Raw genomic sequence first — 111,957 nt, 5'->3', positions numbered from 1 at the left:
GGGAGGTGGCCGAGTGGGAGAAATCCGAGCCGGCCCACCGGGCCCGGATGCGGGAGGCGACCGAACTGATCCGGATCATTCGGCAATGCCCGCAGCTCACCATCGCCGCCCTCAACGGCGGAGCGGCCGGTGCCGGGCTGGCGCTGGCCCTGGCCGCCGACCTCCGGGTCGCCAAGGCAGGTATCGGGTTGAACACCGGTTTTCTCACCCACGCCCTCCCCGGCGAACTGGGCGCGATCTGGTTGGCGCAGCGGCTGCTCGGCCCGGCCCGCACCAAGGAGATCTTCCTGCACCCGAAGCGCATCTCGGCCGAGGAGGCCGAACGGATCGGCTTGGTCAACGCCGTGCTACCGGCCGACACCTTCGCCGAGGCGGTTCAGAAGTTCGCGAGCGACTACACCCACAGCGACAGTCGGGCGATGCGCCTGATGAAGCAGAACATCGACGACGCCGAGCACTTGTCCTTCGAGCAGTACTGTGAGCGCGAGATAGATCGCCTGGTGGGCTCGCAGTGGAGTACGGAAACCGGGCAGCGTCGCCGTCCGGGCGCGAAGCACTGATCGGTCGTCCTGATCAGTCGGTTTCGGCCATCGATCCGCTCGGTTGAATGTCGCCGCCGACCGCCTTCTGGATGACCAGTTCGAGGAAATCGTCGTCGGGGGTGACCCAGCCGAGCTGCACCGCCGAGATCAGCGGGCCGTTGATCAGGGTGGCGAAGGCGGCCGGATCGGTGTCCGGCGGTAGTTCCCCCCGGGCCATCGCCCGCCGGATGATCTCCTGGGACTGGGCGCCACGGTCCTTGAGGTAGGCATCGAGTTGGGGGTCGAGTCGATTCTTCTCCAGCCCGGCCCGCGCGATCAGACCCAGCAACGGCGTCTCCAGAAAGAGCCGACGGAGTTCCTTCAGATGGGCTCGGAGCTCCTCCACCAGGTTGCCCATATCGGGCACCACGAGCGCGGGCAGTTCCTGTACCGCCTCGAGCACCAGGGCGGTCGTGTTCGGCCACCAGCGGTAGATGGTCGTGCGTGCCACCCCGGAGCGGGTGGCGATGGCTTCGATGGTCAGCGCCTCCAGCCCGACCTCCTCGATCAGGCCGAGGGTGGCCTCGATGACCGACCGGTGGGCGCGTTTGCTGCGGGGACGCCCGGGCCGGGGCTGCTCGCTCGGCGCGTTCTCGTTCGTTGCGGGTCGGGTGGTCACGACAGTGAGGATAGTAGGTAATCGCGCCGTTATCTCGGCTCGACCTTGGGTCAGCCCCCGAAGTTCTCCTCGCGCTCGTCGCGGGCCATCTCGGTGGCCAGGGAGTCGTCGATGCCGTCGGCGATCCGCTCGGCGGTCAGGCCGGCGTAGCTCACCAGCCGCCAGCCGGATTCCGGGTCGCCGGCCAGTTCGATGATCCCGGTGTTCTCCAGCGGATGCGAGGCGATGAAGCTGGCATCGGCGCCATCGGCCCGACACCCGGTCCACATCCGCAGGATTGCGCCGTGGGCGATCACCGCGGCGACATCGGAACCGGCCTGTCGGGCGGCTGCGACAGCCCGGTCGACCTGGCGGTCGAAGCGGGCGAGGACTTCTTCGCCCGACTCGCCGTTCGCCAGCCGGACGCTGCGGTCACCGTCGACCCAGGAGAACACGGTCTGGGCGTACTGATGATGGGCGTCGGGCTCGGTGGCGTCCTCGAGGTCACCGGCGAAGATCTCGCGGCCGTCGGCGTTGATCTCGGGTGTCAGGCCCAGTCGGGCGACCAGCGGGGCAGCCGTCTGTTGGGTGCGAACCAGGTTCGACACCACGAGCGCGCCGATCTGCTGCACTTCCGGTCGTCGGGCCAACTCCTCGGCCTGCTCGTGACCCAGGTCGGTCAGCGAGTGGCCGGGAGCGGCGGTATCGAGAATGCGATCGCGGTTCGCGGTGGTCTGGGCATGACGAATCAGTAGTAGGCGCACGTGCCCATTATGAGTCGGAGGCCAACATGCCGAAGATTCGGCGTCGAGTTTCGGTCAGTAACTCGGCGGTCTTCCGGCGGTCGTCGTCGGTGCCCGAGCTGGTCACCGCGCGGACCGCATCGGCCAGGCGGCGGAACTCGGTCCACAACTCGGCGACGTCTTCGGGGTAGGCATCGGCGGTCTCCCGATTGATCGCATCCCAGGGTTTGGGGTCGATCTCGGCGGCGGCTGCCCGACCCTCCTCGGTCACGGTGAAGGTCTTGTCACCCTCCGCGGCCACGATCAGACCCTCATCCTCGAGTTGGTTCAGGGCCGGGTAGACCGCACCGGGGCTGGGCTTCCAAGCGCCCTGCGTGCGGTCGGCGATTTCGCGGATGATCTGGTAGCCGTTGCGGGGTTTCTCGGCCAGCAGCGCCAGTGCCGCCAACCGGACGTCCCCGCGGCGGGCCCGGCCGCGGCCGCGCCCGGGGCCACCGAAGTCGAAGCCGAAGCCTTCGCCCATCCCGCGCCACGGTGCACCGGGCGGGCCACCGCCCATGCCGCGCCCGCCACCTCGTCGTCCGCCTCGCCGGGGGCCGGCGGTTTCCATCATTGCCCAACGGGGCATGCGTAGTGCGTGATTCATGGTCATCTCCTTGACAAATCGTTCTATCACGTACTTCTACGATATATCGTTAACTATCGTTGGGCAAGGACGTCGGTCGGTCCCGGGCGCCTGCGGCCCCGGCGGTACAGTGGGCACTCGTTGTCGACATCGAGGAGGGCCAGGTGCCGAAGACCCTGCGAATCGCGCAGTTGGCCAACCTGATCGGGCCCGTCTCCGGGGGGATGCGCACCGCGGTGCGGCACCTGGGCCGCGGCTATGTGGCGGCCGGCGCCGAACGGATCCTGGTGCTTCCGGGCAAACATGATCACTTCCGGGAAACCGAGGAGGGGATCGAGGTCTACGTGAAGGCCCCCGAGATCGTCGCCGGCTACCGGATGATCTTCGAGACCGGCCGGGCGCTGAGCGTGCTCGACCGGTTCCGGCCCACCAGCGTGGAGGTCTCGGACAAATGGACCCTGACCGCGGTCGGCCGATGGGCCCGGCGACGCGGTATCGGGTCGGTGCTGTTCAGCCACGAACGTCTGGACGCGATGGCGTCGATGTGGCTGCGGGAACGGTTCCGGGTGAACCGGGCGGTGCAATTGCTGTACCGCCGCTTGGTCAAGGAATTCGACTCGATCGTGGTGACCAGTGATTACGCCGCCGACGAGTACCACAATCTCGGCGCGAACCTGGTGCATGTGCCGCTCGGGGTCGATCTGACCACCTTCCATCCCGACAAGGGCTCACCGGTCGACGACGGCATCCTCAAGCTCGCCTACGTCGGACGGCTGTCGCGGGAGAAGAGCCCGCACCTGGGGGTGGCCACCGCGGTGGAGTTGCATCGCCAGGGCGTGCCGGTGCGGCTGGACATGTACGGCGTCGGCCCCGACGAGCAGGAACTGCGCGAACTGGCCAGCGACGCGCCGGTGGTCTTTCACGGCTACGTCGACTCCCGCGAAGAAATCGCGCGGCGGTTGGCCGGAGCCGATTTCGCGCTCTCGGTATGCCCGGCTGAGACCTTCGGCCTGGCGGTGCTGGAGGCGCTGGCCTGTGGCACCCCGGTGATCACCGCCGACCGGGGTGGCGGCTTCGAATTGGTGACCAGGGAATCCGGTGCCTGGGCCGCGCCCGACCCGGAATCCCTCGCCGACGCCCTGCTGCGGGCGGCGGCTCGTCCGCGGCAGCAGATGCGGGTGGCCGCCCGGGCCCAGGCGGAGCGGTACCCCTGGCAGAACAGCATCGATCGGATGCTGACCCTGCATCACCATCTGGCCCGGGAAGTGCCCTATCTGCCGATGAGTGCCGACCGGTTGCGCCGCGCGCTCTCGCCGGAGGCCTTCGAGGCCCTGCAGTTCCGTCCCGAGAAGTAGCGCGCGGCGCGCCCGTCATGGCGTTCGGTGTGCGCGATCAGCGTTCGACCAGGGCCACCACGCGGCAGGGCGAACCACTGCCCTTGACGATCGGCAGCGGCAGGGCGACAACCACCGCACCGCGGGCGGGCAGCTTGTCGAGGTTCTGCAACTGGGTGATGCCCCACTTGTCCACCGCGGCCATCTCGTAGTGGCAGGGGAAGGGCAGGTCGAAGCCGAAGGCCTGGCCGGCATCGGTGCCGACGGTCTCCACGCCCATGCCCAGGATCGGCAGGGTGGACACCAGCTTGGCCGCGTCCACCGACAGGCCGGGGGAGACCGGGCCCTCATCGGTGAGTCCGAGTGCGGCCTCCTGACCCTTGACGGTCTGCGCACCCCACCCGGTGCGGATCAGCAGCCAGGAGCCTTCCTCGATCTCGCCGTGCTCGGCGATCCAGCCCTCGATGTCCTCACGGCTGATGATGTAGCCGGGATCGGCCTCGACCCGGTCGGCGAAGTCCATCACCACGGCCGGGCCGATCATCTGCTGGACGGGCACCTGCGAGATGTCCAGACCACCCTTGTTGCTCTCCCAGTGGCAGGGGGCGTCGAAGTGGGTACCGGTGTGTTCCCCGGTGGTGAAGTTGTTCCAGTACCAGCCCGGCCCGCGATCGTCGAAGTTCGAGATCTCGTGCAGGGTGAACCGCTCGGTCTGACCCATCTCCGGGGGCAGCATCAGGACGGGGGTGTCATGGCTGAGCGGGGAGGTCAGATCGATGACCTCGATCGACGACGAGGTCAGGGCCTGAGCCAGTGCGGTAAGGGTGGACATGGATACTCCTTGCATCTAGAGGGGTATGAAAGGGAAAGCCCCGGTAGCGGGTGCTCGGGGCCGGCCGCGCGCTCAGCAACCCGATTCCCGTTAGCTAACCGACCCGGTGCGGGGCGTGGCTAGCCAATCTGCGCGGCCCGGTGGCCAGTTTGCGTTCATCCGGCCATCAGGGTCTGGGACGGTTTCTCGCCGAACCTGCGTCGGTACTCACCGGAGAATCGGCCGAAATGGCTGACCCCGACGCCGGTTGCGATCCGGGTGACGGTGGTCATCGTCGGGTCGCCGGCGCGCAGTCGCAGGTGGGCGATGGTCAGCCGGCGTTCCTTGATGTAGGCCAGCGGGGTCATCTCCAGTTCGCGCCGGAAGGCCTCCTGCAGTGTGCGCACCGAGACCCCGGTGGCGGCCGCCACCCGGGGCACGGTGAGGTCGGCGTCGGACAGGTGGGCCTCGATGTAATCGATGGCCTGTTGTACCCGGCTCGGCTTCATCGATTCGCTCAGGCCCAGTTGTTCGGAGTAGTTGTGCCGCTGCGAGACCAGCAGTTGGCCAGCCAGGGTGGCGCCGAAGGACTGCATGATCTCGGGCCGGTGGGTCAGCGAGGTACCCCGGCGCAGCTCGTCGGCCAGGAACAACACGGTGCGCAGCCAGGCGGCATTGGTCTCATCGTCCAGCTTCATCTGCGGCAGAAAGATCAACGGCTTGTCCATCGGGCGGGCCAGCATCAGCCGCAACTCGTGTTCGACCACCGAGCGGGCCAGGTACACGCACAACTGATCGGTGTCGTGGTGCCATTCCATCGTCACCGAGGCGGTGGGGGAGAGCACCGAGGCGACTCCGGGCAGGGAGGCGACGTCGGTGCCGTCCTGGGTGATGTCGGCCGACCCGGTGCGCGGAACCTGCACCAGGAAGAAATCGCCCAGCGGTTCCGGCTGGATCCGTACCGGCACCCCGTAGTTGAGCCGCACCAGGCGCACCGGGCCCATCTCATCGGCGGTCAGCGACATGTCCACCTCGCGCCGTGCCTTGCCGATCGGGGTCAGGGTGTGTTCGCAGAACACGTCCGAGACGATCTGCTGCGCCTCGTCCGGGTCCTGGGTGGCGAGAGCGTGTCGGCGTAAGACCCCCATTGGTCTCCCCCTTGTGGGTTCGTCGGGCCGGTTCGCGGATTTTGGACATATTCCGCGGGCGATCCGGATAGCTGCGGTGTGAGCGGCATCACTAGCTTGAAATATGTGATCAAATGTAGGCCATTTCTTGGAAGGTGACCAGATGTCAGGGACTCTGCTGGGACGTACCGCGATCGTGACCGGGGGCGCCACGCTCGTCGGTCGGGGAGTCGTGGAAGCGCTGCGCGATGAAGGCGCCACGGTTGTGATCGCCGATATCGATGCCGAGGGCGCGAACGCGATCGCCGACGGCATGGATGGGGTCGAGTCGATTCCGACCGATGTCACCCAGGACGATCAGGTGCAGAAGCTGGTCGCCGAGGTGGCCGAGCGGCACGGGGGCATCGACATTCTGGTGAACCTGGCCTGCACCTACCTCGACGACGGGGCCGACACCGCCCCGTCCGACTGGCTGACCGCCTTCGACGTGAACCTGGTGGGCGCGGTCCGGATGGCCCAGGCCTGCCGTCCCCATCTCGCCGCCACCGGCAAGGGGGCGATCGTCAACTTCACCTCGATCAGCTCCAAGGTCGCCCAGACCGGACGCTGGGTCTACCCGGCCAGCAAGGCTGCGCTGGTGCAGGTGACCCGGTCGATGGCGATGGACTGGGCCGGTGACGGCATCCGGGTCAACTCGGTCAGCCCGGGCTGGACCTGGTCGAAGATCATGGACGACCTCTCGGAGCACAACCGCGAGCTCACCGACTCGGTGGCCGCCGACTTCCACCTCACCCGTCGCGTCGGCGATCCGGTCGAAGTGGGTCGCGTCGTCGCCTTCCTGTGCTCGGATGCCGCCTCGGTGGTCACCGGCGCCGACTGGGCCGCCGACGGTGGCTACTCCGCGATGGGCCCCGAACAGTCCGTCCCCGCCATCCCGCGGCTGATCCCCGCCGACAAGAACTGAGGCCCGTGATGAAGATTGCTGTGATCGGAGCCGGCTTCGCCGGTGTGGCGGCGGTGAAAACCCTGACCCAGTTCGGCCACGATGTGACCGGATTCGAGAAGGCCCCCGATGTGGGCGGGGTGTGGAGCCGGGTGCGTCGCTACCCGGGTCTGTCGACCCAGAACAACAAGGGCACCTACTCGCTGATCGAGATGCCCTACCCGAAGCACTACCCCGAGTGGCCGTCGGGCACCCAGGTGCAGGAGTACCTGGCCGGCTATGTGCGCCGCTTCGGCATCGAGGACAAGATCAAGGTCAGCACCGAGGTGGTGCACGCCGAACTGGACGAGTCCGGGCCGCAACCGCGCTGGACCGTCACTTACCGTCCGGTGGAGAGCCGGTTCGGTGGCGAATCCGAGCCGGCCGGGCCGGAGGAGTCCGAGGTCTTCGACTACGTGGTGGTGGCCAACGGCATCTTCAGCCAGCCCTTCCTGCCGCCCTACCCGGGGCGCGAGGAGTTCGAGGCCGCCGGCGGACGCCTGTGTGCCCCCTCCGATGTGCGCGACCTGGCCGAGATCGAGGGCAAGAACGTGCTCGTGGTCGGTTACGGCAAGTCGGGCTGCGATATCGCCTCTGCGGTGGCCGAGTCGTCGGCCAGCACCACCGTGGTCGCCCGGCACCTGTTGTGGAAGCTGCCCAAGAAGCTGATGGGCAAGCTGAACTTCAAGTACCTGATGCTGAACCGTCTGGGCGAGGCGCTGTTCGAGTACCGCCGCCCGACCCCGGTGGAGAAGTTCCTGCACGGCCCCGGCAAGCCGGTGCGCAACGGCATGATCAACACCGTCCAGGGCGTCGCGGTCAAGCAGTTGAAGCTCAAGGAACACGACCTGGTGCCCGAGGGCAGCTTCGACCGGATCGCCCGCTCCACCGTCTCGCTGACCACCGACGGCTTCTACGAGAAGGTGGCCGAGGGCAAGCTGCAGGTGCTGCGCGAGACCGAGATCGTCCGGCTGTACGCCGAGGACGGCAAGCCGATGGCCGAACTGTCCACCGGGGAACGCCGCCCGGCCGATGTGGTGATCGCGGCCACCGGCTGGAAGCAGGGTGTGCCGTTCCTCGACGACGAGGTCACCCAGCGGCTGACCGACGACCGCGGCAACTTCGAATTGTGGCGCTACATCCTGCCCCACGACGTGCCCGGTCTGGCATTCTGTGGCTACAACAGTTCCTTCTTCAGCCCGCTGTCGGCCGAACTCGGTGCTTTGTGGATCGCCAACCACCTGATGGGACATTCGGTGATGCCCGAGGTCGAGCAGCGCCGCGAGCTGGTGGCCGAGCGGCTGCGCTGGATGGAGGAACGCACCGAGGGCAAACACGCCAGGGGGACCAACATCATCCCCTTCTCGATGCACAACATCGACGAACTGATGCGCGGCCTGGGACTCAAGATCTCGCCGCTGCAGCGCTTCAAGGAATGGCTGCTGCCGGTGAGCCCGCAGGACTACGCATGGGTGATCAAGGCGCTGCTGCGCCGCAAGGAGGGAAAGCAGAGCCGATGAACAACTTCGACGCGATCGTGGTGGGTTCGGGCATCAACGGCCTGGTGGCCGCCGCCGAACTGTCCGGTGCCGGCTGGCGGGTCTGCCTGGTCGAGGCCAATGACCGCCTGGGCGGGTTCATGGCCACCGACGAACTGACCGTTCCGGGGCTGCGGCACGACACCTACTCGTCGTGGCATCCGCTCTTCGTCACCGGCGGCGCCCATGCCGAACTGGGCGAGGACCTGGCCCGGCTCGGGGTCGAGTACTGCAATGCCGAGGACGCGGTGACCGCCACGGTCGCCGCCGACGGGCGGGCGGCGATCGCCTACCGGGACGTGGCCAAGACCATCGATGCGTTCGAACACCCCGCAGACCGCGAGGCCTATGGGCGGATGCTGGACCGGCTGGTGGCCGATCTCGATGTGATCGGCGGCCTGCTCGGTTCCGAGCTGCGCAGCGCCAAGATCGCCTCCCCGGTGTTCAAGTTGTTCCGGCGCGGGGGACGGGCCCGGCTCGAGGGTTGGGCCCGCGACGGGGTCGCCAGCGGCCGCCGCTGGGGCCGTCGCCAGTTCCGTGGCTGGGAGACCGATCAGCTCTGGGCCCCGTGGCTGTTGCATGCCGGGTTGACCCCCGACAGCGCCACGGGTGGGCTGATGATCCCGCTCTTCGCCGCCACCTTGCACCAGGCCGGGTTGCCGATCGTCAAGGGCGGCCAGGGAGCCTTCCTGGCGGCCTTCGAGGCTCTCCTGGCCGAACGCGGGGTGGACGTGCGCACCGGCGCCCGGGTCTCCGAGATCACCACTCAGGGGAAACGGGCCACCGGGGTGAAACTTGCCGACGGAACGACGCTGCGCGCCGAGCGCGCGGTGGTCGCCTCGGTCAGCCCCGGCGCGCTGTACCACGAACTGTTGCCCGCCACGGTGGTTCCCGACGAGATCCGGGCCGAGGCCGATGTCTACCAGCCCGGCCGAGCCGCGATGCAGGTGCACATCGCCCTGCGGGAGCCCCTGGTGTGGCGGGACGAGCGACTCGCCGGCATCCCGCTGGTGCACCTGAGCGATGGTTCCAACTCCACCGCGATCGCCTGTGTCCAGGCCGAGGCGGGCCTGCTGCCCGCCCGTCCGACGGTGGCGGTGGGGCAGCAGCAACTGATCGACCCGAGCCGGGTCACCGCCGAGGGCAAGGGCATGTTGTGGCTGCAGATGCAGGAAGTGCCCTACGCCCCGGTCGGTGATGCCGCTGGCACCCTGGACGTCAGCGGTGGCTGGACCGAGGAGCTCAAGCAGGGCTACCTGGATCGGGTGCTGGATGTGATCGAGGAACAAGCCCCCGGGGTGAAGGCCGCGGTCGAGAAGGCGGTGGTGATCGCCCCGACCGACCTGGAGGCCTACAACCCCAACGCGATCAACGGTGACCCCTACGGCGGCAGCGCCGAACTGGATCAGTTCCTGATCTGGCGACCCGGCCCGGCCAGCTCGCGGCATCGCACCGTGGTGCCCGGCCTGTGGCATATCGGCGCGGCCACCCACCCGGGCCCCGGCCTGGGCGGGGGATCGGGCCACCTGGTGGCCCAGGAGCTCATCGGTCGTAAGCGCAAGTGAAGCAAAAGATCGTGTGACTTCTTGTTCGACAGGTGAACAAGAAGTCACACGATCTTTGCGTCAGAGGGAGATGTTGAACTCCGCGGCCAACTGATCGGCCGCGCCGGGGTTCAGGTTGGCCACCGTGCGCACCAGGTGCTCGCGCAGGGCACGTTCGGCGGCATCGGGATCGCCCGAGGCACAGGCGCTCAGCAGCGCATCGTGTTCGGTACGGCGCATCGCCACGGCGGTCGGGTTCATGCCTGCGGCCACCCGATAGCGCTCGCTGTTGGCCCAGGTGGGCTCGACCGAGCGCACCGCCCAGGGCGCCTCGGCGGCCTGGTAGATGGTGAAGTGGAAACCACGGTGCGCGGCGCGGGCCGCGTCCGGGTCGTGGTTCTGCTGGCGTTCGGCCTGCAGGTCCAACTGGGCCAGGGCCTCGGCATGCACCTCGGGGGTGAACCGCACCGCGGCCCGGCGGGCCAGGTAGCCCTCCAGCAGAATGCGGGTGCGGTAGGTGTCGGTCAGATCGGCTGCCGACACCTCCCGCACCCGGGCGCCCCGATAGGGCTCGACTTCGATCACACCGAGTGCTTCCAACCGGCGCACGGCTTCGCGCACCGGCATCATGCTCATCTCGAGCGACTCGGCGAGATTCTTCAACCGCAACGGCTCGTTCGGCAGCAAACGCCCCTGCAGGATGGCGTCCAGGATCGCCTCGTAGGCTTGATCCGAGGTGGTTGCCCGTCGAGGCGGGGTGATTGCTGCTGGGTCCACGGCTGTCAGTACTTTCCGCTCAGGAGTTCTCCGCAATCGGGCACGCTCGTGTCGAGGCCCAGGGCCTTGAGCATTTGGTACACGGTTGCGACCGCGGCAGATACTACCGGTTTTCCGATGCGGTCCTGGACAACCTGGATCGCTTCGAGGGACGGCATCTGCACGCAGGCCGACAACACGACCGCATCGGCGCCGGAGTGATCGACCTTGTCGACCAGGTCCACCAGGGCCATCGGGTCGCGGGCGCCCACCTCGAGATTGTTCGGAATCTCCAAGGCGAGGGAGTCGGTCACCGTGTAGCCCTCGTTCTCGATGTAGGCCACCACCTTGTCGGTGAGCGGTCGCATGTAGGGCGCGATCACGGCGATTTTCTCGACCCCCATCACCCGCAGCGAGTCGACCAGCGCACCGGCGCTGGACACCACGGGGGCAGGGTGGCCGTTCTCCTCGGTGATCTTGCCGAGCCGCTCCTGGGAGACGCAGTGGTAACCCAGCTCGCGGGCCATGATCGCCACCAGGCAGGCATAGCCGATCACGTCCACCGCGGCATCGGAGATTTCGGCGGCACACCGGTCGGAGTCGTTGTCCATCGACAACAGTTCCTCGGGCGTGACCTCCTTCATCCGCATCCGGGCCGAGTGGAAGGTGAACCGCTCCGGCGCCACGGTCTCGCGGCGCCGGAACATGGCCGGGATCTCGGTCTCCATGGTGACATTGGAGCTCGGGACGATCTGGCCGATCCGGTATTTGCGGGCCACGTCAGACCGCCTGTACCGGGTTGGTCAGGGTGCCGATCTTCTCGATCGTCGCCTCGACGACATCACCCGGCTGCAGGAACTGCGGCGGATCCATCGCGGCACCCACACCCATCGGCGAGCCGGTGGCGATCATGTCGCCGGGCTCCATGGTCATACCGGAGGCCAGGTCGGCGATCAGGGTGGGGATCTTGAACAGCATGTTCTTGGTGTTGCCGTGCTGCATCTGCTGGCCGTTCACGGTCAGCTTCAGTTCCAGGTCGTGCGGGTCGCCGATCTCGTCGGCGGTGACCAGCACCGGGCCGAAGGGCTTGTAGGTGTCCTGGCCCTTGCTGAAGAACCAACGCTGGGAGCGACGCTGGTCGCGGGCGCTGATGTCATTGCAGATCGAGTAGCCGAAGACGTGGTTGAGGGCGTCTTCCTCGGTCAGGTCGTAGTTGGTGACGGTGCCGATCACCACGGCGAGTTCGCATTCCCAGTCGAGCATGCTGGTCATCTCGGCGTTGTGGCGGATCGCTTCCTGATCACCGATCACGGCGGTGCCGGGGGTGCCGAAGAGCACCGGACGCGGGGGGAGTTCCTCATCGGTGTCCAGCGAGCGGCTCGACTCCTCGACGTGCTCGACGTAGTTCAGGCCGACGCCGACGATCTTGCCCGGACGCAGCGGCGCCCGCAGGGTGAGGTCGGATTCGTTCAGCACCGCATCGGACAGCTCATCGGCGCGCTGCATCAGGCCGGCCACGTCGTAGGCGCCGTTGTCCGAGACATGGTCGAACAGGGTTGCGGGGGCCTGCGGGTCGGCCGCCGGCACGTCCAAGACCCGGCCTTCGCCGAGCCGGACGCCCCAGGAGACGTCGCTGGAACCCTGGCGGGAGAAGCTGAGCAGTTGCATGGATTCACTCCTTGGTTGAGTCTTCGTCCGCGTCATCCCGGCCGGGTGCGCGGAAGTTCTGGGGGTCATCGAGGGAGACCGGGAGCCGCGGGGTGCGGTCCACGTTCAGTTGGAACACGTCGAAGCGGTTGTAGTGGCCGATGATGTCGTGCATCTGCTTCTGCGGAATCTGCGAGGCGATGTCGATCTCGGCGAAGCGCATGCCCTCTTCGTCGATCAGTTCCTCGGTGATCAACCGGCCGTCGGGGCCGAAGATGCCGCTGAAGGCGGAACGCTTGCGCTCCAGCATGGTGCGCGCGGCCTTGTCGTCGCCGGCCACGTTGTCGATGATCTCGGGGGTGATCGCGGCGCAGGACACGATGCTGTGCACCTTGCCCTCGAAGCTGTGGGCGGCGGCCCGCACCTTGATCGCCTCGACCATGTCGTAGTCGGGGGGAGCGGTGGGCAGGGCGATGTAGTTCGCCACGTGCACCTGCTCGCCCTGGGCCAACAGGGAGAAGCGGGCCAGGGTGTTGGTGTTCTCGCCGCAGGCCAACGCACCCAGCTTGCCGATCCGGGTGTCGTAGACCTTCAGTGAGGATCCGTCGCCGTTGCCCCAGGAGAGCTTCTCGGCCCAGGTCGGCACCAGCTTGCGGTGCACCCCGAGCAGTTCACCCTGATCGCCGATGAACAGCACCGAGTTGTACAGGGTGCCCATCGACTGGGGGTGACGCTCGTTGATGCCGATCACCAGGAAGACCCCGTGCCGGCGGCAGGCGTCGCGCAGCTTGGCGACCTCGGGGCCGTCGGCGTGGATCGCGGCGGTGAACAGTTCGGCGAAGCGCTTGCCGCCCTCGACCGGGTTGTGCGTCCAGTTCCAGTACGGATACCCGGGCACGAACACTTCCGGCAGGGCCAGCAGGGATGCGCCTCCCTCGGCGGCCTGACGCACCAGATCGCAGGCCTTGTCGATCGTGGCGTCGGTATCCATGAAGACGGGCGCGGCCTGTGCGGTGGCGGCGATGAAGGTGGGGAAAGCGGTCATGAACACTCCTGGGGGAGGGACTGGACCCCTGGAGGTTAGCATTTGATCAAATCTTAGCCAACCCCCTATTTGACCCTTGTTTCCTCGGGGAGGGCTGTGCTGTACTGGAGGCAGATTTGATCAAATACGCACAAAGGGCGCTCGCCGCGGTGCTCTACCGAGGGGTGAAATGATGTTCGATGACGACATTTTGGGCCGTGCGAGGGTTGCCGAGTCCAGCGAGTTGAACGAATTCTACGCTCGCCTGGAGAAGCTGGGAGCCGGCGCGCTGTGGACCGTTGCCAACGAGATCGAGCCCTGGGAACCTGCCCCCAAGTCCATCCCGATGCACTGGTCGTACGAGGAGATCCGTCCGCTGGTGGTCGAATCGGCGAGCCTGGTGCGCGGGGATGATGCCGGCCGCCGCGTGGTGATGCTGGTCAACGACGGACGCCGTGAGGACTCGGCCGTGGTCGGCCACCTCTACACCGGTATCCAGATCATGAACCCGATGGAGTCGATGACCGCCCACCGGCACGCGGCCTCGGCGCTGCGCTTCGTGATCGAGGGCGAGGGTGCCTGGACGATCGTGGACGGCGACAAGCTGCGGGTGAAGGCCAACGACTTCGCGATCACGCCGAAGGGCACCTGGCACGAACACGGCAACGAGTCCGAGGAATCCTTCGTGATCTGGCAGGACGGCCTGGACATCCCGCTGGTGAACACCCTCGACGCGAACTTCTACGAGGTGCACCCGGACACCTACCAGGCCAAGCCGATGCACATCAACGCCCAGTACAAGGAGTATGGCTCGGGCATCATGGGCCCGGACAGCCGCCGCGGCTGGTCGAAGATGTACTCCCCGCTGAACGCCTACCCCTGGGAGCGCACCTACGAGGCCCTGGAGAACCTGGCCTCGGCGCACGAGATGAACCCCTGGGACGGCTTCAAGCTCGACTACATCAACCCCGCCACCGGCGGATCGGTGATGCCGACCATGGGTGCGGCGATGCAGATGCTGCCGGGTGGGGTGCACACCAAGGCCCAGCGGCACACCGGCTCGGCGGTCTACCACGTGGCCAAGGGCACCGGGTACTCGGTGATCAACGGCAAGCGCTTCGACTGGAAGGAACACGACGTCTTCGTGGTGCCCTCCTGGGCCTGGTACGAGCACGTCAACACCAGCGAGTCGGACGATGCCTGCCTGTTCAACTTCAACGACCAGCCGGTGATCCGCTCGCTGGACCTGTGGGCCCACCAGGCCATGGACGACAACGACGGGCACCAGGTGATCGGGGACGCGCCCGCCTCATGACTCGCACCGAGATGGTCGGCGCCGACCTCGCCGCCGGCGCCGCCTACCAACTGCTCACCGCGCTGGTGGTGCCGCGACCGATCGGGTGGATCACCACCCGCTCGGTGGACGGCATCGACAACATCGCGCCGTTCTCGTTCAGCGGGGTCGTGTCATCGGCGCCACCGATGGTGATGTACTCCACCGTCGGCTGGAAGGACAGTTCCCGCAACGCCCGCGACACCGGGGAGTTCATCTTCCACCTCGCCTCGGCCGATCTGATCGACCAGGTGAACCTGACCGCGGTCGACTACCCGGCCACGGTGGACGAGTTCCGCGCGGTCGGGCTGACCAAGGAATCGGCGCAGAGTGTGCGGCCGCCCCGCATCGCCGAGTCACCGGCATTGATGGAGTGCTCGGTGGTGGAAGTCGTCGAACACGGCAACTGCGTGATGGTGATCGGTGAGGTCAACCGCTTCGCGATCGCCGACGACTGTCTCGAGGACGGCCGTCCGCAATTCCATCTGCTGAACGCGGTGGGCCGCCTGGGCGGACCCGAATGGGCCCTGCCCGGCCCGATCCACATTCAGCCCCGCGTCCCGTACGAACCCGGCATGCCCGGGGACGAGCCGGCACCGGCGAGCACCGCATCCTGACCACCTGACCACCTGACCACACAGCCCGAGGAGGGGCCATGGCAGAACGATCATTTGCAAAAGAGGTTCAGCACCTGCGCCTGGGTGAAGGCGAGGTGTTCCACGGTGAAGGCATTCTGGCCGTCACCAAGGCCCTGCTGCAGTCCGGGGTGGCCTATGTCGGCGGCTACCAGGGTGCCCCGATCTCGCACCTGATCGATGTGCTCGGCGACGCCCGCGAGATCCTCGAGGAGCACGGCGTCTACTTCGAGAACAGTGCCTCCGAAGCCACCGCCGCGGCGATGCTGGCCGCCTCGGTGCACTATCCGCTGCGCGGCGCGATCGCCTTCAAGTCGGTGGTCGGCACCAACGTGGCCTCCGACGCCCTGGCCAACCTCGCCTCCGGCGGGGTGCACGGCGGAGCCCTGATCATTCTGGGCGAGGATTACGGAGAGGGCTCCTCGATCATGCAGGAGCGCAGCCATGCGTTTGCGATGAAGTCGCAGATGTGGCTGCTCGATCCGCGGGCGAACCTGCCGGCGATCGTCGAGGCGGTCGAAGCCGGCTTCGAACTGTCCGAGATCAGCAACACCCCGGTGCTGCTGCAGTTGCGCCTGCGCTCCAACCACATGACCGGCTCCTTCGTGGCCAAGGACAACCGTCGTCCGATCATGACCGTGCAGGACGCGGTGGAGAACCCCACCCGCGACATGTCCCGGGTGGTGCTGCCCCCGGCGAGCTTCGCCCACGAGATCGAGAAGGTCGAAGACCGCTGGCCGGCCGCGGTGGAGTACATCAAGCAGCGCGGGCTGAACGAGTTCTTCGCCGAGGACGCCGCCGATATCGGCATCATCGTTCAGGGTGGCCTGTACAACAACACCAACCGCTGCCTGGAACTGCTCGGCCAGTCGGACGCCTTCGGCAACACCAAGGTGCCGATGTACGTGATGAACGTGGCCTACCCGACCATCGACGACGAGGTGGTGCGCTTCTGCGAGGGCAAGAAGGCGGTGCTGCTGATCGAGGAGGGCCAGCCCGAGTTCATCGAGCAGTCGATCCAGACCGTGCTGCGTCGCCGCGGCATCGACACCACCCTGCACGGCAAGGACCTGCTCTCGCTGGCCGGGGAGTACACCCCGACCGTGGTCACCCGCGGCCTGAACGCCTTCCTGCGCAAGTACGCCCCCGACCTGGAACTCGCCGAGCCGGCCCTGCTGAAGGACGCCTCCGACCCGGCCAGCCCGTTCGCCGAGCGGGTGCCCGCCGAGGCCGTGCTGCCGCGTCCGCCCGGCCTGTGCACCGGCTGCCCCGAGCGTCCGATCTTCTCGGCGATGACGCTGGCCGAGGAGGAACTCGGCCGCAAACACCATGTCAGCGCCGACATCGGCTGCCACCTGTTCGGTGCCAATGCCCCCTTCCATCTGGGGGCGACCACGATGGGGTACGGCCTGGGCTCGGCCGGTGCCGCCGCCCTGAACAGCAAGGACGCCGACCGCCGGACGATCGCGATCATGGGTGACGGCGGGTTCTGGCACAACGGCCTCACCTCCGGGGTGGGCAATGCGGTGTTCAACCAGACCGACCAGATGCTGGTGGTCATCGACAACGACTACGCCGCGGCCACCGGTGGGCAGGATGTGCTGTCCAGCCACGCCGAGTTGCCGCACCGTTCGACCCAGCATCCGATCGAGCGGGCGGTGCGCGGCATCGGGGTGAAGTGGGCCAAGACCGTCACCAACACCTTCGATGTCGAGAAGATGAAGCAGACCTTCCTGTCGGCGCTGACGTCCTCGGACCCCGGCCCGAAGGTGGTTGTGGCGCAGAGTGAATGTCAGCTCAACCGCCAGCGCCGGGTGAAGAAGGAGGTCGCCAAGGCGGCCGCCGCCGGCGAGCGGGTGGTGCGCGAGAAGTTCGGGGTGGACGCCGATACCTGTACCGGTGACCATGCCTGCATCCGGATCAGCGGCTGCCCGTCACTGACGATCAAGGACAACCCCGACCCGATGCGCACCGACCCGGTGGCCACGGTGATCGACAGTTGTGTGGGTTGTGGGGTGTGTGGTGCCAATGCGCACGCCGCCTCGCTGTGCCCGTCGTTCTACCGCGTGGACGTGGTGACGAACCCGAACAAGTTGGACAAGGCGAAGATGCGTGCCCGCAAGGTGATCGCGAAGATGGGTGCCGCGATCGAGGCTCGGGCAGCCGGTTACGAGATGGTGTGAGATGGGAACCTGGCAGCAGGGCAAGCGCCCGATCACGATTGCAATCCTGGCGATGGGCGGCGAGGGCGGTGGCGTCCTGTCGAACTGGATCGCCGATGTCGCCACCCGGGCCGGCTACATCGCCCAGACCACCCAGGTCGCCGGCGTGGCCCAGCGCACCGGCGCGACGGTCTACTACGTCGAGTTGTACCCACCCTTGGAGGCGGATGAGGGCGGCCAGCGCCGCGAACCGGTGTTGTCGATGTTCCCGATTCCGGGGGAGTGCGACATCGTCATCGCCTCGGAGTTGATGGAGGCCGGACGTTCGGTGCAGCGCGGTTTCGTCACCCCCGACCGCACCACCTTCATCGTGTCCACCAACCGGGTCTACTCGATCGACGAGAAGACCGTGATCGGGGACGGCCGGGTCGACTCCGAAACCCTGATCGGTTCGGCCCGGGCCGCCTCGAAGCGCTTCGTGGGGGCCGACTTCATGGCTATCGCCGAGGCCGCCCGCAGTGTGGTCAGCGCCTCGCTGTTCGGCGCCCTGGCCGGCTCGGAGGCACTGCCCTTCGACCGTGAGCTGTACGAACAGGCGATCGCCGACGCCGGTAAGGGTGTGGAGCAATCCCTGGACGCCTTCGCCCGAGGATTCGCCACCGCCGCCCAGGTGGTGGCCGCCGAACGCGAGGCCGCCGAGTCGGCCAAGCCCGAACCTGTGCTGTTGCAGATCGGCCGTCGCGAACCCACCCCGGAGGAAATCCGCGAGGAGGAACTCCAAGCCCAAGCGGTGACCGACCCGGGCTCGCTGATCGGGCCGAACCTGCAGGCCCATGGCGAGCGGATTCGCCGGGAATTCCCGGCCGCGGCCCGGCTGATGCTGGTGCGCGGTTGTTTGCGCACCGGGCTCTACCAGAGCCCCGAATACGCGATGGGATACCTCGACCGGGTCAAGCGGTTGCTGGAGATCGAACCCGATGCCGAGGGGGAGGCCAAGCTTACCTACGAGGCGGCCCGCCACGTCGCGCTGCTGCTGACCTACCAGGACACCATCCATGTGGCCCTGCAGAAGATCCGGGCCAAGCGGTTGGCCGACATTCGCGCCGAGGCCCGGGCCACCGACGACCAACTGGTCGACGTTTACGAGTACCTGCACCCCGACGTCGAGGAGGTCACCGACACGATGCCCTCCGGGCTGGGTTCGGTGCTGCGCAACAGCGGCGCCTTCGGTTCGGTGGTGCGCGGTGTCGGTGGCAAGGGCATCGTGATCAACACGACCTCGGTGGCCGGCTACGCCACCTTGGTGGCGCTGGCCAAGATGCGTCCGATGCGGCCCACCACGATGCGCTTCAAGAGGGTGCAGCGGGAGGTCGACGAGTGGCTCGACCTGGCCCTGCGGCTGGGTCGGCAGAACCCCGATCTGGCCCGCGAGGTGATTCAGTGCGCCCAGGTGGTCAAGGGCTACGGCGACACCCACGAACGCGGGATGCGCAGCTTCGTCACCCTGCAGCAGACCGCCCGGCGGTACGCCGACCGTCCCGATGCCGCCGAGCTGATCGCCCGGCTGCGTCAGGTGGCTCTGGCCGAGGGTGGGCCCGAGTCGTTGGAGACGGCCGTGGCCGAGCTCGCCGGGGAAGGGGTCGACGGGGCTCCGGAGACCGCCGACGTCGGATGACCGACGGGCGGTACCGGCGCCGCCCGGTGTGGCGGCGTCGGTAGGCTCGTCCGGTGAGCTCGGCAGAAACCCCACGCGGAACCGGGGAGGTACCGCGCCACCAGCAATTGATCGTGACGATCTTCGGGCTCTATGCCCGGCGCGGTGAACTGGCGGTTTCGGCGGTGATTGCGCTGCTCGGTGAGTTGGGTGCGCCGGCCCCGGCCGTCCGCTCGTCGGTCTCGCGGCTCAAGAAGCGCGGGGTGCTGGTCAGCCGTCGCGACAACGGCAGTGCGGCCTACGCGCTGTCCGAAGATCTGCAACACGTCTTCGGTGAGGGTGACCGCCGAATCTTCTCGGTCGACCGTGCCGGGCTGGACGAGCCCTGGCTGCTCGCCGCGGTGACGGTGCCCGAGGCGCAACGCAGCCGCCGGCACCTGATCCGGTCGTTGTTGACCAAGCGTGGTTTCGGATCGGTGACCCCGGGCCTGTGGATCGCGCCGGGACGGATCGGTGAGGCCGCGGCCGCCGAACTCGAACGACACGGCCTGGCCGACTACGTCGATCTCTTCCTGGCCGACTATCGGGGTGAGTTGGCGCGCAAGATCGACCAGTGGTGGGACCTGCCCCAACTCGCGGAGCAGTACGAGGAATTCCTCGCCCACACCGACCCCGTCGTGGCCAGATGGGAGAGCGCCGAACCGACCCCGCGGGAGGCCTTCGTCGACTACATCCCGCTGGTCACCCGGTGGCGCCGGCTGCCCTACCTCGACCCGGGCCTGCCGCTGGAGCTGCTACCCCCGCAGTGGCCCGGGCAACGCGCGGCCGAGACCTTTCTGGCCCTGCATCACCGGCTGGGCCCGTTGGCGGCCCGCCACGTCGAGGAGTTGATCCCGGCCCGGGGCTCAGGCCTGCGGGTTCAGCAGTAGCTCGCGAACTTCGTCCGGCCAGGGGGCCGAGCGGCCCAGCTTGTCCGAGACGTGCACCACCACGTGCCGGCACTCGATCGCCAGCCGGGGCGAATCGCCGGCGTGCTCGATCACCGTGCCGAAGGTGGCCGAGCTCTTGCCGACCTTGATGATGCCGACGGTGACGTCCAGCGGGTCACCGAACATGATCCGGTCGGCGAAGTCGATCTCGAGGTGCAGCCGGGGTACTCGGGGCACCATCTCGATCAGCCCGAGTTCTCGCCACAGTTCGTGTTCGCCCTCTTCCAGCCAGCGCACGGCGGCGGAGAAGTGGTTGTGGCCGGCGGCATCGGTCTCGGCCCAGGCAAGGGTGCGGCGCGTGGTGCGGCGCACCCCCGCGATCTCGTCCATGACGCTCATCGTGCTCCTCGGATCTGTGGTGAATTTTCCCGGCTCGAAGGGTGTTCAAGCTCACACCCTACTGCTATCTTCGGATATGTGACGATCGTAACAGATGCGACATATCGAGCGGTTGTCAGGGCGATACCCCAAACCCACGAGGAGATCTGAACCGTGAAGATCGCAGTTATCGGCGGCGGCCCGGGCGGCCTCTACTTCGCCGCATTGATGAAGCAATTGAGTGCCGACCATGAAGTAACGGTGTGGGAACGTAATGCTCCCGATGACACCTTCGGCTTCGGGGTGGTGTTCTCCGACGAAACCCTCGGCGGGATCGGCAACGCCGACAAGGCCGTCGCCCGCGCGATGGCGAACCGCTTCGCACGCTGGACCGATATCGACATCCACTACGACGACACCGTGGTCACCGTCGGTGGTCAGGGCTTCGCGGCGATGAGCCGCAAGGAGCTGCTCGAACTGCTGCAGCAGCGGGTCGCCGAACTCGACGTCGAGGTGCACTACAGCACGATGGCCCCCGACGTGGACGAGCTCTCCCGCGATTACGACCTGGTGCTCGCCGCCGACGGCCTGCGCTCGATCGTCCGGGACCGTTACGCCGACACCTTCGGCCCCTCACTGGACCGCCGCGACTGCAAGTACATGTGGCTGGGCACCGACCAGGTCTTCGAGGCCTTCAAGTTCTTCGTGGTGAAGACCGAGTGGGGGATCATGCAGATCCACGGCTACCCCTACTCCGACAAGGGCTCCACCTTCATCGTCGAGATGTCCGAGGAGGTCTGGCGCCGGGCCGGTTTCGACCGCACCGAGAACGAGGAATTCCCGCCCGGAACCTCCGACGAGTACGCCATCGAGCGGGTCAGGGAGATCTTCGCCGACGCCCTGGGCGGGCATCAGGTGCTGGCGAACAACTCCAAGTGGCTGAACTTCCACACCGTGCGCAACCAGAAGTGGGTGCACAACAACGTGGTGCTGCTCGGCGATGCCGCTCACACCGCCCACTTCTCGATCGGTTCGGGTACCAAGCTGGCGATGGAGGATTCGCTGGCCCTGGCCGCCTGCATCCACGAACACGACAGCCTGGACGAGGCGCTGGCCGCCTACGAAAAGGAACGGCGCCCGGTGGTCGAATCGACCCAGCGGGCCGCCCAGGCCTCGATGGAGTGGTTCGAGAACATCAACCAGTACGCCGATCAGGACGCCGACGAGTTCGCGTTCAACCTGCTGACCCGGTCCCGCCGGATCACCCTGGACAACCTGCGGGTGCGCGATCCGGAGTTCGCCGCCCAGACCGTGGCCGCCTTCGCCGACCGGGTAGGTTCGGCCCGCCGGGACGTGCCGGCGATGTTCCAGCCGGTGCAGCTCGGTGAGGTGGAGCTGACCAACCGGGTGGTTGTGCCGCCGATGGCGCTGTACTCGGCCACCGACGGGGTGCCTGGTGAGCTGCACCTGGTGAACCTCGGCTCGCTGGCCCAGGGCGGGGCCGGGCTGGTCTTCACCGAGATGCTCGCCGTCTCCCCCCAGGGCCGGGTCACCCCGGGCTGTGCCGGGCTCTGGAATGACGAGCAGGTCTCGGCCTGGCGCGGAATCGTCGACTACGTGCACACCAACACCTCGGCCAAGATCGGCTGCCAGCTCGGCCACTCCGGCCGGCGCGGGTCGATGCAGGTCGACTGGCAGATGATCACCGAACCGCTCACCGACGGTGCCTGGGACCTGCTCGGCCCGTCCGCGATTCCCTTCGGGGAGGGCCTGCCGGTGCCGAAGGCGATGACCCGCGAGGACATGGAGTGGGTCAAGGCGGAGTTCGTCGCCGCCGCCGAGCGGGCCGTCGAGGTCGGCTTCGATGTGCTGGAACTCAACGCCGCCCACGGCTACCTGTTGTCGAGTTTCCTGTCGCCGGTGTCGAACCAGCGCAATGACGAGTACGGCGGTTCGCTGGAGAACCGGTTGCGGTACCCGCTGGAGGTCTTCGATGCGGTGCGCGCCGAATGGCCGGCCGACAAGCCGCTGGTGGTGCGGATCTCGGCGATCGACTGGATTCCCGGTGGCAACACCCTGGACGACGGGGTGGAGATCGCCCGGGCCTTCATCGAGCGGGGGGCCGACGCGATTCACGTTTCCTCCGGTGAGGTGGCCGAGGAGCAGCAGCCCGAATACGGTCGCTCCTTCCAGACCCCCTTCGCCGACCGGATCCGCAACGAGGTCGCGGCCAAGGTCGGAGTACCGGTGATCGCGGTCGGTGGCATCTCGTCCTACGACGACGTCAACTCGATTCTGGTCGCCGGGCGCGCCGATCTGTGTGCGCTGGGTCGGGTGCACCTGTACGACCCGCACTGGACGCTGCACGCCGCGGCCGAGCAGGACTACCGGGGCCCCGGGGCGGAGTGGATCGATCCCTACCGGATCGGCAGCCGCAAGCCGCCGTCGTCGCGCACCGACGCGGTGCGTCCGCGCCTGGCGCTGATCCAGGAGCCCGACACCGGCGAGTTGCCCACCCACATGCGTTGGGTGAACGGACGCACGGTGGACGCCGAGACCGGTGAAGAGGTGCGCCCGCCGGCACACGGCTGAGTCGCATTGATCGCCGAGCAGCAACACCTGTGGGGTGGGAACCGGTCGGTTCCCACCCCACAGGTGTTGGATCAGATCAGGTGTTGGATCAGATCAGGCCCGAAGCAGCCTTGGCACGGGCCAGGCGGTCGGACACGTCGTTCCAGTTCACCAGGCTCCACCAGGCGTCCACGAAGTCGGCCTTGACGTTCTTGTACTGCAGGTAGAAGGCGTGCTCCCACATGTCGAGCAGCAGCAGCGGCACCTGGCCGGCGGGCAGGTTGCCCTGGTGATCGAACTGCTGGAAGATCACCGGACGCTGACCGAAGGCGTCCCAGGCGAAGACCGACCAGCCGGAGCCCTGCACCGCGTTGGCGTTGGCGCTGAACTGCTTCTTGAAGGCCTCGAAGCCACCGAAGGACTCGTCGATCACCGACGCGACCTCACCGGTGGGCTCGCCGCCACCGTCGGGGGACATGTTCTTCCAGAACACGGAGTGGTTCATGTGGCCACCCAGGTGGAAGGCGACGTCCTTCTCCAGCTTGTTCAGGTTGCCGAAGTCACCCTTGGCGCGAGCCTCCTCCAACTGCTCGAGGGCGGTGTTCACGCCCTTGACGTAGGCGGCATGGTGCTTGCCGTGGTGCAGCTCCATGATTTCGGGGGCAATAGCGGGGGCGAGGGCGCCGTAGTCGTAGTCAAGATCAGGAAGCTCGTAAGCCATGAAACTCTCCCTTGGGTTGGATGGTCGAAGAACCGCATTCACCTTACCCAAAGCCACCGCGTGGGGTATCGGCCGGGCTGGAATCCGGTGCGTCGACGAACCAGGCCTTGCGCGCGGCCCGGCGCAGCATCAGCAACAACGGACGGCCCACCACGATCACCAACACCGTGGTGGTGATCGCCCGGCCGAGGTTGAAACTCATCGAGGTGGCCAGGTTGAACCAGAAGAAGGTCTGCAGGTTCTGCCAGGCCGAGGCGGCCGGATCGAAGGACAGTTCGCTGCTGTACCCCGCAGCCAGGGGCCAGAAGGCGAAGTCCATCAGCCAGCCGAAGATGAACGAGCCGATGAAGCCGTAGCCGGCCAGCATCGCGATTTCGGCCCAGCCGCGCACCCGGGGCAACAACCCGGCACCGGCGGCGAACAGTCCGGAGGCCAGCATCTGGTAGGGCAGCCAGGGGCCGACGCCGGCGGTCAGCAGGGCGGAGGTGATCAGGGTGGTCGATCCGAGCACCAGCCCGAAACCGGGCCCGAACACCCGGGCCGCGATCACCAGCACGAAGAACACCCCCTGGATGCCGGCCGTACCGGCGCCGAGAGCACGCACCACCGCCCCCACCGCGGTGAGCACCCCCAACAGCGCCAGCGCCTTCACGTCCATCGTCCGGTTGACCACCTCCGAGACCGTGACGGCCAGGATCAACGGCAGGATCGCGGCCAGCATGAAGGGGGCCAGGGTTTGCTGTTGCAGGCCGGCGCTCGGGGGCACGATCAGAGGCCAGGCGAAGGCGCCGAGGGCGGCGATCATGCTGATCGCGACCATCACCGCCGAGTGCGGGGTGAGGGTGTGCGGTGCGTCTTTCATCGGCGCACCCGGCCCGGGAGTTCGTCGCAGGTCAGCACCTCGTGCGGGGTGAAGACCTTCGCGATCTGGGGTGCGTAGACCGGTGAGGCGCAGGCCAGTTCGCGGGTCGGCCCGTCGGCGATGATCTCGCCGTCGGCGATCAGCACCATGCGCGACGACACGTGCGCGGCGAACTCCACATCGTGGGTGCTGACCACCACGGCCCGCCCGGCCGCGGCCAGTTCGGCCAGCAGGGCGCTGAGCCGGGCCTTGGTCGGGTAGTCCAGGCCGCGGGTGGGTTCGTCCAACAACAGCACCGGGGGATCGGGGGTGAGTTGGATCGCCACCACCAGGGCCAGCTTCTGGCCCTCGGACAGGTCGCCGGGGTGCTGGTCATCGGGCAGGTCGATCGCCAGCCGGGCCAGCAGCGAGCGGGCGGTGCCCGGTTCGGCACCCGACTCGCTGTCGGCGATCCGGCATTCCTCGGCGACGGTGGGGGCGAAGAGCAGGTCGCCGGCATTCTGCGGCACCAGAGCGACATGGGTACGGGCCCGGCCGGGTTTGAGCTTGCGCGGATCGAGTCCGTCGACCGTGACTGTGCCGTTGCTCGGCAGAGACCCTTGCAGGGCCCACAACAGTGAGGACTTGCCCGAACCGTTGCGTCCCATCAGGGCGATGATCTCGCCGTCGCCGACCCGCAGGTCGGCATCGCGCACCGCGGTCAGTTTGCCGTAGCGCACTCCGACGCGTTCGGCGCGAATCCGTTCGGTGGCGCCGTTCGGCTGCGGCAGCGGAGCGGGCGGGCCGAGGGTGATGGCTTCACGGGCCACCCGGCGACGGGCCTCGCGCACCGACAGCGGCACGGTGGGCCAGCCGAGGGTGACCGCCAGGTCGGCCAACGGTGGGTGCACATCGGCCCGGGCCAGTACCTCGGCCGCCGGCCCGACCTCGGCCGAACCGTCACCGGGCAACCAGAGCACCGAATCGGCGGCATGCATCACCCGCTCCAGCCGGTGCTCGGCCAGCAGTACGGTCATGCCCACCTCGTGCACCAGGGTGGTCAGCGCCGACAGCACGTCCTGGGCAGCGGTCGGATCGAGCGCCGAGGTCGGCTCGTCCAGCACCAGGATGCGGGGCTGGGCCGCCAGTACCGCGGCGATCGCGACCCGCTGCTGTTGGCCACCCGACAGGTCGGTGAGGGTGCGCCGGCGCAGGTCGGCGATGCCCATCAGGTCGAGGGTCTCCTCGACCCGCTTGCGCATCGCCCGCGGCTCGATGCCGAGTTGCTCCATGCCGAAGGCGATCTCTTCCTCGACATTGTCGGTGACGAAGGAACGCACCGGATCCTGGGTGACCATGCCGACCACATCAGCCAGATCACGGGGCCGGTGGGTGCGGGTGTCGCGGCCGTCCACCAGCACCCGACCGGCCAGGGTGCCGCCGGTGAAATGCGGTACCAGGCCGTTGACCGCCCCCAGCAGGGTCGATTTGCCCACCCCGGTGCGGCCCACCACCAGACACAGATCGCCCTCGGGAATCGTGAGTGAGACATCGCGCAGTACCGGTTGGTCGGCATAGCGCACCGTGACCCGGTCGAAGGTGATCATCGCGCCACCACCACCGGACGCGGCGCGCGGCCGCGCGGGTCGACCAGCATCGGCAGCGCTGCGGCCAGGACGCCGGGCAGGATCAGGGTCGGCAGCGGGGGCCAGGCCAGGGGAGTGGTGACCGGGCGCAGCGCAGCCGGGTCGGTGCGCAGTTGCCAGATCATCAGCGTCAGGGTTACCAGCCCGCAGGCGACCACGGCCCACTCCGGCCAGCGCCAGGGATCGGGCCGGTAGCGGGTGATCCGCAACTGTCGTCCGCTGGCCCACAGCCCGGCGACCACCGCGAGCACCCCGGCCAGCAGGGTCCACGGGGCCAGCGGGTGTACTTGGGCGGCGAAGACGTCACCGTGGGCCAACAGCAGGTAACCACCGACGGTGAGTGCCGCCGAGCCGAAGAGCATCAGCACGGTCGACCAGCGCCGTCCCCGGGCCCGCCGGGTGGACCCGAAACCGCGCGATTCCATGCCCGCAGCCAAACCGAGGGATCGGTCGATCGCGTCCTCCAGCACCGGCAACATGATCGAGGCGGTGGTGGTGTGGCCGCGCAGCCGGCGGGCCCGGCGCACCCGTACCGCGCTGATCACCAGTTGGGGGGCCATCGTCATGCCCACCACGATCACCACCGACACCTCGTACAGGGCGCTGGGCACCGACCGCAGCGCCCGGCGGGGATTGGCCAGCGCATTCGCCGCGCCCACGCAGATGATCATCACCGCCAACTGCAGCGCCGAGTAGGCGGCGGCCAACAACGGTTCGGCCGCCACCGGCCCGCCCAGGCCGATTCCGGCCATCCAACTGGGCAGTTCGAATCGCGGCAGGGTGAACAGCACCGTGGCGGTCGGTGAACTGGTGCCGAAGACGACGAAGATCAGCACCCGGAAGACAAGCACCACCCCGGCCAGGACGTAATAGGCCCACAGGCCGCGGGCCCAGACCGAGTCGCCGCGACAGGTCAGCGCCACCACGGTAACCGCAGCCGCCACCAGGATCAGCACCAACGGGTTGGTGGTCAGGCTGGTGGCCGCGGCGATCAGCAGCGCCCAGCCCCACCACGCCCAGGGGTGTAGCTGACGTTGCCGCGTCACGGCCCCACCGGTGTCTTCACAGCAGACCGAGGGCCAGCTCCAGGCCGCCGTGGATGCCGGCCCAGTCGCCCAGGTCCGGGGGCACCACGAAGTCCGATTCCGGGTTCTGCAGGGGATGGTCGGTACCGAGGTAGCCGTTGGTGAGCAGGGCGGCCTGCTCCCGCACCGCCGGCCACAGGCCCTCGGTCTTCATCACCCCACCACCGATCACGATCCGTTGCGGGGCCACCGACAAGGTCGTCACCACCGCGAGTTGGGCGATGTAATGGCTGAGAATGTCCAGTTCGTCGGGCGAGGCTGCCGGTCGTCCCCAGCGTTGCAATACCGCCGGACCACTGGCCAGGCCCTCCAAACAGTCGGCATGGAAGGGGCAAATGCCGATGTAGTCGTCGGCGGGGTGCCGGCGCACCAGGAAATGGCCCAGTTCGGGGGTGCTGTGCCCGGTGACGAGTTGACCCTGCACCATCACCCCGACCCCGATACCGGTGCCGATGGTCGCGTAGGCGAGGTTGTCCAGGCCCACCGCGGCCCCCTGCCAGCGTTCCCCGAGCAGAGATCCGGTGACATCGGTGACGAAAGCCACCGGCACATCGTCCAGTGCCGCGAAGGCCCGATTCAGGTCGGTATCGCGCCAGCCCGGTTTGGGGGTGGTGGTGATCCAGCCGTACTTCGGGGACGCCGGATCGGTCTCCAAGGGCCCGAAGGAGGCCACGCCGATCGCTTCGATCCGGCGGTAGCGGTGATGCTCGCCCAGGAAGTCGGCCAGCGCCCCCAAGGTGCGGTCCGGGTCGTCGGTGGTGGTGATCCGGCAGGTCTCGATCAGGGCATGGGGGTTCTCCCGCTCCGCCACGGCGGCGAAGGCCTTGGTGCCGCCGGTTTCGATCGATGCGATCAAGCTCATGGGGTAAAGCTTGTCAGGTAGTGCCGACAGCGGCATCTGCGGCCAACACCCGAAACCCCTTCGCCGAGGCGAGGCGTTCACACCGGTGGCCCTGTTCGGTCAGCCAGCGCTGCAAGGAATCGGCGCCCAGGTTCTTGCCGACCACCAGGTAGGCGCGGCCGTCCGGCTTCAGTCGGCCGAGCCATTGCAGCAACAACTCGTGCAGGGCCTCCTTGCCGATGCGGATCGGGGGATTGGACCAGATCTCGTCGTAGCGCACCTCGTCGGGAACCTGCTCGGGGCGCAGGACCCGGACCCGGTCGGCCACCCCCGTGGCGATGGCATTGTCGCGGGTCAGCGCCAGGGCGCGGTCGTTCACGTCGATCGCGTCCACGGTCGCTCCGGGGCAGGCGTGGGCCAGCCCGATCGCGATCGGCCCCCAGCCGCAGCCCAGGTCGAGCACGTGGGGGGTGCCGGTGGGCGGGTCGACACTGCGCAACAGCACCCCGGTGGCCAGGTCCAGTCCGTCGCCGGAGAAGACCGCGTTGGCGGTCTGCAACTCGAAGGTGGTACCGAACAGGGTCGCCCGGATCCGGCGGCGCCGTTCGTCATCGGACGGGGTGGTGAAGTAATGCTCAGTCATCGTCGTCCTGCTTCGGTTCGGTGTTGCCGTCGAGTTCGGCCGCGGTGCGCAGCCGGCGCGATTGCCGTACCCGTTCGGCCGGGTCGTCGGCATAGCCGACCTCCTCCAGGGTGAGGCCGTGGGCGGGCATCACCTGGATCGTGGAGGGTCGGGTGGTGGTGGCCAACAACTCGTCCAACCAGGAGGCCGGACGCCGGCCGGTGCCGACGGTCCAGAGTGCACCCACCAGCGAGCGCACCATCGAATGACAGAAGGCGTCGGCGCGCACGGTGATCGCGATGTGCCCGCCCAGCGGGGCCTCGGCCGGCCCGGCACCGGGGGCCGGGGCCACGGTCTCGGCGCTGAGGTGCTGCAGGGTGCGGATGGTGCTGGCCCCTTCGCGGTGTTTGCAGAAGGCGGCGAAGTCCTGCAGTCCGAGCAGCCGTTCGCCTGCGGTGTGCATCGCCTCGACATCGATCGGTCCGCGCACCCGGGCCACCATGGAGGCGGCCAACGGGTCGGTCGGGGAGTCGGTCATCCGGTAGCAGTACCGACGCCAGGTGGCCGCGAAACGGGCATCGAAACCCTCGGGAGCCGGCCGCACCGAACGGACGATCACGTCGGCGGGCAACACCCGCCCCAGCCGGCGCACCAGCACCGTGGCGTCCACCCCGGCCGGCAGATCGAGGTGGGCCACCTGGCCGCGGGCATGCACCCCGGCGTCGGTGCGTCCGGCACAGACCAGCGCGGCCGGGCCGTCCAGCCGCAGTACCCGGCCGATCCATTCCTCCAGGACACCCTGGACGGTGCGCAGCCCGGGCTGGCTGGCCCAACCGGAGAAGTTCGTCCCGTCGTAGGCCAGGTCCAGCCGCCAACGCACGAGGTCTTCGGCCGTCATGGGCGCCGCCGATAGGCCAGGTCGTGGATCTCCCGTCCGGCTTCGATGCCGCGCGACTCGTACTTGGTCAGCGGACGGTGCGGCATGCGCCGATGGTCGGCAATGAACTCGGGGTGGCCGTCCAGCACTTCGTGGACGTGGTCGGCGTACTCGGCCCAGTCGGTGGCCAGATACCACTGGCCACCCGGAGCGAGCCGGTCGGCGACCAGATCGGCGAAGGCCGGGTTCACCAGCCGGCGCTTGTGGTGGCGGCCCTTGTGCCAGGGATCGGGGAAGAAGGTCCACAGCTCGGCGATCTCACCGCTGCCGAACAGGGTCGCGAGGCCCTGGGCACCGTCGCGGGGGATGATCCGCACGTTGGTCACCTCGGCACGGGCGATCCGCGACAGGGTGCTGGCCACCGCGGGCAGGAAGACCTCGAAGGCGATGATGTTCAGTTCCGGACGGGCCGCGGCCAGGGCGACCGCGTTCTCGCCGGCCCCGGAGCCGATCTCGACCGCCAGCGGCGCCTCGCGTCCGAAGATCGCGGGCGGGTCGATCGCCGCGTCCGGGGCCAGGGACGTGTGGGTTTCGTCGATCGGCAGGTCGTCGATCACCCAGGTGTGCCGATGGGCCTCCCAGGCCTTGCGCTGGGAGTCGTTCATCCGGGTGGAGCGGCGGACGAAGGACACCACCTCGCGTCGCACCCGTTGCCGTTGGTCGCTCACCGGCGGGCTTCCCCGCGACGTTTCTCGTAGCCGTAGAGCAGTCCGCCGAGAATGATCAGGCTGATCAGGAAGACCCCGATCCCGGCAAGCAGATTGTCGAAGTACCAGACCGCCAGCGCGCCCAGCGCGGCACAGACGAAGGAAAGGCCCCACAGCCGCACTTCCTTGCCGAATTTCTCCGGGAGGTCGCGGCGGTCGCCCGCAGGGGTCTTGGGTTGCTTTGACATGATGGAGACAGCCTAGGCGATCAGCGTCGGAAGGAGCTCGTCGTGCGAACCCTGCTCAATATCATCTGGCTTCTCTTCGGAGGTCTGTGGCTGTGGCTGGGCTACATCGTCTTCGGGATCATCGCGTGCATCTTCATCATCACCATTCCGGCCGGGCTGGCGTCCTTCCGGATGGCGAAGTACGCGCTGTGGCCCTTCGGCCGGGTGGTGATCCGCCAGCCCCGCTCGGGTGCCGGATCGACCCTGATGAATGTGGTGTGGTTCCTGGTGGCCGGCCTGTGGCTGGCGATCGGACACGTCAGCACCGCCGCGGCCCAGGCCGTGACCATCGTCGGTCTGCCGCTGGCGTGGGCGAACCTGAAGATGATTCCGGTCACCTGCGTTCCGTTCGGCAAGAAGGTCGTCCCCCGCAACCAGGTTCCCCTCGGCGCCGAAGTACTGACCTGAGGTCGGCCTCGGGGCTCCGCGGCTACGGCCCGGAGCCCCTTCTGGTTTTTCGGGGACTCGAACCCCGGCCCTGTCTCGGAGCCCGGCCCCCTGACACCCGGCTCCCCGAACTCCGGAGCCGACTCGAAACATCGAGCCCGGACCGACCTCGGCCTGCAACGCCCGGGCTGCGGTACCAAAACCTCCAACTCAGGCCAGCGTTTCGCGGGATTCGGCCCGAGATCGGGTTCTGAGTTGGGGATTTGCGTACCCCTGCGGGCTCAGGCCTTCGGCGGGCAGCCGCGGAACCGCACCCATCCGGAGTCGGGGGTCACCCCCCGCCCTTGGTCCCGACCCTCCGGATTCCGTGGGCCTGCGAGTTCCTGCGCTGCTGCAACTGGCCTGATCTCGGATCGGCACGCTGTATTCGGGGTTGCTGTGCCGAGATCAGGCCGTTTGCAGCAGGAGGTGTACTTACGGGCAGTCTGGTGGGTCAAGAGCCAAGGTCACCTGGTGCTCGTTGTGAGGATCTGAAGTTCCCTGGTCGCATCCGAGCCAGGACCGACGGTGATGCCCCGACACCGCCGAGCAGAACTCAGGCCACCCCGGCCTGCCGGTCGGCCACGGCGAAGGCGAGTTGGTAGCGGTAATCGAGCAGGTGCCCCGACTGCTTCCGGTCGAGCACGGGGGCGGTCAGTCGGCTCAGGAAACCGAAGGATCGTCGCCCGGTATCGCGAATCACCTCGGCGCCGCCGGGAGCCGGGCTGATTTGGAAGTGGTCGTAGCTGAGCGCCTGACCGGCGTACTGCGAATCCAGCATCCGCTGTACCCAGTCCACGATCAAAGTGTCGTCGCGCTGCTCCCGGGCCAGTTCCTGGGCCACCGTCAGTCCCGAGTCCAGGGTGGCCACCCGGCCCTCCAACTGTTCGGCGCCGAAGAAGATCCAGCGGGGCAGGAACTCATCGCTCGCGATCACCTCGGCCACCAACTCCGGTGGCGCGGGCAGAAAATGTCGCACCTGGTACGCCCGGGCCGGTTCGGGCAGCACACCGGCGATCACCGGCACCTTCTGCGCTGCCTCCTGGTCGTCGGCCCCGGCCTGCAAGTCCGAAACCAGGGTCTGCGGTTCGATCCCGTCGGCGTGCACCAGCCGGCGCACCACCTTCGACGGCTCCCGCAACAACTCGACCAGGATGTCGAAGGTGTTGCCGTGCTCTGCCCGCTCCATCAGTTCCCGGGCCCGGGTGGTGGGCCGGAACTCCGGGTCACCGTCCACGTACTGCTGGGGTGACATCGGGGGAAGCCAGGCGGTGCCGGTGGTGTGCGGGCCGAGGCCGTCGTCCGGACGCAGCGCGCGCACATGGGTTCTGGCCGAAGCCAGGGTGACCCCGCGGGTGCCGAGCAGCCGGGCCGCCGATCCGCCGATGGTCAACAGGCCCAGATAGAGGTGCTCCAGATCGGCCTCGTCGACCCGCAGTCGGGCTGCTTCGTACCCGGACGCGGCCGTCCAGGCGGAGGTGAGGGTGAAGTTCATCGCGGGCTTCCTCGGGTCGGGGTGACACCGATCAACTTAGCGCCGCGAGCACCTCCGCCTCGGTGCCGGCCACGCCCTGGCCGGTGATGAACGGTGCCCCGTAGACCACCGGCGCCCCGTAGTCGTCCCCGACCCGCACCGTGCTGACAATCAGGTCCGCTCCTTGGCTCACGGTCGGCAACTCGTCCACGGTGCACCGCTGGACGTCGGCGGCGATCCCGGCTTTCCGACACAGGTCGGTGATCCGGTCGGCGGCGATCATCGAGGTCAGGACGGCCCCGGCACAGGCCACCACGATCTTCTTCATGTACTCATTCTCCTGGGTCAGCGTTCCGACATGGGTGTGAAGGTGCGCAGCGCCGGCCCGGTGTAGATCTGCTTCGGGCGGGCGATCTTCTGTTCCGGGTCGAGGATCTGTTCCTCCCATTGCGCGAGCCAGCCCGCGGTGCGCGGGATCGCGAACAGGACGGTGAACATCCCGGGGGTGAAACCCAACGCCTGGTAGATCAGACCGGAGTAGAAGTCGACATTCGGGTAGAGCTTGCGGGAGACGAAGTACTCGTCCTCCAGGGCGATCTTCTCCAACTCGGCCGCGACCTTGAGTAGCGGATCCACCCCGGTCACCGCGAAGACGTCGTCGATCGCTTGGCGGATCACCCGGGCCCGGGGGTCGTAGTTCTTGTAGACGCGGTGGCCGAAACCCATCAGGCGTTCCTTACCGGCCTTCACCCCGTCCACGAACTCGCGGATATTGGCGATGTCACCGATCCGGCGCAGCATCCGCATCACCTCTTCGTTGGCGCTGCCGTGCAGCGGGCCGAAGAGGGCGCCGATGCCGGCGCCGACGGCGGTGTAGGGGCCGTTGCCCGACGAGGCCACGGTGCGCACCGCGGTGGTCGAGCAGTTCTGTTCGTGGTCGGCGTGCAGCACGAACAGGATCTCCAGGGCATTCACCAGCCGCGGGTCGGCCCGGTAGGGCCCGCCCATCTCGAACAGCATCGCCAGGAAGTTCTCGGTGTAGCTGCGGTCGTCGACCGGGTACACGTACGGCAGACCCTGGGTGTGCCGCCAGGCGAAGGCCGCCAGGGTGGGCATCTTCGCGATCAGGCGACGGATCTGCAGGGCCCGGGATTCGGGATCGTGAATGTCGCGCGACTCGGGGTAGAAGGTGTGCATCGCATTCACCGCCGACATCAGGATCGCCATCGGATGGGCGTCGTGGCGGAACCCCTGGATCATCGCCTTCATGTTCTCGTGCAGGAAGGCGTGCCGGTTGATGTCGTCGAGCCACTGCGCGAGCTCGTCGTGATTGGGCAGCTCGCCGTGCAGCAGTAGATAGGCCACCTCGAGGAAACCCGCCTTGCCGGCGAGTTCTTCGATCGGGTAGCCGCGGTAGCTGAGGATGCCCTCGGCCCCGTTGATGTAGGAGATGGACGATTTGCAGGCCACGGTGTTCACATAACCGGGGTCGTAACTGGCCAGCGGCATCGCGACATCGGTCGCGGTCGCCTTACCCAGATCGGTGGCGCGGACCGTGCCGGCGCTGATCGGAAGATCACTCTCCCGGCCGGTGCGATTGTCGCGAATGGTGATGGTCTCAGCCATGCTACGACCTTATGTAGTAATCGCTCTCCCCGGAAGGCTCGCAAGGCGTGATCTTGCTCGAAGACCAGTTGCCGCGGTGGTCCCTCGTGCAGGCCCGGACGCGACGCGTATCGTCGTGTCCCTGAGACGAGGGGAGCCCGCAGATGCAGCTGCACATCGACACCGCAGACCTGGAGCTGATCCGGCCGCTGATGGCCACCGGCCTGTTCACCGGGATCACCACCAACCCGACGATCATCCGCCGCGGCGGCATCACCGACGAGAACCGCGCCGAGTGGCTCGCCGAGGCCTTCGACGCCGGCGCCGAGATCATCTGGCAGCAGACCTGGGGACGCAGTCTCGAAGAGCTCACCCGCAATGCCGAATGGCTGATGGGCCTGGACGAGCGGGTCGCGCTGAAGGTGCCCGCCACCCGCGACGGGTACACCCTGGCCGCCCGGGTCTCGAGCACCGGCCACCCGGTGCTGCTCACCGCCACCTACTCACCCACCCAGATTGCGATGGCCGCCGCGGCGGGTATTCCCTACTGCGCGCCCTACCTGGGTCGGCTCAATGACACCGGGGCCGACGGACTCAAGGTGATCGAGAAGATGCAGGAAGTACTGCTCGGCAGCGGCTCGATGACCGAACTGATCGTGGCCAGCATCCGCGAACTCGACGACATCGCCGACCTGGCCGCCCTCGGCGTGGGGCACGTCACCATCGGCGAGAAGGTGCTCAAGATCCTGTTCGACAACGACCTGACCGCCGAGGCCATCGACGTCTTCACCAAGGACGCCTACGGCGAATAGCGCAACCGGATGAGTCTCTCGCTGCTGATCGTCTGCACGGTCGCCGTGCTGTGCGGATCGGTCGCCCAGCGGGTGACCGGGCTGGGTTTCGCGCTGGTCTGTTCCCCCTTCCTGGTGATGGCCCTGGGACCGATCGAAGGGGTCGTGGTCGCCAACCTGTGCGGGGTGATCTCGGGGTTGGTGAGCCTGTGGTTCACCTGGCGGCTGGTGGATTTCCGCCGGGCGATGCGGATCGCCGCCGCCGTGCTGGTCGGTTTTCTGCCCGGGATGGTGGTGATCCGGGTGGTGCCGCCCGACTGGTTGGCGGTGCTGGTTGCCTCGATCGTGTTGCTCGCCCTGCTGGTCACCTTGACCGTGAAACCCGGCCGGACGCCGGATTCCTGGCAGCTCAGCAGTGTCGCCGGTCTGGTCGCCGGGTTCATGGGATTGACCGCCTCGGTGGGTGGCCCGCCGCTGGCGATCTACGGTCGACTCACCGACTGGGACAACCGCGAGTTCGCCGCCGCGATGCAGGCCGTGGTGCCCTTCAGCGTGGTTCCCGTGGTCACCGCACCGTCCTTTCCGGCCTTCGCGGTGGGCGGTTGGGCGGCCCTCATCGGGGCGCTGCTGTGCGGGGTGATCATCGGCAATCAGATCGCCCCTCACGTGTCGAACCGAGCGGCCGGACGATTGGTGATGACGGTCGCGATGGCCGGTACCCTGACCGCACTCGGACGGGCGCTTTACCAGATCGTCGCCTGACCGATCCGTCCGGGCGGGGCGGGAGCGTTCTCGGTTTGACCGGGCAACCGCGGCCAAGTAATCTGGCTCGCTGTTGTGCGAAGGCATTTGGTGCTGACGCACCCCAGTTGTGTGACGCCGTGCCTGAAAGGGGCTGCGGAGTACCCGCAACGCCCCCGTACACGTAGAGAATCTATCGGAAGTGGTGCAGTGAGCGTGTCTACGTACACCCCGAAGCCCGGTGAGGTGACCAGGAACTGGCACGTCATCGATGCGAGCGATGTCACCCTGGGCCGGCTGGCCGTCACCGCCGCCACCCTGTTGCGCGGCAAGCACAAGGCGACCTTCGCCCCGCACCTCGACACCGGCGATTTCGTCGTTGTCGTGAACGCGTCCAAGATCGCCCTGACCGGCAACAAGCGCACCGACAAGATGGCTGTGCGTCACTCCGGTCGTCCCGGTGGCCTGAAGAGCATCTCCTACGGTGAGCTGCTGGACAGCGACCCGCGCAAGGCCGTCGAGCTGGCCGTGTGGGGCATGCTCCCCAAGAACAAGTTGAGCCGCAAGCTCATCAAGAAGCTCAAGGTCTACTCCGGCCCTGAGCACCCGCACTCGGCGCAGCAGCCGAAGAGCTACGAGATCGTCCAGATCGCCCAGTGACCTCCAAGGAAACCGCAGTGACCGAGCAAGCAGCAGCAGAGACCACCGACGTCACCCCGTTCACCGAGGGTGACCGCGAGATCGCTTACCGTTCCGACTCCACCGGCCAGGCCGGCCCGTCGGACACCGAGCGCCCCGCCGTGATCGCCCCCGGGCAGGCCACCGGCCGCCGCAAGGAGGCCATCGCCCGCGTCCGGATCGTGCCCGGCACCGGTCAGTGGTCCATCAACGGCCGCTCGCTCGACGACTACTTCCCGAACAAGGTGCACCAGCAGACCGTTTCCGATCCGCTGGTGATCGCCGGGGTCGAGGGCTCCTACGACGTCATCGCGCTGCTGCACGGCGGCGGGGTCACCGGTCAGGCCGGCGCCCTGCGTCTCGGTGTGGCCCGGGCGCTCAACGCGGTGGACGCCGAGGCCAGCCGTCCGGCCCTGAAGAAGGCCGGCATGCTGACCCGCGACTCGCGCATCATCGAGCGCAAGAAGGCCGGCCTGAAGAAGGCCCGCAAGGCTCCGCAGTACAGCAAGCGCTGATCGCCATGGCGCGGCTGTTCGGCACCGATGGGGTGCGCGGACGAGCGAATGCCGATCTCACCGCGGAGCTCGCCCTCGAGCTCTCGGTGGCCGCGGCACACGTCCTGGGCGAACAACGCGAGGAGGGGGAACGCACCCCCGTCGCCGTTGTCGGCCGCGACCCCCGCGCCTCGGGGGAATTCCTCGAGGCCGCGGTGGTGGCCGGACTGGCCAGCGCCGGGGTGAACGTGATCCGGGTCGGCGTGGTGCCGACCCCCGGATTGGCCTTCCTGGTCGGCAGCCTGCGCGCCGACCTCGGCGTGATGCTCTCGGCCAGCCACAACCCGATGCCCGACAACGGCATCAAGTTCTTCGCCCGCGGCGGGCTCAAGCTCCCCGATGACATCGAGGACGCGATCGAGGCCCGGCTGCACGAACAGTGGCAGCGCCCGACCGGGGCCCGCGTGGGTCGGGTCAGCGACAACCCCGGAGCGGTCGCGGCCTACGTCGCCCACCTGGTTGACACCGTCGGCGACGAGACCGAGACCAACCTGCTGACCGGGCTGACCGTCGTGGTCGACGCCGCCAACGGTGCGGCCTCGGCCACCGCCACCGAGGCGATGGAAACCCTGGGCGCCAAGGTGATCTCGATCCACTGCGATCCCGACGGCCTGAACATCAACGACAACTGCGGTTCAACCCACCTTGGTGACCTGCAGCGGGCCGTGGTCGAACACGGTGCCGACCTCGGAATCGCTTTGGACGGTGACGCCGACCGCTGCCTGGCCGTCGATGCCGAGGGCAATGAGGTCGACGGTGACCAGATCCTCGCGATCCTGGGCCTCGGGCTGCACGAGGAAGGCCGGCTCACCAACTCGACCCTGGTGGCCACCGTGATGAGCAATCTGGGCCTGCAACTGGCGATGCGCGAACACGGCATCACCCTGTTGCAGACCAAGGTCGGCGACCGTTACGTCCTCGAGGCGATGAACGAACACGGTCACGTGCTGGGCGGCGAACAGTCCGGACACGTGGTCTTCGGCGATTTCGCCACCACCGGCGACGGCACCCTGACCGGCCTGCAACTGATGCAGCGGATGGCGCGCACCGGCAAGTCACTGGCCGAACTGGCCACCGTGATGACCCGCCTGCCCCAGGTGCTGGTCAACGTGGGTGGGGTCGACAAGGCCCGGGCGGGCACCGATCCGGTGCTGGCCGAGGCGATCACCAAGGTCGAGAACACGCTGGGCGAACAGGGCCGGGTGCTGTTGCGCCCGTCCGGTACCGAACCGGTGGTGCGGGTGATGGTGGAGGCCCCCACCCAGGAACTGGCCCAGCAGATGGCCGACGAACTCGCCGGCGTGGTGCAGCAGCAACTGGCTTTGTGAGGCCTGCGTGCCTTTCGAGGTCTGGGAAATAGTCCTGATCTGCTTCGCCGGTCTGTGGGCCGGCATGATCAACACCATCGTCGGCTCGGGCACCCTGGTCACCTTTCCGGTACTGGTCAGCCTCGGCGTCCCCCCGGTGACCGCGACGATGTCGAACGCCATGGGCCTGATCGCCGGCAACATCACCGGTGCCTGGGCCTACCGGAGCGAACTGGGCCACACCAAGTCCACCCTGGTGAAACTCCTGCCGGCCTCGGTGCTGGGCGGGGTGATCGGGGCCGCCCTGTTGACCCGACTGCCCGAGTCGGTGTTCGGCGTGGCCGCCCCGTTCTTCATCGTGATCTCGCTGATCTTCGTGGTCACCCAGCCCCGGTTGCAGAACATCGTTCGGCAACGAAAACAGGCCGCCGGTATCGAGTCGGTGGCCGACTCACAACCGGCGGTGTTGTATCTGCTGGTGTTTATCGCCGGAATCTACGGCGGATATTTCGTGGCCGCCCAAGGGGTATTGCTGCTCGGAATTCTGGGCGTATTCATGCTCGCTTCACTGCAGGCCGCTAATGCGGTCAAGAATGCCCTGGTGGCTGCGGTGAACATGGTGGCCGCGGTCTTTTACATGCTCACCGCCTTCGACCGAATCAGCTGGTGGGTGGTGCTGTTCATCGCGCTGAGCTCGATGGTGGGGTCGTGGATGGGGGCTAAGATCGGCCGCAGGATGTCACCGGTGGTGTTGCGTACGGTGATCGTCCTACTCGGTCTGGTGGCGCTGTTCAACATGATTCGCCAACTGCTGTGAACCCGGGCCGACAGCCACGCAACGTTGGGGGAGGGGACCATCCGTGATGGAGGTCATCAAGACGCGGGAGTCGGACCTGGTGGAACAGGTCGCGGAACTGTGGGCGACCGCGACCGCGCATCGCGACGAAGTCGATCCGACCGATGTCAACGTCTCCGAGTCGGTGCCGTTGATGCGTTCGGTGCTGAAGTCGTCCGAGCGTTCCTTCCTGCTGGTGGGCAAGTGGTCCGGTGAGGTCGAGGGCGAGAGCGAGGGCACGGTCGACCGGATCGTCTCCTTCGGTGCGGTGGAACCCGAGCAGGGCGGGGACGACGAGAACCGCGGTGAACTGCGCTACCTCGGTGTCGCCCCGCAGAGTTGGGGTGAGGGCTGGGCCCGGCGGCTGCTGGTGGCCCTGCCCGATGCGGCCCGCGAAGAGAACTTCAGCGAGGTCGTGCTGTGGGTCTACGCCGACAACATCCGCGCGATCTGGGTGTACGAGGCCATGGGCTGGGGCGAGACCGGGCTCACCCGTCCGCACCCCAAGACCGGCCGCACCGAGGCCCAGTACCGACTGAAGTTGACCTGATCGGTGTGTGCCCGGCCGCACGGTTGCTGAGACGAGACTAAATCTTTCGGATCCGCACCCACTTCACATCATGGTCGGATCCCTTGCGCAGAATGACTGTGGCCCGCTCTCGGGTGGGCCTGATATTCATCGCCAGATTGGGGCCGTTGATCGTGTCCCAAATATGGGACGCGGTGGTATAAGCCTCGTCCTCGGTGAGTTCGGAATAGCGGGTGAAGTACGAGCGCGGGTCACGAAACGCGGTCTCGCGCAACAGCATGAAACGTTCCAGATACCAACGTCGAATATCGCGTGAATCGGCATCCACATAGACCGAGAAATCGAAGAAGTCACTCAACGCCAAACTGGTCGTACCGTCGGCCCGGGGTCGGGCCGGTTGCAGCACGTTGAGGCCCTCGACGATCAGGATGTCGGGTTTGTCGACGACCACCTTCTCGTCCGGCACGATGTCGTACACCAAGTGGCTGTACACCGGTGCGGTCGCCGGACGACCCGACTTCACGTCCATCACGAAGCGCTGCAGGGCGCGGCGGTCGTAGGACTCGGGGAAGCCCTTGCGCTGCATGATGCCGCGCCGCATCAGTTCGGCATTGGGCAACAGGAACCCGTCGGTCGTCACCAGCGCCACATGCGGATGATCGGGCCAGTTGCTCAACAGCTCGGCCAGCAACCGGGCCACCGTCGATTTGCCCACCGCCACCGAACCGGCGATGCCGATCACGAAGGGGGTGCGGTCGACGCCCAGATTCAAGAACGAGTTCTGGAAGTCGTACAACTCGCCGGTGTTGATGAAGTGGTGATGCAGCAGCCGGGTCAGCGGCAGGTAGACCTCCCAGACCTCGGCCAGGTCGGTGGGGTCGTCGGTGCCGCGCAGTTGGTCGACCCGGCTCTCGTCCAGGGTCATCGGGGTCGCTGCGGCCAGCTCCGCCCAGTCGGCCCGCATCCGGGTGACGTAGGGCGACGACGTTGTCCGCTCTGCTGGCATGGCGTTCATTGTAGGGTGACCGCCGTGGCAGTCGTGGGCGTGGGAATCGATGTGTGCGAGGTCGAGCGGCTTCGCGAAACCCTGCTACGGCGTCCCGGAATGGTGCATCGGCTGTTCACCGCCCAGGAGGCAGCCCGCCGGGTGGAGTCGCTCGCCGGCCGCTGGGCCGCGAAGGAAGCGCTTGCCAAAGCCCTCGGCGCACCGGCCGGGTTGGTCTGGTTGGACGCCGAGGTGATCAGCACCGCCTCGGGCCGTCCGGAGTTCTCGGTCACCGGGACCGTCGCCGCCCGCGCGGCCGAACTCGGCATCGACCGGATCCACCTGTCGATGTCCCACGACGGGGGGATCGCCACCGCAATCGTCGTCTGCGAGTCGACGGGCATATCCTGAGCCCATGCGCCGCGCCTATTCGGTCTCATCCATCCGGCTTGCCGAGGACGTGGTCGCCGCCGGTGGCGTCGACCTGATGCAGCGTGCCGCCGCGGGCCTGGCCGCAACCATCCTGCGCCGCCTGCAGCCCGCCTCGGGTGCCACTGCGGTACTGCTGGCCGGGCCGGGCAACAACGGTGGCGACGGCCTGTTCGCCGCCGCCCGATTGGCCCAGCGCGGTGTGCAGGTGGTGGCTTGCGCGGTGATCGGTGATCCGCACCCCGCCGGCCTGGCCGCCCTCGAACGAGCCGGCGGACGGATGGTGAGCGTCGAGGAGGCCAAGGCCGCGATCGACACCGCCGACGTGGTGATCGACGCGATCTTCGGCATCGGGGGCCGCCCCGGCCTGACCGGCGTCCCGGCCGACCTGGCCGCGCACTGCCGGATCGCCGGCACCCCGGTGGTGGCGGTGGACCTACCGTCCGGTCTGGACAGCGACGACCCCGGGGAACAGGACTGTTTTCCCGCCGACCTGACCGTCACCTTCGGCTGCTACAAGGTGTGTCATCTCGCCGGGGCGGCCGCCCGCGCCTGCGGTGAGGTGGAACTGGTCGACATCGGCCTGGCCGAGGGCTTGGTCGGGCACAAGCCGGTGCTCAGCGCCTGGGACGCCGAGGACATCGCCGACGCCTGGCCGCGGGTCGATGCCGAGGCCGACAAGTACGCCCGCGGTGTGGTCGGCATCAACACCGGATCGGCCACCTACCCCGGGGCAGCGGTGTTGTCCGCCCTCGGCGCGGTGTGGTCGGGGGCCGGCATGGTGCGGGTGCTCGGGTCGCCCGAGGTCGGTGCCGAAGTGGTGCACCACCTGCCCAATGTCGTACTCAAACCGGGCCGGGTGCAGGCGATGGTGCTCGGCTCCGGCTGGGGGTCGCGGGTGCGCGGTGCCCTGGAGGTGGCCGACGCCCTGAATCGCCGGGTGCCGGTGGTGTTGGACGCCGACGCCCTGCGCCACCTGCCCGAGCGACTCCCGGCCAACACCCTGCTCACGCCACATGCCGGCGAACTGGCCCGACTGCTGGGTCTGAACCGACTCGACGTGACCACCGACCCGATCGGTTCGGTGACCGATGCGGCCGAACGCACCGGCGCCACGGTGCTGCTCAAGGGCTCCACCCAGTACGTGGCCGAACCCGGTGAGAGTGAGATCCGGGTCGCGGTGACCGGCCCCGCCCGCACCGCCCAGGCCGGTTCGGGCGATGTGCTGGCCGGTATCTGCGGCACCCTGCTGGCCGCCGGACTGGATCCGGCCCGGGCCGCGCTCGCCGCCGCCTCGGTGCAGGCCTTCACCGCTGCCCGACTGCCCGGTATGCCACCGCAGGAACTCGTCCGGCAGGTACCGGGCACGTTGACCCTGCTCGGCGTCGACGAGGAGCCCTGGGGGCTGGACGAGGCGGGTGCATGATCGACCCGGACTGTGCGAGCGTGGAGATCGACCTCGCCGCCTATCGCGCCAACCTGTCCGCGATCGCCGAACTGGTGGCTCCCGCCGAGGTGATGGCGGTGGTCAAGGCCGACGCCTACGGCCACGGCATGCGGCTGTGCGCCCCGGCCGCCCGGCAGGCGGGCATCACCTGGCTGGGCGTTGCCACCCCCACCGAAGCCCTCGCGCTGCGACAGGCCGGCGACGACGGACGCATCCTGGCCTGGTTGTACGGCCCCGGTGAGGACCTGACCGCGGCGGTCGCCTCCGATATCGACCTGGCGGTCTCGGGCCAGGAGGAGCTGGCCCGGGTGGTGATGGCCGCCGGCACCAGCGAACGAACCGCCCGGGTGCACCTGAAGATCGACACCGGACTGTCCCGCAACGGATCGTCGGCCGGTGACTGGGCCGAACTGTGCGTGGCCGCCCGGGAGGCCGAACAGCACAATGTGATCGAGGTGGTCGGCATCTGGTCACACTTCGCCACCGCCGAGGAAGTCGACCATCCGGCCACCCCCGCCCAGCTCGCCGCCTTCGAACGCGCCCTCGCGGTGGCCGAGGAGATGGGGTTGAACCCGTCGGTGCGGCATATCGCCAACTCCGCCGGTGCCCTGGCGTGGCCGCAAGCCCGTTACGACCTGGTGCGGATCGGGATCGCCGGCTACGGCCTGGACCCGGGCGACGGGGTCGCCGAACGCGCCGGACTACGGTTGCAGCCGGTGCTGCGGTTGCGCGCCCGACTGGTGCGGGTCAAACCGATCAGCGCCGGTGCCGCGGTGTCCTACGGCCACAGTTGGACCGCCGACCGGGACACCACCGTCGGTCTGGTACCCATGGGATATGCCGAGGGAATCGACCGGATGGCCTCGAATGTGGCCGAGGTCGCCCTGCCCGACGGCTCCCGGGTGCCGATCCGGGGCCGGGTGTGCATGGACCAGTTCGTCGTGGATCTGGGCCCGCACCCCACCGTCACCGAGGGTGACGAGGTGACGGTGATCGGCGACGGCACCACCGGTCCCCATGCCGATGAATGGGCCGACTGGTGTCACACCATCAACTACGAGATCGTCACCCGGCTGGGGGTTCGCCTGCACCGGGTGGCAAAGGAAGACCGATGAGTAACGTGCGACGGCGCGGTACCGACCGGGCCGAGAAGTTGCGCAAGCAGCCCCGCCGCGATCGCGGCCGCAAACGCATCCAGCTACCCGGGGTGCTCGGGGTGGCCGCCAGTGCGCTGGCCCTGGCCGCCGGTGGGGTCGCGGCCGGCTTCGAGTTGGAACGACGCATCGTGCGCAACCGTTTCCGTCCCACCCCCGGAGCGCTGGAGTCGTCGGTGCGTCCCGGCAGCCTGCGCAGCAGCGGCCCGACGGTGCGCACCCCGGACGGGGTCGACCTGCACGTCGAGGTGGACGAACCGGCCGATCATGAACCGGTCGACCCGGACGCCCCGGTGTACGGCGATGACATCACGATCGTTTTCGTCCACGGATATGCCCTGGACCTGGACTGCTGGCACTATCAGCGGCTGCATTTCCGGGGCCGGGCGCGGCTGGTGCTGTACGACCAGCGTTCCCACGGCCGGTCGAGTCGTTCGGCTGCCGAACTGTGCCGGATCCCGCAACTGGGCAAGGACCTGAAACAGGTGCTCGACGAGGTGGTGCCCACCGGCCCGGTGGTGCTGCTCGGGCATTCGATGGGCGGCATGACGATCATGCACCTGGCCCGCACCCACCCCGAGTTGTTCGAGTCCCGGGTGCTGGGGGTCGGTTTGGTGCACACCTCGGCCGGCGAACTCGGCTCGGTGTCCCCGCTGCGGGGCGTCGATGCCCAGGTGCTCGCCAAGGTGATCCCGCCCACCCTGGCCGGACTGAACCGGGTGCCGTCACTGGTCAACCGGGCTTGGGGGGCCGGCTCCGACCTCGGCTATGCCGCCACCCGCCAGTTCGGCTTCGGCGCCGATGTGCCGGTGGAGAAGGTCGCCTTCGTCTCCGACATGCTGTCGTCCACCCCCTTGGATGTGGCGGCCGATTTCTACCCGGTGGCCTTCGCCGAGGTGGACGAGTACGCCAGCTTCGAGGTGCTGTCGCGGGTGGAGACCGCGGTGATCGGTGGGATGGACGACCTGTTCACCCCGGCCTCGCACACCGAGCGGATCATCGAACTGTTGCCCGGGGCCGACTCACTGTTGCTGGAGAACTGTGGCCACCTGGGCATGATCGAATACCCCGAACTGCAGAATCGGGTGCTGGAGCATCTGGTCGAGCGGGTCGTCCGGCACCTGTAGGTGTCTTTTCGGTGCGACCTCGACCCGGACGGGCTCAGGCGACCCGGGAGTACTGGCGGGCGGCGATCGCTTCCTGGTAGCAGCCCAACAGCTCGGTGCACATGAACTTCCAGGTGCGGTGCGCCACCTGATGTCGGGCGGCGCGGCTGAAGGCCTGCCGCTTGCGATCATCGCCGAGCAGGTCGCGAACGTGGGCGTGCATCGCGGCCAGATCACCGGGGGCATAGAGCCAACCGGTGCGCGAGGAGTTGATGATGTCGATCGGCCCACCCTTGGCCGGCGCGATCGCCGGCACCCCGCTGGCCAGGGCCTCCTGGATCGACTGACCGAAGGTCTCCAACTCGCCGGGGTGGACGAACACGTCAAAACTCGCCAGCACCCGGGGCAGATCGTCACCGGTCAACTGGCCGGTGAAGTGGGCGGTGGGCAGGGTCCGTTCGAGCTCGGCCCGGAGTGGGCCGTCGCCGACGATCACCAGCTTGGTGTTCGGCAGGTCCTGCAGCACCGCCAGGTCGGCCACCCGCTTCTCGTTGGCGAGCCGGCCGAGGTAACCGATGATGTGCTCACCGTGAGGGGCCACCGTGCGGCGGAACTGCTCGTCGCGCTTGGCCGGGTCGAAACGCACCGAATCGACCCCGCGTCCCCACAGACCCACCCGGGGCACGCCCTGGGAGAGCAGTTGGCTGCGCGCCGAACTGGACGGGGCCAGGGTCATCGTGGCCATCGAGTGCAGTTCGCGCACCCGCCACCACAGCAGAGATTCGGCCCGCGGCAGGCCGTAGGCGGCGGCATAGGAGGGCACATCGGTCTGGTAGATCGCCACGATCGGAATGTCGAGCCAGGTCGCGGCCAGGGCGGCCCGGTAGCCGAGGTAGATCGGCGCGGCCAGGTGCACCACATCGGGGGCGAAATCTTCGAGCATCCGCTCGAGCCGGTATTGCGGGGTGGTGGCGACCCGAATGTCGGGGTAGCCCGGCAGGCTCACCGCCGGCAGTGCGATCACCGGGAAACCGGCGTAGCTCTTGGGGGAGGTCTCGGCGCCGGCGGGGGCGATCACGACCGCCTCGTGGCCCTCCTCGCGGAGGTGTTCGAGGATCCGCATCACCGAATGGGTGACGCCGTTAACAGCGGGTAAGAACGACTCAGCAACGATGGCAACTCGCACGAAACCAACCTCCCTGTTTGTCGACAGTACCCCTACCCGGTTGACGCATTGGGCAACTGACCATGACCAGAAAGTGACGGTTGGGAAGAAATTGACCGTCGCAATGACACCTTTCGATTCGCCGGTTACCCACGTCGTTGGCTAGGCTACGTCAGTCCACCAGCGACTTGCTGGCGGAGTGCGCCCGAAGTGCCGATCGTTATCGCGGCTTAGTACGGCGTCATGAGGCTCGTCGACCCGCCGGGCGCACTGGAGCGCCGAAGGCAGTTATCCGGGACGCCGACGCGCCTGCCGTCGAAGTTGTCCTGCCGAGCCCATCGGCGCCGCTGTGCGCCCAGAAAGAAGACTCCCATGTCGAGCAAGCCTGCCCGTAAACCGAAGAGCCACAAGGCCGACGGCACCCCGAAGAAGCGCTGGAGCGCCGCCGAGCGCGCCGCCCGGGGCCTCGGCCCGCGCCGCGGTGGGGGCCGCCCCCGTTCCGAGCGTCGCACCGACGACCGCCGCGATCGCGATGATCGTCCGCGTCGTTTTGATCGGGACGATCGTCCCCGTTTCGATCGTGATGATCGGCCCCGTCGTTTCGATCGTGACGAGCGCCCGCGGCGCTTCGACCGGGATGACCGTCCTCGTTTCGATCGTGATGATCGGCCCCGTCGTTTCGATCGTGATGACCGTCCGCGGCGCTTCGAGCGGGACGACCGTCCCCGGTTCAACCGCGATGACCGCCCGCGTCGTGACGACCGCGATGACCGTCCCCGCTTCAACCGTGACGAGCGTCCTCGTTTTGACCGTGATGAGCGTCCGCGCCGTTTCGATCGTGACGAGCGTCCTCGCTTCAACCGTGACGATCGCCCCCGTCGTTTCGATCGTGATGACCGTCCGCGCCGTTTCGATCGGGACGAGCGTCCCCGGTTCAACCGCGATGACCGCCCGCGCCGTCCCGAGCGCGATGACCGTCCCCGGTTCAACCGGGATGACCGTCCCCGCCGCTTCGAGCGCGATGACCGGCCCAATCCTCAGGTCGACGAGCACGACGGCGACAAGATGGACTGGGCCGCCCCGGAGATCGACGCCGAGGCCCTCGCCGCGGCCGATGCCGCCGCCGAACAGCCCCACGACGGGCCGGGCTTCGAGGATCTGGGCGTACCGCACCGACTGGTGCGAGCGCTGCGCGCCCAAGGCATCACCGACCCCTTCCCGATTCAGCGGGCGACGATTCCCGACGCCATCTCCGGTCGTGACGTGCTCGGCCGTGGGCGCACCGGTTCGGGCAAGACCCTCGGTTTCGGTCTGCCGCTGCTGACCCGGCTGACCGGCCGCGAACACCTCGCCAAGGCCCCCGGCGCGGTGGTGCTGGTGCCCACCCGCGAACTGGCCATGCAGGTTGCCGATGTGCTCTCGCCGCTGGCCCGTGAGGTCGGTCTGAGCGTGCAACTGGTCGCCGGTGGCATGGCCTACGCGCCCCAGGTGCGGGCCCTGGAACGGGGGGTGGATGTTCTGGTGGCCACCCCCGGACGGCTGATCGACCTGATGAATCAGGGTGCGGCCGACCTGTCGCAGGTGCAGATCATCGTCCTGGACGAGGCCGACCACATGGCCGACCTCGGATTCCTGCCCGATGTGAAGACCGTGCTGGCCGCGGTGCCGGCCGACGGGCAGCGGCTGCTGTTCTCGGCCACTCTCGACCGCGGTGTCGGCGGCCTGGTGCGTGACCACCTGCACGATCCGGTGACCCACGAGGTCGACCGGGCCGAGGCCTCGGTCACCACGATGACCCACCACCTGGTGCACGTCGCCCCGGCCGACAAGACCACCATCACCGCCGAGATCGCCAACCGGCGCGGCCGCAGCGTGCTCTTCGTGCGCACCCAGCGCGGTGCCGACCGGGTCGCCGAACAGCTCCGGGCAGCCGGCGTGATGGCCGGTGCCCTGCACGGTGGCCTCACCCAGGGTGCCCGCAGTCGGATCCTGGCCGCCTTCAAGTCCGGCTCGGTGCCGGTACTGGTGGCCACCGACGTCGCCGCCCGCGGAATCCACGTCGACGAGGTGGGCCTGGTGCTGCAGGTCGACCCGCCCGCCGACTCCAAGGACTACCTGCACCGGGCCGGGCGCACCGCCCGCGCCGGTGAGGACGGTGCCGTGGTCACCCTGGTGCTGCCGCATCAGCGCCGCGAGATGAGCCGCCTGGTGCATCGCGCCGGCGTCGGGGTCGAGCCCTTCGCGGCCGGACCCGACAACGAGACCCTGTACCGCGCAACCGGGGCCCGCAAACCTGCCGGGGAACCGATCACCGAAGAGAGCTATGCCGCGCTGATCGCCCCGCCGCCGGGCCGTCCGCGCCGTGGTGGACGCCCCGGTGGCCGAGGTGGCCGGGGCTTCGGACAGCGCCGCGGGTACGGGCGCCGGTGACGGTTGAATACGATGGGCAGATGCCCGAACCCGAATTGGAGGTCGTGGAGGCCGAACTCGGCGACGCCGAGGTGATGGTTGCCCTGATGCAGGCAGCCTTCGGCGCCCGACGCCCGGTCGACCCGCCCAGCGATGCGCTGGCCGAGACCGCCGATTCGGTACGCGAGGCACTGACCGCCGGAACCGGGGTGCTGCTGCGCCTCGACGGCACCCCCGCCGCGACCCTGCTGATCGATTCGACCACCGCCGCGGAGGGCGGGCAGCCGGCCGCCGAGGGCACCGTCGTCCTGCGGCGGGTCTCGGTGCACCCTGCTCACCAGGGCGGCGGGGTCGCCCTGCAGTTGATCGCCGCCGCCGAAGAGATCGCGGCCGAGGACGGAGCCCGGCGGGTCGAGGTGGTGGCCCGCAACGAGTTTCCCGAACTGATCGAGTGGTGGCAGGACGGCGGCTACCGCATCCTGCGCAGCGCCCCGCACGGGGTCGTGTTGGGACGCGAACTACCCGTGCTGGTCGAGGCCGCCACCGTCGACGAGATGCACCGACTGGGGGAGCGCCTGGCGAGCGTGCTGCGCGCCGGCGACCTGATCATCGCCTCCGGAGACCTCGGGGCCGGCAAGACCACCCTCACCCAGGGCCTGGCCCGCGGGCTGGACGTGGACGGGCCGGTGATCTCACCGACCTTCGTGCTCTCGCGGGTACACCACGCACGGCACGGCGGCCCCGACCTGGTGCACGTCGATGCCTATCGGCTGGAGTCGCCGGAGGAGTTCGACGATCTCGACCTGGATGAGTCCTACGCCTCGGCGGTCACCCTGGTCGAATGGGGGCTGGGTCTGGCCGATCACGTCAGCCCCGACTGGCTGCACATCCACATTCGCCGCGATGAGAACGACACCCGTCAGGTGAGCCTGCGTCCGCAGGGCTCGCGCTGGCACGGGGTTGATCTGCGCGCGGTGGTCGAGGGGGTCCCCGTTGTCTGAGCCCGCATTGACCCTGGCCATCGATACCTCGATCACCGTCGCGGTCGGTATTGCCCGCGGCGACGAGGTGCTCGCCGAGCAGACCGTGGACGACACCCGCGCCCACGTCGAGCAGTTGATGCCCTCGATCACCGCCGCCGCACAGCGAGCCGGGGTTGCCCTGACCGAGCTGAACCGGGTCGTGGTCGGGCTCGGCCCCGGCCCCTTCACCGGGCTGCGGGTGGGCATCGTCACCGCCCAGACCATCGCCGCGGCCACCGGTGCCGAACTGCACGGGGTGTGCACCCTGGACGCCCTGGCCGCCCAAGCCGTCGCCGAATGGGACGAGACGGGTGAACCGGTGCCGGCGGAATTCCTCACCACGATCGACGCCCGTCGCAAGGAGCTCTACTGGGCCCGCTACGACGCGTCCGGAACCCGGCTGACCGACCCGGTCGTCGGGCCACCGGTCGACCTGCCCGACGTGCCCGTGCTGGGGCCCGGAGCCCTGGTGTACCCCGACCTGCTCGTGAGCCGGGCCACCGGCCTGGCCCCCGGGCGTTTGGCCGTCCTCGGGCCGCGGCTGCCCGCCGCGGGTACCGAACCGCTCTACCTGCGCCGTCCCGATGCGACGGTGTCGACCAAACGCAAGTCCACCCTGGTGTCGCCGGTACGCCGTAGGAGGGATCGATGATTCCAGAATTCCTGACCGCTCAACCGACCGAGGAGCAGTTGCTGATCCGGGCGGCCGGGCCCGACGACCTGGCGGTGATCTACGAGATCGAGACCGCCGGTTTCGATGAGGCCGACCGTTGGTCGCAACTGTCCTGGGCGGCCGAGCTGACCGGCGGCCGGATCGTGTTGCTGGCCGGAGACTCCGGGGTGATCACCCTGCAGGTGGTGGGCGACATCGCCGACCTGCTGCGGGTGGTCGTGGTACCGGAGGCCCGCGGCCGCGGACTGGGCCGGGCCCTGGTCGCCGAGGGTCTCGCCGCCGCTGCCGCACGGGGTGCCGAACGGCTGCTGCTGGAGGTCGAATCCGACAACACCGCCGCCCTGACGCTGTACCGCAACCTGGGTTTCACCGATATCGACTGCCGCCACGACTATTACGGCCCCGGCCGGGATGCGGTGATCATGCAGTGCCGGCTGGTGCAGGAGCGCGCCGATGACTGAACCGCTGATCCTGGGCATCGAATCGTCCTGTGACGAAACCGGGGTGGGCATCGTCCGCGGCCACGAACTGCTCGCCAGCGAGGTCGCCAGCTCGGTCGACCAACACGTCCGCTTCGGCGGAGTGGTGCCCGAGGTCGCCTCCCGGGCGCACCTGGAGGCGATGGTGCCCACTCTGCGCCGGGCCTGCGAGACCGCCGGCATCGAACCCGACGAGGTGGACGCGATCGCGGTCACCGCCGGACCCGGACTGATGGGCGCCCTGGTGGTCGGGGTGGCCTCGGCCAAGGCCCTGGCCGCCGCCTGGAACAAGCCCCTCTACGGGGTGAATCACCTGGTGGCCCATGTCGCGGTCGACGTGCTCGACCACGGTCCGCTGCCGCAGCCGATGATGGCGCTGCTGGTCTCCGGAGGACACACCTCGCTGCTGAAGGTCGATGACATCGCCACCTCGGTCACCGAGGTCGGCGCCACCATCGACGACGCCGCCGGCGAGGCCTACGACAAGGTCGCCCGGCTGCTCGACCTCGGCTACCCGGGCGGCCCGGTGGTCGACCGGCTCGCCGCCGAGGGCGACCCGACCGCGATCCGTTTCCCGCGTGGACTGACCGCCCGCCACGACCTCGAAAAACACCGCTTCGACTTCTCCTTCTCGGGGCTGAAAACCGCGGTGGCCCGCTGGGTCGAACAACGACAGCGCGACGGGCTGGACGTGCCGGTCGCCGACGTCGCCGCGAGCTTCCAGGAAGCAGTCTGTGACGTGCTGACCGCCAAGGCCGTCGACGCCTGTGAGCACCACGGCATCGACCAGTTGCTGATCGGTGGCGGGGTGGCCGCGAACTCGCGGCTGCGCTCGCTGCTGGAGGAACGCACCGCGGCCGCCGGAATCAGCCTGCGCCGGCCCCGTCCGGGCCTGTGCACCGACAACGGGGCGATGATTGCCGCCCTCGGAGCCGAGGTCGTGCGCGCCGGCCTGCCACCCTCGCCGCCCGACCTGGGCGCCGATTCCGGCATGCCGGTGCACCGTGTCCTGGCTTCTGCTGACCGGGAATAACTCGTTGCCGTGGTGAGCGCCTCCTTAGGCTGCCGCGAAAGCTCAGTCGGGAGGTTGCTCATGACGTACGCCATGTCGGGAGACATCATCCAGGTCGGCTACCTGGTGGAGGACGTCGATGCCTCCGTTCAGGAGTGGATCGACCACTTCGGGGTCGGCCCCTGGCTGCGGTTCGAGGATCTGCCCCTGGTCGGCACCTTCGACGGTGAGCCCGCCGAGGTGCGTATCAAGGTCGCCTTCAGCTACCGGGGTGAGTTGCAGGTCGAACTGATCGAACTGCTGTCGCCCGACGTGCCGTCGCAGTACCTGCGCGAGGACGGCACCCCCTTCATCGGGGCACACCACGTGGCCTGGCTGACCGATGACCTCGACGCCGACATCGCCGCCGCCGAGGAGCGCGGCCTGCGAGCCCGGTTCGTGGGTGGCGCCGGCACGATGCGGGTGGCCTACCTCGATTCGCCCGACCAGCCCGGCACCTGGTTCGAACTGATCGAAAGCTCCATGCGACCGATGCTCGACGAGGGCATCGCTACCAGTCGGGCCTGGGACGGCACCGACCCGGTGCGCACCGTGCAGCCCGCCGGCTGAGGACTATCGTCGGGCTCATGACAGCCCGACCCACCAGCCCGCTCGCCGAGGCGATCAATTCGGGTGCGATCGAGCTGGCGATGGCCCAGGCCGACCCGGATTCGGTGGCCGCCGCCACCACGCTGCGCAAACGCTTCACCCCCGAGGTGGCCGCGATCGCGCTCACCCAGGCCGGGCTCAGACGTCGAGCGGCGACCAAGTTCGGTGCCGCCGCCGATGCCTGGTTGTTCACCCCCGACGGCCTGGAACAGGCCACCCGACCCGAGGTCGCGGCACACCGGGCGGCCCGGTTGGCTGCCTCCGGGGTACGGCGGGTGATCGATCTGGGCTGCGGCATCGGGGCGGATGCCCATGCCTTCGCCGAAGCCGGCCTCGACGTGGTCGCGGTCGAACGTGATTCGCTGACCGCCGAGGTGGCCCGACACAACCTGACCCCCCTGGGGGTGGAGGTCGTTCAGGCCGAGGCCGAAGCGGTGGCGGGGGAGTTGGTGGGCCGACCCGGTACCGCGGCTTTCTGTGATCCGGCCCGGCGGGGTGCCCGGGGCCGGACCTGGGATGTCAGTCAGTTCACCCCGCCGTGGAAGTTCGTGGCCGGCCTGCTCGAGGGGCCCGCGGTGTTGAAACTCGGCCCCGGGGTGCCCTCGGAATTCATCGCCCCCGAGGTCGAGGCGGTGTTCGTCAGCCACCACGGCGACCTGGTTGAGGCGGCGATCTGGTCATCGGCCCTGACCGAACGCCCCGGCCGGGCCGCCGAACTGCTCACCCGTGATGGCGCGGTACATCGGATGGATGCCCGGCCGGCGCCGGTCCGAGTGAACCCGGAGGTACCCGAACCCGGGCAGGTGATCCTCGAGCCCGACCCCGCGGTGTTGCGGGCCGGGGCCACCGATGCTCTGGCCGAAGATCTGGGCCTGCAGCGGGTCGCCGACCGGGTCGGCTACCTGATCGGTGACCGGAGCCCGGCCACCCCCTTCGCGCGCGGCTTCGAGGTGCTCGAAGTACTGCCCTATCGGGAGAAGGACCTCCGGGCTCGGCTGCGCGCCGGTGAGGTGGGGGTGCTGGAGATCAAGAAACGCGGCCTGGAGGTCGACCCGGCTCGCCTGCGCCGGGAGTTGCTGGGCAAGAAGGGCTACGGCAAGGCCTCGGCCACCCTGCTGCTGACCCCGACCGTTGCCGGTGCCCGGGCATTGGTGGTCAAGATCGTGTGACTTTTTGTCGGAGGGTCGAACAAGAAGTCACACGATCTTTGTGTCAGCCGGAGCAGTGGCGACAGCGACCGAGCTCTCCGGCCCAGCCGAGGTGCCACAGCGCGGTGGCAACGGTGGCGGCCACCGCGCACGGCGATTCGGCGCACTGCTGCCAGCCGAATCGCAGCGTGGTGAGACCGCGCAGGGCGTGGAAGTTGTCCCGGTTCATGTCGCGGAAGGCCGCGGCGCCCTCATGGCCCCGGCGACCGTCGAGCTCCACGATCAGGCCGTGGTCATAGGCAACATCGGTGCGGTAGGGGCCGCTGCGGCTTTGCCGGCGACCCACCGGAAGCCGGTGGGCGCGCTCAACCTTGCGCAGGTACTGCACCTCGAGCGCGCTGTGCGCGCCCGCCCCGACATCTGCCAGTAGCAGACCCAGCTCCCGCCGAACGGGGTGCCGGGTTCGGGATCGGAGGGCGGCCAACAACCGCTCGGGGCGGGTGATCCGACGGTTGATCGCCTCGGTCACCCAATGCACAGATCTGTCGGGTTGGGCGGCGCAGAGATCCAGCACGGTGGTTTCGGCATTGAGCCTGGGCAACTGCCCGATCGACCGGAAGGTGTTGCGGGTGCGTTCGAAGATCCACCGCGGGTCGCGGCGGCGGACTTGGGTGCCCGGGGCCAGCCGGATGGTGATCGGGTCGGGTGGCTCGGGGGCCAGGTTCCACAGGTGGGCCGCGGCCAGGCCGCTCAGGGCGGCTTGGGCGGGTGCGATCAGAATGCCCGCCCAGGCCAAGGACGGCCAGGTGGGGTTCGTCGGGTGGGCCAGCAGAATGCCGGGGGCGAGCCGGTGCCAATGACCTTCGGCCAGATAGCGGTTGATCCGGCACTGCGATACGCCGAGGTGGAGGGCTTGTTCACGGCTGAGTACACCGTGCTGCTCGCGGAGCAGGCGTCGTACGGCGGCGGGGATGGGGGAGAAGGGGCTCATACCCCTCACAGTGGGCCGGAATCACCCGAACTTCCCGAGCTGTGCAGCCCCTGTGTAAAAGATCGTGTGACATGTTGTGCACAGGGTGCCCAACATGTCACACGATCATGCGCACATCAGACCAGATCGGTCTCTTGCGGGTCGTTCACGGCGTCCTCGTGGGTGTGATGCTGGGTGCCGTGGTTGTGCTCCGGCGGGGCGTACAGCGAGTAGAGCTTCAGCTCATCGTTGCCCACGTTGAGGATGTTGTGGTACTTGCCGGCCGGGATCAGCGCGACCCAGTCATCGCCGATCTGCTCGTCGAAGGTGATCTCCTCCTTCGAGGGACCCATCACCACACGGGCCGTGCCCGCCTCAACCCGAATGAACTGGTCGTGGTCGTCATGGATCTCGCCACCGACCTCACCACCGGGCTGAATCGTCATCACGGTCATCTGCAGGTACTTGCCGGTCCACAGGGTGTCGCGAAAGTGCGGGTTGTCCAGGGTCGCCTTCTCGATGTCCACGACATAGGGGTTCGGTCCCTGATCGGCCATGGTTACCTCCTCGTTCTCGGTGATACCGCCAGCCTATCCGGACAGAAATCTTTGGCACTCAAGTTGACCGAGTGCTAATCGGCTCCTAGAGTCGTCCTTAGCACTCTCCTCGGGAGTGTGCCAGGCCCGGGACGGCACCCGCGACGACGCCCCGCGCCACCTTGAACCGAACACCACACATGTGAAAGGGGTTTGACGTGGCAGTCACGATCAAGCCGCTCGAGGACCGCGTCCTCGTTCAGCCGTTGGAAGCCGAGCAGACCACCGCTTCCGGACTGGTCATTCCCGATACCGCCAAGGAGAAGCCGCAGGAGGGCAAGGTGCTCGCCACCGGCCCCGGACGCGTCGACGACAAGGGGCAGCGGGTTCCGATGGACGTCGCCGAGGGCGACACCGTCATCTTCAGCAAGTACGGCGGTACCGAGGTGCGCTACGACGGCAAGGACCTGCTCCTGCTGAACGCGCGCGACATTCTCGCCGTCGTCACCAAGTGAGGCAGAGGTAACCCATGCCCAAGATTCTCCAATTCGACGAGGATGCGCGCCGCTCGCTCGAGCGTGGCGTCGACACCCTCGCCAACACCGTCAAGGTGACGCTCGGCCCCAAGGGTCGCTACGTCGTCCTCGACAAGAAGTGGGGAGCCCCGACCATCACCAACGACGGCGTGACCGTTGCCCGTGATGTGGAGCTCACCGATCCCTACGAAAACCTGGGCGCCCAGCTCGCCAAGGAAGTCGCCACCAAGACCAACGATGTCGCCGGTGACGGCACCACCACCGCCACCGTGCTGGCTCAGGCACTGGTGCACGAAGGCCTGCGCGCCGTGGCCTCGGGTGCCAACCCGGTCGGCCTGAAGCGCGGCATGGACAAGGCCCTCGAGGTGGTCGTCGAGCGCTTGCGCACCGACGCCCGAGAGATCGAGACCACCGCCGACATGGCGAACGTGGCCACCATCTCCGCCCGCGACGAGCAGATCGGCGAGCTGATCGCCGATGCCTTCGACAAGGTCGGCAAGGATGGCGTGATCACCGTCGACGAGTCGCAGACCTTCGGCACCGAACTCGAGTTCACCGAGGGCATGCAGTTCGACAAGGGCTACCTGTCGCCGTACTTCGTGACCGACGCCGATCGGATGGAAGCCGTCCTGGACGACCCCTACATCCTGATCCACTCGGGCAAGATCTCGTCGATGAACGACCTGCTGCCGCTGCTGGAGAAGGTCATCGGTGCTTCCGGCACCCTGTTCATCGTGGCCGAGGACGTCGACGGCGAAGCCCTGTCGACCCTGGTGGTCAACAAGATCCGTGGCACCTTCACCTCCGTGGCCGTCAAGGCCCCGGCCTTCGGTGACCGCCGCAAGGCCATGCTCGAGGACATCGCGATCCTGACCGGTGGTCAGGTCGTCGCCCCCGAGGTCGGCCTGAAGCTCGACCAGGTGGGTCTGGAGGTGCTCGGCCGCGCCCGTCGCATCGTCGTCACCAAGGACGCCACCACCATCGTCGACGGCGCCGGTGAGCACTCCGATGTCGAGGCCCGCGTTGCTCAGTTGCGTGCCGAGATCGAGCGCACCGACTCCGACTGGGACCGCGAGAAGCTGCAGGAGCGGGTTGCCAAGCTCGCCGGTGGCGTCTGCGTGATCAAGGTCGGCGCCGCCACCGAGGTGGAGCTGAAGGAGAAGAAGCACCGCATCGAGGACGCCGTGTCGGCCACCCGCGCGGCCATCGAGGAGGGCATCGTCGCCGGCGGCGGCTCCGCCCTGGTGCAGGCCGGCCGTTCGCTGGACGAGCTGAACCTGAGCGGTGACGAGGCTGCCGGTGTGCAGATCGTGCGCAAGTCGATCGTCGAGCCGCTGCGCTGGATCGCCGAGAATGCGGGCGAACAGGGCTACGTGATCGTCTCCAAGGTGTCGGAGATGGAGCCGGGCCACGGCTATAACGCCGCCACCGACGAGTACGTCGACCTGCTCGCCGCCGGTGTCATCGACCCGGTGAAGGTCACCCGCTCGGCCCTGGCCAATGCGGTGTCGATCGCTTCGCTGCTGATCACCACCGAGACCCTGGTGGTCGAGAAGCCCGAAGAGGACGAGGACGAAGCGGGCCACGCCCACTGACCTCCACGACCCGACAACGATGCCCCTGCCCTCGCGGCGGGGGCATCGTTGCGTTCGGCCGGGGCCTGCCCGGTCAGTGGGTTCGAGCCCGGACGGGTCGCCCGGTCGCATGCCAGACTGCCAACAAAATTTTGTATTCAGGAGGTTTGGCATGGGCATGCTCGACGACAAGGTTGTGGTGGTTTCGGGAATCGGACCCGGACTGGGTCAGGCACTGGCCCGGCGGGCGGCCGATCACGGTGCGGCCGGTGTGGTGCTGGCCTCGCGCACCCAGGAGAACCTGGACGAACTGTCGGCCAAGCTGAACGAAGCCGGTGGCAAGGCGCTGGCGGTGCGCACCGACATCACCAACCCCGACGATGTGCAGAACCTCGTCCGGGCCACCCTGGACGAGTTCGGCCGGGTGGATGCGGTGATCAACAACGCCTTCGTGATGCCCCCGATGAGCGGGCTGACCAATATGGACGAGGAAGCCACCCGCAAGAGCATCGACGTCACGCTCTACGGCAGCCTGCGGGTCACCAGCGCCTTCACCCCGGCGCTGATCGAATCCCAGGGCTCGGTGCTGTTCGTGAACTCGGTGGTGATTCGGCACACCCGGGTGGGCTACGGCCCCTACCGCATCGCCAAGGCCGCCCTGGAGGCCGCCGCCCAGAACCTGGCGACCGAACTCGGGCCCCGCGGAGTACGGGTGAACTCCATCGCCCCGGGCTGGATCGGCGGCCACACCCTGGAGCGTGCCTTCGACAAGATGTCCCAGGCGCGCGGGGTCTCCCGGGAGCAGATCGAAGAGGAGATTCTGGCGACGATCGACCTGCGTCGTTTCCCGATGCCGGACGACATCGCCGACGCCGGACTCTTCCTGTGCTCCCCATTGGCCCACGCGATCACCAAGCAGACCCTCGAGGTGAGCTGTGGGGAGTTTCACACCTGAGCCTGCCCACCCCTGGGGGTAGGCTGACACCCCGTGTCCGAAGCTCGCGTTGTTGCCGACCGTGCGGCCGCAGGTGTTGTTGCCGATCTGGGCCGCACCGTGCGCGCACCCGGCACCTGGCTCGGATTCTTCGGGGCACTGATCACCGCGGTGGCGATGTTCGCCCCCTCGCTGATGCCCCCGCACCTGCCGCTGCGCGAGCTGCCGGTACCGGCAGCACTGGACCCCTACCTGCCCGCACCCCTGGCCGCGGCGCTGATTCTGGCCGGGCTGGTCTGCCTGCTGCTGGCCTGGTGGCTGCTGCGCCCTCCCGACTTCGATGCGGCCGGTGAGGCCTCCCCGTTGAGCCGGGCCGCGGTACGGGCGAGTATGGGCCCGGCCGGGCAGGGTGTGACGGCCTGGATGGTGGTGGTGCTCTGGTCGTTGCCCTTCCTGCTGGCCCCACCGGCCTATTCCACCGATGCCTACCTGTATGCCGACCTGGGCTGGATTCAGCATCGTGGCCTCAACCCCTACGAGGCCGGCATGGCGACGGCCGGCGGACCCAGCGTCGAATGGGTGGCCCCGGCCTGGCGCGGTGCCACCTCGCCCTACGCGCCGTTGTCGCTGGTGACCCATCACCTGATGGCCGCTCTGGCCGGGTTCGACCCCTATTGGGGTGCGATCGCCAACCGAATCCCGGCGATCGCCGGCACCGCCCTGGTGGTGATCTTCGTGCCGAAGCTGGCGGTGCGGTTGGGCGCCGACCCGGTGCGGGCGTCCTGGCTGGGCGTGATCAACCCGATGGTGGTGGTGCACTGCGTCGGCGGCGCGCACAACGACGCGATGATGATCGGGGTGTTGATCCTGGCGCTGTGGGTGGCTGCCGGCCCGCCCCGGTACCTGTGGCTGGCCGCCGCCCTGGTGGGTCTGGCCACGGCCTTCAAACAACCTGCCGTCTTCGGTGGGCTGGCCGTCGGCCTGTTGGCGGTGCGGCCACGCAACCCGCAGGAACGGTCGTGGCGGCTGCTGGTGCGTCGCGCCGCCGGATCCCTGGGCCTGTCGGCCCTGATCGGGGGAGCGGTGTTCGTCGCGATCACCTGGGCCACCGGGCTCGGGTGGGGCTGGACCGGTGCCCTCTCCCTGCCCGGCAGCAACGCGTCGTGGGCTCCACGTTTCCTGCTCACCGAAGCCGGCTCCTGGGTGGCCCACATCATGGGTGAGGCCCGGTGGCCGGTGGCCACGGCGGTGTCCTTGATCTCGGCGGTGGTCTTCCTGGCCCTGTTCGTGGTCGCGATCAAGCGCTACCTACCGTCCCAACCGGTCGCCTTCCTGGGCTGGACGCTCGCGGCCTTCGTCCTCACCGGGGTGATGATCCACGGCTGGTACCTGGTCTGGCCGGTGGCGATCCTGGCCGCCTCCGGGGCCGGCCGACGAGCCGCCAGGGGCGTTTTCGCCTTCAGCCTGTTCTCGCTGGTCTACCTGGTGATCGCCGAGTACATCTGGGTCGGCCTGGTCGGCGCCGCACCGCCGATCGGCTGAGAGGCTGCTAGCCCGTCTCGCCGTAGCGGGACCGCTCTTGGTGGTACACCTCGAGCTCCTCCTCGACCGTGCGTGCCCCACCACCCAGGGCCGCCGGCACCCACCAGGCCCCCGCTGGCAGCGGCTCGGGGTACTCCGCGATACCGCGGTCGATACCGGCCTGCAGGGCCTCGCGCAGCCGCTCCGAGGCAACCCGGACGTCCTCGTCCGGCGACACCGTGATGGGTTCGGAAAAATGCACATGTACCGGGGTGCGCCAGGCCGACCGGAAACTCGCCCGCCTGCCCCGGGTCAGGATTCGATGCGCCCCGAACACCGATACCGGAATGATCGGCGCACCGGTCTCGGCCGCCATCCGCACCGAACCGGTCTTCAGCGGACGGAGCTGAAAGCTCAGGTTGGTGCTGCCCTCGGCGAACAGCGCCAGGTATTCCCCGTCGCGCAGCTTGGCGACCGCCTCCCGGTAGGCCGCATCTCCGCGGGACCGATCGACCACCACGTGGTTGCACAACTGGCAGATCGCTTCCATGAAGGCACCACTCGCGCGCTTCTTGGTGATCATGAACCGGGAATGGGCTCGGGTGTACCGGAACAGTGCGGCCTCGGCGAAAACGAAATCGACCAGCCCGAAATGATTGATCGCCACCACCGCACCCCGACCGGGCTGCACCACGTGCCGGCCCCGGCGCACCGTGACCGGCGGCAGATTCTCAACGCCGGTGACCCGCATCGGCACCCGGAAGAGCCGAATCAACAGTTGCCCGCAGCGGACGATGAGCCGATAGACCCGATCGTTCGGCCTGAATTTCACCACGCCTGCCTCTCATCGGCGGTTGTGACCAATCTTGGCACAATGAACCCCATGGCCAGCCGCAGCACGAAAACGCGAACCCGTACCAAGCGGCGTCGGCCGTCCGTCCTGGGTGTCTTCGGCATCCTGCTGCTGATCGGGGCACTGATCGCGGTCGGCTGGCTGGTCTGGCAGTACTTCGGCAGCAACATCACCGCGCGGCAGAGCTTCGACCGGGAGATCGGCGAACTGCGCCAGAAATGGGACGGGGCCGAAGAACAACCGGTCACCGAGGGTGGGGCAGTGGCGCTGCTGCGGGTTCCGGCCTTCGGCGACGACTACGAAGTGCCGATCCTGCGTGGCACCGACACCGACACCCTGAAACGGGGCGTCGGGATGTACCCGACGGCGGTGAACCCGGGCGAGATCGGCAACCTCGCCCTGGCCGGGCACCGGGTCACCCGGGGTGAGCCCTTCCGGCGGCTGCTGGACCTCGAGCCGGGCGACGAGGTGATCGTCGAGACCAAGGACGCGGTGCACACCTATGCGATCGACACCGCCCCGAAGGATCTGACCGTGCAGGACGCCGACTCCTGGGTGTTGTTCCCGGTGCCGGGCAAACCCGACCAGGAACCCACCGAGGCGATCATCACCCTGACCACCGCTCAGGACCTGTTCCGCTCCGCCGACCGTTCGGTGGCCTTCGGGCACCTGATCAGCACCCAACCCAAGTAGCTACGCTGGCGGCCATGAGCGACCGCGAAGACCTGATCGAAATGATCCGCGACCTGGCCGTGGTGCACGGCCGGGTGACCCTGTCGTCGGGCCGGGAGGCCGACTACTACATCGACATGCGCCGGGTCACCCTGGACGGTCGGGCCGCACCCCTGGTCGGCCGGGTGATGCGCGAGCTGGTCACCGATTGGAATATCGAGGCCGTCGGCGGGCTCACCCTCGGCGCCGACCCGGTGGCCGGGGCGATGCTGCACGCGGCGGCCGCCGCCGGCGAGCGACTGGACGCCTTCGTGGTGCGCAAGGCCGGTAAGGCCCACGGCCTGCAGCGGCGGATCGAGGGCAGCGAGGTGGCCGGACGGCGGGTGCTGGTGGTCGAGGACACCTCCACCACCGGCGGTTCGGCACTGACCGCGGTCGAGGCCCTGCGCGAGGCCGGGGCCGAGATCGTCGGGGTTGCCTCGGTGGTCGACCGCGACACCGGGGCGAGGGAGAAGATCGCCGAGGCCGGGCTGGAATACCGCTGGGCGGTGACCGCCGAAGACCTAGGTCTCACTCCCGGGGGCTGAGGCCTCGTCGGGGACCGCCGCGGGGTCCGGGGTCGAGTGGTGGTCGGGGGCCGCCGCCGGCTGTTCGTCCTCCGGTAGGTCGACCATCACCTGCGCCTCGAGCTTGGCCATCAGTTCCTTGATCTCGTAGAGGGTCTTCTCCGGGGTGTCACCGTGCTCCTTCACGGTGGCGACCATCTCGGCGTACTTCCGTTCCTCGTAGGCCCCGTCCAGGCTGTTGATGATGATGCCGACCACCAGGTTGACCACGATGTAGGTGCCGAAGACCACGAAGCTGATCACGTAGGGCAGCGACAGCGGGTGCAGATCACGCAGGTTGCGCATCGTTTCGTTCCAGCCCTCCAGGGTGAGCAGCTCGAACAGGGTTAGCATCGCCTCGCCGATGTTGTCGAAGTACTTCGGCATCTCCGGGTCGGTGACCCGTCCGCTGAACATCATCCAGCCGATCACCGCGTACAGGTACACGTACAGCAGGGTCAGCATCAACAGGCTGAAGGCCGGGCCGGCGGCCTTGCGCAGGCCGTTCAGCAGCACCTTCACGTCCGGCATCAGCCGCAGCAGGCGGCTCACCCGCAGCAGTCGCACCACACGCAGGGCGGTGGTGTTGGAGCTGATCCACGGGGTCAGGCCGGCGATGATCACGATGAAGTCGAAGATGTTCCAGCCGTTGGTGAAGAACCTCCGCGGGTTGAACTTCACCGCCGCCAACCGCACCAGCAACTCGAAGACGAAGAAACCCATGCAGACCGCGTCGACCACCTCCAGCCAGCGCAGCACCCGCGGCGGAACCGGGTAGGTGCTGACGGCGATCGTGAGCGCGTTGAGGATGATCACCGCGGTCACCAGGTGGCTCCACCACCGTTCGTCGACGATGCGCATCGTCACTTGCTGAAAGCCGGGACGAGTGGAGGGCTGGGACATGACGTGTGATCCTCGGGGGCAGACGGTTGGCTAGCCTGCATGGTAATGGTGATATCGCCACTCGGCTGCCATCCGGACCGATCGGCCGCTACCCTTTCGCCCGACTGGTTAGGCTGGACATCCAGCACCACCCGAACCCGTAGCTGAGGAGCCTGATGGAAGCCTTCGGAATCATTCTCGTCATTCTGGTCGTCCTGGTACTGATCTTCGGCATTGCGGCGCTGTCGATGTACAACGGGTTCGTCAAGGCCCGCAACCTGATTCAGGAGTCCTGGCGCCAGATCGATGTGGAACTGAACCGGCGCTACGAGTTGATTCCCAACCTGGTCGAAACCGTCCGTGCGGTTGCCGCCCATGAGCGCAACACCCTCGAGGACATCACCCGGTTGCGCAATCAGGCCGCCTCGATGGCCCATCAGGGCGAGTCGATGCCCAGCCAGCAGCGGGCCGACATCGAAGGTCAGCTCTCCGGTGCCGTGCGCAACCTGATGGTGAGCGTGGAGGCCTACCCGCAACTGCGCAGCAATGTGAACTTCCTGGAACTGCAGAAGCAACTCACCGAGACCGAAGACCGGATCGCGGCCGGCCGACGCTTCTACAACGCCAACGTGCGCAACTACAACACCAAGGTCGAGTCGGTGCCCTCGAACATCATCGCGAACATGTTCAAGTTCGAGAAGGCCACCTACTTCGAGGTGCGCGACCAGGCCGTGCGGCAGGCCCCCGGGGTCAACTTCGGTGAGCTCGCCTACCGTCCCGGCGAAACCACGAGCGATCAGCCCGCCGCGTTGCCGCAGCAGCAGTCCACCGGCGGCTTTCCGCAGCCGGGTGTGCAGCAGCCCGGGCAGCCCGTCCAGCAGCCCCAGTACGCCGACCCCCAGTACTCCGAGCAGCCGAATCCGCAGCAGCAGTACGGCCAACAGCAGTACGGCCAGCAGCAGTACGGTCAGCAGCAGTACGGCCAGGGCTATCAGCCGCCCCAGCAGTGAGTGATCAACCGCAGCCGGTGGAGCAGTCCGCTCCGCCGGCCGCTGTCCCAGAGAACCGCATCCTCGCCCCGGACGTGAGCCGGGGCTTGGTGCTGTTGGGCATCGCCATCGCCAATGTGACCGTCGCCTGGTTGATGTTCGGCGGCGGCCCGGCCGGGCCCTTCGGAGCCGTCCCGCAGAACACCGCCGATGTGGTGGTCGGGGTGTTCAACGCGATGTTCGTCCACCAGCGCGGCCTGCCGATGTTCTCGGCCCTGCTCACCTACGGCCTGGGCCTGTTGTTGACCCGGGACGCCCGGCGCGGCACTCCCTTCGGCCAAGCCCGCGGGCGGCTGCTGAAGCGCTACCTGATGTTGGCCGCGATCGGTGCGGTGCACATGGTCTTCATCTTCGTCGGCGATGTGCTGGTCGCCTACGGCCTGATCGCCTCCATGATCGCCCTGCTCTTCCTGCGCACGTCCGACAAGACCCTGTTGCGCCTGGCGATCATCATTTACGCGGTGGTCGCCGCCGGGGTGTTGGCTCTCTTCGCCGGCGAACTGTGGCTCCGGGCCTCGTACCCCGAGGCGCTGACGATGATCAACGACGCGATCACCAACGACTCCGCCTTCAGTCTGGTCGAGAGCAGTTACCCGATGAAGCTGCTGACCGGGCTGCTCGCCCTGTTCGGCACCGCATTGGGCGGATTCCTCTTTCAGGGCATCACCTTCGCCCCGGTGATGCTGATCGGCTTCGTGGCCGGCCGACGCTGGCTGCTGAACGACCCGGACCAACACCTGCGCCTGCTGCGGATCATCGGCTACGGCGGTATTGCGGTGTCGATCCTCGGCGGGTTGCCGGTGGGTCTGATGACGATGGGGGTGCTGGGGGAGCAGCCGTGGCTGATGTCACCGATCGGCCTGTCGCTGATCACCGGCCTGCCCGGTGGTCTGGCCACGATCGCGCTGATCACCCTGGCCTGTCGCCGTTGGCAGCCCCGCGCAGGCGGGCCGACGCGGCCGATCCCGTTACCGGTGCAGATGCTGCAGGCTCTCGGCGCACGTTCGCTGAGCGGCTATCTCTTCCAGTCGGTGGTGTTCTTCGCGCTGCTGCCGCCGGTCACCCTCGGCTTGGCCGGACGGCTCGGGATCGCCACCGGCTCCCTGCTCGCCGCCGGGGTCTGGTTCGTGTCCCTGATCGGGGCCTGGCTGCTGGCCCGGGCGGGTAAACGCGGCCCGGCCGAAACCCTGCACCGGTGGATGATCAACGGCCGACGCTCCGCTGTTTCGGCGGGTTCACCCCGGCACTGATCAACTCCAGTTCGGCCAGCCGACCGGTGACCTGTTCGTCCCCGGCACGCCAATCGGCGACCGGGTCGTCCGAGACCGTGCGCAGAGTGGCCAGCGGCTGATTCGCCAGGGCCCGCAGGGCCAGCAGATCGGTTCCCGACGGGGTGCCGGCCAGGGTCAGTACCTCGCGGGTGCGGGTGGCGAAGGCGATCCGCCGCGGCAGCCAGATCAGCAGCGCCAACAGGGCGGGAATCAGAAACACCACCCAGCCGGTGACCGAGGCGACGAACTCGATCTGGTCGACCTGCTCACCGGCCGAGGTGGCCAGTTGGCCGATGGTCTCGGCCATCTCGTTGAACGGTTTGCCGAGGTGTTCCCCGACCACCGGCACCTGTTCGGCCTGGTTGGCCGCCTCGTTGCTCTGTCGCTGCAGATCGCCGGCCAATTGCTGGGTGCGCCGGGCCGGTTCGGCCAGTACCCGGATCACCTCGTCGATCGCCCGTCCGGTCAGCCACCAGGCCCACAGCCAGACGAGTACGAAGAGGTCACCGACCACTTGTCCGATCAGCCGCCAGGAGAACCGCGCATAGAACCGCATGGCGACATCATCGCCGGGTGCGGGGCCGGACGAAAGCTCAGGGTTGCGGTGGGCGGCGCAGAGCCATCGCGAAATTGACCGCCACGATGCCGGCCCAGGTGAACACCAGGCCGTACATGCCGAGCGAATCCGCCCCGATCGCGGTGAGTGGAATTGCCAACGCCAGGGAGACGATCGCCAGGGCCAACTGTGCATGACGGGCCTTGTTGATCGCGGAGCTGCGGCGCAGTTCGATCTCGTACTGGGCCCGGGCGCGCTGCTCGGCGGCCTCTTCGATTCGGGTCACGAAGGAATCGATCAGGGCCGGTTCCATCTCCGCGCCGAGTTCGCGACGGGTTTCGATCAGGGCCTGAATGTCCTCCCGATCGAAGTCGGCTTCCGATCGCGCAGGGCGCTCGGGCAGGTCGGGCTGGCTCACCCGACAAGTGTCGCACGGCGCGGCTACAGTGACGAGCATGACAGCGGCGACCCAAGACATGACCTATCAGCAACTCGGCACCTCCGGCCTGACGGTGTCCACCGTCGGCCTGGGCACCAACAACTTCGGTGCCCGGATGGACTCCGCGGCGGTGGACGCGGTGGTGGGTGCGGCACTCGATGCCGGCATCACCCTGTTCGACACCGCCGACATCTACTCCGGCGGAGAATCCGAACGTCTGTTGGGCAAGGCCCTCGGCTCGCGTCGTGACGATGTGATCGTGGCGACCAAGTTCGGCATGGATATGGGTGGGGCGAACGGACCCGACTGGGGTGTGCGCGGATCGCGCCGCTACGTCCGCAAGGCCGTCGAGGCCAGCCTGCGCCGACTCGACACCGACTACATCGACCTGTACCAGATGCACAAACCCGACCCGTACACCCCGATCGAGGAAACTCTGGCGGTACTGGACGATCTGGTGCGCGAGGGCAAGGTGCGCTACCTCGGCTCGTCCAACTTCAGCGGCTGGCAGATCGTGGACGCCGACTGGGCGGCTCGCAGCCGCGACCTGGAACCGTTCATCTCGGCGCAGAACGAGTACTCCTGGCTGAAGCGCGGGGTCGAGAACGAAGTGGTTCCCGCCCTGGAGCACATTGGGGCCGGGTTGTTGCCCTTCTTCCCGTTGGCCTCGGGGTTGCTGACCGGCAAGTACGAGCGTGGCAAGCCCGCACCCGACGGCACCCGGCTGGCCAAGGGCAACGCGCTGGACGCTGCCGATTTCGACACCATCGAGGCCCTGTCCCGGTGGGCCGACGAGCGCGACCTCTCCCTGCTGCAGGTGGCGATGGGCGGGCTGGCCGCGATGCCGACGGTGGCCTCGGTGATTGCCGGTGCCACCAAGGTGGAGCAGATCACCGGCAATGTTGCGGCGGGTCTGTGGGTGCCGTCCGGGGAGGAACTGACCGACATCATGGAACTCACCGGCGGGCAGTGAACGACCACGCCGAACCGGCGACACCGGAGCCCGATCAAGGCGAGGTCGGGGTAGGGCCCTGGCCCGGGGTGCCGCCCACCGACCCGCGCTACGACCCCGAACTGCTGGCTCACGGGGATCGTCGCAATGTGATCGACCGCTACCGCTACTGGACGGTCGAGGCGATCGTGGCCGACCTGGATCGGCGTCGGCACGGTCTGCACGTGGCGATCCAGAACTGGGAGCACGACTTCAACATCGGCTCGATCGTGCGCACCGCCAATGCCTTCAACGTGGCCGGGGTGCACATTCTGGGCCGGCGTCGGTGGAACCGGCGCGGGGCGATGGTCACCGACCGCTACCTGCACGTGCACCATCATCACGACGTGGACGCCTTCGTGGCGTGGCTGACCGAGCGCGAGATCACCCTGATCGGGGTGGACAATGTGCCCGGCTCGGTACCCCTGGAACAGACCGAACTGCCGCAATCGTGCTGCCTGATCTTCGGGGCGGAGGGCCCGGGGCTGACCGCGGAGGTGCAACGGGCCTGCGCGAGCATTGTCGCGATCAGCCAGTACGGCTCCACCCGGTCGATCAACGCGGGTGCCGCGGCGGCGATCGCGATGTACCACTGGGCCGTCCGCTGGGCCCGGTGAGGGGCCCGCAACGGGGTTGGCCATACTTGGCTCGGAGATATCCCAGGGGAAGGGACGGGCAGTGGCGCAGCAGCAGGCCGGGGGAGACCCCGAACTCCTCGGCAACCCCGAACGCGTGCCCACCAAACGCGCCCAGGTGCGGGCACTGTTGGAGGAGATGATCGCCACCGAGATCGGCCCTGGTGACGCGATCCCGTCCGAACGTGCCCTGGTCAACGACCTCGGCGTGAGCCGGGTGACGGTGCGCCAGGCGATCGCCGACCTGGTCGAATCGGGACGGCTGGAACGGATCCAGGGCAAGGGCACCTATGTCACCGGCCCCCAGGTCAACTCCCGGTTGCACCTGACCTCGTTCTCCCGCGAGATGCGGGCCCGTGGGCTGTCCCCGGCCACCAAGGTGCTCTCGGCCGCCGAGGTCGGGGCCCCGGCCGATGTCGCCGAGCGGCTCGGGGTGGCGACCGGGCAGATGGTGATTCGGGTCGACCGGCTGCGGCTGGCCGACGGCACCCCGATGGCCCACGAGATCGGCTTCTACCCGGCCAAGCTCTTCCCGGGCCTGCTGGAACGCGAACTCGGCGCTCTCTACGACGTGTTCGCCACCGTCTACGGGGTGGTCGCCACCAGCGGTGAACAGATCGTGCGGGCCGATGCCGCCGACCACAACCACGCCCGGATCCTCGGGGTGCCGCGCCGCGCGCCGCTGCTGGTGCAGGAGCGGGTGACCCGGGCCGGCGATCAGGTGATCGAGTTCTCCACCTCCTGGTATCGCGGTGACCGCTACCGCATCCACATGGCCGTCACGCCGCGGGGCGCGTTGGGCTGAGCTCGTGGGGCTGACGCCGACGGCGTTACCATGGGCGACATGCAGCCCGGTGTTGACTACTTGGTGTTCGAACACACCGATGCGCTGGTGCGTGCCCGCTTGCAGGCCCGGCGCAAGGGAATCCGGTCGTCGATCATCTCCCTGGTCTTCACCCTGGTCTTCCTGGGTGTGCTGATGCTGCTGCAACGCGACCTGATCGAAGAGGGCTCGGTACGGGTCTTCTCCGCAATCTTCGTCGGCATCAGCCTGATCAGCATCGCGGTGTCGGTGGTGCTGTACCTGATCGCACGACAGGACTTCCAACGGGTTCAGCCCGGGCCGGCGATCGTGATCGACCGGGAGGGTCTGCACGCCGGCGGGCGGCGGGTGGACTGGGCGGAACTGAAATCCTTCACCACCCGCGACCGGCGCTTGCGCGGGCCGGAGTACGTGATCACCCCGTACGAGGGCCCGCCGATCGTGCTGGGCGTGGAGCACTTGGCGAACTTTCCGGCCACCGTCGACTCGGCCGTTCGGGTGTACTCCGGCGGGGTCGGATCGATCGACCTGTCTGGTATTGACCACTGAGGTACCCCGGCGTCGGCGCCGGGAGGTGGGGTGAGAAACTGAGCGGGTAAGACTCACCTGACTGAAAGGTCCCACACATGCCCATCGCAACCCCCGAGGTTTACGCCGAGATGCTGGACCGGGCCAAGGCCAATGCCTTCGCCTACCCCGCGATCAACGTCTCGTCGTCCCAGACGCTGAATGCCGCGCTGGCCGGGTTCGCCGAAGCCGGCTCCGATGGCATCATCCAGGTCTCGACCGGTGGCGGCGAGTACCTGTCCGGCCCGACCATCAAGAACATGGTCTCCGGTGCGGTGGCCTTGGCGGAGTATGCCCACGAGGTCGCGAAGAACTACCCGATCAACATCGCGCTGCACACCGACCACTGCCCCAAGAACAAGCTGGACAGCTTCGTCAACCCGCTGATCGACATCTCCCTGGAGCGGGTGCGCAACGGCGGTCTGCCGCTGTTCCAGTCGCACATGTGGGACGGCTCGGCTGTCGAGCTCAAGGAGAACCTGCAGATCGCCCAGGAACTGCTGAAGAAGACCACCGAGGCCAAGCAGATCCTCGAGGTGGAGATCGGCGTCGTCGGTGGCGAGGAGGACGGCGTCGCCAACGAGATCAACGAGAAGCTCTACACCACCGTCGAGGACGGCATGGCCACCGCCGAGGCCCTCGGCCTGGGTGAGCACGGTCGCTACATGGCCGCGCTGACCTTCGGCAACGTGCACGGCGTCTACAAGCCCGGCGCGGTCAAGCTCCGTCCGGAGGTCCTGAAGGAAATCCAGGACGCGGTCGGTGCCAAGTACGGCAAGGACAAGCCCTTCGACCTGGTCTTCCACGGCGGCTCCGGCTCCTCGCCGCAGGAGATCAGCGACGCGGTCGACTACGGCGTGGTGAAGATGAACGTCGACACCGACACCCAGTACGCCTTCACCCGTCCGGTCGTGGAACACATGATGAAGAACTACGACGGGGTGCTGAAGATCGACGGCGAGGTCGGCAACAAGAAGACCTACGACCCGCGCGCCTGGGGCAAGTCGGCCGAGGCCGGAATGGCCGCCCGGGTGGTGCAGGCCTGCGAGGAACTGCGCTCGGCCGGTAAGGCCGGCTGAATCCGGTTCGGCAACGGGGGACGGCACGCGTTGTCGTCCCCCTTTTGCCTGCCCGGCAGCGCTAGGCTGCGGGCATGACCGAGACGCATCACAATCTGCTCGCCGATGCCGCCCCGGCGACGAAACTGCCCGAGGATCCGGCGGTCGCCGAACTGGCAGGTGCCGGCAAGGAGAAGTTCTACGACGTGGTGCGGGCCCATCCGACCTCCAGCCTGTGCTGGGCGCTGCTGGCCGAGGCCTCGCTGAAGGCCGGCAAGCTCGACAGCGACGTGGCCGCCTACGCCTACGCCCGCACCGGCTACCACCGCGGGCTCGACTCGCTGCGCCGGGCCGGCTGGAAGGGCTCGGGGCAGGTGCCCTGGGAGCACGAACCCAACCGGGGTTTCCTGCGCGCCCTGTGGGCCCTGGCGGTGGCCGCCCGCCGGCTCGGTGAGGACGACGAGGCCGAACGCTGCTCCCAATTCCTGCGCGACTCGTCCGAAACTGCCTGGCAGGAACTGGCCGGAGACGAACGCGAGTAGTCTGGGCCGGTACGCCCCGGGCCGGAAGGCCGCGGGGAAGCGAGCGCGGAAGGACCGCAGATGCCAGGCATCATCGTCGTGGGCGCCCAGTGGGGCGACGAAGGCAAGGGCAAGGCAACCGACCAGTTGGGTGACCGCGTCGACTACGTGGTTCGCTACTCCGGCGGCAACAATGCCGGCCACACCATCGTGGTGGGAGACGAACGATATGCCCTGCACCTGCTGCCCTCGGGCATCCTGAATCAGGGCGCCACCCCGGTGATCGGCAACGGTGTGGTGGTCGACCTGAGCGTGCTGTTCAAGGAGATCGACGAACTCACCGAACGCGGCGTGGACACCTCCAAGCTGCTCGTCTCGCCGAATGCGCACATCATCGCGCCCTACCACCAGACCATCGACAAGGTCACCGAACGGTTCCTGGGCAAGCGCAAGATCGGCACCACCGGACGTGGCGTGGGCCCCGCCTACGCCGACAAGGTGAACCGGATCGGGGTGCGGATCCAGGACCTCTTCGACGAGACCATCCTGGCCGCCAAGGTCGAGGCCGCCCTGCAGCAGAAGAACCAACTGCTGGTGAAGATGTACAACCGTCGCGAGATCAACGTCGACGAGACCACCGAGTACCTGCTCGGCTTCGCCGACCGGGTCCGTCCGATGGTCAAGGACGTGCCGCGGGTGCTCAACGATGCCCTCGACCGTGGTGAAGTGGTGCTCTTCGAGGGCGCCCAGGCCCACCACCTCGATGTCGACCACGGCACCTACCCCTACGTCACCTCGTCCAACCCGATCGCCGCCGGCGCCTCGACCGGTGCCGGGGTGGGCCCGACCCGGATCGACCGGATCGTCGGCATCGCCAAGGCCTACACCACCCGGGTGGGGGAGGGGCCGTTCACCACCGAACTGTTCGACGACGACGGCCAGCGGCTGCGCGATGTCGGCGGTGAGTACGGCACCACCACCGGACGTCCCCGCCGATGCGGCTGGTTCGACGCCCTGGTGGTCGAGGCCGCCGCCAAGATCAACGGGATGACCGACCTGTTCATCACCAAGCTCGACATCCTGTCCGGCTGGGAGAAGCTGCCGGTCTGCGTCGCCTACGACGTCGACGGGGAGCGCACCGACGTGCTGCCCTGGTCGCAGACCGATGTGCACCACGCCAAGCCGGTCTACGAGTACCTGGACGGCTGGACCGAGGACATCTCCGCGGCACGTTCCTTCGCCGACCTGCCGAAGAACGCCCAGGCCTACATCCGGCGCCTGGAAGAGCTCGTCGACTGCCGGATCTCCGGCATCGGCGTCGGCCCCGACCGCGAAGAAGTGGTCATGCTGCACGACCTGCTCTGAGCCGAGCGCCGACCCGGATCCGGGGCTTTCCGACCAACCGATGTGGACCGCCTACTCCGGGGCCGGCAACTCGATGGCGGTCTTCACCGGCCCCTACTACCCGTCCGGCGGGTTTCCGATCGGGACCTCGGTGGTGTTCGGATTCCGGGCGGCCAGGGCGATGGCCTAGGCTTGCCGGTTGTGAGCCACACTGTTCTTACCGTCCTTGTGTTGGGGTCCGGGGGGCGTGAGCATGCGCTGGCCTTGGCCTGTGCGGCCGACCCGGCCGTTACCGCGATCCATGCCGCACCCGGTAACCCGGGGATGTCCGACGTGGCCACCCTGCACCCGATCGATCCCCTCGACCCGACGGCCGTGGTCGACCTGGCTCGTGAGGTCGGTGCCAACCTGGTGATCATCGGCCCCGAGGCCCCCCTGGTTGCCGGCATCGGGGACGCTGTGCGCGCGGCCGGAATTGCATGCTTCGGCCCGAATGCCGATGCCGCCCGGCTCGAGGGCAGCAAGGCCTTCGCGAAGGAGATCATGGCCGCGGCCGGGGTGCCCACCGCCGAAGCCGTGCTCTGCCGCACCCCCGAGGAGGCCGCCGCCGCCCTGGACCGGTTCGGCCCGACCTATGTGGTCAAGGACGACGGCCTGGCCGCCGGCAAGGGCGTCGTGGTCACCGACGACCGCGAGGAAGCCCTGGCCCATGCCGCCTCCTGCGAACAGGTGGTGATCGAGGAATTCCTCGACGGCCCCGAGGTCAGCCTCTTCGCGATCAGCGACGGCACCACCGTCCTGCCGCTGCAACCGGCCCAGGACTTCAAGCGCATTTTCGACGCCGACCAAGGCCCCAACACCGGCGGGATGGGGGCCTACACCCCGCTGCCGTGGGCTCCCGAGGGGCTCGTCGACGAGGTGGTCGACACCGTGATCCAGCCGACCGTGGACGAACTGCGCCGCCGCGGGACGCCGTTCGTGGGGCTGGTTTACGCCGGCCTGGCGCTGACCTCGCGCGGGGTGCGGGTGATCGAGTTCAACGCCCGCTTCGGCGACCCCGAGACCCAACCCCTGCTGTCGCTGCTGCGCAGCCCCCTGGGCCAGGTGCTGTACGCCGCCGCCACCGGCACCCTGGCCGAACAGCCGCCGCTGGAGTTCGCCGACGGCTATGCGGTCGCGGTGGTGTTGGCCAACGAGGGCTACCCGGGCCCGACCATCACCGGACGCGAACTCACCGGCGCCGAAGGGCCCGAGGTGATTCACGCCGGCACCGCTCTGGACGCCGACGGCACCCTGCGCGCCACCGGGGGACGGGTGCTGGCCGTGATCGGCCAAGGGGACACCCTCACCGATGCCCGCACCGCGGCCTACGACCGGATCGCCCGAATCGGATTGGAAGGCGCCCACTACCGGCGTGACATCGCCGCCAAGGCGGCAGAAGGAGCCCTGTGATGACCGTCCCCAATGTGCTGGCCACCCGCTACGCCTCGGCGCAGATGTTGCAGATCTGGTCGCCGGAACAGAAGATCATCGCCGAACGGCAACTGTGGATCGCGGTACTGGAGGCCCAGCGCGACCTCGGTGTCGACTTCGGCGGCGCCGACCCGAACCAGGTGATCGACGATTACCGCGCGGTGATCGACCAAGTGGATCTGACCTCGATTGCCGACCGGGAACGGGTCACCAAACACGACGTGAAGGCCCGGATCGAGGAGTTCAACGCCCTGGCCGGGCACGAACACGTCCACAAGGGGATGACCAGCCGCGACCTGACCGAGAACGTGGAACAGCTCCAGGTGGTGCACGCCCTGGCACTCGTCCGCGACCGGATCGTGGCGACCCTGGTGCAGCTGGCCCGGATCGCGGCCGAATACGCCGACCGGGCGATCGCCGGCCGGTCACACAATGTGGCCGCCCAGGTTACCACCCTCGGCAAGCGCTTCGCCACCGCCACCGACGAGTTGCTGATCGCCCACCGCCGCATCACCGAACTGCTCGAGCGCTACCCACTGCGCGGCATCAAGGGGCCGGTCGGCACCAGCCAGGACATGCTCGACCTGCTCAACGGCGACGCCGACGCGCTGGCCGACCTGGAAGGGCGGGTCACCGCCCACCTCGGGGTACCGAATGTGTTGACCTCCACCGGGCAGGTGTACCCCCGCTCGCTCGACTACGACGTGGTCACCGCGCTGGCCCAGGTCGCGGCCGCGCCGTCCAATGTGGCCACCTCGATCCGGCTGATGGCCGGCCACGAACTGGTCACCGAGGGCTTCCAACCCGGCCAGGTCGGTTCCTCGGCGATGCCGCACAAGATGAACACCCGTTCCTGTGAACGGGTCAACGGCCTGGCCGTGATCGTCCGCGGATATGTGTCGATGGTCGGCGAACTGGCCGGTGATCAGTGGAACGAGGGCGACGTGTCCTGCTCGGTGGTGCGCCGGGTCGCACTGCCGGACGCCTTCTTCGCCCTGGACGGGTTGTTCGAAACCTTCCTCACCGTGCTGCGCGACTTCGGCGCCTTCCCGGCGGTGATCGAGGCCGAACTGCAGCGCTACCTGCCCTTCCTGGCCACCACCAAAGTGCTGATGGCCGCGGTGCGGCACGGGGTCGGCCGCGAAGCCGCCCACGAGGCGATCAAGGAACACGCCGTCGCGGTGGCCCTGGAGATGCGCGAAACCGGACGCTCCGACAACGACCTGATCGACCGACTGGCCGCCGACGAGCGGCTCGGCGGCCTGGACCGGGACACTCTCGCCGCTGCTCTGGCCGACCCGCTGGCCCTGACCGGTACCGCCGGTGACCAGGTGTCCCGACTCGTTGCCCGGGTCGAGGAACTCGCCGCGGCCCACCCGGAGGCGGCCGGATACCTGCCCGGCTCGGTGCTGTAACCGGCTGCCGTCCGTCCGGGGCTGATCAGTCGTCGCCGGCCGGGGGCATCTTCAGGGTCAGCGCCAACGGATCGACCTGCACCGCGAAGCTGCGCATCTCCCCGAACAGGTCACCGTCGAGTTCCAGCGGCTCGGGCTTGTGCACCTGCACCTCCACCGAGCGTGCGGTGCGGTAGTGCAGGGCGTGCTTCGAACCCTTGCCGCCGATTCGGGCACCCCGGTACTCGCGCTGCATCAGCTTGTTCTGCACCAGCACCGTCCACATGATCCGGATCCAGCCGATCGGGCCCTTGGGTCGCAGGGTGACCAGGTCGAGCACCCCGTCGTCGATCTGGGCGTCGGGCAGCAGCGGGATATTGCCGACGAGTTCGCCGACATTGCCGATCACCAGGGTGTGGGCCCGGGTGCGGAAGGTCGCCTCCTTGTTCAGTCGGATCCGCAGCTTCAACCGGCGACCACCCGGCAGGGAGGCCGCGATCGCTTTCACATAGGCCAACCAGCCGACCTTCTTCTTCAACCCGTCGTCGGTGTTGACGATCATCTGCGCATCCAGGCCCACCCCGGCCATCACCAGGAAGGTGTGCCGCTGGTGTTTGCCGTCGGCGGCGAACATGTCGGCGATGCCGACGTCGATCCGCCGGTCGGTGCCGGTGAAGGCCACGTCCACGGCCCGGTCGATGTCGGTGACATCCATGCCCATATTGCGGGCCAGCAGGTTGCCGGTACCGGCCGGCAACAGCGCCAGCGCGGTATCGGTGCCACGCAGGCCCTCACCCACCGCGCGTACGGTGCCGTCGCCGCCGCAGGCCAGCACCACGTCGGCCCCGCGCTCGACCGCTTCCTCGGCCGGGCCGCAACCTGGATCGTCCTCGGTGGTCTCCAGCCACAGGCTGGGCTCCCACCCGTGCTCGGATTCGGCCTTCTCCACCGCAGCGCGCAGGGCATCGAGGTCGACTTTGATCGGGTTGTAAACAACGGCGAGAAGAGACATGGCCCGAATTCTAGTTAGGGTCCTGCTATGCAAATACAGCAGCACCCGCGCAGGGCGGCCGACCAGCCACCCCCCGGGCACCGGATTCCACCCATTCGGATCAGGAATCTGGTCAAACGGTTCGGCGAGGTGACTGCGGTGGATGACGTCTCCTTCGACGTTCATCCCGGCCGGGTGACCGGTTTCCTGGGCCCCAACGGCGCCGGCAAGACCACCACGATGCGAGTACTGGTCGGGCTGGCCGCAGCCCATGGTGGCACCGCCACCTTCGGTGACACGCGCTACGTCGACCTGCCCCAGCCGAAGCAGACCGTCGGCACCGCGATCGAGGCGAACTTCCACCCCGGACGTTCCGGACGCGACCACCTGCGGGTACTGGCCGCGACCTGTGGGGCGTCCGATCATCGGGTGGACGAGCTGCTGCATCTGGTCGACCTGACCCCGGCCGCCAAGCGCAAGGCCGGCGGCTACTCGATGGGCATGCGGCAGCGGCTGGCGCTGGCCGCGGCCCTGCTCGGCGACCCCGACTACCTGATCCTGGACGAGCCGGCCAACGGCCTCGACCCCGAGGGAATCCGCTGGCTGCGCACCTTTCTGCGCGACTACGCGTCCCGGGGCCGGGTGGTACTGGTCTCGTCACACATGCTGGCCGAGATCGAAGCCACCGCCGACGATCTGGTTGTGATCGGCAAGGGCAAGGTGCGTTACCAGGGCACCCTGGCCGAGTTGGAACTCAACGATGCCGCGGTGCGGGTACGCACCGCCGACCTGGCCCGCACCGGCCAGATGCTGGCGCAGCGTGGCTACCAGGTCATCAACCATTCCGATCGGCACGGACCCTGTCTGTTGGTGTCGGGGGCCGATCCCCGCCGGGTCGGTGACGACCTGTTCGCCGCGGGCATCCCGGTCTGGGAGATCACCGTCCAGAAGGTGGACCTGGAGCAGAACTTCTTCCGGATGTTGGGGGCCCAAGCATGATCGGCGCATTGAAGTCCGAGTGGCTGAAGATGGCCACCACCAAAATGATGTGGATCATGCTCGGCCTGGTGGTGCTGCTGATGATCATCGGAGGGGTGGGCTTCGGCGCGCTCTTCCAGTTCGCCACCGGCGACCCCGGGATCATCTTCAACGATCCGTCCATCCCGCCGGCGGTGTGGACCGCGGGCCATCAGATGGCCCGGATTCCGGCACTGATCGTCGGGGCGCTGGCGATGAGCAACGAATACCGGCACAAGACCCTGATCGACAGCTACCTGGCCGTCCCGCACCGATTCATCGTGGTGGGCGCCAAGGCCCTGATGGTCTTCCTCGTCGGATTGGTGATGGGCGTGCTGGGCAATCTGGCCGGTTACGCCGTCTCGATTCCGTTCCTGACGATGAACGATGCCCCCTTGCTGCTCGATGAGGCCGAGACCTGGAAGATCCTGGCGATGAGCTCGCTGACGATGGGTCTGTGGGCCCTGTTGGGCATGGGCTTCGGCATTCTGGTGCGCAATATGATCGCCGCGGTGCTGCTCGGGGTCGGGTTCGCCTACATCCTCGAACCCATCGCGACGGCGGTCTTCATGGCGTTGACCCAGTTCTACCCCGATGCCGGGATCTGGACGATCCTGCACAACCTGATGCCGAGTGCGGCAACCATGGTCAGCATCGGGGTGACGAACCCGTTGGCGGGCTCCCCGGCCGATCCCTTCCCGCAATGGGGATCGGTGCTGGTGCTGCTCGGGTGGTGTGTGGTGCCCGCGCTGCTCGGTGCGATCTTCACCGTCCGGCGTGACGTCTGATGAACCGGGGCTCGCCGGTACCTGACAGACTGGGCGGGTGAGCAATCGCCTGATCGACGACCTGCCGCTGATTCATCAGGGCAAGGTGCGGGAACTGTACGCCCTCGACGCCGCCGACGGGGTGGAGCGGATCTTGATGGTCGCCACCGATGCGATCTCGGCCTACGACTACGTCCTGGCGACCCCGATCCCCGACAAGGGGGCCGTCCTCACCCAACTGTCGCTGTGGTGGTTCGACAAGCTCGGCATCGACAATCACGTGCTGTCGACCGAGGTACCCGAGGCCGTCCGGGGTCGGGCGGTGATCTGCGAGAAGCTCGAGATGGTGCCGGTGGAGTGCGTGGCCCGCGGCTACCTGACCGGGTCGGGCTGGGTCGAGTACCAGCGATCCCGGTCGGTGTGCGGGGTGCCGCTGCCCGAGGGACTGGTCGACGGCTCGCGGTTGCCCGAACCGATCTTCACCCCGGCCGCCAAGGCCGCGGTCGGTGACCACGACGAGAACATCGACTTCGCGACCTTGGTCGACACCGTCGGCACCGAGGTCGCCGAGGAACTGCGCACCCGCACCCTGGACATCTATGCCCGCGCCGAGGAAATCGCCCGCCACCGGGGGATCATCCTGGCCGACACCAAGTTCGAGTTCGGGCATCGGGCCGACGGCACCCTGGTGCTCGCCGACGAGGTGCTGACCCCCGACTCGTCCCGATTCTGGGACGCCGAGGCGTGGACCCCCGGCGGCGCCCTGCCGAGCTTCGACAAACAGTTCGTCCGTGATTGGCTGGCTCACGAATCGGGCTGGGACCGGGCCTCCGGCGAGGCCCCGCCGGCCCTGCCGGAGGAGATCGTCCACGCCACCCGAAGCCGGTATGTCGAGGCCTACGAGCGCCTCACCGGTCGGACGTTCGAAGCCTGAGGGAATAGCGATAGGATCAGCGATATGGCGCGTGTAGTGGTTGACGTGATGCCCAAGCCCGAGATCCTCGATCCGCAGGGCAAGGCAGTGACCGGGGCATTGTCCCGACTCGGCTTTCCCGGATTGACCGTCCGGCAGGGCAAGCGGTTCGAGATCGACGTCGAGGGTGAGGTCACCGACGAGCGGTTGGCCGAGATCAACGAGGCCGCCGAACGGCTGTTGGCCAACACCGTGATCGAGACCTTCACCGTGCGGGTCGACGATGGGCAGTCGGGTGACGCTGCTGTTTCAAAGGCTGCTGGTTCAAAGGACGTGCAGTGACCCGAATCGGTATCGTCACCTTCCCCGGCACCCTGGACGACCGGGATGCCGCGCGGGCGGTGAAACTGACCGGCGGTGAGCCGGTTGCCCTGTGGCACAGCGATCCCGACCTCAAGGGGGTCGACGCGGTGATCCTGCCCGGTGGGTTTTCCTACGGTGATTATCTGCGCGCCGGTGCGATCGCCCGGTTCTCGCCGGTGATGGACGAGGTGATCCGCAAGGCCAAGGACGGCATGCCGGTGCTGGGGATCTGCAACGGTTTCCAGGTGCTCTGTGAGGCCCACCTGCTGCCCGGCGCGCTGATCCGCAACGACTGCCAGACCTTCGTGTGCCGTGACCAAGGCTTGCGGGTGGAAACCAACGACACGGTGTGGACCGCCCGGTTCAGCCCCGGTCAGGAAATCACCATCGCGCTGAAGAACGGCGAGGGTCGCTATGTCGCCGACGAGGACACTCTCGACCGGCTCGAGGGCGAACAGCAGGTGGTCTTCCGCTACATCGGCGGCAACCCCAACGGCTCGGCCCGCGACATCGCCGGCATCACCAATGCCCGCGGCAATGTCGTCGGCCTGATGCCGCACCCGGAACACAACGTCGAAGCGATCACCAGCCCCACCACCGACGGCCGGTTGTTCTTCGAATCGGTGCGCAGCTTCCTGGCAGTCGCCGCGAGTTGATGGCGTCCGCCCCGCAGAGCCGTTTCCGTCCGGGGCGAGTTGCCGGGCTGGTCGTCCTGGTGGTCGCCGGCCTGCTGCTGGCCAGATGGCTGTTCGCGCCCCAGCCCCCGGAGTCGGTGACCTCACCGTTCTCCACCACCCAGGTGGTGGTGCTGGGGGTCGAGACCCAGCCGGCGGTGAGCGACGAGGCCGCGTCCGTCCTCGATCGGGGTAACGCCCAAGTCGGGGTGCTGCGGGTGCCCACCGGGCCCGACCAGTGCGCCGCGGCCGGTTTCGCCAGCATCAGTGCCGGTGAGGTGGTCGAAACCGGTCCGATCTGTCACCCCGAAGTCACCCCCGATGGGGCGATCGCCGATTGGCACGAACTGCAGGAGTATGCCGGTGGCCGGCTCGGCTCCCTGGCTGAAGTCACGACCGGCTGTACCGCCGCGGTGGGCCCCGAAGCGGCATTGGCCGGAGCCCGCCGCGACGGCACCGTGTCGGTGTACCAACCCTTCGAACAGTTCACCGCCTCGGGGCAGGTGCTGGAATGTCCGCTCACCTTCATTGCCGCGCCCACCCGTGAGGACGCCGATACCGTGCTCGCCGAACTGGCCGGGCGCGATGACGTCACCGTGATCGTCGCCGGGCTGGGGCCGGATCGCGATGGGCGGCGTCCGCAACTGGTGTACCGCACGAATGCCGAGGATTCCGGAATGCTGGTCGGTCGCGACGAGCGCACCGGTTCGCTGGATCTGGCCGACCTGTCGGCGGCATTGCTGGATCTGGATCCGACCCTGAGCTACCCGCCCGATCAGCAGCAGCCGCGTTTGCTGAGGGTGGTCGAGGGGGAGGTCTCGGCGGAGGTGGCGCGGAGCCTGCTGCGTGACACCCGTCAGCTCATCGATCGTGAAGACCTGTTACCGGCCGGGCTCATCGGCGTGCTGCTCGTGGCCGGGTTGTTGATCGGGGCTCGGTTGTGGTGGCGTTCCGGTTCTCGGGCAGGTGCCGCAGCCGTGGCAGTGGTCGGCACGGTGGCCACCACCTGGCCGGCGGCGTTGTTGCTGGCCGGTGCATCCGGATGGTGGCGCGGCGATCACCCGGCCTGGTCGGCTGCCCTGACCACCGTTGCCTGGTGGGGTGCCTGCGCGGCGGCCGCAGTGCTGGTGACCCGGTGGCGCGGTTGGCCGTCCTGGCTCGCCGGGGTGGTGGTGAGCGTCGTGGTCGGGGTGGTGCACGCCTGGGTGGGCCTGCCCTGGTTGCGCGGCAGCCTGCTCGACCGCGGTACCGATGCCTCGGCCACCGCCACGGCGATGACCGCCTGCTTGCTGGTGTTGCTCGGCCACTTCGCGCGATGGCGCCGGTGGGCCGGGCTGCGCCGACTCGGGGCGCCGTGGTTGACCCTGCTGGTGGCGGTGCTGGCTGCCGCGGCGGTATTTCTGCGGGTGCGGTCCGAGGTCGAGTGGGTCGACTTGGTGGTGATTCTGCTCGGTCTGGGGGCCTGGACCGTGGTGCATGCCTGGCTGGCCCCCGGCCCCTCCGGAACGGAACTGGGCCTACCGGGGCTGCGCGTGCCGGTGCTGATCGCGATCACCGTGATCGCGGTCGTGGCCCCCGACCCGGTGTGGGCGTGGTTCGTCGGGTCGCTGACCTTCGCTGTAGTGGCGGCTGCGGCTCGGCTCAGTGCGCCCGCGGTGGGGTCCGCCGAGGGTTGAGCTCAGCCGAAGACCCAACAGGACATCTCCACCCCGAGCACCGGCTCGGCGAAGAAGGCTCGGCCGGCGTCGTTCTCGGCAGCACCGGCCGCCACATGCAGGGGGATCAGGTGTTCCTCACGAGGATGGGCGAACCGGCCACCCGGGGCCCCGGCCCAGTCGCGCAGGGCCCGGTCGCGGTCGTGGCCGGGGGTCGGCAACACCTGGTGCAGCCACTGGTCGAACCCGGTGGCGGCTTCCTTCGCCGCCGGTCCACCACCGGACAGATTGTGGTAGCTGGAGCCGCTGCCGATGATCAGCACCCCTTCGTCGCGCAGGGGAGTCAGCGCCCGACCCAGGTCAAGGTGTGCTCCGGGGTCGAGATCTGCTCGCAGTGACATCGCCACCACCGGCACATCGGCCTCGGGATAGGCCACCAGCAGGGGCACGAACACCCCGTGATCCCAACCCCGCGAGGTGGTGCGGGCCGCGATGCCCGCGTCGTCGAGCAGGGTTCGTGCCCGCTCGGCCAACTCCGGGTCGCCCGGTGCCGGGTAGGTCAGTTCGTAGGTGTGCGGGGGGAAGCCGTAGTAGTCGAAAACCAGGTCGGGTCGGGCACCGACCTCGATCGACACCGGGTCGGTCTCCCAGTGCGCCGACACCACCAGGATCGCCCTGGCCGGTTCGGGCAGTAGCTCGGGGATGGATTCCAGCCCGGCCCGCAAGCCGTCCCAGGCGTCGGCCGGGTTCCAGTCCATGAAGAAACAGGGGCCTCCACCGTGGGTGAGGAAGACCGTGGGCATGCGCGTCATGACAGTCATTGTGTCCGATGGATGAAAACGCACCCGTCAGGCCGATGTGTGGCGCTTGCGGGTCGGATACCGGCCATACGGGTGCGTTTGTAGCCACGCTCTTTCCACAACGAGCCCCGATCACGTGGGCGGTGTTCTCCCCAGGTCGGCACCGGCGCGGGAAGTTCGCTCGCGCAGTGACCACCGATAAGGGGTATGAGCGATTGGATGGATGTGCCGCCGCAGTGGCGACCGGGCAATGTGATGAGCACCGGTGTGCTGGGCCGCTTCGGGGTGGGACCCACCGCGATCAAACGACTGACCCGCAGCGGTGAACTGGTGCGCCTGCGGCGGGGCTGGTTCGCCGCACCCGGCGCCGATGAGGTGGTGGTGCGCGCGGTGCGCTCCGGCGGACTGTTGGGATGTGTGTCGGCGTTGACCTGGCACGGCGCCTGGAAGATCGACGATCGACTGCACACCTACCGCACACACTGGGGCAAGCGTGTCGCGACGGCCGGGTGTCCCGCCCCGAAACCGCAGCGCGCGGTTCCGGTGCCGGTGGTGTCGCCCGAACTGGCACTCGCCCAGGCCCTGCGATGCGCCAGTACCGAGAATGTCCTGGTGCTGGCCGAGTCGATGATCGGCCGCAACATCATGAGCCGCAGTGAGGTCGAGCAGGTGCTCGGCCCCACCGCAGCAGCCCTGGATCACAGCGATTCCGGCACCGAAACGATGCTGCGGTTGCGGCTGCGGGCGTTGCGGATCCGGGTACGCCCGCAGGTCCGGATCCGCGGGGTGGGTCGGGTCGATCTGGTGGTCGGGGACCGGCTCGTGATCGAAGTCGACAGCTTCCGGCACCACGCCGATGCCGGCACCTATCACCGCGACCGCTACCGCGATCAGCGACTGGTGGCGATGGGCTATCTGGTCGTGCGGCTCACCTGGGAACAGGTGATGTTCCAGTGGGAGGAGGTCGAGCAACTGATCCTGCGACTGGTCGGTTTGCGGCAACACCGTTTCACCAAGCGGCTGGTGGCTGCTCGCGATGGATGAAAACGCACCCCAATCACCTTCGTGAGGAACTCTCGCACCACCTGACGGCTCCGGGGGTGAGTTTGTGGCTCGGGACACCCTGAAGGGTGGATTAACCGCTACAGGTCGCTCTCGAATGGGCCGATCGGGCAGCAACGTGGTTCACTCAGCCCCGTGAGTAGTGCAAATCTGACCCGATCCGAATGCCGTGCCCGCGGTGCCGTCGTTGAGGCGAGCAGCTATGACGTACACCTCGACCTGAGTGCGGCGCGCGACCACGACCGGGCCGACTTCCCGGTCACGGTACGGATCCGGTTCACCTCCACCCAGCCCGAAACCTGGCTGGACTTCATCGGCGCCGGCATCGACGGGGTACAGGTCAACGACCAGCAGATCGACGTCTCCTGGGACGGCGCGCGTCTGGCCCTGACCGGGCTGCGCACCGATGGGTCGCCCAACATCGTGCAGGTGCAGGCCCGGGCCAACTACTCCCGCAGCGGTCAGGGTTTGCACCGCTTCTTCGACCCCGCCGACGAGCAGACCTACCTGTATTCCCACGCCGCCCCCGCCGATGCCCGCCGGATCTTTCCGGTCTTCGAGCAGCCCGACCTGAAGGCCTCCTTCGTGCTGTCGGTGACTGCGCCGCGGGAGTGGCTGGTCACCGCGAACCAGCCCGATGTGCACACCGAGGATGTCGAATCCGAGGCCGGCCGGGCGATGAAGACCTGGTCGTTCGCCCCGAGCCCGCCGATGTCGAGCTACCTGGTTGCGGTGGCCGCCGGCCCCTGGCATCGGGTCGAGGACGCGTGGTCGATGGACATGCAGGGCCAGCAGATCGAGGTACCGCTGGGCATCCTGTGCCGCCAGTCGCTGGCCGAGCACCTGGACGCCGATGACATCTTCACCATCACCAAGCAGGGCCTGACCCACTATCACGAGCTCTTCGACTACCCCTACCCCTGGACCAAGTACGACCAGGTGTTCGTGCCGGAGTACAACCTCGGCGCGATGGAGAATCCGGGCTGCGTCACCTTCAACGAGAAGTTCATCTTCCGGTCGGTGCCGACCCGGGCGCAGTACCAGAGCCGGGCCAATGTGATCCTGCACGAGATGGCGCACATGTGGTTCGGCGACCTGGTCACCGCCCGCTGGTGGGACGACATCTGGCTCAACGAATCCTTCGCCGAGTACATGGGCACCGCGGTCAGCGCCGACGCCACCCAGTTCACCGACGCCTGGATTCCCTTCGCCGACCAGCGCAAGTCCTGGGCCTACACCGCCGACCAGTTGCCCTCGACCCACCCGATCGTTGCCGACATCGTCGATCTGGAAGCCGCCGATCAGAACTTCGACGGGATCACCTACGCCAAGGGTGCGGCGGTGCTGAAACAGCTCGTGTACTGGGTGGGCCCCGATGCTTTCCACGAGGGGGTGCGCCGGTACTTCCGTCGGCATGCCTTCGGTAACGCCACCCTGGCCGACCTGCTCGCCGAACTGGAATCCGCCTCGGGCCGCGACCTCGGTAGCTGGGCGCAGGCCTGGCTGGAAACCAGTGGCCCCTCGGTACTGCGGGCCGAATGGGTGCCCGGCGAGGGTGAGACCCGCACGCTGCGGGTGAGCCAGCAGGTCGATGAGCAGCACCCCCTGCGGCCGCACCTGCTGGCGGTCGGACGCTACGAACTCACCGACGGCAAACTGGTCCGCGTCGAGCGCGCCGAGGTCGAGTTGGCCGGTGAACATGCCGATGTCGAGTTCGCCCCGGCCGGTGCCGACGAGGTCGTGCTGGTCAACGACGACGACCTCACGTATGCCCGGGTGCTCCTGGACGAGACCTCGACCAAGGTGGCTCTGAATCACCTGAGTGCCTTGCCCGACACGATGGCCCGGGCGCTGCTCTGGTCAACGCTGTGGGAGGCGGTTCGGGACGCCGAACTGTCCGCCGTCGCTTTTCTGCGCGCGGTACTCGACCACGGCGGGGCCGAGGTGGATTCGGCGGTGCTGTCGGCACAAACCGCTCGCGCCGCCCGGGCGGTGGAACGATTCCTGCCCGCCGACATGCGGCAGGCCGCCCGGGAGGACTGGTTCACCGGCGCCCGCGCCCGCGCCGAGGCGGCCGAACCCGGTTCGGACGCACAGCGGATCTGGGCCCGAGCGGCGATCACCGCCGGCGGTGTGGTGCAGATGGCCGCCCCGTGGCTGTTCGCCCAGTTGGACGGCGGCACCGAATCGTCCGAACTGGAAGTACCCCGGGACGAGGCCGAGGTGGACACCGAACCGGTCGGACCGGTCGAGGGTCTGGTGATGGACCACGAACTGCGCTGGTTGACCCTGCAATCGTTGTCCGGGCTGGGACAGGTGGCCGAGGGTGACCTGGCCGCCGAACTCGAGCGTGACAAGACTGCGTCGGGGGCGGTGGCCCACCTGCGGGCGCACACCTCCCAACCGCTCGCCGAGATCAAGGCCCACACCTGGAGCCGGCTGCACACCGCGGGGGAGTGGACCAACGCCCAGGTCGATGCCGCCATCGCCGGACTCACCCATCCCGAACCGGAACGGATGATCGACTACTTCTGCGGTCGCTACTTCGACTCGCTGGAACAGGTCTGGCAGGACTTCCCGATGGAACTGTCCCAGCGCCTGGTGCGCGGCCTGTTCCCCGGAGCCCAAGACCTCACCGAGGACGGACCCGACGCCCATCCCATCGTGGCGACGGTCGAGTCCTGGTTGGCCGAACACGAAGACGCCCCCGCGGCACTGCGCCGGATCCTGATCGACGAACTAGACGAACTGCGCCGCTCGCTGCGGGCACAGGGCAAAGCCTCGGCCTGATCGACCGCCGAGGGTTTTGTCTTTCGGCAAAGACTGTTCTCCCGCGCAAGCGGTCTGCCTTGTTCTCCCCCGGCGAATGGCGGGCCCGGGTAGCGCGATGCCTTGACGCCAAGAAGTCCAGAGAAAGTTTCGCGAAAAGGGTTGACACCCGTCATGCAGGCAGGCACGCTTGGGAAACATCTTATCCCTAAAGTATTTGCTGTCGGCATGGGAGAATCAATGAAGATTGTGAGCGAGCCACTCTCGGCGCCGCGAACACTCGCCCTGGGCGTGATCGGCGTTCTGGGCTCGATGATCGTTGCCGAACTGGTCCTGCGCTCCGGGCTGATTTCCGCCAGCGGACTGCCGATTCCCAGCCGGGTCCTGGCCGGGGCACTGGATTTGCTTCCGGATGCGACATTCTGGGCCGGAGTCGGATTCACCCTGCGTGAGTGGGCGCTCGGAATGCTCATCGCGACGCTGGCAGGCGTGCTGGTCGGTGGCCTGATGGGTGCCTTCCGGCCCGTGTTCCTGGCCTTCGAGTGGCCGATCGAAGCGTTTCGGGTGCTGCCCTCGGTGGCCATCGCGCCCATTCTGATGTTGCTGCTCGGCGGGGGAATGCTGCCCCTGTCCTTGACCGTGGGGTTGTCCTGCGTCTGGCCGATTCTGCTGAACACGTTCTACGGAGTCCGTGGAGTGGACCCGACCACCGTGCAGACCGCGCGATCGTTCGGCTACTCCGAGTTGCAGATCCTGCGGTCGATCAAGATTCCCGCCGCTTTGCCCTTTGCATACACCGGTATTCGCATCTCGGCGGCCATCGGCCTGATCGTCGCGGTCTCCGTGGAGCTTCTCGTGGGGGACGGCTCGGGTATCGGCGGCTACATCCTGACCAACTCGGCCAACGCGACCAATCTGGACGTCGTCTACGCGGCCACGGTGATCGCGGGCGTGATCGGCATCGTGATCAACCTGCTGCTGGCCCGTGCCGATGACCTGATCTTCGCCTGGAAGAAGGGGCTGGCCCAATGAGCCTCCATCCAACCACCCCGGACGTGGTCGACGAAGTCGCCACCGGTCCGCAGAATCACCGAGCCGCTCCGGAGAATCTCGAATCGGCCGGATCGGTTGCCCCGGCATCCCCCGATACCAAGAAGAAGCGTCTCGGCGGAGTGTTGGGCACCATCGGGTTGCGCCTGCTGATTCCCGCGATCATCGTCGCGATCTGGTGGGTGCTGTCGGCACAGGAGACCATCGGGTTGTTCGTGGCCTCGCCGGTCGATGCGGTGGTTACCTTCTACGAAACCTTCGTCGTCGGTGACGCTGTTGTCGCGCATCTGCTTCCCAGTCTTCAGCGCGCGCTGATCGGGCTGTTCCTGGCAATCGTTCTGGGCATCACCATCGGGGTACTCCTCGGTACCTCGGCCGTGCTGCGAGGGCTGTTCCAGCCCCTCGTTCATCTGGGGCGGTCGTTGCCGTCGCCGGCACTGCTCGGTGTCTTCTTCTTCCTCTTCGGTACCGGTGATACGCCCAAGATCTTCCTGATCGCCTTCTCGGTCATCTGGCCGATTCTGCTGAACACCATCGATGGGGTGGCGGCCGTCGGGACCACCCGGGCCCAGGCGGCTCGCGTGTTCCGTATCCCGGCGCACCGGGTGCTGACCCACATCATCCTGCCCGGTGCCGCGCCCAAGATCTTCGCGGGTATCCGGACGTCCATGTCCTTCTCGCTGATTCTGATGATCATCTCCGAGCTGCAGAAATCCGAGAACGGGCTGGGCTACCTGCTCATCCAGAGTCAACGCAACTTCAACTACTCCACCTTCTTCGCCGTCCTGATCATGCTGGTGATCATCGGCGTGGTCTTCAATCTCATCTTCCTGGCCGTCGAACGACGTGTGCTGGCCTGGCATCGAGGAGCGACACAACAACATGACTGAAACCATGAACGTTCCGGAACTCGCGCTACGCGAGGTATCCAAGTCCTACGGCGAGAACATGGCCGTACGCTCCATCACCGCCGACGTACCGGCCCACAAGATCAGCGTCATCGTCGGCCCCTCGGGCTGCGGGAAGTCGACGCTCCTGCGCATCATCTCCGGTCTCGACAAGCCCACCTCCGGGCAGGTGGAGTTCGAGGGCGATCCGGTGACCAGCGTCCCGGAGGGCCTGGCGATGGTTTTTCAGGACTACTCGCGTTCCCTGTTCCCGTGGATGCGGGTCAGTAAGAACGTCGCCTTCCCGATCAAGAGCCTGCCGGCCGCCGAGCGCAACCAGCGGGTACAGGAAGCGATCGAGGCCGTTGGTCTGGCGGGCAAGGAGAACCTCTACCCGTGGGAAATGTCCGGCGGCATGCAGCAGCGCGTGGCCATCGCGCGAGCGCTGGCTTCGCACCCGAAGCTCCTGCTGATGGACGAGCCGTACGCCTCGGTGGACGCACAGACCCGTGCGGATCTCGAGGATCTGCTGATGCGGATCCAGGCCAAGCTCGGCATCACCGTGCTGGTGGTCACCCACGACATCGACGAGAGCGTGTATCTGGCCGATCGGATCATCGTGCTGTCCAAGCCACCGAGTGTGGTGGCCGAGGTCATCGACGTTGACCTCCCGCGCCCACGCGACCATGTCACGACCAAGGCAGATCAACGGTTCGTCGATGTGCGTGCCCATGTCACCACGCTGCTGCGTCGATCCGAAACTGAGCCGGCGCCGGCTGGTTCCTGAACTCAACATCGAAACGACAAGACATCTCTTTCGGAGGTTCCCATGATCAAGAACATGCGCAAGCTGGCTGTGGCCGGCATCGGTGCCGCGCTGTTGCTCACCGCTTGTGGTGGCGGCGGCGATGACGGAAATAGCGGTGGCGGCGACGGTGGCGCCCCGGAGAAGGCGGAGATCACCGTTGGTGTGCTGCCGCTGGCCGACTACTCCACCGTGTACTGGGCCCAGGAGAACGGCTTCTTCGAGAAGGAAGGTCTGACCGTCACCCTCGAGCCGGTTCAGGGTGGCCCGGTCGGAGCGCAGAAGGTTGCCACCGGTGAACTCGACTTCTCGATCTCCAACACCTTCACCACTGCCACGGCCACTCAGTCGGGCATGCCGGTGAAGACCGTCGTGCTGGGGTCGGCGTTGGGGGACAACAGCATCGGCATGTACGTCAAGCCCGATTCCGCCATCAAGGGGATCGAGGACCTGGACGGGAAGACCATCGGTATCAACACCACCAGCAACGTTGGTGATGTGACCTTCCGCGCTTTGGCGAAGGAGAAGGGCATCGAGGTCAATCCCACCTTCGTCGAGGTGCCGTTCCCGGAAATGTTGACCGGTGTGCAGTCCGACTCCATCGACGTCGGCTACGCCCCGGAGCCGTTCCTGTCGGCTGCGCGTAATGCCGATATGCGTCAGGTCGTTGATCTGACGGAGGGTCCGAACAACAAGCTGGCCGTTTCCAACTTCGTTGCTGGCGACAACTTCCTGAACAAGAACCCGAACACCGCGGCCGCCTTCGCCCGTGCGATGTATGCCGCCAACAAGGACATCCTCAGCAAGGAGAAGGAATGGCGTGAGTGGCTGCCGACCGTGACCAAGGTGCCGGCCGACACCGCGCTCGAGATGCCCATGCCGACCTTCATCACCGAAACCGATGTCGCCGAGATTCAGCGCGTCGCCGACATGATGATGGATCAGGGAATCCTCGAATCGGGATACGAGGCCGAGCAGTTCACCTGGACCGAGTGACTGCTTTGACGCCCATTCGCCTCACCCGGCATCCGGGTGATCAGCTCGAGGAGAGGCCTGATGACACAACACGTCGATGACGTCGAACAGATATCGGCTGTCACCGTCGCCCGGTTTCCGGAACTCGGTGAGGTATTGCAGGACGAGGTGCCCATTGCCGGCCAATGGCGGCGAGGAACCGGGAACCTGATCACCTCGATCGACCCCGCAACAGGGGAAGCCTTCGCCGCACTGCACGGCGTCACCATCGAGGACGTGGACACCGCTGCGACCGTGGGGCTCGAAGTGGCCCGAAGCAACTGGGCCGACTGGTTGCCGCACGAGCGTGCCCGAGTGCTCTACCGGATCGGCAACCTGATCGAGGAGCACGCTGAGACGATCTCGATCCTGCAGACGCTCGACACGGGTAAGACCCGGGGTGAGACGTATGCCCTGGCGATGAGCGCGGCCAACACCTTCCGCTACATGGCCAGTGTCCTGGAGACCATGACGGGGGAGATCACCCCGTCGCGGGGTCCATACCTCACCTTCGCGACCTGGGAGCCCATGGGAGTGGTCGGAACGATCACTCCATGGAACTCCCCGATCTCGTCCGATGCGCAGAAGATCGCACCCGCTCTGGCCGCCGGTAATGCGGTTATCGCCAAACCCCCGGTCTGGGCGCCATGGGTGACCATCTTCCTGGCTCGCTTGTGTGAGCGCGCCGGGCTACCGGCGGGCCTGTTGTCGGTGCTGCCCGGCCCGGGACGCTCTGTGGGAGAAGCGATTGTGACCCACCCCATGGTGGGCAAGGTCAGTTTCACCGGAGGCACCAGCACCGGGAAACACCTGGGCGAGTTGGCGGCCCGCAAGGTGATGCCGGTGACTCTCGAACTGGGCGGAAAATCGCCCACGATCATCTTCGAGGACGCCGATGTCGACCAAGCGATCGCCGGAGTGCTGTACGGCATCTTCTCCTCGACCGGACAATCCTGTATCGCAGGGTCCAGGGTCTTCGTTCATCGAAGCATCCACGACGAGTTTCTGGATCGGTTGGTGAAAGCCACCGAGCGACTTGTGGTCGGACCCGGTTCGGATCCGCGCACCCAGGTGGCCCCGCTGGTCACCCATCAGCATCGCGACGGGGTGGCGCAGATGGTCGTTGACGCCATCGCGGCGGGCGCCACTGCGATCACCGGCGGAGCCATCCCGGGTGACCCGGCCTTGGCCGACGGTGCCTACTATTTGCCGACGATCCTGACCGGCGTGACCAACGACGCATCGATCTGCCAGGAGGAGATCTTCGGGCCGGTGGCCGTGGTACTCCCCTTCGACGACGAGGACGAGTTGACCGGACTGGCCAACGACACGTTGTTCGGTCTCGCTTGCGGTATCTGGACCAAGGACCTGGTTCGAGCTTGGCGGGTCGCCAAGAAGGTTCAGGCCGGCACGGTGTGGATCAACACGTACAAGCAGTTCTCGATCTCCACACCGTTCAGTGGGTTGAAGGAGAGCGGTCTCGGCACCGAGAAGGGCCGCAGCGGAATTCTGTCGTACATGAACCAGAAGTCGATCTACGTCGATGTCAGTGGTGAGCCGCTGGCGTGGGCACGCATCAAGGAGTGAATATGACCACCAATCCACACCCCTACAGTCCCGCCTACGAGGTGGGCGGCTTCGGTTTCGTATCCGGCGCCCTGTCGGTCGACGAGCAGGGACAGGCCGTTGCGGGCCGGATGGAAGCCATCGAAGCCGCCACCGCGCGGATGACCGAGCGCCTGGCCACCATCGACATGACGCTGGCGGACGTGGTGAAGACGACGTACTTCGCCACCGATGTTTCGTTGCGCCAAGAGGCCAATGAACACTTCGAGCGAACCTACGCCGAACCTCGCCCCGCCCGCAGTTTCGTGGAGGTCTCCGGCCTTCCGTACGGTGCGACCGTCGAGATCGAAGCCATCGCTCACCGCAGCTGATTCCACCCCAACCGAAAGGAAAACCATGACCGCTCTACAGCCGGGCGCCGACCTCGACGCCCTGATCGATTCGTGCATCGCCTCCCGGGAGACCCGGGTCGAGGACTGGGACACCCTGGGTTTCCAGGCCGAAGCCGGTGGGGATCGTTTCCGTCGCGCCCAGATTCGTTACGTCGGTTCCGGAGCCACCGGCAACCACGAGAGCGACAGCAACATCATTCCGTCGCAGGGCTTCACCTTCTCCAACATGCTGCTTCCCCCCGGCGCGGTGGGTCCCGAGCACACCCACAACGATGTCGAGGAAGCATTCTTCGTGCTCGAGGGTGAGATCGAGGTCTCGGTGCACGATGTGGAGGACGGCACCAAGAAGGCCACGCGCACACTCGGATATCGCGACATCATCGTCGTGCCGGCCGGGGTGCCGCGCAGCCTCGAGAACAAGACGGACAAGGACGCGTTGTTCTGCGTGATCATCGGCACCAAGAAGCCGGAGCTCCCGACCTACCCGGCTTCCTCGGAGATGTACGGAGTGACTCGCTGAGCCCCTTCGGCCGAGCATTGGCCTGAGTTGGGGCTCACCACCCACCTGGAGGAAATGTGGAAACGAATTTCGCGGGCGAAGCCGAACGTCGGACCCTTCGCGTACAGCAGAAGACCTATGAGGCTGATGGGATCACGTCGGTAACTTTCGTGGACCCCAGCGGGGCAATGCTCCCGTCGTGGCGACCGGGCGCCCACCTGGCGCTGCATCTGCCGAACGGCCTCGTCCGCGAATACTCGTTGTGTTCCGATCCGCGTGATACCCGGCACTGGACCGTCGCGGTGCTGCGAACCGCCGATTCCCGTGGTGGTTCGAGCTATGTCCACGATTCACTCCCCGTGGGGGCACGCATCGAGGTGGACGGTCCGCGCGACAACTTCCACCTGGAGAACGCGCCTTCGCACATGCTGATGGCCGGCGGTATCGGCATCACGCCGATCGTGGCGATGGCCAGGGAACTGCAGCGCCGGGGTGAGAACTGGCAACTGTTCTACAGCGGTCGGGCCAGGCCGATGATGGCCTTCCTGGACGAAATCACGGCGTTGCCCCGGGAGCGGGTGCACGTGCATATCGACGACGAATCGGGCAGCTTCCCCGATCTGGTCACCGCACTCGGGTCGCTGGACCCCCGCACGGTCGTCTATGCGTGTGGACCCGAACCGTTCATGCAGGCCGTGGAAGCGGCGATGCCCAACCCCGAGCAGCTGCGGATCGAGCGATTCAAGGCACCGGAGCGGATCGTTCCCGAGGGTGAAGAAGACGGTGCCTTCGAGGTGGTGATCTCCTCCAGTGGTGACAGGGTTCCGGTGGCCGCCGATGAATCCATCCTGGAAGCGCTGGAGGGGGCTGGGGTGGACGTCCCTTCGTCCTGTACCGAAGGAATCTGCGGTACCTGCGAAACCAAGGTGCTCTCGGGTGACATCGACCACCGCGACTTCTTGATGACCCCCGAAGAACACGATCAGGCGGGCACGATGATGATCTGCGTGTCTCGTTGCCGCGGGTCGGAATTGGTGCTGGACATCTAGTCCGCACGAACCTACGAGGAGACATATGCGATACAGCGAACAGCCCGTCGTGCAATTGCGCGGCCTGCGTTCGGCGACCTTGGCCGTGCCGGACCCGAACCTGTCCAAGGACTTCTACTCGGAGGTGTGGGGACTCGGCCTGTCCGATGCCGATGACAGCCGCTTCTGGCTACGCGGCACCGGCCCCGAACACCACATTCTGAAGCTGGAGAAAGCTGAAACGAATCGGCTGGGCAGCATCAACTTCGCCGTGGACACCCCCCGTGATGTCGACGATGCGGTTCGCCGGTTGGAGAAGCTCGGTATCCCTGTCCTGCGTGAGCCGGGCCGCCACGACGAGGCAGCCGGTAGCTACTCATGCGCCTTCGTCGACCCGGAAGGTCGGGTCATCGAACTGTCGGCCGAGGCCAATGCCGTGATCTACCAGGATCAGGACGGCTTCCCCAGTGTGCCGCGTCAGCTTGCGCACGTCGTGCTCAACACCGTCGACATCGAGGCCGCTACTCAGTTCTACACCCAAGTGTTGGGGATGAGGATCTCCGACTGGTCGGAACGGCAGATGGCCTTCCTGCGCTGCACTCCCAAGCATCACGTGATTGCCTTCAATCAGGCGCCGTGGACTTCGGTCAATCACATCGCCTATGAGCTGACGTCGATCGACCACTTCATGCGAGGGATCGGCAATCTGAAGGTGCACGGGATCGAACCCCAATGGGGTCCGGGACGGCACGGACCCGGCAACAACACCTTCAGTTACTTCACCGATCCGGCGAACCTGGTGTGTGAATACACCTCCGAGGTCGAGGAGATCAACGAGGACACCTGGTTGTGCCGCACGTGGCGCCGCACCCCGGAGCTCTCCGACCAGTGGCGCACGGCCGGACCGCCGACCGCAGGCGTCCGCGCCGCGATGGCCGGTGTCGCCGATCGCGGAGCCCGCAACGATGTGTCTGCACCCGAGGGATATTTCCTGCCCGAATCGGCCGATGCCGAGACGGCCGAACAACGTGCGGCCCGGGGCCGGTTCTGAGATGACTGATCAGCACCGGATCCGAACCGCCGGTGGGATCAGTCTGATCACCGCCGGAACGGGGGATCCCATCCTGCTCCTGCACGGGATCGGCGGTTCTGCGGAATCATGTTCACGAGCCGCGCAGCTACTGGCACAGGGGGGCCGGCAGGCGTTCGCCTGGGATGCACCCGGGTACGGACAATCCGATGACCCGGCCGGACCGATCGACCTGTCGGCAACGGTGATCGAACTGCTGGACGAACTGAACCTCGACCGAGTGGTGTTGTTCGGTACTTCGTGGGGCGGTGTGATTGCCACCCGGGTTGCGCTGGAGCACCCCGAACGGGTGCGCGCCCTGGTGCTGGCGGACTCCACCCGAGGGTCGGGCATCACTGTCGAACGCGCCGCCGGAATGCGGGCCCGGGTGGTGGACTTGGAACGTCTCGGTGCGGTCGAATTCGCTGCCGGACGAGCCCCCAAACTGGTGGCTCCGAACGCCGCCCCGGCAACCGCCGAGGCGGTTCGCTCGACCATGGCGCAGGTGAGGGTTCCGGGCTACTCGATGGCCGCCGACTTCATGGCCGAGACCGACCACGGTCCTCGCCTTGCCGAGGTCGACGTCCCCACCTTGGTACTGGTCGGTGAATACGACGTCATTACCGGAGTGGACGAATCGCGTCTGCTCGCCGAGCGAATCCCCGGAGCCGCATTCACGCTGATTGCCGACGCCGGTCACTCAGCGGTGACCGAACGCCCGGACGCAGTCGTGGCTGCGATCGAGGACTTCTTGGAGCAGCAATGAGCAAACTCGCATTGGTGACCGGAGCAGCCCGCGGCCTGGGATACACCATCGCCCGAACCCTCGGTGAGGCCGGATACCGGATGGTGCTGGCCGACATCCGTGGACAGGTTCTTACCGAGACGGTCGAGGACTTGCGGTCCCGTGGCATGGAGGTGCACGGCCTCACCACCGACATCGCCGACGAGGAATCGGTACGCACGCTGGCCGAGCTGTGTGCCGACCACGGCGGCTTGGACGCCCTGGTGAACAACGCCGCACTCGCCGACTCGGTCGGGGGCAAGACCTTCTGGGATCTGGAGTACGCCGATTTTCAGCGGGTCTTGGCGGTGAACACCACGGGTACCTGGCTGGTGTCGAAATACCTGGTTCCGCAGATGATTGCGAAGGGCGCGGGGGCGGTGGTGAACCTCGGATCCGATGCCGCCATCTACGGCTCTCCCCGGTTGATCCACTACATCGCTTCCAAGGGCGCGGTGCTCGCGATGACCCGTGGGATGGCCCGGGAGGTCGGGCCACACGGCATTCGTGTCAACGCCGTGGCGCCGGGCCTCACTCGGGTGGAAGCCACCGAAGGGGTGCCGCCCGAGCGTTACGACCTGTATGCCACCAACCGGGTACTCAACCGGGAGCAGACGCCGCAGGATGTCGCGGACACCGTGGCCTATCTGCTGTCGGAGCGGGCCGGATTCATCACCGGTCAAGTGCTTGCCGTCGACGGCGGCTTCGTGATGCCGCAATGAGCTGAGTGAAAGAGAAGAGCATGGATCTGAAGTTGGCCGGTAAGGCCGTCATCATCACCGGAGCGAGTTCGGGGGTTGGGTTGGCCACCGCTCGGATGTTGGTCGCCGAGGGGGCCCACGTCGTTGGCTGCGCCCGCGATGCGAACCGGCTCGCCGATGTCGCCGAGGAGTTGCACGGGCCGGGCTCGTTCACCGGTGTGGCAGGTGACGTTCTGGTGGCTGAAGACATGCAGAACCTGGTCGCGCGGACTCTGGAACGACACGGCAGGCTGGACGGCCTGGTGTGCAATGCCGGCCGGTCGCTGATGGCTCCGCTGGACGAAACCACCGACGAACAGATCCGTGAAGAGTTCGACCTCAAAGTTTTCGGGGTACTGCACCTGGTTCGAGCCGCCGAACAGCACTTGGCGGCTTCGGACGCGGGGAGTGTGGTGGTGATCAATGCGATTCTGGCTCGGCAGCCCGAGCACCGGTTGCCGGTGACATCGGCCGCTCGCGCCGCCCTGTTGAACCTGACCAAGACGCTGTCGAACGAACTGGGAACCGCCGGCACCCGAGTCAACTCGGTATCGCTGGGGTTGGTGGACACCGGTCAGTGGCGTCGGCGTTACGAGGCTTCGGGGTCGGAACTGGATTACGACCAGTGGAGCGCCGAGACGGTTGCCGACCGAGGGATCGTGCTCGGCCGTTTCGGCCGCGCCGAGGAAGTCGCCTTTCCCATCGTCACGTTGCTGTCTCCGCTGAGCGGGTACTGCACCGGCGCCACGATCGACGTCGGTGGCGGCGTCTCCCGCTACATCTGAAAAGGACTGGTTGATGTCAATGACCAATACAAGTCGCACCACGGGTGGTGACGTGCTTGTCGAGGTGATGAAGAAGCACGGGATCGACACGGCCTTCGGCGTGATCAGCGTGCACAATCTGCCCTTGGTGGAGGCGGTCGCCCGCGACCTGCGATTCGTCGAGATGCGGCACGAAGCGGCCTGCGTCAGCGCTGCGGATGGTTATGCCCGTGCCACCGGGAAGATCGGCATTGCGATCACCAGTACCGGAACCGGTGCCGGCAATGCGGCCGGGTCGATGATCGAAGCACTCACTGCAGGTAGCCGGGTACTGCACATCACGGGCCAGGTCGACTCCGAGTATGTGGCGCACCCGCGCGGAGTGATTCACGAGTTCCCGGCCCAGTTGGACATGCTCACCGCTATCTCCAAACACGCGGCACGGGTGGAATCGGTGACCCAGTGTCGCCAGGTGCTCGAGGACGCGATCGCGCACATCGAGCGCGCCCCGAGTGGGCCGGCCAGTGTTGAATGGCCCTCGGACCTGCAATATCTCGCCGAACCCGACGACCAGGCGTTCACGCCGTTGGAGATGCCCGCCCTCCCACACCCGGACCAAGCCGACCTGGAGCGGGCCGCAGGCTTGCTCAGGGCTGCCCGCCGTCCAATGTTCTGGTTGGGTGGGGGTGCCGCCAGTGCCGCAGAGCCACTCACCGAGCTGGCCGAACGTCTCGGTGCTGCCGTGGTGACGTCCAACTCGGGTCGCGCCGTGGTCAGGGAGGACAACGAGCTGGTGATCGGAAACTTCGGTTCCGATCCCGGTACCGCCGACCTGCTCGGTCAGGCAGACCTGATGTTGGCGGTGGGCACGCACTTCCGGTCCAACGAAACCAAGAGCTATGCCCTGAAACTGCCCGCCACGAGCATCGCGGTGGATGTGGATGCAGCCGCCTTGGGTCGCGTCTACCCCTGCGATGTCGGACTGCACGGCGATGCCGGGGCGGTGATCGAGGACCTCCTGGCACTGGTCCCCGACTCCGCGACCGAACCCGGCTGGCGCGACAAGGTCGTCACCACCCGCAATGCGGTGCGCGGTGCCCTCGACGAGGCGATCGGCGGTTACTCGGACATTTGCACCGCGTTGAACGAGTTGCCCGAGGGCAGCATCGTCGCCCGCGATGTCACCATCCCGTCCAGCCAGTGGGGCAACCGCCTGCTTCGGTTCGTCGATCGACGCTCGAACATCTTTCCGCTCGGGGGTGGCATCGGGCAGGGCCTGGGCATGGCGATCGGCGCCTCGGTTGGGCGTCCGGATGTACCGACCATCGCCTTCGTCGGCGATGGCGGCCTGGCCGTGCACTTGGGAGAACTGGGCGCCCTGGTCCAATCCGGCGCCCGGTGCACGGTACTGGTGTTCAACGATTGCGGCTACGGAGTGCTGCGCAATATGCAGAAGGCCAATGGCTTCGCCGAAGTTGCTTGCGACCTGGCCACACCCGACTTCGCCAAACTCGCCGAATCCTACGGGATGCCGTTCTGGCGCGCCGATGGTGCAACACCATTCGCCGAAGTCCTCGGTGCCGCCGTGAACGTCGCCGGCCCCGCGATGGTCGAGGTCGTGATCGACAAGCTCGACCCCAGTCCGCGCCCATTCACACCGCCTGTCCATGTTCCGAGCAAGGGAGCCCACCATGGCTGAACCGAATCCGATGGATGCAGAGAAGTTGAGCGGCCCAGTGTTGGCATTGCTGGCCGCGGACGACCCGGAGGACTACTTCGACCGTCAACAGCGGCACTTGGGTGCGCAGGTGTGGCGCTCTCCGGCCGACGTCGACGACACGGCTTGGCTGACAGCAGCCCGTGAGGCGCTGTCCGAGACCGGGCAGGGGCACCCGGTGCACGTGATCGCCGGTGCCGCCATGGCCGCTCGCGCACTGCGATTGGTCGCCGACCAGCCGGTTGCCACATCCAGTTTGCAACTGGTCGACCCGGATCTCGACACGAACGACCCGACACTGCGCGACACGATGTCTCTCGTCGAGACTCCGACCTTGGTGGTGGTGGCAGCCCCGGATCGAGCCACCACGTTCGCCAAGGCCCAGAGCATTGCCGGCGGTGTTCCGAACGGCGTGATGGTCATCATCGACGACCAGCAGCCCCCGGCCCACCGCACTTCACCCGAGGCATTCAACGAATGGGTGACCGCCTTCATGCACATCGCGGAAGGCCTGTACGACATGCGATCGCAGTCCAACGAAGGAGTAGACCAGTGAAGTCGCAGTACCTGGAGATGAACCAAACCCACCCCGAACCGATCAGCCCGTACGAGCAGAAGCTCTCGGGCGCGATCATGGAGGTGTTCGGGCGGGGGACACACGACCTGCCGGGACTGATCGCCGGCCTGAACGGTCTGGGGCTCACCGCGCCTGATGGCGGCGAGTGGACCGAAGAATCTTTCCGCTCCGAGATGCGTCGATTGGGAGAATGAGATGTCTGTCACCACCACCAAGAAGAAGGCCGTCAAGGCCAAGAACGTCGTCGGCACCCGGCGCACTCTGACCGCCGAGGAACTTGCAGCCCAAGGGCTGCGCAACCGGTGGTACCCGGTCGTCCCCTCCCGTTTCGTGGGCCCGGGCGAAATGCTGCCGGTCAAACGCCTCGGCGTCGACTGGCTGTTGTTCCGCAACGCCCAGGGTGAGTTGTCGATGCTCGAAGACCGTTGCCCGCACCGCAGCGCCCCGCTTTCGGTGGGCCAGCACCTCGGGGATCGGGTCGCCTGTAAGTACCACGGTGTCCAGGTCGATGGGACGGGCACGGTGGTCTCCGTGCCTGGCATGCCCGGCTGCGCCCTGGAGGGTCGTCGAGCGACCGTTTCGCTCAAGGTGGTCGAGGCGGTGGACACGGTGTTCGCCTTCTTTCCCCTGACCGATGAGGACGAGCCGACCGAGTTCGTACTGCCGAAACGCTTGGCGGACGAGGAGAACTCCTGGTTCCTCAACTACGCGGAATGGGCCGGTCCCTGGCGTTTCTACATGGACAACGTGCTCGACCCGATGCACGGCGCCTTCCTGCACCGTGAATCACACTCGATGTTCGGGGGCGACACCTCTGCTCGCTTCCGGATCCGCGAGACCGGCCACGGTTTCTTCTTCGAGAAGACCGACCAGCGCGGAGTGAACTTCGACTGGGTCGAGTTCACCCGGGACGCCACGGACCACGTGGATCTCGAGATCCCCTATGCCGCTCACGCCGGCCCCGGCGGCAGCTTCGGCATCGTGGGTATGGCTGTACCCATCGACGAGAACTCGTCGGGCATCTTCCACTGGCGCACCCGGCGGGTGCAGGGCTGGGAACGGGAAGTCTGGCGATTCCTGTACAAGACGCGGCTGGAAGCCGACCACTGGCATGTGCTGGAGCAGGACCGAACCGTCCTGGAATGTCTGGCTGCCGATGCCGACGTGGACGAGCACCTGTACCAGCACGACCTGGGCGTTGCGCGAATCCGGCGGATGTACAAGGCCGATGCCCAGGCGCAGGCCGAGTTGCTGCAGCCGACCGATGGCTAACCCCGGGGCCGAGGAGTTCGACGCCGAGACGCTCCTGCTGACCGTCATTCTGCGGCACGACCAGTCGCAGAACATGTCGCAGCAGCAGGAGCGGCTCGCCGCCGCCGCATGGTGGACCGGGTTTCCGCCGGAGGGCTGCGAGATCGTCTCCTGGGTGGTGGCGATGGGTGTCGGACAGATAGTGACGCTGCGGATTCCACCGAACAAACTGAACAAGGTCAACGTCGAGATCGAACGCCGTGCCTGGGGCGTCTTCCGAACCGAGTTCTACCCGACCTACGACTTCCTCCCGGTGCGCGAGCGGCTCACCAGGGAGGCCGAGGAACTGCGAGGTGACCAGTGAGAATCGTGGCGGAGACCGTACCGGAGCCACCCCGTCCCGGCATGTTCAGCAATGCCCGTGTGGTGGGTGACCAATTCTTCATTTCGGGGATGCATGCCGGCACCCCGGACGGGCCGGTGGGCGGCGATGATGCCTATCTGCAGGCACAAGAGGCTTTCCGGCGAGTCATTGCGCTGACCGAAGCCTGCGGTGCCCGGGCCGGCGACATAGTCGTGTTGCGCGTGTATCTGACCGATATCGAGGACAAAGCGGCGGTCGGCAGAGCCCGATCAGAGGTGTTCTCCGGCACCATGCCGACATCGACGTTGGTGGAGGTCTCTGCTTTCGTCGAACCGGGCTTGGTCGTCGAGATCGAGGCCCAGGGGGTAATCGGAAGCGGGAGTCAGGCTTCGCGCGGATAGAGCCCCGGCTCTGCGGCGCAGATCGAATCGAACAAGACGGCGAGCAGGCCGGCCAACTGGCTGACCTGCTCGTCGGTCATTCCGGACAGCAACCGGGCCAGGTTGTCGTAGTGGGCCACTGCTGCTCGTTCGATGGTTCGCAGGCCCGATGCCGTCAACTGCACATGCACGATCCGCTGGTCGTGTTCGTCGCGATGGCGCACCACCAGCCCTTCCTTCTCCAACCGGTTCACCCGCAAGGACAGCCCGCCGGTGGTGATGAGCGTTTGCTGAGCAAGTTCCCCCGCCGTCAGGGTGAAGGTCGGTTCGGCCCGGCGCAGGGCAGCGAGTACGTCAAACCCTGGTTCCGTCGTGCCCACCTTCTCGAACTGGGCGTTGATGGCGGCGCGGTAGAGCAAGAACGAGCGGTGCAGGCGGCCGAAGATCTCCAATGGGCTGACATCAAGTTCGGGCCATACCTTGCCCCAGTGCTCAACGATCGTTGAGACGGCGTCGATGGGCTCCGAAGAGGTGCGGGGGGAGTCGTTTGCTGGCACCGCCTCAGTGTATGGCCTCACCCGGTGACGGGATCGGCGCCTTCCGTTGCTCGCCTTCTTGGTGCTCTGGGTCATCGTGCGCCCCCCAGGCGATGCAACTCGGCATAGAAGCGATCCACCGAGGCCTGCGCTGTTTGCCCGAATCGCTCATTGCGGATCCGGCAGGTCTCCGCGTCTTCCTCGGCACCTGCCTCGCCGACCTTGCGGGATTCGTCGCGGGCGAAGGTGCATACCGGGTGACGAAGTGCGGTGAAGGCCTGACAGACTGCGTCAACCTCATCGCTTTGGTCCAGCAGTCGGGCCAGCACGACGGCATCCTCCAGCGCCATCGCGCCGCCCTGTCCCATGAAGGGCGTGCTGGCGTGGGCCGCATCACCGATCACCAGGACCCGGCCTCGGTGCCAGGGGGGTGGCAGGTCAACCTCCTCGACAGCCGTGTAGAGCACTTCGGATTCAGGACCCAGCTCGTCGAGAAACTGACGAGCCGGGTCTGCGTACTCGGCGAAGGCAGCGGCCATTCTTTCGGGCCAGGTAGCCGGTTCGTGGCGGCGCTTGGCCGGGTCGTGGACAGTGCCGAAGAGGTACAGCCGATCATCGCTGATCGGCATGATGCCGAGTCGGGTGCCGACCCCCATCATCATGATCTTGTCGACCAGATCGGGCGGACGTCGGTGTACCGAGCGCCAGATACCGAAGCCGGAATACCGTGGTTGGTTACCGGGGGCGACACGCTGGCGCAGGGGAGACCGGACCCCCTCGCAGCCCACCACCAGATCGAATTCGTTCATCGTGCCGTCGGAGAGCGTGACGCGCACTTTCTCACCCACCTCGTTCAGCGTGGAGATGGTGGTACCGAGCTGGGTAACCACCCCGAGGTCGCCGAGGCGGTCGGCGAGAACCCGGTGCAGTTCGGCACGCTTGATTCCCGCGATCGCCGGAATGGCTCCGTCCCGTGCGGTCGGGTAGTGGGTCACCGCCAGTTCCCGACCGGTGTGGTCGAGATACACGTTGCGGCCCTGGGGGATCACGAATCCGGCACTCAGGACAGCGGGCAGAACCCCGAGGTGCTCGAGGGACTGCAAGGCGTTCGAGTACAGGAAAATGCCCGAACTCGCGAAGGCCCAAACGGATTCCCGCTCGATCAGGCGCACGTGATGGCCACGTTCCGCCAAGGCAATGGCAGCTGCACAGCCGGCAATGCCGGCGCCGACCAGCAAGATATCTTGGCGGTGAGACATATGGCTACGATAGCGAAGCTGTGCCGTCTCCGAAAGGGCAGCTGCCCTATTGACAGGAGCAGGGATAGCAAAGAGGCTTAGCGAAAAGATTATTCATGGCTAGGTGGGGTGTGGCATGCGGGTTGGCATCATCGGTGGCGGTATCGGTGGCTTGGCGTTGGCAGTCGGGCTGATGCAACGGGGCGTGGACGTGAGGGTCTTCGAACGCACTGCCGCCTTCGGGCAAGTGGGGGCGGATATCAACCTCACCCCCAACGCCACCCGTGCGGTGGATGGCCTCCACCCCGATCTGGGCAGGCACCTGAGAGAGGTTGCGGCCCGCCCGGCCCGACGGCTGAGCCGAGTCTGGGACACCGGCGAGATCACCTCCGATCTGCCGATGAGCGACGAGGCCGAGCGCAAATACGGTGCACCGCAACTGACCATTCATCGAGCAGCGCTGCTCGACGGGCTCAAGGACCTGCTGCCCGACGGCGTGTTGTCGTTGGGCAAGAGACTGACCCGGTTCAGCACTGCGGACGACAACGTTACAGGCCATTTCGCCGACGAAACCACCGACACCGTGGACGCGTTGATCGGGGCCGACGGCATCCACTCGGTCGTTCGTACGCAGTTGTTCGGCGCAGATCAAGCCGAGTACACCGGCCTCGTTGCCTACCGCGCCGTTGTCCCGACAAGTCGGTTGACCGATGTGCCGAACTTGGACGCGTTCACCAAGTGGTGGGGGCCGGACCCGTCGACCCAGATCGTGACCTTCCCCCTCAACCGTGGCCATGACACCTTCATCTTCGCCACGGTCGCCCAGCCGGAATGGAACGAGGAGTCCTGGACCAGCGAGGCCGATGCCGACGAGTTCCGCCATCACTACGCAGAATTCCACCCCGACGCCCGGCGCCTGATCGACGCGTGTGACACCGTGATGAAATCCGCCTTGCGGGTTCGGGAGCCCATGGAGTCGTGGGGTGAGGGACGCGTCACTCTGCTCGGTGACGCCTGCCATCCGATGACCCCGTTCATGGCACAGGGCGCGGGCCAGGCGCTCGAGGATGCCGTCGTGCTCACCCGCGCGCTGACCGAAGGGGAGGGTGGTGTCGCAGAACGACTGCGTCGATATGAGCGTGCCCGCCGCGAGCGCACTGCACGGATCCAACTCGGCTCGCGGGCCAATGATTGGCTCAAGGACGGGCAGGACGGCGATTGGCTGTACGGGCATGACGTGTGGACCGTCTCGTTGGACTGACGGGTGATCCCGGGCCGGGTCGGCTGTTCCGCCCACCCGGTGTACCTGAGATCGACCCCGGCGCACGTGGCATAGGATCGGGGCCGTGGCCGACACTGTGAGCAATGCAGCGCAAACCCCCGACGTCACCCAGCCCTGGGCCGATCTCGGGCTGAAGGAAGACGAGTACCACCGGATCCGCGAGATCCTGGAACGTCGCCCGACCTCCAGCGAACTCGCGATGTACTCGGTGATGTGGTCGGAGCACTGCTCCTACAAGTCGTCCAAGGTGCACCTGCGCAGGTTCGGCGAACTCGGCCAGGAAACCGTCCGGGGGCCCCTGCTGGCCGGCATCGGCGAGAACGCCGGCGTGATCGACATCGGTCAGGGCTGGGCGGTGACCTTCAAGGTCGAGTCGCACAACCATCCGTCCTTCGTCGAGCCCTATCAGGGGGCGGCGACCGGCGTGGGTGGCATCGTCCGCGACATTCTGGCGATGGGTGCCCGTCCGGTGGCGGTGATGGACCCGCTGCGGTTCGGCCCGCTGGACGATCCCGACACCCGGCGGGTGCTGCCCGGGGTGGTCGCCGGGGTGGGTGGCTACGGCAACTGCCTGGGCCTGCCCAATATCGGTGGCGAGGTCGTCTTCCACGAGACCTATCGCTCCAACCCCCTGGTGAACGCGCTGTGCGTGGGCACTCTGCGTCACGAAGAACTGCACCTGGCGCACGCCTCGGGTACCGGCAACCAGGTGATTCTCTACGGCGCGGCCACCGGTGGCGACGGCATCGGCGGGGTCTCGGTGCTGGCCTCGGAGACCTTCGACGAGGACGGCCCGGCCAAGCGTCCGAGCGTGCAGGTCGGCGACCCGTTCATGGAGAAGCTGCTGATCGAATGCACCCTGGAACTGTTCGCCGAGGGCTTGGTGCACGGCATTCAGGACCTGGGCGGTGCCGGGCTCTCGTGCGCCACCAGCGAACTGGCCAGTGCCGGGGACGGCGGTATGCGGGTCGAGCTCGACCTGGTGCCGCTGCGCGATTCGACGCTCAGCCCCGAAGAGATCCTGATGAGCGAATCGCAGGAACGCATGATGGCGGTCGTCGAACCGCACAATGTCGAGCGGTTCATGGAGATCTGCCGCAAGTGGGACGTGCTGGCCACCGTGATCGGTGAGGTCACCGACGACGACCGGCTGGTGATCACCTGGCACGGCGAGGTGGTGGTGGACGTGCCGCCGCGCACCGTCGCCCACGACGGCCCGGTCTACGAGCGTCCCTACGCCCGCCCCGACGACCTGATGAACAAACTGGCCGATGATCCGGCCGAGAAACTGCCCCGCCCCCACGGCGGCCCGGCCCTGGCCGACACCCTGCTGCGGCTGGTCGGCTCGGCGAACCTGGCCGACAAGTCCTGGATCACCGACCAGTACGACCGCTATGTGCGCGGCAACTCCGTCCTGGCTCAGCCCGAGGACGCCGGGATGATCCGGATCGATGAGGAGACCGGCCTCGGGGTGGCGCTGGCCACCGACTGCAACAGCCGGTTCTGCTACCTCAACCCCTACCTGGGTGCCCAGCTCGCGCTGGCCGAGTCGTATCGCAATGTCGCGACCAGCGGGGCCCGTCCGCTGGCGATCACCGACTGCCTGAACTTCGGCTCCCCGGAGGATCCGGCGGTGATGTGGCAGTTCGCCGAAACCGTGCTCGGCCTGGTGGACGGCTGCCGCGAACTCGGCACTCCGGTCACCGGCGGCAATGTCAGCTTCTACAACCAGACCGGCGACACCCCGATCCTGCCGACCCCGGTGGTCGGCGTGCTCGGCGTGATCGACGACGTCACCAAGCGCACCCCGATCGGCTTCGCGAACGCCGGGGACACGATCTGGCTGCTCGGTGAAACCCGCAACGAACTGTCCGGCTCGGTGTGGGCCGAGGTGATTCACAACCACCTGGGCGGAGTACCGCCGAAGGTCGACCTGGATCACGAGAAGCGGCTCGCCGAGGTGCTGATCGGCGCCGCCGAACAGGGTCTGCTGAGTTCGGCCCACGATCTCGCCGACGGCGGCCTGGCGATGGCGCTGGTCGAATCGATGCTGCGCAACAACCTCGGCGCCGAGGTGGTCTTCGGCGACGATCCCTTCGTCGACCTGTTCTCCGAATCGGCCGGACGGGTGCTGGTCTCGGTCAACGAGGCCAACGAGGACGCGCTGCTGCAACTGGCCGACAGCCACGGCATCCGGGTCGCCCGGATCGGCCAGGTGGAAGCCGAACCGCGCTTCGTGGTGCGCGACCACTTCACCCTGACCCTGGACCAGGTGCGCGAAACCTGGCAGGCCCCGATCCGCAGGGCGATGGAGTCGCGCCCATGACCTTGATCGATGCTGTGGAACGAGCCCGAACCCGGGCCCGGGCCGACCTGGAACGCCTGATCGCGATCCCTTCGGTGAGCGCCGAACCGGCTCATGACGCCGACGTCGAAGCCGCCGCCCACGCAGTGGCCGAACTGTTCACCGAAATCGGCAGCCCGGATGTGAAGATCGTCACCGAAGGCGGCAAACCCGCCGTGATCGCGCACTTCCCCGGCCCGGAGAACACCCCGACCGTCGGCCTGTACGCCCACTACGACGTGGTGCCGACCGGCCCGAGCGACCAATGGACGAGCGACCCCTTCGACCCCACCGTCCGCGGGGAACGGCTCTATGCCCGCGGTGCCGCCGACGACAAGGGCGGCCTGGCGGTTCATCTGGCGGCCCTGCGAGCCTTCGACGGCAAACCCCCGGTCGGGGTCACCTGCATCGTCGAGGGTGAGGAAGAGATCGGCTCACCCTCCCTGGCCGATATCTTCGCCGCCCACGCCGACGACCTGGCCACCGACATCTTCGTGATCGCCGACTCCGGCAACTGGGCGGTCGGCCGGCCGTCCTTCACCACCAGCCTGCGCGGTATGGCCGACCTGACCGTCGAAGTTCGCACCTCCGAACACGGGGTGCATTCGGGCCAGTACGGCGGCCCCGCCCCCGACGCCCTGACCGCCCTGTGTCGACTGTTGGCGACCCTGCACGACGAGGCCGGCAACGTCGCCGTCGAAGGTTTCGTCGAGGCCGATGCCGGCGACCTGGAATACCCCGAAGCCGAGTTCCGCGCCGAGGCCGGGCTGCTGGACGGGGTGGAGCTGATCGGTACCGGCTCGATCGCGCAACGAATCTGGTTCAAACCGGCGATCAGCGTGATCGGCATCGACACCACCCCGATCGACAAGGCCACCAATACCCTGATCCCTTCGGCCCGGGCGAAACTGAGCATCCGTCTGGCCCCGGGCGACACCGGTGCCGAGGCCCTGGCCCGGGTGCACCAACACCTGCTGGCCAACGCTCCCTGGGGTGCCCGGGTGACCGTCACCGAGGGCGAATCCGGCGAACCCGCCCTGCTGCCGCTGCCCGACCACATCGCCGCGGCCGCCGACAAGGCCTTCACCGAGGCCTACGGGGTCGAACCGGTGCGGATGGGTATGGGCGGTTCGATCCCGCTGGCCCAGGCCTACCAACAGCTCTATCCCGACTCGACCGTCCTGGTGACCGCGGTGGTCGACCCCGACTCGCGCATCCACGGCATCGACGAATCCCTGCACCTGGGTGACTGGGAGAAGGCCTGTCTGGCCGAAACCCTGCTGCTGGCCGAATTGGGGGCCGGCCGCTAAGTGAGCGGAGGCTACCGCCGGCTGTTCGCCCTGTCCGGCCCGTCCTTCGTGCTGGTCGGGTTCATCGCCCGACTGCCGCAGACGATGAGCCAGATCGGCACCCTGCTGCTGGTCGCCTCGGTCACCGGCAGCTTCGGCATCGGCGGACTGTGCGCCGGCGCGCTGGCGGTGGCCAATGCCCTGGGAGCCCCGATCGGTGGCGCCCTCAGCGACCGGCACGGGCAGCGTCCGGTACTGCTGACCCAATCGGTCGGGGCCGCCGTCGGCATGGCCGCGCTGGTCATGCTGAGTTCGCAGGACGTGTTCTGGGGGTGGCTGCTGGTGGCCGCTGCAGCGACCGGACTGCTGATTCCGCAGGTCGGCACCCTGGCCCGGGTGCGCTGGCGCGAACTGAGCGTCCGCAGCGGCGGCGACCGGGGACGGCTGGTGGAGACCGCCTTCGCCTACGAGGGGGTCGCCGACGAGATCGGGTTCGTACTCGGCCCGGCCACCGTCGGGGTGCTCGCGGTGTTCGAACCCCGGCTGGCGATGTCGGTGGCCGCGGTGACCCTGCTGATCTTCGGGGTCTGGTTCGCCCTGCACCCCACCGCAGCGCTCACCGGCCCCGCGGCGCAGATACCGGCCGAATCCGGACGAGAACGTCTGCTGACCCCGGCATTGCTGTTCGTGGTGGCCGGGGTGGCCTGTATGGGAGCCATCTTCGGGTCGATCCAGACCGGCACCACGGCCCTGGCCACGGCCCAGGGCACCCCCGGCCTGGCGGGCATTCTGCACGGCCTGCTCGGGGTGGGCAGTGCGGTGGCCGGGCTGATGTTGCCCTGGCTGTCACCACGCTGGGGGCATGTGCTGCGGTGGCGGGTGTTCACCGCCGGCCTGGTGGTGTTGCTGCTGCCGTTGTTGGTGGTCGGCACGCTGACCCAGTTGGTGGTGCTGTTGATCGTGGCCGGTTTCCTGGTTGCTCCGACCCTGATCACCCTGTTCACCCTGACCGAGCGGGTCGCCCCACCGGCCAAGTTGACCACCGCGATGACGCTGGCGAACGCGATGATCGGCCTGGGCTATGCCGCCGGGGCCGGGGTGGCCGGACGGCTGGCCGACTGGGGCGGACACAACCCCGCCTATGCGGTGACGGTCGCCGCCGCAGCCCTGGGTGTGCTGCTCGCGGTGATCGGTGGCCTCAGATCAGTGCATCGGTGAGGTGATCGGGGGTGCCGAACCGGTGCGCGGTGATCGACACCGCCTGCTCGCGCAGGAAGGGCAGCAGTTCCACCCGGCCTGCCTCGGTCACCGGATGGGACACCACAGCCAGTTCCGGACGGCCGTCGGTCGCCTCGGCGAAGGCCGCCAGATCGTCGGCTTCGGCCCCGATGTAGCGAATCCGGCAAGGCTCCAGACCGCGCGCCGCATCCCGGAAGGCGGCCTCATCGGCCACCGACACCTCGAAGCCGGCAGCCACCAGAGCCGCCCGGATCGCCGGGGGAGGGGTCACGGCGGTGGAAATCCGCGGACGGGCCCCGGCCCGCAAAGCAGCACAGGCAACCCGCACCAAGTCGGCGACGCGGCCACCCTCGGCCAGCCGGATCACCCCACCGGGCATCGGCAGGTGTCGCAGGATGTTGCGTTCGGCCGGCAACCCGGTGACATCGCGGGCCACACCGAGTTCGGTCTGCCAGACCAGCTCGTCGGAGGCCACCGCGCGTTCCACGGCTGCGGCCTCCCGGGCGTTGATCGTGGTGCCGTCGGCCGCCGCGGTCGCTACCACCGCGTCCAGTAGCGCCCGTACCCCGGGATGGCTGGGATCGCGTCCCTCGGTGGCGGGCTCGGAGACCCAATCGACCAGCGGAATCAGGTAGCTCGGCCCACCGGCCTTCGCGGTCGGGCCTACCACCGAACGCTTCCAGCCGCCGAAGGGCTGGCGTTGCACGATCGCCCCGGTGATGCCGCGGTTCACATACAGGTTGCCCGCCTGGATCCGGTTCAGCCAGAGCCCGATCTCGTCCGCGTCCAGGGAATGGATGCCCGAGGTGAGCCCGAACTCCACCGCATTGGCGACCTCGATCGCCTCGTCCAGGGTGTCGACCCTGATGATGCCCAGGATCGGCCCGAAGTACTCGGTGAGGTGGTATTCGCTGCCCGGTTCGACCCCGATCCGTACCCCGGGGCTCCACAACCTGCCCTCGTCGTCGAGCCGACGGGGTTCGACCACCCAGGATTCGCCGGGCCCGAGCGTGGTCAGGCCGCGCAGCAGCTTGCCGGACGCCGGTTCGGTGAGCGGGCCCATCTCGGCCTCCGGCTGCCAGGGCCACCCGACCGACAGCGACCCGACCGCGTCCAGCAGTTGGTTGCGCAACCGGGGTGAGCGGCCCGCCTGACCGACCAGGATCGCCAACGAGGCGGCCGAACACTTCTGCCCGGCATGACCGAAGGCCGAGGCGACGATGTCTTTCGCGGCCAGGTCGTAGTCGGCGCTCGGGGTGACGATGATCGCGTTCTTGCCGCTGGTCTCGGCCAGCAGTTGCAGGTCGGGACGGAAACGGCGGAACAGTTCGGCGGTCTCGAAGGCCCCGGTGAGGATCAACCGGTCGACCCGCTCATCGCCGATCAACTCCGAGCCCAGCTCGTCCTCGGACAGGTCGACCAGTTGCAGCACATCGCGGGGGACTCCGGCCGCCCACAGGGCTTCGACCATCACCGCTGCGGTGCGCACGGTCGGCGGGGCCGGCTTGATGATCACCGGGGCGCCCGAGGCCAGTGCGGCCAGGGTGGAGCCGGCCGGGATCGCGATCGGGAAGTTCCACGGCGGGGTGACCACGATCAACCCGGCCGGACGGGGTGCGGCGCCGTCGATCCGGTCCAGCCCGCGGGCCAACTCGGCGTAGAAGTGGGCGAAGTCGATCGCCTCCGACACCTCGGGGTCGGACTGGTCGAGCAGCTTGCCCGCCTCGGCGGCGGCCACCTCCATCAACTCCGCACGACGGGCCTCGAGTTCGTCACCGGCCCGGTGCAGGATCTCGGCCCGCTCGTCACCCGACAAGGCCCGCCAGGACTCCCCGGCCGCCACCCCGGTGCTGATCCGGGCGTCCAACTCCTCGCGGGTGTGCACCCGGTTCGCGGCGACGGTCTCGGTGCCCAGCTCGGAGTCGTGGATCCGGGACCGGATGCCCTCGGCCCAGGCCTGATTGGCCGGCAGCGAAGGATCCGAATCAGGGGTGTTGACGAAACCCTCCCGACGCGCCGGGACGGGCGGCGCTGTGCGGTCCTGGATGCGGTGGGTGGCGGGCGCCTCCACCGCCAAGCCCTCCAGGGAGGCCAGGAAGCGGTCGCGTTCGCGGGCGAAGAGCACCTCGTCGTCGCTCAGTTCGAACACCGCCGACATGAAGTTGTCGTGGCTGGCGCCCTCCTCGAGCCGGCGGATCAGGTACGAGATCGCGACATCGAACTCACCTGGGTGCACCACCGGGGTGTAGAGCAGCAGCCCGCCGACGTCGCGGCGTACCACCTCGGCCTGCCCGGTGGCCATCCCGAGCAGCATCTCGAACTCGATCTTATCGGCGACCCCGCGCTCCTTGGCGACCAACCAGGCCAGGGCGATGTCGAAGAGGTTGTGGCCGGCCACCCCCAGGCGCACATTGCGCACCCGCTCGGGGGTGAGTGACCACAACAGCACCCGCTTGAAATGGGTGTCACTGTCCTGCTTCGAATCCCAGGTGGCCAGCGGCCAACCCTTGCCGGTGGCGGTCACCCGCTCCATCGGCAGGTTGGCACCCTTCACCAGCCGCACCTTGATCGGTGCCCCACCGGCGGCCACCCGTTCGGCGGCCCAATCCTGCAGGCGCTGCATCGCGCCGAAGGCGTCCGGCAGGTAGGCCTGCAGCACGATCCCGGCCTCCAGACGCTGCAACCGCGGGTCCTCCAGCAGCCGGGTGAACACCGCCATCGTCAACTCGAGGTCGTGGTACTCCTCCATGTCGAGGTTGATGAACTTGCGGGTCGGGTGTTCGGCCGCGAACAGGTACATCGGCAACAGCCGGGCAACGACCTCGTCGACCGTGGCGTCGAACCCCCACTGCTGATGCGGTGCGGTGGACGACGAGACCTTGATCGACAGGTAGTCGACGTCGTCGCGTTCCAACAGTTTGCGGGTGTCGGCGAGCCGCCGATCGGCCTCGCGCCGGCCCAGCACCGCCTCACCCAACAGGTTGATGTTCAGGTCGACGCCCTTGACCCGGATCCGGCCGACCGCGGAACCCAACCGGCTCGGGGTGGCGTCGATGATCAGGTGACCGACCATCTCGCGCAACACCCGACGGGCGATCGGCACCACCAGCCACGGGGCCACCGGAGCCAACGCCCCACCCAGCCGCAATGCCGAGCGCATCGCCGGGTTCAGGAAGCGGGGTGGACGCGCCGAGATCTGCTGCAACACCCGGGCCGCGGCCGACAGGTCTTCGGGACGGACCACCCCGTCCACGAACCGCACCGCGAACTCCAACCCGTCCGGATCCTGCAACAGGGCGGCGAGTTGTTTCCCGGCGGGGTCGGCCGGCACCTGCGCTGCGGCGTCCAACCAGGCACGAACCTGGTTCTCGACGGCGGGGGCGAGGGATCGCAGATGGGCCAGTTCGCTCATTCCCACACGGTAACCGCCACCCACTCGATGCGGTTCATCGGGGTTGCGGGCGCTAGGCTGTTCGGGTGTCTCGTCCGGATGGTCTGTTGACCCATGAAATCGACCCGCACGAACGCGGACCACAAGACGCCTGTGGTGTCTTCGGGGTCTGGGCGCCCGATGAAGAGGTCGCGAAGCTCACCTTCTTCGGCTTGTACGCCCTGCAACACCGCGGTCAGGAATCGGCCGGCATCGCGGTCAGCACCGGGTCGCGGATCATGGTCTACAAGGACATGGGCCTGGTCTCACAGGTCTTCAAC

113 protein-coding genes and 1 pseudogene (2 of these 114 only partly in view) are annotated in these 111,957 nt (G+C 67.6%); 78 read left to right on the top strand and 36 right to left on the bottom strand.

The genetic code is table 11. The features are described 5' to 3' along the window. Positions 1-560 carry the 3' portion of an enoyl-CoA hydratase-related protein gene (locus tag ACR4XW_RS04165; protein ID WP_434759242.1) on the top strand. 265 nt of this gene lie to the left of the window's left edge, so the window shows 560 of its 825 coding nt (coding positions 266-825); its start codon lies off the left edge, out of view; its stop codon occupies positions 558-560. Between the two features lie 13 nt (positions 561-573). Here the strand turns inward: ACR4XW_RS04165 and ACR4XW_RS04160 are convergent, their stop codons facing one another. The 3 genes from ACR4XW_RS04160 to ACR4XW_RS04150 are packed head-to-tail and all read right to left on the bottom strand — an operon-like array spanning position 574 to position 2,550. Next, a complete protein-coding gene (locus ACR4XW_RS04160) occupies positions 574-1,200 on the bottom strand; it encodes a TetR/AcrR family transcriptional regulator (RefSeq protein WP_434759241.1) in 627 nt (208 codons plus the stop codon). Between the two features lie 50 nt (positions 1,201-1,250). After that, positions 1,251-1,943 carry a histidine phosphatase family protein gene (locus ACR4XW_RS04155; RefSeq protein ID WP_434759240.1) on the bottom strand — a complete coding sequence of 231 codons (693 nt, stop codon included), beginning with the start codon at positions 1,941-1,943 and terminating at the stop codon, positions 1,251-1,253. Between the two features lie 7 nt (positions 1,944-1,950). Next, complete coding sequence (locus ACR4XW_RS04150; RefSeq protein WP_434759239.1) at positions 1,951-2,550, bottom strand: PadR family transcriptional regulator; 600 nt, start codon at positions 2,548-2,550, stop codon at positions 1,951-1,953. Positions 2,551-2,771: 221 nt separating this feature from the next. On the opposite strand from ACR4XW_RS04150, the gene ACR4XW_RS04145 reads away from it, so the two are divergent. Beyond that, on the top strand, positions 2,772-3,902 hold the full coding sequence (locus tag ACR4XW_RS04145; RefSeq protein ID WP_434759404.1) for a glycosyltransferase: 1,131 nt from the start codon (positions 2,772-2,774) through the stop codon (positions 3,900-3,902). Between the two features lie 37 nt (positions 3,903-3,939). On the opposite strand, the gene ACR4XW_RS04140 is transcribed toward ACR4XW_RS04145, so the two are convergent. Both ACR4XW_RS04140 and ACR4XW_RS04135 read right to left on the bottom strand, forming a co-directional pair. After that, positions 3,940-4,713, bottom strand: coding sequence for a cyclase family protein (locus tag ACR4XW_RS04140; RefSeq protein WP_434759238.1), 774 nt, complete (start codon positions 4,711-4,713; stop codon positions 3,940-3,942). 155 nt (positions 4,714-4,868) lie between these two features. Then, entirely contained in the window at positions 4,869-5,840 is a 972-nt protein-coding gene (locus ACR4XW_RS04135) for an AraC family transcriptional regulator (RefSeq protein WP_434759237.1), read from the bottom strand. A 142-nt stretch (positions 5,841-5,982) separates the two neighbouring features. Between ACR4XW_RS04135 and ACR4XW_RS04130 the strand changes: the two genes are divergently transcribed. The 3 genes from ACR4XW_RS04130 to ACR4XW_RS04120 are packed head-to-tail and all read left to right on the top strand — an operon-like array spanning position 5,983 to position 9,904. After that, entirely contained in the window at positions 5,983-6,783 is an 801-nt protein-coding gene (locus ACR4XW_RS04130) for an SDR family oxidoreductase (RefSeq protein WP_434759236.1), read from the top strand. Positions 6,784-6,791: 8 nt separating this feature from the next. Further along, a complete protein-coding gene (locus ACR4XW_RS04125; RefSeq protein WP_434759235.1) occupies positions 6,792-8,321 on the top strand; it encodes a flavin-containing monooxygenase in 1,530 nt (509 codons plus the stop codon). Then, positions 8,318-9,904 (top strand): phytoene desaturase family protein, encoded by a 1,587-nt coding sequence (locus ACR4XW_RS04120; protein ID WP_434759234.1) that lies wholly within the window; start codon positions 8,318-8,320, stop codon positions 9,902-9,904. The genes ACR4XW_RS04125 and ACR4XW_RS04120 overlap by 4 nt, the downstream gene beginning before the upstream one ends. A 60-nt stretch (positions 9,905-9,964) precedes the next feature. On the opposite strand, the gene ACR4XW_RS04115 is transcribed toward ACR4XW_RS04120, so the two are convergent. The 4 genes from ACR4XW_RS04115 to ACR4XW_RS04100 are packed head-to-tail and all read right to left on the bottom strand — an operon-like array spanning position 9,965 to position 13,331. Next, positions 9,965-10,660 carry a GntR family transcriptional regulator gene (locus tag ACR4XW_RS04115; protein WP_434759233.1) on the bottom strand — a complete coding sequence of 232 codons (696 nt, stop codon included), beginning with the start codon at positions 10,658-10,660 and terminating at the stop codon, positions 9,965-9,967. A gap of 5 nt (positions 10,661-10,665) precedes the next feature. Further along, positions 10,666-11,418, bottom strand: a complete 753-nt coding sequence (locus tag ACR4XW_RS04110) for a maleate cis-trans isomerase family protein (protein ID WP_434759232.1) — start codon at positions 11,416-11,418, stop codon at positions 10,666-10,668. A gap of 1 nt (position 11,419) precedes the next feature. Next, positions 11,420-12,307, bottom strand: a complete 888-nt coding sequence (locus ACR4XW_RS04105) for a fumarylacetoacetate hydrolase family protein (RefSeq protein WP_434759231.1) — start codon at positions 12,305-12,307, stop codon at positions 11,420-11,422. Between the two features lie 4 nt (positions 12,308-12,311). After that, positions 12,312-13,331: a carbon-nitrogen hydrolase family protein gene (locus ACR4XW_RS04100; protein WP_434759230.1), complete on the bottom strand. Its 1,020-nt coding sequence runs from the start codon at positions 13,329-13,331 to the stop codon at positions 12,312-12,314. A gap of 172 nt (positions 13,332-13,503) precedes the next feature. Here ACR4XW_RS04100 and ACR4XW_RS04095 point away from each other — a divergent pair, with 172 nt between their 5' ends. From ACR4XW_RS04095 to ACR4XW_RS04075, 5 genes are read left to right on the top strand one after another with little or no spacing between them, the layout of a single operon-like run. Then, positions 13,504-14,625 (top strand): cupin domain-containing protein, encoded by a 1,122-nt coding sequence (locus tag ACR4XW_RS04095; RefSeq protein ID WP_434759229.1) that lies wholly within the window; start codon positions 13,504-13,506, stop codon positions 14,623-14,625. Further along, a complete protein-coding gene (locus ACR4XW_RS04090) occupies positions 14,622-15,260 on the top strand; it encodes a flavin reductase family protein (protein ID WP_434759228.1) in 639 nt (212 codons plus the stop codon). Before ACR4XW_RS04095 ends, ACR4XW_RS04090 begins: the two co-directional genes overlap by 4 nt. 38 nt (positions 15,261-15,298) lie before the next feature. Then, the gene (locus ACR4XW_RS04085) at positions 15,299-17,461 is read left to right on the top strand and encodes a thiamine pyrophosphate-dependent enzyme (protein WP_434759227.1); all 2,163 of its coding nucleotides are present in this window, start codon (positions 15,299-15,301) and stop codon (positions 17,459-17,461) included. A 1-nt stretch (position 17,462) separates the two neighbouring features. Then, positions 17,463-19,115 carry an indolepyruvate oxidoreductase subunit beta family protein gene (locus ACR4XW_RS04080; protein WP_434759226.1) on the top strand — a complete coding sequence of 551 codons (1,653 nt, stop codon included), beginning with the start codon at positions 17,463-17,465 and terminating at the stop codon, positions 19,113-19,115. A gap of 53 nt (positions 19,116-19,168) precedes the next feature. Next, positions 19,169-20,023, top strand: a complete 855-nt coding sequence (locus ACR4XW_RS04075) for a PaaX family transcriptional regulator (protein ID WP_434759225.1) — start codon at positions 19,169-19,171, stop codon at positions 20,021-20,023. Here the strand turns inward: ACR4XW_RS04075 and ACR4XW_RS04070 are convergent. Then, positions 20,000-20,422: an acyl-CoA thioesterase gene (locus ACR4XW_RS04070; RefSeq protein ID WP_434759224.1), complete on the bottom strand. Its 423-nt coding sequence runs from the start codon at positions 20,420-20,422 to the stop codon at positions 20,000-20,002. The two genes, ACR4XW_RS04075 and ACR4XW_RS04070, sit on opposite strands and share 24 nt — an antisense overlap. Before the next feature lie 153 nt (positions 20,423-20,575). Between ACR4XW_RS04070 and ACR4XW_RS04065 the strand changes: the two genes are divergently transcribed. After that, complete coding sequence (locus ACR4XW_RS04065; protein ID WP_434759223.1) at positions 20,576-22,993, top strand: bifunctional salicylyl-CoA 5-hydroxylase/oxidoreductase; 2,418 nt, start codon at positions 20,576-20,578, stop codon at positions 22,991-22,993. Positions 22,994-23,081: 88 nt separating this feature from the next. Here ACR4XW_RS04065 and ACR4XW_RS04060 read toward each other — a convergent pair whose 3' ends face one another. From ACR4XW_RS04060 to ACR4XW_RS04020, 9 genes are read right to left on the bottom strand one after another with little or no spacing between them, the layout of a single operon-like run. Further along, positions 23,082-23,693, bottom strand: a complete 612-nt coding sequence (locus ACR4XW_RS04060) for a superoxide dismutase (RefSeq protein ID WP_434759222.1) — start codon at positions 23,691-23,693, stop codon at positions 23,082-23,084. A gap of 43 nt (positions 23,694-23,736) precedes the next feature. Next, a complete protein-coding gene (locus ACR4XW_RS04055; RefSeq protein ID WP_434759221.1) occupies positions 23,737-24,555 on the bottom strand; it encodes an ECF transporter S component in 819 nt (272 codons plus the stop codon). Next, entirely contained in the window at positions 24,552-26,141 is a 1,590-nt protein-coding gene (locus ACR4XW_RS04050) for an ABC transporter ATP-binding protein (protein WP_434759220.1), read from the bottom strand. Before ACR4XW_RS04050 ends, ACR4XW_RS04055 begins: the two co-directional genes overlap by 4 nt. Next, a complete protein-coding gene (locus ACR4XW_RS04045) occupies positions 26,138-27,226 on the bottom strand; it encodes an energy-coupling factor transporter transmembrane component T (protein ID WP_434759219.1) in 1,089 nt (362 codons plus the stop codon). Before ACR4XW_RS04045 ends, ACR4XW_RS04050 begins: the two co-directional genes overlap by 4 nt. A 16-nt stretch (positions 27,227-27,242) precedes the next feature. Next, a complete protein-coding gene (locus ACR4XW_RS04040; RefSeq protein ID WP_434759218.1) occupies positions 27,243-28,127 on the bottom strand; it encodes an ROK family protein in 885 nt (294 codons plus the stop codon). A gap of 13 nt (positions 28,128-28,140) precedes the next feature. Then, the gene (locus ACR4XW_RS04035) at positions 28,141-28,749 is read right to left on the bottom strand and encodes a class I SAM-dependent methyltransferase (RefSeq protein ID WP_434759217.1); all 609 of its coding nucleotides are present in this window, start codon (positions 28,747-28,749) and stop codon (positions 28,141-28,143) included. Then, entirely contained in the window at positions 28,742-29,626 is an 885-nt protein-coding gene (gene truA, locus ACR4XW_RS04030) for a tRNA pseudouridine(38-40) synthase TruA (RefSeq protein ID WP_434759216.1), read from the bottom strand. Before truA ends, ACR4XW_RS04035 begins: the two co-directional genes overlap by 8 nt. Beyond that, positions 29,623-30,333, bottom strand: coding sequence for a tRNA (guanosine(46)-N7)-methyltransferase TrmB (gene trmB, locus ACR4XW_RS04025; RefSeq protein ID WP_434759215.1), 711 nt, complete (start codon positions 30,331-30,333; stop codon positions 29,623-29,625). The genes truA and trmB overlap by 4 nt, the downstream gene beginning before the upstream one ends. After that, complete coding sequence (locus ACR4XW_RS04020; RefSeq protein WP_434759214.1) at positions 30,330-30,560, bottom strand: hypothetical protein; 231 nt, start codon at positions 30,558-30,560, stop codon at positions 30,330-30,332. The genes trmB and ACR4XW_RS04020 overlap by 4 nt, the downstream gene beginning before the upstream one ends. A 42-nt stretch (positions 30,561-30,602) precedes the next feature. Here ACR4XW_RS04020 and ACR4XW_RS04015 point away from each other — a divergent pair, with 42 nt between their 5' ends. Next, positions 30,603-31,007, top strand: a complete 405-nt coding sequence (locus ACR4XW_RS04015; protein ID WP_434759213.1) for a YccF domain-containing protein — start codon at positions 30,603-30,605, stop codon at positions 31,005-31,007. A 574-nt stretch (positions 31,008-31,581) separates the two neighbouring features. Here the strand turns inward: ACR4XW_RS04015 and ACR4XW_RS04010 are convergent. The 3 genes from ACR4XW_RS04010 to ACR4XW_RS04000 are packed head-to-tail and all read right to left on the bottom strand — an operon-like array spanning position 31,582 to position 34,125. Further along, a complete protein-coding gene (locus ACR4XW_RS04010; RefSeq protein WP_434759212.1) occupies positions 31,582-32,520 on the bottom strand; it encodes a hypothetical protein in 939 nt (312 codons plus the stop codon). A gap of 31 nt (positions 32,521-32,551) precedes the next feature. Further along, the gene (locus ACR4XW_RS04005; RefSeq protein ID WP_434759211.1) at positions 32,552-32,827 is read right to left on the bottom strand and encodes a PTS sugar transporter subunit IIB; all 276 of its coding nucleotides are present in this window, start codon (positions 32,825-32,827) and stop codon (positions 32,552-32,554) included. Positions 32,828-32,844: 17 nt separating this feature from the next. Then, entirely contained in the window at positions 32,845-34,125 is a 1,281-nt protein-coding gene (locus ACR4XW_RS04000) for a citrate synthase (RefSeq protein WP_434759210.1), read from the bottom strand. A gap of 143 nt (positions 34,126-34,268) precedes the next feature. On the opposite strand from ACR4XW_RS04000, the gene ACR4XW_RS03995 reads away from it, so the two are divergent. The 7 genes from ACR4XW_RS03995 to ACR4XW_RS03965 all read left to right on the top strand — a co-directional run bounded on the left by ACR4XW_RS03995 (position 34,269) and on the right by ACR4XW_RS03965 (position 39,560). After that, positions 34,269-34,916: a transaldolase family protein gene (locus ACR4XW_RS03995; protein WP_434759209.1), complete on the top strand. Its 648-nt coding sequence runs from the start codon at positions 34,269-34,271 to the stop codon at positions 34,914-34,916. A 9-nt stretch (positions 34,917-34,925) separates the two neighbouring features. Beyond that, complete coding sequence (locus tag ACR4XW_RS03990; RefSeq protein ID WP_434759208.1) at positions 34,926-35,657, top strand: TSUP family transporter; 732 nt, start codon at positions 34,926-34,928, stop codon at positions 35,655-35,657. A 195-nt stretch (positions 35,658-35,852) separates the two neighbouring features. Next, positions 35,853-36,296, top strand: coding sequence for a 50S ribosomal protein L13 (gene rplM, locus ACR4XW_RS03985; RefSeq protein WP_434759403.1), 444 nt, complete (start codon positions 35,853-35,855; stop codon positions 36,294-36,296). A gap of 17 nt (positions 36,297-36,313) precedes the next feature. Further along, a complete protein-coding gene (rpsI, locus tag ACR4XW_RS03980) occupies positions 36,314-36,829 on the top strand; it encodes a 30S ribosomal protein S9 (protein ID WP_434759207.1) in 516 nt (171 codons plus the stop codon). 5 nt (positions 36,830-36,834) lie between these two features. Continuing rightward, positions 36,835-38,196: a phosphoglucosamine mutase gene (glmM, locus tag ACR4XW_RS03975; protein WP_434759206.1), complete on the top strand. Its 1,362-nt coding sequence runs from the start codon at positions 36,835-36,837 to the stop codon at positions 38,194-38,196. 7 nt (positions 38,197-38,203) lie between these two features. After that, positions 38,204-38,992: a sulfite exporter TauE/SafE family protein gene (locus ACR4XW_RS03970; RefSeq protein ID WP_434759205.1), complete on the top strand. Its 789-nt coding sequence runs from the start codon at positions 38,204-38,206 to the stop codon at positions 38,990-38,992. A gap of 46 nt (positions 38,993-39,038) precedes the next feature. Continuing rightward, complete coding sequence (locus tag ACR4XW_RS03965) at positions 39,039-39,560, top strand: GNAT family N-acetyltransferase (RefSeq protein ID WP_434759204.1); 522 nt, start codon at positions 39,039-39,041, stop codon at positions 39,558-39,560. Between the two features lie 37 nt (positions 39,561-39,597). Here the strand turns inward: ACR4XW_RS03965 and coaA are convergent, their stop codons facing one another. Beyond that, the gene (gene coaA, locus ACR4XW_RS03960) at positions 39,598-40,554 is read right to left on the bottom strand and encodes a type I pantothenate kinase (RefSeq protein WP_434759203.1); all 957 of its coding nucleotides are present in this window, start codon (positions 40,552-40,554) and stop codon (positions 39,598-39,600) included. 15 nt (positions 40,555-40,569) lie between these two features. On the opposite strand from coaA, the gene ACR4XW_RS03955 reads away from it, so the two are divergent. From ACR4XW_RS03955 to ACR4XW_RS03940, 4 genes are read left to right on the top strand one after another with little or no spacing between them, the layout of a single operon-like run. Next, positions 40,570-40,935 (top strand): holo-ACP synthase, encoded by a 366-nt coding sequence (locus ACR4XW_RS03955; RefSeq protein ID WP_434759202.1) that lies wholly within the window; start codon positions 40,570-40,572, stop codon positions 40,933-40,935. A gap of 4 nt (positions 40,936-40,939) precedes the next feature. Beyond that, the gene (locus tag ACR4XW_RS03950; protein ID WP_434759201.1) at positions 40,940-42,379 is read left to right on the top strand and encodes an NAD(P)H-hydrate dehydratase; all 1,440 of its coding nucleotides are present in this window, start codon (positions 40,940-40,942) and stop codon (positions 42,377-42,379) included. Beyond that, positions 42,376-43,515: an alanine racemase gene (alr, locus tag ACR4XW_RS03945; protein WP_434759200.1), complete on the top strand. Its 1,140-nt coding sequence runs from the start codon at positions 42,376-42,378 to the stop codon at positions 43,513-43,515. The genes ACR4XW_RS03950 and alr overlap by 4 nt, the downstream gene beginning before the upstream one ends. Then, positions 43,512-44,681, top strand: a complete 1,170-nt coding sequence (locus tag ACR4XW_RS03940; RefSeq protein ID WP_434759199.1) for an alpha/beta fold hydrolase — start codon at positions 43,512-43,514, stop codon at positions 44,679-44,681. Before alr ends, ACR4XW_RS03940 begins: the two co-directional genes overlap by 4 nt. Before the next feature lie 34 nt (positions 44,682-44,715). On the opposite strand, the gene ACR4XW_RS03935 is transcribed toward ACR4XW_RS03940, so the two are convergent. Further along, positions 44,716-45,846, bottom strand: a complete 1,131-nt coding sequence (locus tag ACR4XW_RS03935) for a glycosyltransferase family 4 protein (protein ID WP_434759198.1) — start codon at positions 45,844-45,846, stop codon at positions 44,716-44,718. Between the two features lie 267 nt (positions 45,847-46,113). Beyond that, positions 46,114-46,878, bottom strand: a complete 765-nt coding sequence (locus ACR4XW_RS03930) for a hypothetical protein (RefSeq protein WP_434759197.1) — start codon at positions 46,876-46,878, stop codon at positions 46,114-46,116. A gap of 12 nt (positions 46,879-46,890) precedes the next feature. Here ACR4XW_RS03930 and ACR4XW_RS03925 point away from each other — a divergent pair, with 12 nt between their 5' ends. From ACR4XW_RS03925 to ACR4XW_RS03895, 7 genes are read left to right on the top strand one after another with little or no spacing between them, the layout of a single operon-like run. Further along, positions 46,891-48,255 carry a DEAD/DEAH box helicase gene (locus ACR4XW_RS03925; RefSeq protein WP_434759196.1) on the top strand — a complete coding sequence of 455 codons (1,365 nt, stop codon included), beginning with the start codon at positions 46,891-46,893 and terminating at the stop codon, positions 48,253-48,255. 20 nt (positions 48,256-48,275) lie between these two features. Beyond that, on the top strand, positions 48,276-49,235 hold the full coding sequence (gene tsaE / locus ACR4XW_RS03920; protein WP_434759195.1) for a tRNA (adenosine(37)-N6)-threonylcarbamoyltransferase complex ATPase subunit type 1 TsaE: 960 nt from the start codon (positions 48,276-48,278) through the stop codon (positions 49,233-49,235). Then, complete coding sequence (gene tsaB, locus ACR4XW_RS03915) at positions 49,228-49,908, top strand: tRNA (adenosine(37)-N6)-threonylcarbamoyltransferase complex dimerization subunit type 1 TsaB (RefSeq protein ID WP_434759194.1); 681 nt, start codon at positions 49,228-49,230, stop codon at positions 49,906-49,908. Before tsaE ends, tsaB begins: the two co-directional genes overlap by 8 nt. Next, complete coding sequence (locus ACR4XW_RS03910) at positions 49,905-50,390, top strand: GNAT family N-acetyltransferase (RefSeq protein ID WP_434759193.1); 486 nt, start codon at positions 49,905-49,907, stop codon at positions 50,388-50,390. Before tsaB ends, ACR4XW_RS03910 begins: the two co-directional genes overlap by 4 nt. Continuing rightward, on the top strand, positions 50,383-51,441 hold the full coding sequence (tsaD, locus tag ACR4XW_RS03905) for a tRNA (adenosine(37)-N6)-threonylcarbamoyltransferase complex transferase subunit TsaD (protein WP_434759192.1): 1,059 nt from the start codon (positions 50,383-50,385) through the stop codon (positions 51,439-51,441). The genes ACR4XW_RS03910 and tsaD overlap by 8 nt, the downstream gene beginning before the upstream one ends. Positions 51,442-51,501: 60 nt before the next feature. Continuing rightward, positions 51,502-52,029 carry a VOC family protein gene (locus tag ACR4XW_RS03900; protein WP_434759191.1) on the top strand — a complete coding sequence of 176 codons (528 nt, stop codon included), beginning with the start codon at positions 51,502-51,504 and terminating at the stop codon, positions 52,027-52,029. Positions 52,030-52,046: 17 nt separating this feature from the next. Then, positions 52,047-53,237 (top strand): class I SAM-dependent methyltransferase, encoded by a 1,191-nt coding sequence (locus ACR4XW_RS03895; RefSeq protein WP_434759190.1) that lies wholly within the window; start codon positions 52,047-52,049, stop codon positions 53,235-53,237. Between the two features lie 43 nt (positions 53,238-53,280). On the opposite strand, the gene ACR4XW_RS03890 is transcribed toward ACR4XW_RS03895, so the two are convergent. Beyond that, complete coding sequence (locus ACR4XW_RS03890) at positions 53,281-54,207, bottom strand: DUF559 domain-containing protein (protein WP_434759189.1); 927 nt, start codon at positions 54,205-54,207, stop codon at positions 53,281-53,283. Between the two features lie 116 nt (positions 54,208-54,323). Continuing rightward, positions 54,324-54,743, bottom strand: a complete 420-nt coding sequence (locus tag ACR4XW_RS03885) for a cupin domain-containing protein (protein WP_434759188.1) — start codon at positions 54,741-54,743, stop codon at positions 54,324-54,326. A 197-nt stretch (positions 54,744-54,940) separates the two neighbouring features. On the opposite strand from ACR4XW_RS03885, the gene groES reads away from it, so the two are divergent. The 4 genes from groES (at position 54,941) to mptB (ending at position 59,308) form a co-directional block, all read left to right on the top strand. Next, complete coding sequence (groES, locus tag ACR4XW_RS03880; protein WP_434759187.1) at positions 54,941-55,237, top strand: co-chaperone GroES; 297 nt, start codon at positions 54,941-54,943, stop codon at positions 55,235-55,237. Positions 55,238-55,251: 14 nt separating this feature from the next. Further along, the gene (gene groL / locus ACR4XW_RS03875) at positions 55,252-56,853 is read left to right on the top strand and encodes a chaperonin GroEL (RefSeq protein ID WP_434759186.1); all 1,602 of its coding nucleotides are present in this window, start codon (positions 55,252-55,254) and stop codon (positions 56,851-56,853) included. Between the two features lie 151 nt (positions 56,854-57,004). Next, positions 57,005-57,787, top strand: coding sequence for an SDR family oxidoreductase (locus tag ACR4XW_RS03870; RefSeq protein ID WP_434759185.1), 783 nt, complete (start codon positions 57,005-57,007; stop codon positions 57,785-57,787). 33 nt (positions 57,788-57,820) lie between these two features. Next, positions 57,821-59,308 (top strand): polyprenol phosphomannose-dependent alpha 1,6 mannosyltransferase MptB, encoded by a 1,488-nt coding sequence (gene mptB, locus ACR4XW_RS03865; RefSeq protein ID WP_434759184.1) that lies wholly within the window; start codon positions 57,821-57,823, stop codon positions 59,306-59,308. A 7-nt stretch (positions 59,309-59,315) separates the two neighbouring features. Here the strand turns inward: mptB and ACR4XW_RS03860 are convergent, their stop codons facing one another. Beyond that, the gene (locus tag ACR4XW_RS03860) at positions 59,316-60,119 is read right to left on the bottom strand and encodes a lysophospholipid acyltransferase family protein (protein WP_434759183.1); all 804 of its coding nucleotides are present in this window, start codon (positions 60,117-60,119) and stop codon (positions 59,316-59,318) included. A gap of 51 nt (positions 60,120-60,170) precedes the next feature. On the opposite strand from ACR4XW_RS03860, the gene ACR4XW_RS03855 reads away from it, so the two are divergent. Both ACR4XW_RS03855 and pyrE read left to right on the top strand, forming a co-directional pair. Beyond that, entirely contained in the window at positions 60,171-60,833 is a 663-nt protein-coding gene (locus ACR4XW_RS03855; RefSeq protein ID WP_434759182.1) for a class E sortase, read from the top strand. 14 nt (positions 60,834-60,847) lie between these two features. Beyond that, entirely contained in the window at positions 60,848-61,399 is a 552-nt protein-coding gene (gene pyrE / locus ACR4XW_RS03850; RefSeq protein WP_434759181.1) for an orotate phosphoribosyltransferase, read from the top strand. Here the strand turns inward: pyrE and ACR4XW_RS03845 are convergent. Next, on the bottom strand, positions 61,376-62,320 hold the full coding sequence (locus tag ACR4XW_RS03845) for an ion transporter (RefSeq protein WP_434759180.1): 945 nt from the start codon (positions 62,318-62,320) through the stop codon (positions 61,376-61,378). The genes pyrE and ACR4XW_RS03845 overlap by 24 nt on opposite strands. 155 nt (positions 62,321-62,475) lie before the next feature. Between ACR4XW_RS03845 and ACR4XW_RS03840 the strand changes: the two genes are divergently transcribed. After that, positions 62,476-63,309, top strand: a complete 834-nt coding sequence (locus ACR4XW_RS03840; protein ID WP_434759179.1) for a LemA family protein — start codon at positions 62,476-62,478, stop codon at positions 63,307-63,309. 74 nt (positions 63,310-63,383) lie between these two features. After that, the gene (locus ACR4XW_RS03835; RefSeq protein ID WP_434759178.1) at positions 63,384-64,598 is read left to right on the top strand and encodes a DUF418 domain-containing protein; all 1,215 of its coding nucleotides are present in this window, start codon (positions 63,384-63,386) and stop codon (positions 64,596-64,598) included. Here ACR4XW_RS03835 and ACR4XW_RS03830 read toward each other — a convergent pair. Beyond that, positions 64,552-65,175 (bottom strand): hypothetical protein, encoded by a 624-nt coding sequence (locus tag ACR4XW_RS03830; protein WP_434759177.1) that lies wholly within the window; start codon positions 65,173-65,175, stop codon positions 64,552-64,554. The genes ACR4XW_RS03835 and ACR4XW_RS03830 overlap by 47 nt on opposite strands. A 37-nt stretch (positions 65,176-65,212) precedes the next feature. After that, entirely contained in the window at positions 65,213-65,593 is a 381-nt protein-coding gene (locus tag ACR4XW_RS03825; RefSeq protein ID WP_434759176.1) for a hypothetical protein, read from the bottom strand. 37 nt (positions 65,594-65,630) lie between these two features. Between ACR4XW_RS03825 and ACR4XW_RS03820 the strand changes: the two genes are divergently transcribed. The 10 genes from ACR4XW_RS03820 (at position 65,631) to purB (ending at position 74,441) form a co-directional block, all read left to right on the top strand. Then, positions 65,631-66,587: an aldo/keto reductase gene (locus ACR4XW_RS03820; protein WP_434759175.1), complete on the top strand. Its 957-nt coding sequence runs from the start codon at positions 65,631-65,633 to the stop codon at positions 66,585-66,587. Further along, positions 66,584-67,222: a TrmH family RNA methyltransferase gene (locus tag ACR4XW_RS03815; RefSeq protein WP_434759174.1), complete on the top strand. Its 639-nt coding sequence runs from the start codon at positions 66,584-66,586 to the stop codon at positions 67,220-67,222. Before ACR4XW_RS03820 ends, ACR4XW_RS03815 begins: the two co-directional genes overlap by 4 nt. Positions 67,223-67,283: 61 nt before the next feature. After that, positions 67,284-68,045 (top strand): GntR family transcriptional regulator, encoded by a 762-nt coding sequence (locus ACR4XW_RS03810; RefSeq protein WP_434759173.1) that lies wholly within the window; start codon positions 67,284-67,286, stop codon positions 68,043-68,045. 39 nt (positions 68,046-68,084) lie between these two features. Continuing rightward, positions 68,085-68,612 carry a hypothetical protein gene (locus ACR4XW_RS03805; RefSeq protein ID WP_434759172.1) on the top strand — a complete coding sequence of 176 codons (528 nt, stop codon included), beginning with the start codon at positions 68,085-68,087 and terminating at the stop codon, positions 68,610-68,612. A 77-nt stretch (positions 68,613-68,689) separates the two neighbouring features. Beyond that, positions 68,690-69,709 (top strand): class II fructose-bisphosphate aldolase, encoded by a 1,020-nt coding sequence (fbaA, locus tag ACR4XW_RS03800; protein ID WP_434759171.1) that lies wholly within the window; start codon positions 68,690-68,692, stop codon positions 69,707-69,709. 74 nt (positions 69,710-69,783) lie between these two features. After that, the gene (locus ACR4XW_RS03795; RefSeq protein WP_434759170.1) at positions 69,784-70,230 is read left to right on the top strand and encodes a DUF3151 domain-containing protein; all 447 of its coding nucleotides are present in this window, start codon (positions 69,784-69,786) and stop codon (positions 70,228-70,230) included. 60 nt (positions 70,231-70,290) lie between these two features. Beyond that, positions 70,291-71,574 (top strand): adenylosuccinate synthase, encoded by a 1,284-nt coding sequence (locus ACR4XW_RS03790; RefSeq protein WP_434759169.1) that lies wholly within the window; start codon positions 70,291-70,293, stop codon positions 71,572-71,574. Positions 71,575-71,614: 40 nt separating this feature from the next. Beyond that, on the top strand, positions 71,615-71,743 hold the full coding sequence (locus ACR4XW_RS03785) for a hypothetical protein (RefSeq protein WP_434759168.1): 129 nt from the start codon (positions 71,615-71,617) through the stop codon (positions 71,741-71,743). A gap of 41 nt (positions 71,744-71,784) precedes the next feature. Then, the gene (purD, locus tag ACR4XW_RS03780; protein WP_434759167.1) at positions 71,785-73,005 is read left to right on the top strand and encodes a phosphoribosylamine--glycine ligase; all 1,221 of its coding nucleotides are present in this window, start codon (positions 71,785-71,787) and stop codon (positions 73,003-73,005) included. After that, on the top strand, positions 73,005-74,441 hold the full coding sequence (purB, locus tag ACR4XW_RS03775) for an adenylosuccinate lyase (protein WP_434759166.1): 1,437 nt from the start codon (positions 73,005-73,007) through the stop codon (positions 74,439-74,441). The genes purD and purB overlap by 1 nt, the downstream gene beginning before the upstream one ends. A gap of 25 nt (positions 74,442-74,466) precedes the next feature. Here the strand turns inward: purB and ACR4XW_RS03770 are convergent, their stop codons facing one another. Beyond that, entirely contained in the window at positions 74,467-75,432 is a 966-nt protein-coding gene (locus ACR4XW_RS03770; protein WP_434759165.1) for a diacylglycerol/lipid kinase family protein, read from the bottom strand. Between the two features lie 27 nt (positions 75,433-75,459). On the opposite strand from ACR4XW_RS03770, the gene ACR4XW_RS03765 reads away from it, so the two are divergent. The 5 genes and pseudogenes from ACR4XW_RS03765 to ACR4XW_RS03745 all read left to right on the top strand — a co-directional run bounded on the left by ACR4XW_RS03765 (position 75,460) and on the right by ACR4XW_RS03745 (position 80,821). After that, positions 75,460-76,410: an ATP-binding cassette domain-containing protein gene (locus tag ACR4XW_RS03765; protein ID WP_434759164.1), complete on the top strand. Its 951-nt coding sequence runs from the start codon at positions 75,460-75,462 to the stop codon at positions 76,408-76,410. Between the two features lie 8 nt (positions 76,411-76,418). Then, positions 76,419-77,216: a hypothetical protein gene (locus tag ACR4XW_RS03760; protein WP_434759163.1), complete on the top strand. Its 798-nt coding sequence runs from the start codon at positions 76,419-76,421 to the stop codon at positions 77,214-77,216. A 49-nt stretch (positions 77,217-77,265) separates the two neighbouring features. Beyond that, positions 77,266-78,450 (top strand): annotated as a pseudogene (locus ACR4XW_RS03755) (phosphoribosylaminoimidazolesuccinocarboxamide synthase). Further along, positions 78,447-79,127 (top strand): phosphoribosylformylglycinamidine synthase subunit PurQ, encoded by a 681-nt coding sequence (purQ, locus tag ACR4XW_RS03750; RefSeq protein ID WP_434759162.1) that lies wholly within the window; start codon positions 78,447-78,449, stop codon positions 79,125-79,127. Before ACR4XW_RS03755 ends, purQ begins: the two are co-directional and overlap by 4 nt. Then, positions 79,127-80,821 carry a hypothetical protein gene (locus tag ACR4XW_RS03745; RefSeq protein ID WP_434759161.1) on the top strand — a complete coding sequence of 565 codons (1,695 nt, stop codon included), beginning with the start codon at positions 79,127-79,129 and terminating at the stop codon, positions 80,819-80,821. Before purQ ends, ACR4XW_RS03745 begins: the two co-directional genes overlap by 1 nt. Positions 80,822-80,823: 2 nt before the next feature. Here ACR4XW_RS03745 and ACR4XW_RS03740 read toward each other — a convergent pair whose 3' ends face one another. Continuing rightward, complete coding sequence (locus ACR4XW_RS03740; protein WP_434759160.1) at positions 80,824-81,612, bottom strand: DODA-type extradiol aromatic ring-opening family dioxygenase; 789 nt, start codon at positions 81,610-81,612, stop codon at positions 80,824-80,826. A gap of 195 nt (positions 81,613-81,807) precedes the next feature. Between ACR4XW_RS03740 and ACR4XW_RS03735 the strand changes: the two genes are divergently transcribed. The 20 genes from ACR4XW_RS03735 to ACR4XW_RS03640 all read left to right on the top strand — a co-directional run bounded on the left by ACR4XW_RS03735 (position 81,808) and on the right by ACR4XW_RS03640 (position 100,339). Then, positions 81,808-82,644, top strand: coding sequence for a DUF559 domain-containing protein (locus tag ACR4XW_RS03735; RefSeq protein WP_434759159.1), 837 nt, complete (start codon positions 81,808-81,810; stop codon positions 82,642-82,644). A 153-nt stretch (positions 82,645-82,797) separates the two neighbouring features. Next, positions 82,798-85,452 carry an aminopeptidase N gene (gene pepN / locus ACR4XW_RS03730; protein WP_434759158.1) on the top strand — a complete coding sequence of 885 codons (2,655 nt, stop codon included), beginning with the start codon at positions 82,798-82,800 and terminating at the stop codon, positions 85,450-85,452. A 153-nt stretch (positions 85,453-85,605) separates the two neighbouring features. Further along, positions 85,606-86,463: an ABC transporter permease gene (locus tag ACR4XW_RS03725; protein WP_434759157.1), complete on the top strand. Its 858-nt coding sequence runs from the start codon at positions 85,606-85,608 to the stop codon at positions 86,461-86,463. Beyond that, positions 86,460-87,371 (top strand): ABC transporter permease, encoded by a 912-nt coding sequence (locus ACR4XW_RS03720; RefSeq protein WP_434759156.1) that lies wholly within the window; start codon positions 86,460-86,462, stop codon positions 87,369-87,371. The genes ACR4XW_RS03725 and ACR4XW_RS03720 overlap by 4 nt, the downstream gene beginning before the upstream one ends. Next, complete coding sequence (locus ACR4XW_RS03715; protein WP_434759155.1) at positions 87,364-88,155, top strand: ABC transporter ATP-binding protein; 792 nt, start codon at positions 87,364-87,366, stop codon at positions 88,153-88,155. The genes ACR4XW_RS03720 and ACR4XW_RS03715 overlap by 8 nt, the downstream gene beginning before the upstream one ends. Positions 88,156-88,197: 42 nt before the next feature. Next, positions 88,198-89,169: an ABC transporter substrate-binding protein gene (locus ACR4XW_RS03710; protein WP_434759154.1), complete on the top strand. Its 972-nt coding sequence runs from the start codon at positions 88,198-88,200 to the stop codon at positions 89,167-89,169. A gap of 60 nt (positions 89,170-89,229) precedes the next feature. Continuing rightward, the gene (locus ACR4XW_RS03705; protein ID WP_434759153.1) at positions 89,230-90,774 is read left to right on the top strand and encodes an aldehyde dehydrogenase family protein; all 1,545 of its coding nucleotides are present in this window, start codon (positions 89,230-89,232) and stop codon (positions 90,772-90,774) included. 2 nt (positions 90,775-90,776) lie between these two features. Further along, positions 90,777-91,124 carry a RidA family protein gene (locus ACR4XW_RS03700; protein ID WP_434759152.1) on the top strand — a complete coding sequence of 116 codons (348 nt, stop codon included), beginning with the start codon at positions 90,777-90,779 and terminating at the stop codon, positions 91,122-91,124. A 25-nt stretch (positions 91,125-91,149) separates the two neighbouring features. Beyond that, on the top strand, positions 91,150-91,665 hold the full coding sequence (locus ACR4XW_RS03695; protein WP_434759151.1) for a cupin domain-containing protein: 516 nt from the start codon (positions 91,150-91,152) through the stop codon (positions 91,663-91,665). Between the two features lie 338 nt (positions 91,666-92,003). After that, positions 92,004-92,693 (top strand): PDR/VanB family oxidoreductase, encoded by a 690-nt coding sequence (locus ACR4XW_RS03690; protein WP_434759150.1) that lies wholly within the window; start codon positions 92,004-92,006, stop codon positions 92,691-92,693. 25 nt (positions 92,694-92,718) lie between these two features. Beyond that, on the top strand, positions 92,719-93,723 hold the full coding sequence (locus ACR4XW_RS03685) for a VOC family protein (protein WP_434759149.1): 1,005 nt from the start codon (positions 92,719-92,721) through the stop codon (positions 93,721-93,723). Position 93,724: 1 nt separating this feature from the next. Beyond that, positions 93,725-94,507, top strand: a complete 783-nt coding sequence (locus ACR4XW_RS03680) for an alpha/beta fold hydrolase (RefSeq protein WP_434759148.1) — start codon at positions 93,725-93,727, stop codon at positions 94,505-94,507. Next, a complete protein-coding gene (locus tag ACR4XW_RS03675; RefSeq protein WP_434759147.1) occupies positions 94,504-95,247 on the top strand; it encodes a 3-oxoacyl-ACP reductase family protein in 744 nt (247 codons plus the stop codon). Before ACR4XW_RS03680 ends, ACR4XW_RS03675 begins: the two co-directional genes overlap by 4 nt. A 20-nt stretch (positions 95,248-95,267) precedes the next feature. After that, positions 95,268-96,050, top strand: coding sequence for an SDR family oxidoreductase (locus ACR4XW_RS03670; protein WP_434759146.1), 783 nt, complete (start codon positions 95,268-95,270; stop codon positions 96,048-96,050). A gap of 13 nt (positions 96,051-96,063) precedes the next feature. Beyond that, complete coding sequence (locus ACR4XW_RS03665) at positions 96,064-97,728, top strand: thiamine pyrophosphate-binding protein (RefSeq protein ID WP_434759145.1); 1,665 nt, start codon at positions 96,064-96,066, stop codon at positions 97,726-97,728. Continuing rightward, a complete protein-coding gene (locus tag ACR4XW_RS03660; protein ID WP_434759144.1) occupies positions 97,721-98,302 on the top strand; it encodes an alpha/beta fold hydrolase in 582 nt (193 codons plus the stop codon). Before ACR4XW_RS03665 ends, ACR4XW_RS03660 begins: the two co-directional genes overlap by 8 nt. Next, entirely contained in the window at positions 98,299-98,517 is a 219-nt protein-coding gene (locus ACR4XW_RS03655) for a recombinase-like helix-turn-helix domain-containing protein (protein WP_434759143.1), read from the top strand. The genes ACR4XW_RS03660 and ACR4XW_RS03655 overlap by 4 nt, the downstream gene beginning before the upstream one ends. Before the next feature lies 1 nt (position 98,518). Continuing rightward, positions 98,519-99,595, top strand: a complete 1,077-nt coding sequence (locus ACR4XW_RS03650; protein WP_434759142.1) for a Rieske 2Fe-2S domain-containing protein — start codon at positions 98,519-98,521, stop codon at positions 99,593-99,595. Further along, complete coding sequence (locus ACR4XW_RS03645; RefSeq protein ID WP_434759141.1) at positions 99,588-99,938, top strand: hypothetical protein; 351 nt, start codon at positions 99,588-99,590, stop codon at positions 99,936-99,938. The genes ACR4XW_RS03650 and ACR4XW_RS03645 overlap by 8 nt, the downstream gene beginning before the upstream one ends. Before the next feature lie 41 nt (positions 99,939-99,979). Further along, positions 99,980-100,339 carry a Rid family hydrolase gene (locus tag ACR4XW_RS03640; RefSeq protein WP_434759140.1) on the top strand — a complete coding sequence of 120 codons (360 nt, stop codon included), beginning with the start codon at positions 99,980-99,982 and terminating at the stop codon, positions 100,337-100,339. On the opposite strand, the gene ACR4XW_RS03635 is transcribed toward ACR4XW_RS03640, so the two are convergent. Both ACR4XW_RS03635 and ACR4XW_RS03630 read right to left on the bottom strand, forming a co-directional pair. Further along, positions 100,321-100,950, bottom strand: a complete 630-nt coding sequence (locus ACR4XW_RS03635; protein WP_434759139.1) for a MarR family winged helix-turn-helix transcriptional regulator — start codon at positions 100,948-100,950, stop codon at positions 100,321-100,323. The genes ACR4XW_RS03640 and ACR4XW_RS03635 overlap by 19 nt on opposite strands. Next, positions 100,947-102,113 (bottom strand): FAD-dependent oxidoreductase, encoded by a 1,167-nt coding sequence (locus tag ACR4XW_RS03630; protein WP_434759138.1) that lies wholly within the window; start codon positions 102,111-102,113, stop codon positions 100,947-100,949. The genes ACR4XW_RS03635 and ACR4XW_RS03630 overlap by 4 nt, the downstream gene beginning before the upstream one ends. A 115-nt stretch (positions 102,114-102,228) precedes the next feature. On the opposite strand from ACR4XW_RS03630, the gene ACR4XW_RS03625 reads away from it, so the two are divergent. The 4 genes from ACR4XW_RS03625 to ACR4XW_RS03610 all read left to right on the top strand — a co-directional run bounded on the left by ACR4XW_RS03625 (position 102,229) and on the right by ACR4XW_RS03610 (position 108,225). Continuing rightward, complete coding sequence (locus ACR4XW_RS03625) at positions 102,229-103,353, top strand: FAD-dependent monooxygenase (RefSeq protein WP_434759137.1); 1,125 nt, start codon at positions 102,229-102,231, stop codon at positions 103,351-103,353. Positions 103,354-103,438: 85 nt separating this feature from the next. Beyond that, the gene (gene purL, locus ACR4XW_RS03620; RefSeq protein ID WP_434759136.1) at positions 103,439-105,700 is read left to right on the top strand and encodes a phosphoribosylformylglycinamidine synthase subunit PurL; all 2,262 of its coding nucleotides are present in this window, start codon (positions 103,439-103,441) and stop codon (positions 105,698-105,700) included. Continuing rightward, complete coding sequence (locus ACR4XW_RS03615) at positions 105,697-107,028, top strand: dipeptidase (protein WP_434759135.1); 1,332 nt, start codon at positions 105,697-105,699, stop codon at positions 107,026-107,028. Before purL ends, ACR4XW_RS03615 begins: the two co-directional genes overlap by 4 nt. Next, on the top strand, positions 107,029-108,225 hold the full coding sequence (locus ACR4XW_RS03610; RefSeq protein ID WP_434759134.1) for an MFS transporter: 1,197 nt from the start codon (positions 107,029-107,031) through the stop codon (positions 108,223-108,225). It begins immediately after the preceding gene. Here the strand turns inward: ACR4XW_RS03610 and ACR4XW_RS03605 are convergent. Beyond that, positions 108,206-111,658: a bifunctional proline dehydrogenase/L-glutamate gamma-semialdehyde dehydrogenase gene (locus ACR4XW_RS03605; RefSeq protein ID WP_434759133.1), complete on the bottom strand. Its 3,453-nt coding sequence runs from the start codon at positions 111,656-111,658 to the stop codon at positions 108,206-108,208. The genes ACR4XW_RS03610 and ACR4XW_RS03605 overlap by 20 nt on opposite strands. 65 nt (positions 111,659-111,723) lie before the next feature. Here ACR4XW_RS03605 and purF point away from each other — a divergent pair, with 65 nt between their 5' ends. Next, positions 111,724-111,957: the 5' portion of an amidophosphoribosyltransferase gene (gene purF, locus ACR4XW_RS03600; RefSeq protein ID WP_434759132.1), read on the top strand. The gene runs 1,260 nt beyond the window's last position; only the first 234 of its 1,494 coding nucleotides appear in the window; it begins with the start codon at positions 111,724-111,726; its stop codon lies beyond the right edge, outside the window.

Origin of the sequence: Pseudenemella bisphenolivorans (assembly GCF_051133435.1) — a bacterium.
In the GTDB taxonomy this organism is placed as follows: domain Bacteria; phylum Actinomycetota; class Actinomycetes; order Propionibacteriales; family Propionibacteriaceae; genus JAAYAO01.
The sequence above is the reverse complement of the archived record's forward strand: the minus strand, read 5'-3'. Positions and strand labels throughout refer to the sequence as shown.

What these genes read in the sequence shown, in the direction of transcription:
- ACR4XW_RS04150 (WP_434759239.1), bottom strand. Translation starts at nt 2,550, where the DNA reads ATGCCCCGTTGGGCAATGATGGAAACCGCCGGCCCCCGGCGAGGCGGA.
- ACR4XW_RS04145 (WP_434759404.1), top strand. Translation starts at nt 2,772, where the DNA reads ATGCGCACCGCGGTGCGGCACCTGGGCCGCGGCTATGTGGCGGCCGGC.
- ACR4XW_RS04140 (WP_434759238.1), bottom strand. Translation starts at nt 4,713, where the DNA reads ATGTCCACCCTTACCGCACTGGCTCAGGCCCTGACCTCGTCGTCGATC.
- ACR4XW_RS04135 (WP_434759237.1), bottom strand. Translation starts at nt 5,840, where the DNA reads ATGGGGGTCTTACGCCGACACGCTCTCGCCACCCAGGACCCGGACGAG.
- ACR4XW_RS04130 (WP_434759236.1), top strand. Translation starts at nt 5,983, where the DNA reads ATGTCAGGGACTCTGCTGGGACGTACCGCGATCGTGACCGGGGGCGCC.
- ACR4XW_RS04125 (WP_434759235.1), top strand. Translation starts at nt 6,792, where the DNA reads ATGAAGATTGCTGTGATCGGAGCCGGCTTCGCCGGTGTGGCGGCGGTG.
- ACR4XW_RS04120 (WP_434759234.1), top strand. Translation starts at nt 8,318, where the DNA reads ATGAACAACTTCGACGCGATCGTGGTGGGTTCGGGCATCAACGGCCTG.
- ACR4XW_RS04105 (WP_434759231.1), bottom strand. Translation starts at nt 12,307, where the DNA reads ATGCAACTGCTCAGCTTCTCCCGCCAGGGTTCCAGCGACGTCTCCTGG.
- ACR4XW_RS04100 (WP_434759230.1), bottom strand. Translation starts at nt 13,331, where the DNA reads ATGACCGCTTTCCCCACCTTCATCGCCGCCACCGCACAGGCCGCGCCC.
- ACR4XW_RS04095 (WP_434759229.1), top strand. Translation starts at nt 13,504, where the DNA reads ATGTTCGATGACGACATTTTGGGCCGTGCGAGGGTTGCCGAGTCCAGC.
- ACR4XW_RS04090 (WP_434759228.1), top strand. Translation starts at nt 14,622, where the DNA reads ATGACTCGCACCGAGATGGTCGGCGCCGACCTCGCCGCCGGCGCCGCC.
- ACR4XW_RS04085 (WP_434759227.1), top strand. Translation starts at nt 15,299, where the DNA reads ATGGCAGAACGATCATTTGCAAAAGAGGTTCAGCACCTGCGCCTGGGT.
- ACR4XW_RS04080 (WP_434759226.1), top strand. Translation starts at nt 17,463, where the DNA reads ATGGGAACCTGGCAGCAGGGCAAGCGCCCGATCACGATTGCAATCCTG.
- ACR4XW_RS04070 (WP_434759224.1), bottom strand. Translation starts at nt 20,422, where the DNA reads ATGAGCGTCATGGACGAGATCGCGGGGGTGCGCCGCACCACGCGCCGC.
- ACR4XW_RS04060 (WP_434759222.1), bottom strand. Translation starts at nt 23,693, where the DNA reads ATGGCTTACGAGCTTCCTGATCTTGACTACGACTACGGCGCCCTCGCC.
- ACR4XW_RS04055 (WP_434759221.1), bottom strand. Translation starts at nt 24,555, where the DNA reads ATGAAAGACGCACCGCACACCCTCACCCCGCACTCGGCGGTGATGGTC.
- ACR4XW_RS04050 (WP_434759220.1), bottom strand. Translation starts at nt 26,141, where the DNA reads ATGATCACCTTCGACCGGGTCACGGTGCGCTATGCCGACCAACCGGTA.
- ACR4XW_RS04040 (WP_434759218.1), bottom strand. Translation starts at nt 28,127, where the DNA reads ATGAGCTTGATCGCATCGATCGAAACCGGCGGCACCAAGGCCTTCGCC.
- ACR4XW_RS04035 (WP_434759217.1), bottom strand. Translation starts at nt 28,749, where the DNA reads ATGACTGAGCATTACTTCACCACCCCGTCCGATGACGAACGGCGCCGC.
- truA (WP_434759216.1), bottom strand. Translation starts at nt 29,626, where the DNA reads ATGACGGCCGAAGACCTCGTGCGTTGGCGGCTGGACCTGGCCTACGAC.
- ACR4XW_RS04020 (WP_434759214.1), bottom strand. Translation starts at nt 30,560, where the DNA reads ATGTCAAAGCAACCCAAGACCCCTGCGGGCGACCGCCGCGACCTCCCG.
- ACR4XW_RS04010 (WP_434759212.1), bottom strand. Translation starts at nt 32,520, where the DNA reads ATGAACTTCACCCTCACCTCCGCCTGGACGGCCGCGTCCGGGTACGAA.
- ACR4XW_RS04005 (WP_434759211.1), bottom strand. Translation starts at nt 32,827, where the DNA reads ATGAAGAAGATCGTGGTGGCCTGTGCCGGGGCCGTCCTGACCTCGATG.
- ACR4XW_RS04000 (WP_434759210.1), bottom strand. Translation starts at nt 34,125, where the DNA reads ATGGCTGAGACCATCACCATTCGCGACAATCGCACCGGCCGGGAGAGT.
- ACR4XW_RS03995 (WP_434759209.1), top strand. Translation starts at nt 34,269, where the DNA reads ATGCAGCTGCACATCGACACCGCAGACCTGGAGCTGATCCGGCCGCTG.
- ACR4XW_RS03990 (WP_434759208.1), top strand. Translation starts at nt 34,926, where the DNA reads ATGAGTCTCTCGCTGCTGATCGTCTGCACGGTCGCCGTGCTGTGCGGA.
- glmM (WP_434759206.1), top strand. Translation starts at nt 36,835, where the DNA reads ATGGCGCGGCTGTTCGGCACCGATGGGGTGCGCGGACGAGCGAATGCC.
- ACR4XW_RS03965 (WP_434759204.1), top strand. Translation starts at nt 39,039, where the DNA reads ATGGAGGTCATCAAGACGCGGGAGTCGGACCTGGTGGAACAGGTCGCG.
- coaA (WP_434759203.1), bottom strand. Translation starts at nt 40,554, where the DNA reads ATGAACGCCATGCCAGCAGAGCGGACAACGTCGTCGCCCTACGTCACC.
- ACR4XW_RS03950 (WP_434759201.1), top strand. Translation starts at nt 40,940, where the DNA reads ATGCGCCGCGCCTATTCGGTCTCATCCATCCGGCTTGCCGAGGACGTG.
- alr (WP_434759200.1), top strand. Translation starts at nt 42,376, where the DNA reads ATGATCGACCCGGACTGTGCGAGCGTGGAGATCGACCTCGCCGCCTAT.
- ACR4XW_RS03940 (WP_434759199.1), top strand. Translation starts at nt 43,512, where the DNA reads ATGAGTAACGTGCGACGGCGCGGTACCGACCGGGCCGAGAAGTTGCGC.
- ACR4XW_RS03925 (WP_434759196.1), top strand. Translation starts at nt 46,891, where the DNA reads ATGGACTGGGCCGCCCCGGAGATCGACGCCGAGGCCCTCGCCGCGGCC.
- tsaE (WP_434759195.1), top strand. Translation starts at nt 48,276, where the DNA reads ATGCCCGAACCCGAATTGGAGGTCGTGGAGGCCGAACTCGGCGACGCC.
- ACR4XW_RS03910 (WP_434759193.1), top strand. Translation starts at nt 49,905, where the DNA reads ATGATTCCAGAATTCCTGACCGCTCAACCGACCGAGGAGCAGTTGCTG.
- tsaD (WP_434759192.1), top strand. Translation starts at nt 50,383, where the DNA reads ATGACTGAACCGCTGATCCTGGGCATCGAATCGTCCTGTGACGAAACC.
- ACR4XW_RS03900 (WP_434759191.1), top strand. Translation starts at nt 51,502, where the DNA reads ATGACGTACGCCATGTCGGGAGACATCATCCAGGTCGGCTACCTGGTG.
- ACR4XW_RS03895 (WP_434759190.1), top strand. Translation starts at nt 52,047, where the DNA reads ATGACAGCCCGACCCACCAGCCCGCTCGCCGAGGCGATCAATTCGGGT.
- ACR4XW_RS03890 (WP_434759189.1), bottom strand. Translation starts at nt 54,207, where the DNA reads ATGAGCCCCTTCTCCCCCATCCCCGCCGCCGTACGACGCCTGCTCCGC.
- ACR4XW_RS03885 (WP_434759188.1), bottom strand. Translation starts at nt 54,743, where the DNA reads ATGGCCGATCAGGGACCGAACCCCTATGTCGTGGACATCGAGAAGGCG.
- groL (WP_434759186.1), top strand. Translation starts at nt 55,252, where the DNA reads ATGCCCAAGATTCTCCAATTCGACGAGGATGCGCGCCGCTCGCTCGAG.
- ACR4XW_RS03870 (WP_434759185.1), top strand. Translation starts at nt 57,005, where the DNA reads ATGGGCATGCTCGACGACAAGGTTGTGGTGGTTTCGGGAATCGGACCC.
- ACR4XW_RS03855 (WP_434759182.1), top strand. Translation starts at nt 60,171, where the DNA reads ATGGCCAGCCGCAGCACGAAAACGCGAACCCGTACCAAGCGGCGTCGG.
- pyrE (WP_434759181.1), top strand. Translation starts at nt 60,848, where the DNA reads ATGAGCGACCGCGAAGACCTGATCGAAATGATCCGCGACCTGGCCGTG.
- ACR4XW_RS03845 (WP_434759180.1), bottom strand. Translation starts at nt 62,320, where the DNA reads ATGTCCCAGCCCTCCACTCGTCCCGGCTTTCAGCAAGTGACGATGCGC.
- ACR4XW_RS03840 (WP_434759179.1), top strand. Translation starts at nt 62,476, where the DNA reads ATGGAAGCCTTCGGAATCATTCTCGTCATTCTGGTCGTCCTGGTACTG.
- ACR4XW_RS03830 (WP_434759177.1), bottom strand. Translation starts at nt 65,175, where the DNA reads ATGCGGTTCTATGCGCGGTTCTCCTGGCGGCTGATCGGACAAGTGGTC.
- ACR4XW_RS03820 (WP_434759175.1), top strand. Translation starts at nt 65,631, where the DNA reads ATGACAGCGGCGACCCAAGACATGACCTATCAGCAACTCGGCACCTCC.
- ACR4XW_RS03805 (WP_434759172.1), top strand. Translation starts at nt 68,085, where the DNA reads ATGCAGCCCGGTGTTGACTACTTGGTGTTCGAACACACCGATGCGCTG.
- fbaA (WP_434759171.1), top strand. Translation starts at nt 68,690, where the DNA reads ATGCCCATCGCAACCCCCGAGGTTTACGCCGAGATGCTGGACCGGGCC.
- ACR4XW_RS03795 (WP_434759170.1), top strand. Translation starts at nt 69,784, where the DNA reads ATGACCGAGACGCATCACAATCTGCTCGCCGATGCCGCCCCGGCGACG.
- ACR4XW_RS03790 (WP_434759169.1), top strand. Translation starts at nt 70,291, where the DNA reads ATGCCAGGCATCATCGTCGTGGGCGCCCAGTGGGGCGACGAAGGCAAG.
- ACR4XW_RS03785 (WP_434759168.1), top strand. Translation starts at nt 71,615, where the DNA reads ATGTGGACCGCCTACTCCGGGGCCGGCAACTCGATGGCGGTCTTCACC.
- purB (WP_434759166.1), top strand. Translation starts at nt 73,005, where the DNA reads ATGACCGTCCCCAATGTGCTGGCCACCCGCTACGCCTCGGCGCAGATG.
- ACR4XW_RS03770 (WP_434759165.1), bottom strand. Translation starts at nt 75,432, where the DNA reads ATGTCTCTTCTCGCCGTTGTTTACAACCCGATCAAAGTCGACCTCGAT.
- ACR4XW_RS03765 (WP_434759164.1), top strand. Translation starts at nt 75,460, where the DNA reads ATGCAAATACAGCAGCACCCGCGCAGGGCGGCCGACCAGCCACCCCCC.
- ACR4XW_RS03745 (WP_434759161.1), top strand. Translation starts at nt 79,127, where the DNA reads ATGGCGTCCGCCCCGCAGAGCCGTTTCCGTCCGGGGCGAGTTGCCGGG.
- ACR4XW_RS03740 (WP_434759160.1), bottom strand. Translation starts at nt 81,612, where the DNA reads ATGACGCGCATGCCCACGGTCTTCCTCACCCACGGTGGAGGCCCCTGT.
- ACR4XW_RS03735 (WP_434759159.1), top strand. Translation starts at nt 81,808, where the DNA reads ATGAGCGATTGGATGGATGTGCCGCCGCAGTGGCGACCGGGCAATGTG.
- ACR4XW_RS03725 (WP_434759157.1), top strand. Translation starts at nt 85,606, where the DNA reads ATGCAGGCAGGCACGCTTGGGAAACATCTTATCCCTAAAGTATTTGCT.
- ACR4XW_RS03720 (WP_434759156.1), top strand. Translation starts at nt 86,460, where the DNA reads ATGAGCCTCCATCCAACCACCCCGGACGTGGTCGACGAAGTCGCCACC.
- ACR4XW_RS03715 (WP_434759155.1), top strand. Translation starts at nt 87,364, where the DNA reads ATGACTGAAACCATGAACGTTCCGGAACTCGCGCTACGCGAGGTATCC.
- ACR4XW_RS03710 (WP_434759154.1), top strand. Translation starts at nt 88,198, where the DNA reads ATGATCAAGAACATGCGCAAGCTGGCTGTGGCCGGCATCGGTGCCGCG.
- ACR4XW_RS03705 (WP_434759153.1), top strand. Translation starts at nt 89,230, where the DNA reads ATGACACAACACGTCGATGACGTCGAACAGATATCGGCTGTCACCGTC.
- ACR4XW_RS03700 (WP_434759152.1), top strand. Translation starts at nt 90,777, where the DNA reads ATGACCACCAATCCACACCCCTACAGTCCCGCCTACGAGGTGGGCGGC.
- ACR4XW_RS03695 (WP_434759151.1), top strand. Translation starts at nt 91,150, where the DNA reads ATGACCGCTCTACAGCCGGGCGCCGACCTCGACGCCCTGATCGATTCG.
- ACR4XW_RS03685 (WP_434759149.1), top strand. Translation starts at nt 92,719, where the DNA reads ATGCGATACAGCGAACAGCCCGTCGTGCAATTGCGCGGCCTGCGTTCG.
- ACR4XW_RS03680 (WP_434759148.1), top strand. Translation starts at nt 93,725, where the DNA reads ATGACTGATCAGCACCGGATCCGAACCGCCGGTGGGATCAGTCTGATC.
- ACR4XW_RS03675 (WP_434759147.1), top strand. Translation starts at nt 94,504, where the DNA reads ATGAGCAAACTCGCATTGGTGACCGGAGCAGCCCGCGGCCTGGGATAC.
- ACR4XW_RS03670 (WP_434759146.1), top strand. Translation starts at nt 95,268, where the DNA reads ATGGATCTGAAGTTGGCCGGTAAGGCCGTCATCATCACCGGAGCGAGT.
- ACR4XW_RS03665 (WP_434759145.1), top strand. Translation starts at nt 96,064, where the DNA reads ATGTCAATGACCAATACAAGTCGCACCACGGGTGGTGACGTGCTTGTC.
- ACR4XW_RS03660 (WP_434759144.1), top strand. Translation starts at nt 97,721, where the DNA reads ATGGCTGAACCGAATCCGATGGATGCAGAGAAGTTGAGCGGCCCAGTG.
- ACR4XW_RS03650 (WP_434759142.1), top strand. Translation starts at nt 98,519, where the DNA reads ATGTCTGTCACCACCACCAAGAAGAAGGCCGTCAAGGCCAAGAACGTC.
- ACR4XW_RS03645 (WP_434759141.1), top strand. Translation starts at nt 99,588, where the DNA reads ATGGCTAACCCCGGGGCCGAGGAGTTCGACGCCGAGACGCTCCTGCTG.
- ACR4XW_RS03640 (WP_434759140.1), top strand. Translation starts at nt 99,980, where the DNA reads ATGTTCAGCAATGCCCGTGTGGTGGGTGACCAATTCTTCATTTCGGGG.
- ACR4XW_RS03635 (WP_434759139.1), bottom strand. Translation starts at nt 100,950, where the DNA reads ATGACCCAGAGCACCAAGAAGGCGAGCAACGGAAGGCGCCGATCCCGT.
- ACR4XW_RS03630 (WP_434759138.1), bottom strand. Translation starts at nt 102,113, where the DNA reads ATGTCTCACCGCCAAGATATCTTGCTGGTCGGCGCCGGCATTGCCGGC.
- ACR4XW_RS03625 (WP_434759137.1), top strand. Translation starts at nt 102,229, where the DNA reads ATGCGGGTTGGCATCATCGGTGGCGGTATCGGTGGCTTGGCGTTGGCA.
- ACR4XW_RS03615 (WP_434759135.1), top strand. Translation starts at nt 105,697, where the DNA reads ATGACCTTGATCGATGCTGTGGAACGAGCCCGAACCCGGGCCCGGGCC.
- ACR4XW_RS03605 (WP_434759133.1), bottom strand. Translation starts at nt 111,658, where the DNA reads ATGAGCGAACTGGCCCATCTGCGATCCCTCGCCCCCGCCGTCGAGAAC.